Origin of the sequence: Nocardia sp. NPDC060255, assembly GCF_042727395.1 — a bacterium.
GTDB lineage: Bacteria > Actinomycetota > Actinomycetes > Mycobacteriales > Mycobacteriaceae > Nocardia.
Genome location: NZ_JBHXAU010000005.1, coordinates 57,672 through 167,896, shown reverse-complemented (window position 1 = coordinate 167,896; position 110,225 = coordinate 57,672). Strand labels below are relative to the sequence as shown.

Below are 110,225 nucleotides of genomic sequence, written 5' to 3'. Positions count from 1 at the left end.
ACCTGGGGTGCTGGGTTTTCGCGGCCCCCGGCGTTATCGCGTCCGAGCGGCCGCGACTAGCGACTTCGTCGCATGCGCTGCGGCCACTCGGACGCGAGACGGGCCGCGAACGGGCAATGCTCTGTCTCGCTTCGCTCGAAACCGGGGGTTGTGCAGCGTCTGATTGCGTAAGCGGGCAGGTCGCTGACCGTAAGTGCACCATTCGTCGGCGGGAGTCGATCATCCGGCAGGGGAGGCAAGCCCACGCGCGGGGCGCGCGGGGATACAGTTTCTGCAGATCGGCACAGGCGTTTTCGGTACGACAGCAAACACTGCGTTAGCAGTTCGAGTCAGACCCAGACGGAGGACGTGCGATGACAAGCCCCCAGGAGAAAGCGGCCGCGGCGCGTAAGGCTGCGGAGGAGGCGGCGAAGGTCGCGGCCGAGGCGGCGGCGGCCGCTGAGGCTGCGGAACGTGAGCTCGCCGAGCAAGAGGGCGAGAGCGGGGCCAAGGCGAAAGCGAAGGCCGAGAGCGCGGCGGCCAAGGCCGACCAGACCGCCGCTGCCGCCGCCGAAGCCGCGAGCAAGGCCGACCAGAAGAAGGCCGACGCCGACGCGGCGGATAAGCCGAGCGGGGGATCGGCTGCCGCGCAGGAGATCGCTGCCGGGTACGCGTTCGACGGGGTGGCGCTGGAACTGGGCACCGTGGTGGTCGACGGCGAGGTGGATCCCGCTGCGCGCGTGCGCATTCCGATGCGCACCATGAACCGGCACGGCCTGGTGGCCGGCGCGACCGGCACCGGTAAGACGAAGACGCTGCAGGGCATCGCCGAACAGCTTTCGGCCGCAGGCGTTCCCGTGGTGCTCGCCGACATCAAGGGCGACCTGTCCGGTCTGTCGCAGCCGGGCGCCGAGAACGACAAGCTGAGTGCGCGGGCCGCCGAGACCGGCGCGGAGAACTGGAAGCCAACCGGCTTCCCGACCGAATTCGTCTCGCTCGGCACCAACGGCATCGGCGTCCCGATCCGCGCCACCATCACCTCGTTCGGCCCGGTGCTGCTCAGTAAGGTGCTGGGGCTCAACGAGACTCAGGAATCCACGCTCGGCCTGATCTTCCACTGGGCGGACAAGAACGGTCTCGCGCTGCTCGACCTCAAGGACCTGCGCGCGGTGATCACGCACCTCACCAGCGCCGAGGGTAAGGAGGACCTGAAGGGCATCGGCGGCGTCTCCGCGGCCACCGCGGGCGTCATCCTGCGGTCGCTGGTGAACCTGGAGGCCGACGGCGGCGACACGTTCTTCGGTGAGCCAGAACTGGATCCGAGCGATCTGGTGCGTGTCGCGGGCGGGCAGGGCGTCATCACGCTGTTCGAGCTCGGCGCGCAGGCGGCCCGGCCGGTGATGTTCTCCACCTTCCTGATGTGGGTGCTCGCCGACCTGTTCCAGACGCTGCCCGAGGTCGGTGATGTGGATAAGCCCAAGCTGGTCTTCATCTTCGACGAGGCGCACCTGCTGTTCGCGGACGCGTCGAAGGCGTTCCTGGATCAGGTGGAGCAGACCGTCAAACTGATCCGCTCCAAGGGGGTCGGTGTGTTCTTCTGCACCCAGCTGCCCACCGATATACCGAATCAGGTGCTGTCCCAACTGGGTGCGCGCATCCAGCACGCGCTGCGCGCCTTCACCCCGGACGATCAGAAGGCGCTGTCCAAGACGGTGCGCACGTATCCCAAGACCAGCACCTATGACCTGGAGAAGGCACTCACCTCGCTCGGCACCGGTGAGGCTGTCGTGACGGTACTTTCGGAGAAGGGTGCGCCGACTCCGGTGGCGTGGACCAGGATTCAGCCGCCTCGCTCACTGATGGACACCATCGGCGACGACGCGATCAAGTCGCGCGCACTGTCCAGTTCACTGCACAGCAAGTACGGCCAGACCATCGATCGCGAATCGGCCTACGAGATCCTGGCCGCGAAAGTCGCTGCGGCAGACCAGAGCCCGCAGTCCGCCCCGGCTCCAGGGCGTTCGCCGAAGGAGGAGGACTCCACCGCCGAGCGCATCATGAAGAACCCTGCCGTCAAGAGCTTCCTGCGCTCCGCGGCGACCGCCGCAGGCCGCGAGATCAGCCGCAGCATCTTCGGCACGCGAAAGCGCTGACAGCCGCACGTTTCTCGATTTCCCGCACCTGGAATCGCATGCAATTCCAGGTGCGGGAAATCAGAAGGCGTGCGGCGGTCGTCAGCTCGCGTCGCGGTCGAGCAGGTCCGGCTCGCGGCGCACGAGTTGCGCGTAGTGGCCCTCGCGGACCGCGATGACGCGGGTGCGCGGGGACCCGTGCTGGTAGGCGCCGGTGCACGGCACGGCGAGCAGCTCGCCCATCCGCAGGTCGGCGGGGAGCCGGGCGTCGGTGGCGAGGATGACATCGCCCGCGCGCCCCGCGACCGTCGCGGTCACCAGTGGACCGCTGGCCCGCCGGTTCGCCACCACCATGCCCGCGAAATCGCCTGTCCTGGTGCGGGTCTCGCTGTCGATGACGACGGAGACGTGCCCGCCGTCGCTGTACTTGACCGACAGCACCCGATACAGGGTGACCCCGGCCCTTGCCACGATCCCGCGCCCCGGCTCGAGCGCGACGTTCGGTCGCGGGAAGTGCTGCCGCGCGCACGCCGCGTCGAGGGCGTCCTCGATGATGGCGGACAGCTCGGTGAGATTCATTTCGGCGTCGCCGTTGCGGTAGGCGATCGCGTGCCCGCCGCCGAGGTCGAGATCGGTCAGGATGCGGTCGTGATCGTGCCGGACCAGCGCCATCTCGGCGACCATCCGCCGGATCGCCTCGCCGTAGTGATCCGGGTTGTAGATCTGCGAGCCGAGGTGGCAGTGCAAGCCGATCAGATCGAGCATCGGCGTGCCGAGCACCCGCGCCACGGCCGCGGCGGTGGCGTCGCCGAGCGGGAAGCCCGCCGCAGTGTCCTGCGCCGAGTCCCGTTCGATACCGGGCGAAACGCGCAAGAGCACCCGCTGCGGCCGGTCGGCGACGGCGGCGAGCAGGTCGAGCTCGGCCAGCGAGCCGACCACGATCCGGCCGACCCGCCGGGCGACCGCGATCGCCAGCGTCTCCCGGGATACGCCGTTGGCGTGCAGGATGATTCGCCTCGGATCGACGCCCGCGTCGAACGCGGCGATCAGCTCGCCGGGCGAGCACACGACCACCGAGAGCCCCTCGCCGGTGATCCAGTCGGCGACCGCGCCGATCAGCAACGCCGTTGCGGCGTAGGCGATCTCGGCCTCGGGGAAGGTCTTGCGATACGCGCGGCAGCGCTGTCGCACCTCCCGCTCGTCGAGCACCCGCGCGGCGGTGCCGTAGGTTTCGGCGATGTCGCTCAGCGCGACGCCACCGACGACGATCCGGCCCTCGGCGTCATAGCGCGCATCGGAGGGCCATACCGCGGAATCCAGGTGCGCGGCCGTGCCCGACCGCGTTGGCGCGAAGAAGTCCACAAGCGTCACGGTGCTCTCCTGATCCGCTCCCCGCTTTCTCCATCTGCGGGGCCTACCAAGAACTACGCCCCGGAACCGGGCGCGGGAAGGGCGCTTAGCGCAACATTGACCACCCCCGAGCTGATCTTGACGGATCGCTGACACGCCGGCCGCGCGGCGGGAAAGCCGCGCGGTCCGGGGTGGGTCGGTCAGCTCAGCAGCCGATGTCGCGGCACATCAGGTCCGCGACGGTCTCCCGGCGCACCAGCTCCCGGCACTGCCCGTGGTACACCGCGACGATCGGCGGGCGGCCGACGCTGTTGTAAGACGAGGCCAGGCTGTGGTGGTAGGCGCCGGTGCACGGCATCGCGAGCACCTCGCCGGGCCGCAGGTCGACCGGCAGCTGCACGTCGGTGGCCAGGATGTCGCCGGACTCGCAGAAGCGGCCCGCCACCGTCGCGGTCATGCTCGTGCAGGTCGGGTGCCGGTTGGCCACGACGACGCTGTAGCGGGCGCCGTACAGCGCGACGCGCGGGTTGTCGCTCATGCCGCCGTCGACGGTGACATAGGTATGGCCGCCCTCGATGTGCTTGACCGACAGCACCCGGTACAGCGTCACGCCGGCGTGCGCGACGATGGCGCGTCCGGGCTCCAGCGAGATATTCGGGCGCGGGAAGTGCTGGCGCGCGCAGGCCGCGTCGAGGGCGTCCTCGATGATGGCGGCGAGTTCGCCGAGGTTCATCTCGGCGTCGCCGGTGCGGTAGGCGACCGCGTGGCCGCCGCCGAGGTCGAGCTCGGTGAGCAGGTGTCCGTGGTCTTCGCGGACCCGCGCCATCTCGGCGATCACCCGGCGCACGGCCTCGCCGTAGTAGTCCGGGTCGCTGATCTGCGAGCCGAGGTGGCAGTGGAAGCCGATCAGGTTCAGCTTCGGCTGCCGCATGATCCGCGCGACCGCCTCCGCGGCGGTGTCGCCGCCGATCGGGAAACCGAACTTCTGATCGGTGACGCCGGTGCGTACCGCGGGGTGCCCGTGCACGTCGATGCCGGGGGACAGGCGCAGCAGCACATTCTGCGAGTCGGTGACCAACGCGGAGAGCAGCGTGATCTCGGCCAGCGAGTCGACCACGATCCGGCCGACCCCGGCCTTGATCGCGGCGGTCAGTTCGTCGAACGACTTTCCGTTGCCGTGCATGATGATTCGGCGCGGGGCGACGCCGGCGGCGAGCGCGATGGCCAGCTCGCCGGACGAGCACACGTCCACCGACAGTCCCTCCTGGGAGACCCAGTTGGCGACCGCGCGGATCATCAACGCCTTGCCCGCGTAGATGATTTCGGCCTCGGGGAAAGCCTTGCGGTAGGCCCGGCAGCGCTCCCTTACCTCGCGCTCGTCCAGGACATAGGTCGGAGTGCCGTACTGATCTGCGATGTCGGCCAGTGCTACCCCGCCGATCGTGATCCGGCCCGCGTCGTCGTAATGCGTGTCGCGCGGCCATACGGCCGAGTCGAGGCGTGAGGGCATCCCCGACTTCAGCGACGGGAAGATTTCCAGCAGCGTCACGGTGTCTCCTGTGTGCGCCCCCGCTATTCCGTATGCGGGGCCGCTGTCAGGACTACGCCGCTTTCCTCTTGGGCAAACGTTCAGCTTACGAGTGCTTGACGACCGGAAGCCCGATCTTGACGGATCCCTGACCCGGTCGTGACGGGGGTCTCCCTAACCGCCGAGCTTCTTGTAGAAGGCGCCCGCGATCGGCGCGGTCATCGCGCGCGGACCGTACTGGCCCGCCACGCTCATTCCCTTGCTGATCAGGCCCGGAACGATCCGCATCTTGTTGCGGGCCAGCGCGTCGATGGACACCTTCGCGGTGTACTCCGAGGACACCCACATGAAGTCGGGCACCAGCCGGTCCACGATCGACGCGTCGGCCGGATCCGGCACATCGGTGCGCACCGGGCCCGGCGCGAGCAGCGTGACATTGACGCCGGAGCCCTTGAGTTCACCGCGCAGCGACTCGGAGAAGGTATTGGCGAACGCCTTACTGGCCGCGTACGTGGCATTGTTCGGAATCGGCATGTTCCCCGCCGCCGACCCGCTGATCAAGATGCCGCCACCGCCGCGAGCGATCATCCCCGGCAGCACCGCGAGCGTAAGATCGTGCACCGCAACAGCATTCAGCTCCATCTGGGAGCGCTCGTAACCCGGGTCCAACTCGGCGACCGCCCCGAACGTGGCAATCCCCGCGTTGTTGCACAAAATCGCGATATCGCGCGCCGACAACTCCTCCACCAGCGCCCCACGCTGCGCCCGATCGGCCAGGTCCACCGCCCGCACCTCGGCCGCGATCCCATGCGCCAACGTCAACCGCTGCGCCAACTCGGTGAGCACCTCACCCCGCCGCGCCACCAGGATCAACGAATACCCGCGCGCAGCAAGTTCAGCGGCCAGCGCCATACCGATACCAGACGAGGCACCGGTAACAACCGCACGATTCTCAGAAGTAGGGGAGGGCAAGCTCACGCCAGGAGCCTATGCGATCTGCCCCCGCCGACCCCCACCACCCGACCTGCGGACCAGCCAAGGGGGCCCAACTACCTAGTCGAGGTGGCTCGTGCCGAGCAGTTCGCCGATGGCCGCGGGCAGTGTCAACTTCACCAGGTAAGCGAGGCGGTCGGCATCGTCGCCGAGCGCACGCCCGAGCCGCGCAGCGCGTGGTGCCATCTGCTCGCGCGCTGTGACGGCATCGCTAGCGCCGCGTCCCCTAGCGGTCTGAAAAGCCACCGACAACGCCGTCTGCCAGCACGCTGGCCACCCCGGCTGCGGTCCGTCGAAACGGGGCCAACGCAGGCTCACGGCAGCGCTGAGTTCAGGGAGCCGCTCGGCACCTGCCCACATCGGATCCGCCGCCAAAAACCGCACCTCACCACACCGCGCGGTCATCGCGGCCGCAGCACACAGCGGACACGGTTGCAACGAACTCCAGAGCGTCGAATCGCGCTGGTCGCCCGGTGCGATCTGGGCCAGAGCATTGACTTCCGCATGCGCCAACGCGGTGCCTGCCAACTGACCCACCGGCCCCGCCTGATCGTGAAACCTGCTGCGCCCCAGCGCTATCACCGCGCCGTCGCTATCTGTGACCGCCGCACCCACCGGCGAATTCCCCGCACAGAACGCCGCCCACCCCTCCTCGAGGGATAGCTGCCACGGCAGCTCCAACGCCATCAGATCGGCGGATTCGCACACGGCATCGATGTTGGCACGCCCACACGAATCCTTGTGGTGGTCGAGGGGGAACTGGTGCTGGTATCGCCCGAGAGCTGACTTGCACCAGTTCCCTCTCGGCTGGGCGTTGGCGCGGTTAGGCGGGGTGCTCGTCTGTTGAGGGGGGTGTGGCGATCGCGGTGGGATCGGGGGAGTGGACGGGGAGTAGGGCGAGGAGGCCTAGGGCTAGGACGAGGGTTAGGCCGATGATGCCTGCTCGGTCGTTGTCGAAGAACCAGACGAAGAGGCCGAAGAAGGTGGGGGCGAGGACGGAGACGGCTCGGCCGGTGGTGGTGTAGAGGCCGAAGAGTTGGCCCTCGCGGCCGGGTGGGGCGAGGCGGGTGAGGAAGGAACGGGCCGAGGATTGGGCGGGGCCGACGAAGACGGTGAGGAGGAGGCCGAAGATCCAGAACATCAAGGGGCCGGAGACTACGAGTAGGGCGAGGCCGCAGATGATCATCGAGGCGAGGGAGACGACGATGACGATCTTCGGGCCGCCGCGGTCGTCGAATCGGCCCGCGACGATCGCGCCCAGGGCGGCAACGACATTGGCGGCGATGCCGAACAGGAGGACGTCGGAGTCGGCGATGTCGTATACCCGGACCGCAAGCACCGCACCGAAAGTGAACACGCCGGCGAGTCCGTCGCGGAAGATCGCGCTGGCGATCAGGAAGCCCGCGGTGCGCCGGTCGGCGGCCCACAGTTCGCGCAGGTCGCGCACCAATACTCGATAGGACCCGAAGAACCCGGCGCTGGCGGCACCGGGATCGGCGTCGGTGCGCGGCAATTCGGGCACCGCGAACAGCACGGGCAGCGCGAACGCGGCGAACCAGAGCGCCGCCACGATGGCGACCAGCCGGATGTTGAGCCCGTCGTCGGTGGGGATGCCGAGCACGCCGCGACTGTCACCGCTGCCGGAGATGAAGCCGAAGTAGCAGATCAACAGCAGGAAGATGCCGCCGAAATAGCCCATCGCCCAGCCAAATCCGGACACCCGGCCGACCGTCGCGGGTGTCGACACCTGACGCAGCATGGCGTTGTAGGGCACGCCGGCCAGCTCGAAGAACGCCGAGCCGAACCCGAGCAGCACCAGCCCGAGCCACAGATAGTGGTAGTCGTCGTGCACGAAGAACATCAGCGTCATCGACCCGATGCAGAGCCCGGTCAAAACGGCAAGGGAGCGTTTACGTTTCGCGGACGCGTCGAACCACTGCCCGCTCACCGGCGCCGTCACCGCGACAACCAGCCCCGCGATCCCGAGCGCCCAGCCCAACCACGCGCTCGGCGAAATCCCGCCGGGCAGATCGTCACCGACCTTGTCGGTCAGATACACCGAGAACACGAACGTCAGGATCACCGCGTTGAACGCCGACGATCCCCAGTCCCAGAACCCCCAAGCCACCACGTGCCCGCGCCCCGCGGCCTGCCCCACCGTCGCCCGCGCGTCCACCTCACTCATGGCGCCACCTTGCTAGCGCTCGGCTCCGCCATGCGCGAGGCACAGTGCAACACTGTTCGCTCGCTCTGCTCACTCACGACCGCTCCTCGCAGACGCCCGGCTTGACGATGCGCGCTGCACCACACTTCGCTCACTCATTGCCGCGCAGCCTAGTGCGATTTCGCCCGCACAACGGGGTCAACGACCGACACTAAACCTGAGGTATGCACTCAGTTGCATAGTGCCGAGTGTCACGGCTACTCTTGCCGCATGGCCCTCGAGCACGCGTTGCTGGTTTCGCTGACCGAGCGGGCCGGCTCGGGGTATGAGCTGGCCCGCCGCTTCGACAAGTCCATCGGGTACTTCTGGAGCGCGACGCATCAGCAGATCTATCGCGTGCTCAAGCGCATGGAGGAATCCGGCTGGCTGAACAGCGAGTCGGTGACCCAGGAGGGCAGGCCGGACAAGAAGGTGTACGCGGTGAGCGCGGCGGGCCGTGGCGAACTGGCCCGCTGGATCGCCGAACCGTCCGACACCGGTACCCCGCGCAACGAGCTCGCGGTCAAGATCCGGGCCGCCGCCTACGGCGATATCGGCGCGCTGCGCACCGAGGTCTCCCGCCATCGCGACGAACACGCCCAGCGCCTCGAGGTGTATCGCCTCATCGAGAAACGCGACTTTCCGGCACCGGATCAGCTTTCCGGTACGGCTCTGCACCAGTACCTCGTCCTGCGCGCGGGCGTCCGCGTGGAGGCGGGGTTCGTCGAATGGTGCGACGAAGTTCTGCACGCCCTGCATCCGCCCGCGACAGCCCCGCGCGCGGATTGACCAACGGAGAAAGGTGAGACTCGCCGATGAGTTCATACCCTCATTTATTCGAGCCTCTTGAACTCGGCTTCACCACCTTGCGTAATCGCGTGGTGATGGGGTCGATGCACACCGGTCTGGAAGACCGCGCGTGGGACACCAACAAGCTGGCCGCCTACTTCGCCGAACGTGCCCGTGGCGGTGTGGGTCTCATCATCACCGGCGGTTACGCACCCAATCGCACCGGCTGGCTGCTGCCGTTCGGCGCCAAGCTGACCAACAAGTCCGAGGCCTACCGGCATCGGGCGATCACCAAGGCGGTGCACAAGGAGGGCGGCAAGATCGCCATCCAGATCCTGCACGCCGGTCGCTACTCCTATATGCCCGGCAGTGTTTCGGCGTCATCGATCAAGGCGCCGATCAACCCGTTCCGGCCGCGCAAGCTCTCGGCCAAGGGGGTCGAGCAGACCATCGACGATTACGCGCGCTGCGCCAAGCTAGCCCAGTTCGCCGGTTATGACGGCTGCGAGATCATGGGTGGTGAAGGCTATTTCATCAATCAGTTCCTCGCGCCGCGCACCAACAAGCGCACCGACAAGTGGGGTGGCTCGCCGGAGAACCGGCGCCGCATCGCGGTGGAGATCGTGCGCCGCACCCGCGCCGCGGTCGGCCCCGACTTCATCATCGTGTTCCGGCTCTCCATGGCCGAGCTGGTCGAGAAGGGCCAGACGTTCGACGAGATCGTCGCGCTGGCAAAGGAACTCGAAGCCGCGGGCGCGAACATCCTGAACACCGACATCGGCTGGCACGAGGCACGGGTGCCTACCATCGTGACCTCGGTGCCGCGTGCGGCTTTCGTCGAGTTCACCGCGAAAATCACCGAGCAGGTGAACATTCCGGTCTGCGCGTCCAACCGGATCAACATGCCGGAGATCGCCGAGGAGATCCTGACTCGCGGTGACGCGCAGCTGATTTCGCTGGCCCGCCCGTTCCTCACCGACCCCGAGTGGGTCAACAAGGCCAAGCAGGACCGGGTCGACGAGATCAACACCTGCATCGCCTGCAACCAGGCCTGCCTGGACCACGCCTTCGTGCACAAGACGGTGTCCTGCCTGCTGAACCCGCGCGCCGGACACGAGACCGAGCTGAAGCTGCTGCCTACCCGGCGCACCAAGCGCGTCGCGGTCGTCGGCGCGGGCCCGGCCGGGCTGTCCGCGGCGGTCAACCTGGCCGAGCGCGGCCATCACGTCGACCTGTTCGAGGCCGACGACAAGATCGGCGGCCAGTTCGACATCGCCCGTCGCATTCCGGGCAAGGAAGAGTTCAACGAGTCGATCCGGTACTACCGTCGTAAGCTCGAAATCACCGGCGTGACGGTGCATTTGAACAAGCGGGTGACCGCCGCCGAACTCATCGCCGCCCGGTACGACGAGGTGGTGCTCGCCACCGGCGTGAAGCCGCGCATCCCGAACATTCCCGGCATCGATCACCCGATGGTGCTGTCCTATGCCGAACTGGTCCGCGAGGAGCGCCCGGTCGGCAAGCGGGTCGCGGTGATCGGCGCGGGTGGTATCGGCTATGACGTGAGCGAATTCCTCACCGTCGAGGGGCATCCCACGCTGAAGCTCGATGAGTGGAAAGAGGAGTGGGGCGTCACCGCCGACGACGAGCAGGTGCGGGGTCAGCTCACCAAGCCGAAGCCGTCGCCCGCTGCCCGTGAAGTCGTGCTGCTGCAACGCAAGTCGAGCCCGTTCGGCAAGGACCTGGGCAAGACCACCGGCTGGGTGCACCGCGCCGCGTTGAAGGCCAAGGGCGTCGATCACATCGGCGGCGTGAACTACGAGCGCATCGACGACAACGGCCTGCACATCAGCTTCGGCGAGAAACGTCAACGCCCGCAACTGATCCCGGTCGACAACGTGATCATCTGCGCGGGCCAGGAATCCGTCCGCGATCTGGAGGACGAGTTGCGTGCCGCCGGCGTGAACCTCTACCTCATCGGCGGCGCCGAACTCGCCTCCGAGCTGGATGCCAAACGCGCCATCGATCAGGGCACCCGCCTGGCCGCTCGTCTCTGAACGGTGCTCGGTGTCGTTACCTGTTGCCGGGCAACGACACCGAGCCCCTGGGTCAGCCGAGATCCCAATTGCCCCTGCGCGGGTCGCCCCACGTGGTGCTCTGTTTGATGATCAGGGTGCGCCCGTCTTCGGTGCCCACACAAAGGTTGTCCAGGTAGTTGTCGGCCGAGCAGATGAGCGCGTTCTGGAATGGTGCACCCGCACTCACGGGTTGGACGTCCCAGACCTGCCTGGGGCTGGAGGAGCACGGTGTCACGCTGACCCGCGCACCGATACCGTGATAACTACTGGTCAGACACCCATTCCGGCCATTATGTATGCGGACGACACGGAACGCGTGCGGATCATCCCGAACCTTGAGCTCACCCCACCGCTGACTGGGAATCATGCTGGTGAAAAGGTCCGACTGCCACTGACATTCCCCCAACTCGACGCCACCGTTCCCGAGATCGGTCACACACTTGTCGGCAAACCGGTTGTACAGATACGGCGTAATGGTCGTGGGCGGATGCACAGCGTTCGCAGCGCCACTACCAACGATCGCCCCAGCGGCGATTATCGTGCCGGCCAGGGCGGCAAGTCTCGAAATCTTCATGCCGGTGAGCGTCGCCCCCGCACCTTTCACAGGCGTCTCAGCACGATTTCGCGCAGCTACGGCCCCGATCCGCTCACCCGGTGCCAGCGTTCGACGACCAAGACCATCTCCCGGCCGAGATAGTCGAGGTATCGGCTTATCTCGTCCAACCGGACGCCGGCAGGCGTCGTCACACCGAGGAGCTCGGCCCCGCGGCGGGCCGCCTCGACCCGTACCCCGGCGGCACGGGCGAGGTTCAACGTGGTGCGATACCACGTGTCGTCATCGATGCAGTACAGGTCGCGGCGTCGCGAATCACGTTCCCGGCGAATGAGATCCCGCTGCTCCAGCGCGCCGACGGCGGTGGAGATCGAGGCCGGGCTCACGTCGAGTTGCCGCACCAACTCGGCGGCGGTGAGACTGCCCGAATCCGCGAGGTGCAGACACGTCATGATCCGGGCTTGCATCCTGGGCATGCCGTCGAACACGAACAACTCGGTGAAGTGTGCCGCGAAATCGCGTATCGCATCGTTGTCGGCCGCGAATCCCGCTGCGGCCGGTTGTTGCACCGAGGCCGCCCTGCTGCGGCGGGCCCGCACCGCGGTGGCGCGGTGCGCTCGGTCCGCGCGATAACGACCGGGTCCGCCGTTGCGGGTCACCTCACGGCTGATCGTCGAGGCAGGCCGTTCGAGCTGGCCTGCGATCTGGGTGTAGCCCAGTCCGTCGGCCAGTCCGGCCGCAATACATTCCCGCTCGTGCAGCGTGAGCCGGCCTCCTGGCATTGGTTCTCCTTCTCGATGCGTTCAGCGACATCTCATTGCATGTCGGGTGCCCGACATTTGCGTTCGACGGCAAGGTCATTGCACGGATGAAATCGAATTTACCTGCGGTAATCGAGAATTGCAGCACGGCTTCCGTTGAGTAATCACTGAACGCAACCTAGCGTTCGGCGCATACTGAAACTTGTGCGCCAGTGAGGAATTCAATGACCGAGCCGCTGACCACCGTTGTCTCGTTGCCTACCGCTCAGCCTGCGGGCTGTCCCTTCGATCCACCCACCGAACTGGCGCCCATTCGTGAGCGGAATCCGTTGACCCGCATGGTGTTTCCGGATGGCCACCACGGCTGGCTGGCGACCGGGCACGCCACGGTGCGGACGATCCTGGCCGATCCGCGTTTCAGCGTGCGACCCGAGCTGATGCACTCCGCGCTGGCGGACCTTGGCCAACTGCCCCCGGCGCCGCCGGGCGCTTTCCTCAACCTGGACGCCCCCGAGCACACTCGCTATCGAAAGCTGTTGGCAGGCAAGTTCACTGTCCGGCGCATGCGGCTGCTCACCGGGCGGGTCGCGCAGATCAGCGCCGATTGTCTCGACGCCATGGAACATGCCGGTGGTCCAGTGGATCTGGTGACCGCATTCGCCCTTCCGGTACCAGCGCTGATCATCTGTGAACTACTCGGCGTGCCGGCAGCCGATCGGGATCGTTTCCAGCGCCTGGTGGCCGACTTGGTCGGCAAGCTGAACGATCTGGCCGTCCTCCCGGACGAACACTTCGAACAAGGCCTCATCACCTTCGAGGAGACCCAGGAATACCTGCGGGACCTGATCGCCGCCAAACGGACCGAACCGACCGACGACCTGCTCAGCGATCTGACCGCCACCGATCTCGCGGACGTCGAACTCGCCGGAGTAGCCGCGCTGTTGATGATCGGCGGATTCGAGACCACGGCGAATACGTTGGCACTCAGCACTTTTGCACTGCTGTGCCACCCAGAACAGCTGGCCGCGCTGCGCACCGAACCCGACCGTGCCGTGGCGGAGCTGCTGCGCTACCTGACTGTCGTACATACCATGACCCGCGCCGCCCTCGCGGATGTCGAACTGGCCGGACAAGTGATCAAAGCCGGTGAGACGGTGGCGCTTTCACTACAGGCGGCCAATCGCGATCCGGCCGTGTTCGACCGTCCCGACAGCCTCCAGTTACGACGCAATGCGGTGGGACACCTGGGGTTCGGCCACGGCATCCACCAGTGCCTCGGCCAGCAGCTGGCGCGGGTCGAGCTGCGCACCGCGCTGCCCGCCTTGATGTCTCGGTTTCCGACCCTGCGCCTCGCGGTGCCCGCGAACGAGGTTCGGATGCGGCCGGACGGTATCGGTGTCTGTGGTGTGCGGCAACTTCTGGTCACCTGGTAGACCGCTATGTTTGACCGATGGGATCAGTTAAACAGTTCCAAGTCACTTTTGACTGCGCAGAACCAGAGCGTGTTGCTCATTTCTGGTGCGAGGTGTTGGGGTATGAGTATCAGGGCTCGGGCGCCATCGATCCCTCGGGGGTTGGGCCGCGGCTGTACTTTCAGCGCGTTCCCGAAGGCAAGGCAGTAAAGAATCGGGTGCATCTCGATGTGCGGGTCGGCACTGGGCTCGTGGGTGAAGAGCGGCTGGCGGCGCTCGAGGCCGAGTGTGTGCGGTTGGTCGGCCTCGGCGCGGTTCGAGGGGAATTGCTGCGTGCCGATGGTGTCAACGAGTCGTGTCAGTTGATGCAGGACGTCGAGGGCAACGAGTTCTGTCTCGACTGAGGGGGAGACGTCAGCGGGTTGGGATGCCGCTGTGCTCGGCGCCGACCATCACGCCCATGAGCACTGCGGGATCGTCGCGGTCGTTGCGCCAGGCGTGTACGACGCCGTTGATCACCAGCCAGTCGCCTGGTTTCAGGTGGATCTCGTTGTCCTCCAAGAGAAATACCGATTCGCCGGACAGCTGGAGTACGCAGTCGACGGTGGCGCTGGCGTGCATGCCGGTGATGCCGGGGCGGGTGCCGTAGCTGCCCGGCGGGTTCGGGTCGACCAGGAAGCCGAGCTGAGCTAGGAGCTCCGGGTCGAATAGTTCGGGCTTGTCCGACAACGTATCTGGGTTGTATTTCGGCGGTAGTGCCATCTTGATGATCTTGACGCCGGTGGACGGCGGGAACTGTGCGTCGCCGACCTTCGGAGCGGTGCCGTCGTTCGGGAGGGCCACGGGGGCGTCTGCGGCCCAGATCGCCCAGCGCCCACCGAATTCCGGTGGTGACACGGAGGGCACCTGTTCGTCGTCGACCACGATGGCTTTGCCTGTGCTGTCGTGACCGGTGACGACACGGCGAATGGGTTCGTAATCAGTCATAACCCCACCTTGCTCGCGAGCCGATCCAGTCGCAAGTGAATATTGACCGGCGGTCCAGTTGAATCGGGATGGGTTGCTACGGAACCGGTTGCGCGCCTCCTGTCAGGCAGCCGACGTCGAGCCGTCGCGATGCCGCGTGCACCGTGTGAGAGCGCGGTGAAACTCGCGTGAGACTGCCGCCGCAGAGACTTCGATGGCATTCATCCATCGGCCAAATACCGGGGGCACCAATGAAATCCTTGATCAGCACCTTCGCCGCGGCACGGACGGCCACGCTGGCCTTGATCGCCGCGGCCGTCGCCACCACCACCGTCGGCGCGGCCGGTCCCGCGCACGCTGAGTTCGCGTACTGGCTCATGTACAACCGAGGTACCGGCCAGTGCATGACCACCGAGAACGACCCGCACAACGGAATCGGCGGCACCGCCCGATTCGCCCCGTGCAATGCCAACGATCGCCGCCAGTGGTGGCTGCGCGCGACGACCGGACCGGACACGATCGCGTTCAGTACGCGCGAACTCACCTCGCGGGGCAAACATCAGTGCGTCGAAAATGCGCCGGGCGGTTGGGGTTTGGCCTTCCTCGCTGACTGCGATAGCGGGAACTACCGGCAGAACTTCACCCTCGAGTACGTCTTCTTTCCGGACGGCAAGGCCAGCACGGTCTACAAGGCCGCGCTGGACACCCGCCGCCTGAGTGTTCCGGTCGCGGCGGGCACGTCCTACGTCACGATCCGCAATGGCTTCCCGAACGAAGACGCGCGGATGCAATGGGACCAGCTCGCCACGCCCTGACATCCGAAGGTCGCGCGATCAGCACGTTGAGGGGCGTGCTGATCGCGTCGGGTATGTAACTCATGGTTATCGATGCTCATGACTAGGTGTGATCGTGCGGTGTGCACTCTGGTGCGGCGGCCGGTCCGTCATGGCTCTGTCTTGGCGCAACTCGCAATCTTGTGAAATACCCGGCTCGATAGCATCTTTGACCTCTCGGCGCGCACTCGATGATCTCCTGATGAGAGAGATCCTGCGTCAGTTTCTCAAAGTCGATCCGCTACCTCGCTGAACTTGCTAAGTTAATGACTATTCTTCCATCTATCGGCGCGAACCGGCGCGAATCGCCGTCCCTGCGTCACCACGATGGCGTCTGGACTCAGCGAGGAGTAGCGACATGGACGGATTCAGCAGACGCAACGCATTGAAGGCAGGCGGAGCCCTGGGCGCGTTCGGCGCACTGGCAGCGGTATCGCCGGCGAGGGCAGAACCATGGAGCTGGTCACCCAGCGGCTCGGTGGCAGGCAGCGGATCCGGCGCCGATCCGATGACGATATGGGATGCCGAGGCAGACCTCGTGGTCGCCGCGCTGATCGACCGTGGCGAGGTGCCGAGAGTGAACGACCTCCTGCGCACCTGGACCAGAAACGGTCAGCCGTTGCCTGCCGGATTACCCACGGAGCTAAGGGATTTCATGGAGTACGCCCGCCAACTCCCGCAGTGGACCGACCAGGGCAAACTGACCACCGCAGTCGAATTCAACAAGAAGCGCGGCCTGTATCTCGGCGTGCTGTACGGCTTGGCCAGCGGCATGATGAGCACGGTCATTCCGAAGGAGGCGCGGGCGGTCTACTACTCCAAGGGCGGTCAGGATCTGAAGGACCGCATCTCCAAGACCGCGAAACTCGGCTACGACATCGGCACCGCGAATGCCTATGCGCCCGATGGTGAAATGGTCGTGACGTGCGTCAAGACCCGGCTGGTGCACGCCGCGGTACGGCACCTGCTGCCGCAGTCGCCGTACTGGGTGCACTCCGCCGAGGAGGACGTTCCGATCAGCCAGAACGACATCATGGTCACCTGGCACAGCCTGCCGACGACCGTGATGAAGCAGCTGACCGCGTGGCAAGTGCCCATCCCCGGCAACGAGTCCGCGGCCTTCCTGCACTCGTGGCAGGTGTGCGCGCACCTGCTCGGCGTCCGCGACGAGTACATCCCCGACTCGTGGGCCGCGGCCGATGCCCAGGCCGCGCAGGTGCTGGACCCGATCCTGCAGCCGACTCCCGAGGGCGTCGCGCTGGCCGACCGGCTGCTGCGGCTCGGTGTGAATCTCGACCTCGCCGTGCTCAGCAAGCCGGTCCTCGGCGCGTTCACCCGATTCCTGCTCGGCGACAAGATCGCCGACGGACTCGCCATCCCCAGGGAGCCGGTCTGGGATCCGCTGCTCCGGGTGAGCTGGGGGCCGTTCATCGCGGTCCGCGAGGGCCTACTGCCCGTGATTCCGCTGGCGCCGGACGCCTACTGGCTGTTCGACGAGTTCCTCCGTCAAGCGGCGCTGATCTACCTTGCCGAACTGCGGCTGCCGATCAGCATCGAGATCCCGCAGGTGAACCGGGACATGAGCCAACCGCCGCGCTGATCCGCCGAAAACAATCGGCGGCGGACCAAACCGCCGACGATGGCCACGCGAATCCCCCTTGCAATGCCGTTCCGGGCCATCGGCGTCCCGGCCCGTCATCGCCATGCCGTGCCAGGACAGCGACGTCCCGGTGCGTCATCGGCCACCGTGGCCGACAGTAAGCAAGCGAGAGGGGCTGCGACTTGAGAACACGGCGATCGACACGAAGGAGAACGCTGCACTGGGTGCTTGCCGGTGCGCTGGCCGCGGCCGGACTGGTCGGCGCGGCAGGCACCGCCGCCGCGGCACCGGGCGTGGTTTCGGTGCAGGACGTGAATGACCGGCAGCAGGTTGTCAATGTTTTCTCACCCGCGATGAACCGGGCGATCCCGGTGCAGGTGATTCGCGCCGCGGACCGGGGGCGGCCGACGCTGTATCTGCTCAACGGCTCCGGCGGTGGTCCGAATGAGAGTGGCTGGGACGTGCAGACCGACGCCGTGAGCTTCTTGAGCGGCAAAGACATCAACGTGGTGACCCCGTTCGGTGGCGCCAATTCGTACTACACCGACTGGATTCGCCCGGACGCCGTGCTCGGCTTCAACAAGTGGCAGACGTTCCTGAACGAGGAGCTGCCGCCGGTGATCGAGGAGTTCTTGGGAGCGAACGGAAATCGCGCGGTGGCGGGTGTGTCGATGAGTGGCACCTCGGTGCTGAACCTGGCGATCGCCAAGCCCGGGTTCTGGAGCAGCGTGGCGTCCTACAGCGGTTGCGCGCAGACCTCGGACCCGGTCGGGCACGAGTTCGTCCGGCTCACGGTGGAGAATTGGGGCGGCGGGCAAAGTGTCGAGAACATGTGGGGCCCGGCCAATGGTCCGCTGTGGCGCGAGAATGATCCGCTGGTCAACGCGGAACGGTTGCGCGGAACCGCCGTCTATTTGAGTGCGGGCAGTGGCTTCGCGGCCGCTCCGCACGACACTCCGTTCGACCGGCGGGTGCAGGAGGGCCGGATTCCGCTGCCGGTGCAGATCGCCTTCGGCGGGCCGATCGAGGCGGCTATCCACTACTGCACGGTCAATCTGACGAACCGGCTGCACGAGTTGAACATCCCGGTGACGTTCGATGATCGGCCGGTCGGTACCCACTCGTGGGGTTATTGGGAAGACGACCTGCGCACGTCCTGGCCGTTCCTGGCGCAATCGATCGGCGCCTAGCGAACTGAAGCGCTACCGATTCGGGCTTGTCATCGATGCCACGCTCGATTCGGTGTTCAGTTGTTCTTCGGTCGTACCTCGGCCGCGCCGTGATAGAAGTACGTGCCCAAACCCACGGTGAAGACCAGGATTCCGTAGACCGAATGCTCGACGGACGCGGTGAACAACGACTGCGTCTGCTGATACCGGACCGCGAAGATCGCGCCACCGAGTCCGCTCAGCAGCACCGAGATCCAACTGCCGAACACGATGTGCACGTAGGCGAAGGCGGCCGCGCTCGCGACCACGATCCCGGTGCCGTCGCCGAAGGCGGGCGCGTACCGGTGGAACAGGAACGATCGGAAGATCAACTCCTGCGGATATACGCTCAGCGCCGGATACAGCACCATCACCGCCAGCCACAGGGCCGGATTGCTGCGCGGCAGATCGAAGAGGTTCTTGCGCCGCAGCAGCGCGACCGCCGCGGTGAGGGCGAGCGCGCTCGAACCCGCCATCGTTGCCATCGACCGTGTTTGCGCGGGAAACGCCTGCGGCCGCCACAATGCCGCCCGATCGAAGTCGGGCGATCGTCGCAGATAGCTCGTCGCGAGAGCGGCCCCCGCTGCGAGCGCCGGGATCGGACTGGTGCCGCGCAGATACCGGTTGTAAACCGTTGCGCCACCGAAGAACAGCGCCGCGTACTCCGCGGCCAGATACACCCGCCGCCACCGCCGAATCCGCACGTCACTCACTGTAGTGCCGGTGCCGGTCCGCTGCATCTGACGTGACGTCCCTTGCGGGCCAACGCCCCTCGGCTATCGCCACGCGCCCATGACCGAATTCGCAAGGTGGGCGGTCGCGCGCACTCGAGCGCGGCATCGCGATCGTACTTCCGTGGGCGACCTCATTCGACCATGTGACCTCCATTATGTACCGGCCAGTAAATATACCTCTTGACAACCCTCGGCGGTCGGTAGACAGTAATTAAGTACCTATTGGTACATAAATTGAACCGAGTAGTGCCGCATTGGCCGGATGCACCGGCGTCGGCCCCATGCTGTGAACACATTCGCAGTAGGCCCTCACGAGCACTGCATCTCGGAAACCTCATCCGAGCTGGATCGAGAAGGAGCGAATGTGATGGTCACATCGGCAGGCAAACAGCACGCGGGCAGGCGCTGGCTGAATATCGGCGCGACAATCGTCGTGACCGGGGCGCTGATCGGTTCCTCGATCGCCTTCGCCGCGGCAGATCCGGAGCCGGAGCAGCCGCGGCACAGCTTCGCGGAATACCAGGGGATCCCGATCTCCATTTTCGAATACGGGCCGAGCGCCGAGCAGGCTCCGACGATCGTCATGACCGGCGGCTGGCCGGGTAGCTCGGAGATCCTGGAACTCTCCGCACGCAGGCTCGCCTCGGACTATCACGTCGTGCGCTACGACCATCGGGGCTCCGGCCAATCCGGACATCCCACCGACACTGCGGCCTACACGCTGGAAAACCTGGCCGGTGAATACGGCGCGGTGATCGATAAAACCGCGCCAGGACGTCCGATTCACAACTACGGCATCGCTTTTGGGGCCTGGATCGCCGCCGAATACCAATACCGCAACCCCGGCCGCATCGTATCCCTCAGTTCGATCGGCGCGTCCAGCGCGGATTTGGTGCACTACGCATTGGCCGAAGACTTCAACGACCCCTCGGTATATCCGCCGCTCGCCGCCCAATTGGGCAGGATCTACTATTTCGCGGGCTTCGAAACGCCCGAAGTGCCCGAGGCTTTCATGCGCCTCGGTCTGGCCGAGCCCTTCCTCACCGCATTCATGAAGCTCAAGGGCAACCCGCCCGTCGAGTGGGCCAACGCCGACACGGTCTCCGGTGTGCAGATGTATCGGGCGAATACGCCGGAACGAGTGATCCGTTCCCCGCTGTGCGACTACCTCACCGTGCCGGTCATGCAGGTGTTCCAATCACCCGACGACGAGGAAGGCCCGCTCATGATCACCGGGCTCGCCCAGCACACCAACAACCTCTGGCTCACCCAAATCCACGGCGACCACGCCGATTTCGGCAACTCCTCCTGGTCCCTGATCCGCCCCGAACTCGACAGGGCGATCGCATTCTCCGAACCGCGCACACCGACCAACTGACCGGCGCTCGGTCTGCTGATTCAATGGCGAATCAGCAGACCGAGGTCAGTGAACTGGTCGAGATACGGCAGTCCTGCGAGAGGTGACCAAATCCATCGAGGTGACCTCGTCCGTTTTCCGCCAGCTTATCGGTCGAAAATTTGTAGCGTCGAGGAGGTGACTCAGGACAGTAAGGCCATCGTGCAGAGCGCGTGGAAAGCCTTCGCGGCACATGACTTCGATGCGATAGCAGCATGTTTCACCGAAGACGCCGAGTGGCTCGCGCCGCCGAACAACGCCACCGCCGTCTTTCTGGACGGCCCGAGCCGCATGATCGGCCGAACGGTTATCGCGGACTTCATCGCCAACGGCTTCCCGAAGCTGTTCGCCGACAACGTAGCCGTCGACTTCCACGGCTTTTACGCCGAAGGCGACCGTGTCATCGTCGAGGAGACGATGAGTGCCACGCTCATCAACGGCAACATCTACGAAAACGACTACTGCTTCATCTTCGAACTACACGACGGCCTGATCCACCGCGTCCGCGAGTACATGGACACCGCCCGCGGCCACCAGATGATCTTCGGGTAGCCCGTGGACCCGGTTGTCTAGCATCGGGCGTATGGCGCTTTCGTATGTGGTGACCGGTGGCGGGCGGGGGATCGGGCGGGGGATCGTGGAGCGGCTGCTCGGCCGGGAGAATGTCGTGGTCGCTGTCGAGCGAGATGCTGAGGCACTCGAATGGGCTGGCGGCCGGGTGATTCCGGTGCTCGGTGATGCCTCGTCCGAGGCGATCGCCGAGCAGGCCGCCGATATCGCGCAGCAGGCGGGCACGTTGACGGGCTGGGTGAACAATGCGGCCGTATTCCGTGATGCGTCAGTGCATTCCGAGTCCGCCGAATGTGTCGTCAATCTGATCACCGCCAACCTGGCGCCGGCGGTCGTCGGCTGCACCACCGCTGTTCGCCGGTTCCTGAACACCGAAACTCCCGGCGCGATCGTGAATATCACCTCACACCAGGCGCAACGAGCCGTGCCGGGCGCGCTGCCCTACAGCACCGCGAAGGCCGCGATCGAGGGGCTCACCCGTGCGCTGGCAGTCGAGTACGGTCCGAAGGGGATTCGGGTGAACGCCGTGGCACCCGGCTCGGTCGCGACCGAGCGCTATGCGGAATTCCTTGCGGCCCTTGATCCTTCGGTGGCGGCCAGGGTGGAGCGTCAGATGGCGGAACTGCATCCGATCGGCCGGGTGGCGACCACCGGCGAGGTGGCCGCGGCCGTGGCGTATCTGCTCTCGGCGGACGCGAGCTTCGTCAACGGCGCGGTGCTGCCGGTGAACGGCGGCCGCTCGGTGCTGGCGCTCGATCCCGAGGCCCGCTGAGGACTACCGCTCTTTCGGGGGCCACCAGGCGCCCATGCCCAGTGAGATCAAGCGCATTTGCTGGACGGTGCGGGTGATGATGTTGTCTTGTTCGCGTGGCGGGGCCGAGATGTAGGCGACGATGCCGTCGGTGACGGTTGCGACCAGGAGGTCGGCGGCGATCTCGAGGTCTGCGGGTGTCCAGGAGTCTAGGGCGGGGATGCGGGAGAGGTCGGCGACCAGTTCGCGGACGATCAATTGGAGTTCCAGCGCAATGGATTTGCGGAGTGCGGCGGAGCCGCCGTGGCGTTCTCTGGTCAGGAAGCCGAACAGTTCGCGTTTCGGGTCGACCTGGGTGAAGACGAAGCGCACGGTGTCGGACAGGCTCGCGTCGGGTTTGCGGCGCACCTCGCGTAGTGCGAGCCGCAACGCGGTGATGCCGTCATCGACCAGCTGGGCGCCCAGGTCGTCCAGTGACGCGAAGTGCCGGTAGAAGGCGGTCGGCACGATGCCCGCCGAGCGGGCGATCTCGCGCAGGCTCAGCGCGGCGAACCCGCGGTCGGCGGCCAGCGCCAGGGTGCCGTCCAGTAGGGCCTGTCGCGTGCGCTCCTTGCGCTCGCCTCGAGTTGCTGCCTGCTCGCTCATCACGGTGAGCATACATCCGTTCACCATTCCACCGACCCCAAGATGTTGTTCGTGTCACATGTTTTGCCGGTTGACACCGGACCCCGGTCATCGGTCACACTAGTTGAGTGTACAGACGTGCACTGAAATTGGAACGCAACGTCGCGGGTCCTCTCCCAGTCGAACAGCCCCGACCCTGAGGCACCCCGACACGAGGCACGGAGAACAGATGGTGGATCTCATCAACCTGGTGCAGACCCTGACCACGCCACATCCGCTGGACCGGTACCTGGAACTCGTGCGCCCCACGCTCACCGCGCGGGAGATGCGCGCCGAGATCACCCAGGTGGACCGCTCGGTCCCCGGTTCGGTGACGCTCACCCTGCGCCCGACCCGGCAATGGAAAGGCCACGCCGCCGGGCAGTACGTCCAGATCGGCGTGGTGATCAACGGTGTCCGCCACGCCCGCTGCTATTCGCCGGTCAATCCGGCGGGCGGCCGGAGCAGATATCTCCAGCTCACCGTCAAGGCGCATCCCGACGGCCTGGTTTCGCAGTTCCTCGCGCGCAACGCCGCGCCGGGCATGGTGGTCGATCTGGCGCCGGCCGCGGGCGTCTTCCGGCTGCCCGACCTGCGCCCGGACCGGGTGCTGCTGATCAGCGGCGGCAGCGGCATCACGCCGGTGCTGTCGATGCTGCGCACCCTGGCCGACGAGGGCTACCCGGGTGAGGTCGTCTTCCTGCACTACGCGAAATCGCCCGAGGTGGTTCCGCACCGCGCGGAACTCGACGCGATCGCGCGGCGGCACCAGAACTTCCGCATCGAACTGCGTCATCCGTGGCGGTCCGATACCGCCAGGGCCGACGCGACGGCGCCGTGGGTCGACGTGGCGCCCGTGCAGTCCAGCGGGTACTTCGACTACGACGAGCTGGAGCGGGTGGCGCCGTGGTTCGCCGACGCGCACACCTACGTCTGCGGGCCGTCCGCGCTGATGGACGCGGTGCGCAAGATTTTCGAGGCCGAGCAGCTGGAAGATCGGCTGCACACCGAGGAATTCACGCTCTCGCTCACGCCGGTCAACGCCGACGACGTCTTCGGCACGGTGAACTTCTCGGCCAGCGGCGTCGCCGCGGACAACGACGGCGCGCCCCTGCTGGAGCAGGCCGAATCCGCCGGTCTCAGCCCGGCATACGGCTGCCGGATGGGAATCTGCTTCTCCTGCACCGCGGTTCGCCGCACCGGTTGCACCCGCAACCTGCGCACCGGCGAAACCGACAGTGACCCGGATCAGCCCATCCAGCTCTGCATCAACGCCCCCGTGGGCGACGTCGACATCGACATCTGACTAGCAAAGGATTCATCGCAATGACAATCCTGACCGAAACCGAAGACGGCCCGCTGGTATTGAGCCCGGACCAGATCGAAGAACTCGGCAAGGCGCTCGACGAGCTGCGCGCCAAGGTCGTCGCCGATCTCGGCGACCGCGACCGGGAGTACCTCTACTCGATCATCAAGGCGCAGCGCGGATTCGAGATCGCCGGGCGCGGCCTGATGTACCTCGGCTTCCTGCCGCCGGTCTGGCTGGCCGCGGTCGCCGCGCTGAGTGTGTCGAAGATCCTGGACAACATGGAGATCGGCCACAACGTCATGCACGGCCAGTACGACTGGATGCGTGAGCCAGGCCTGAATTCCCGTGTCTTCGAATGGGATACGGTCTGCCCGGCGGACCAGTGGAAGCACTCGCACAACTACATCCACCACACCTTCACCAACATCCACAACAAGGACCGCGACATCGGCTACTCCATCCTGCGGATGGACGAGAGCCAGTCGTGGAACCCGCTGCGCCTCGGCCAGCCGCTGTACGCGTTCGCGCTGATGATGCTGTTCGAGTGGGGCGTGATGGCACACGACCTGGAGATCGAGAATGTGGTGCGCGGCAAGCGATCCTGGGCCGACATCAAGCGCACCGTGCTCGGCCAGGTGAAGAAGGCGAGCAAGCAGGCGCTCAAGGATTACCTGATCTTCCCGGCGCTGACCGGCCCGCTGTTCGTCAGCACGCTCGCGGGCAACGTGACCGCGAACCTGGTCCGCAACGTGTGGGCCTACTCGATCATCTTCTGCGGCCACTTCCCTACCGGCGTACAGACGTTCACCGAAGAGGAGACCGCCGAGGAGACCCGCGGCGAGTGGTACATCCGGCAGATGCTCGGCTCGGCCAACATCACCGGCAGCAAGCTGTTCCACATCATGTCCGGCAATTTGTCGCACCAGATCGAACACCACCTGTTCCCGGACATCCCGGCCGCGCGCTATCCGGAGATTGCGCCGGAGGTTCGCGCATTGTGCGAAAAGTACGGACTCCCGTACAACACGGGTTCGTTCAGCAAGCAGATCGGTTCGGTCTGGTGGAAGATTTGCAAGCTCGCGTTGCCGCCGAGCTTGGTCAAGAGCGAACCGTCGCCCGGTGTTATCGTGATGCGTCAGCGAAAGGCAAGCGAAGTGGGCGTGTGAATGATCGGGAAATTCGAAAGCAACAAGGATCTCATTCAAGAATTGACGTCCTCGGGTGCCAAGCATGTCGGCAATATCGCCGGCATCATCGCGGGCACCGTCGCGGAGGTCACCAAGGAGATCGGTGAGTGGTTCACCGACGCGATCGAGATGAAGGAAGCCGCCGACGCCGCCCGGCGGGACGCCGCGGCGCAGCAGGACCTCGATCTCGATCGTGACGATGATCTGGCACCCCCGGCGCCGAAGCCGACGGTGACCACCGAGGCGCCGTTCGTGGACCCCGAGGTGGTCGAGCCGGGAGTCGACGAGACCCGCTGATCACCACACCGGCAGCCTGCGCCGGTGCTCGGTGACGTCGGTGATCAGATCCCGATAGCCGTCGGTCAGTTCGGCGAGCCTGCACCACTGCAGGTGGGCTTCCCCGTCCACCTGCACCGGGTGCGTCCGCTGCTGCGGTGTCCGACGCAAAGCTCGTTGTGCCGCAATCCATTTCGCCGCTAGTCGATCGATCACCGCGCCGAGCGTCTCGGTATGCAACGAGGCGCCGCCGCGGTGCTCGACATTGTCGGCCACCCAGGTGTCGATGCGCCCGACCAGTTCGGCCCGATGCCCGTCGATGTCCTCGACCAGCTGGCTGCACGCCGCGACCCGCCCCGCGGCGGCGCCCGGCGCATGCGCCGCTTCGATCGCCTTGTTTCTTCGTTCGTGACATTCGACGAGTTGCCGTGCGGCACTGAGCACGCTGTGCCGGTTGCGGTTCGGGTCGTCGGGTTCGCGGAACGCGCGCAATAGTTCGGCAGGCGGTGGTAACTCTTCGGTCCCGATACGGACAGCTGCGTATTCGGTCGGCATATGCGTGCACCCCTGCGGTAACGATCCCATTCTGGATGCGCCAGGGCCGAGGGGGATTTCGGGGAGGGGCACCCCTCGGCTCCGGCGCAGCCCCGCGCTCGGACGCCACCCCCACAGTCCACCAGCACGGCAAAGTAACCGGGAAATCCGCGACGATGCGATGAGGAAGACGTCCCGAGAAATCGGGACCCTTTCAGGAAAGCGCGGTTGCCGAATCGGCGCAATAGTATGGTGTACAAATTTGTGAGCAGCTGGTAAATCGTTATGATCCGTTACGGGTAGGTCACGTGCGTGCACCGCCGGTATTACCGGCAAGGTCGACTGGGCGCACGGGTAGCTACCGGTTCGGCGCGGCGGCTGCGCGGGGTCGTTCGATCGACTAGCCTCGACGTTCGTGCCCGCCTACGTGTCATCGCCCGAGCTGACATTCGGGTTCATGTTCGCGCTGGAAGACCCCGAGCGAATCGGTGAGGTCGTGCGCACGCTCATCGTTCGCAAGACCATATCGGTCTTCCGTCTCGCCAGGCTGTCCGACGACGACGGACCACCGGAGCGTTATGTGGTGAACTGGGCGGTCATACCGCAGATTTCGATCACCACCGAGGCGCCGGAACCCGATGAACTGCAGGCGCAAGGCATCATGCTGGTCAACGCATTCCTTAGTGAGGATGGCGAAGTGAGCCTGTATTCCGCGCAGGGGAACGGCCCGGGTTAAGCGTCCCATTCCGGCACGCCGAACAGCGCCATGGTGATCTGGTACAGGTGTGCACCGAGCGCCGGTAGTGCTTGCGGGCCAGGGCCTTCCAGGCAATCGCGAATGCGATCGTCGACGGCGCCGATGAGGGCGTCGAAGATATCGGTCGGAATGTCGGCCGGGATATCGCCCTCGCCGCGGCCGATTCGGAAGGCCGCGCGCATGCGGTGCGCGAGCAACGTTTTCATCTGACGCCGCTGCTCGGCGACGATCGGCCCGGCGACCAGGCATTCGATGTGCAGCGCGCGGGCGTAGATGCCGTTCTCGGCCAGGACCTGCAGGTAGGTCTCCAGCGTTGTGCGGATGAGCGCGCGCCACTCCGAGCGCGGCAAGGCCTGCACGCTCCGGTCCAGTTCGCCGAGTACCAGCTCGACCGCGGCCTCGAAGGCCTCGGTGAAGCAGTCGTCCCGGCCGCGGAACAACTGGTAGAAGGTGCGCCGCGAGACGTTCGCGCGGGCCACGATATCGCCGACAGTCGTTTCGCCGTAACCTCTTTCGGCGACGGCCTCCAGCACGCCGAGGTACATCCGCATGCGCTGCGAGTGCGCCACCGCCTCCGGCGTCATGCCGTGTGTGCCGCGTGGCAGACGGCCGCGATCGACGCCGGCTTCCAATCCCATCTCCTGACAATAGTCGCTTGCGGAGAGTGACCGGGGTCATACTTGCCCATTCGGTGTGGTCCCCGTTACTCTCACATCCACCATAGGTACGGCAGTGTTTCCAAGTACATAGCAAGGGGCCGAGGTCGATGAGGACAGTTCGCCGCGCGTTGAGCAGAGTCGGGATCTTGGCGATTGCGACCGCCATGACCGCGCTATGGGTGGTGCCGAGCACGGCCACCGCCGAGTCGCCGCCGGACGGCGGCGCACTGGGCCGGGCGTGGACCGCCGCGTACGACGGCCCGGCGAAGTATCCGGGCCCGGTGCACATCGACTTCGACGTACCGATCACCATGACCGACGGAACGGTGTTGAAGGCCAACATCTATCGGCCGGTCGACGCCGCAGGGCGGATCGTCGACGAGCCGTTGCCGACCATCATCAACCTGACCCCGTACACGAAATTCGCGTCGCTGATCGCGGACATCGCCCTGAACATCCCGGTCTTGTCGGACGCGCTGATCCAGCTGGTCAACAGGTTCGACTTCAGCGGCACGCCGTTCGACTCGATCACCGATCTGACCAAGGCGCTGGCAGGCGGTGCTCCGCGTGCCTTCGGCGCGGACCGCAAGCTGGTGCAGCAGGGCTACACCTACATCGTGGCCGACGTTCGCGGCACCGGATATTCGCAGGGCTCTTGGCAGTTCTTCCAGAGCCGGGAGAACCAGGACACCCTGGAAATGATCGACTGGGCGAGTAAGCAGCCGTGGTCGGACGGCAATATCGGCATGTCCGGCATCTCCTACTCGGGTATCAATCAATTCAAGGCGGCCGAGCAGAATCCGCCCGCCCTGAAGGCGATTTTCCCGATCGAGGGCAGCACGGACACGCTCACCGATGTCGCTTTCCCCGGCGCTGGACTCGGTTTGTTCGGCCCGCTGTACATCGCGGCGGTCGACCTGATCTCGAATTTCCCGGACCCGGTCGGCATCGCGCTCGGCCACCTGGACTACCAATGGCTGCTGGACCGGGTGGCGACGCCGTTCGAGTTCTTCGATTACATCCTGATGGCGTTGTCGCTCAACGTGGATTCGGTGCCGCAGCCGCTGAAGGATCAGCTGCTGCCCGGCAGCTCGCTGCGGTCGGCGTTCACCGACGGCCATCCGGAGCGGATTCAGGTGCCCACCTTCGCCTATGGCGGCTGGCAGGACATCTTCGCCTCGTCCAGTGCGCGCTCGTTCTCCGACATTCCGCTGCCGCCCGAGCGCAAGAAGCTGATCATGGGCGACACCTATCACTTCAATCCCGGCTCGGGTCTGGGTGATCCGGGCAAGCCGCCGCGCCTGGACGTGCTCCAAATGGCTTGGTACGACAAGTGGCTCAAGGGCATCGACAACGGCGTCGACCAGTACGGGCCGGTCGCGTTGTGGCAGCAGGGCGGCGGCTGGACCACCGCGTCGTCGTTCCCGCGCACCGACATGGACTACCAGCGGATGTACCTCTCGCCGGCCGTCAGCGGCACCGCGACCAGCGTGTACGATGGTTCGCTCAGTGCGCAAACACCCGATGCCGCAGCGCAATTGACGGTCTCGCCGGTCCAGGGACTCACCTCGCTGTGCTCACGTGACGCCGCCGTCGAATCGGCAGGTGCCATCAGCCTGGCCAATTTCTGCGGCCGGGACGACCGCATCCACGAGCTCGGCGGTCTCACCTTCACCGGCGCGCCGGTCGGCGAGCCGACGGTGCTGTCCGGCCCGCTCAACGTGCACCTCAACACCAAGTACGACAACATCGAGGGCTACTGGGCGGTGACCGTGAATGATGTTGCGCCGAACGGACAGTCGACGGTGCTGGCCAGCGGTCAGCTCGCCGCCTCGATGCGCGCGGTGGACGAGGACAGGAGCACGAAGGACGCCGACGGCGACTACACCCACACCGTCTACAAGCTGACGCTCGCCGATCGGCAGACCCTGGTGCCCGGCCAGCCGACCACGCTGGACGTCGCCGTCAACCCGGTCGACGCCGTGCTACAGCCGGGACATCGGTTGCGGGTGAACGTCTTCGCGAGCAACTTCCCGCGCGGCTTCCTGCCGCCGCCGCTGCTCTTCGACGGCGGCATCCTGAATTCGGTTGCCCCGCAACACCTTGTGCTCGACCCGTCGGCACCCAGCTTCGTGAACGTGCCGGTGGGCAGGCCGCTGGGTTAACCGCGCACGACGGCCCGGAGCAGGTGCGGGCCGGGGCGCTCCGGAGTGTTCGCCGGAGCGCCCGCGTAGCGGATCGCGGTGGCGGAGGGCCGAGATCCTCGACAATGCCGAACCCGTGGCGACGCAGTTCGGTGGACATCTCCGGCGGGGTGAAGAAGCTGAGCCAGCGTTCGTTGATCTGCGAGAGGCGCTGCTTGCGGAACTCCGCGGCGACGTGTTCCGCAGGCGTGGCGGGGATCACGGGCTCCCTTCCAGGCTGGGTTCGAGCCTACCGGGCGATTACGGCGGAGTTTGCGACACACCAAGTGGATACGGCCCTATTCGTTGGCGTGTCGGTACCCGATCGTGGCGTCGATCAACGCCGAATGGGCGAGAATCACGTTATTCCGCACCTGTTTTGTGGCGTGGATCGAAAGGCACCGGAAAGGAGCGTCGATCATGGAACCCGTAAACCCTGACTACACCGCGCAGCTGGTGGATTCGGTCAATCCGATTCGTGTCCGAGGCGATCTGGATCCCGCGCTGTCGCGATGGATGTGGCTGGTCAAGTGGATTCTGGCCATTCCGCATTACATCGTGCTTTTCTTTTTGCACATCGCCTACTTCGTGCTCACGGTGATCGCTTTCTTCGCGATTCTGATCACCGGTAAATACCCGAAGGCGATGTTCGACTTCAATGTCGGGGTGATGCGCTGGACCTGGCGGGTGGAGTTCTACGCGCTGGGTGTGCTCGGCACCGATAAGTATCCGCCGTTCAGTCTGCAGTCGAGCGACGAGTACCCGGCCGATCTCGAGATCGACTATCCGGAGCGCCTGCACCGCGGCCTGGTACTGGTGAAGTGGTGGCTGCTCGCCATCCCGCACTACCTCATCCTCGGCGCGATGATGACCGGCGGCACGACGTTCTATATGTACGACGATGACGAATGGTCCGGCGCGGGCAGTATTCCGCTGATCAGCATCCTGCTGCTCGTCGCGCTGCTCGGGCTGCTGTTCACCGCGCGGTACCCCAGGGGCGTGTACGACTTCGTCCTCGGCATCAGCCGGTGGACCATCCGCGTGCAGGCCTACGCCACGCTGCTGCGCGACGAGTACCCGCCGTTCCGGCTCGACCAGGGTGCGCGCGAACCCGAAAACCGTTGAGTCGCACTACAACAAGCGAATCCGCCCGCTGATTCAGCGGGCGGATTCGTATATCCGGCGGACCACGTCCTCGATCTCCGGTTCCTCGATCGACAGGTCCCGCACCTCGGCCCGATCGGAGACCTGCGCGAGCAGCTGTGCGGCCGTGGTCTTTTCCGGATCGAAGGCCAGCCGCTGCCGCATCCCGCCGGCCTCGGACGCCAGCAGCTTCGCGCAGGACAGGTCGTCGATGTCGGGCGTCGGCTCGGCCAGATCGACGACGAGCACCCGCCTGGCGCCCACGGTGGCCGCCAGCCCGGTCAGCGACCCGTCGTAGACCAGCCGCCCGTGATCCACCACCAGCACCCGGCCACACAGTCTTTCGATGTCACCCATGTCGTGCGTGGTGAGCAGGAGCGTGGTGCCGCGTTCGGCGCGCTCGGCGCGCAGGAACTCGCGCAGCCGCTGCTTGGACAGCACGTCGAGACCGATGGTCGGCTCGTCGAGGATCACCAGTTCGGGGGAGTGCAGCAGCGCCGCGGCCACTTCCGCGCGCATCCGCTGGCCGAGCGAGAGCTGGCGCACCGGGGTGTCCAGCGTGTCGGTCATCTCCAGCTGCTCGATCAGCTCGTGCTTGCGCTTGCGCGCGGCGTCCGGGTCCAGCCGATGGATGGCCGCCAGGATCGAAAACGATTCGCGCAGCGGCAGATCCCACCAGAGCTGGGAGCGCTGCCCGAACACCACGCCGATCCGCGCGGCCAGTTCGCGCCGCTGCCGGACCGGCTCGAGCCCGCAGGTGCGCACGCTGCCCGAGGTGGGCACCAGAATGCCGGTGAGCATCTTGATGGTGGTGGACTTGCCCGCCCCGTTGGCGCCGATATAGCCGACCGCCGTGCCGCGCTCGATCCGGAACGACATCCGATCCACCGCGGTCAGCGTCTCGCGGCGGCGGCGCCAGCGGCGGCCGACCTTGCGGGACAGGATGAATTGCCTTGTCAGGTCCTCGATGTCGATGATCGCGTCCGATGAGCCGGAATTCGTCATGTTAGCCGCCGCCTCCCTGATAGTGCCGAGTACCGAATCGCCAGAAACACAGCGCGAGAAACCACACCCAGAGCACCGCCAGCGGAGTCAGCCAGGCCAGCCACGCGGGCAGCAGCGCCGGACCCGGCAGCCCGAGCAAGGCGATGGTCGGCAGATACGCGGTGAAGCAGACCGGGATGGCGAAGCCGAACAACAGTTTCAACGGGGTCGGGAAGACTGTCGCGGGTTGCACCGCGGCGAACGAGCCGCCGTAGGTGAAGCTGTTGGTCAGCTCGGCGCCGTCGATCAGATAGAACTGCAATCCGGCCGCACAGACGAAAACGCCACCGAACAGGGCGATTCCGCTGACCAGCGTGAGCAATACCAGCCCGGCGGCGGCCGGATTCCAGTCGATGTCGTTGCGCAGGAATCCGAGACCGAGCACCGTGATGGCGACGGCGGCGCGGGCGAAGCGGCGCAGCGAGATGTCGCTGGTGATGAGCTGCAGCAGCAGCGGCTGTGGGCGTAGGTGATACGCGTCGAGCTGGCCCATCCGGATCAGCGTCGGCAGCGTGTCGAGGTGGCCGAACAGCACCTGGGCCAGCGCGAAGGTCGATTGGCCGAATCCGAAGAGCAGCAGGGCGGCATTGAGATCGAGGCCGCCCAGCACCCGGACGTTGTGGAAGATCACCCACACCTCGGCGAACTCCACCAGGCCGATCAGGAACGCGCTGAAAACCTCGCTGACAAAAGACAATCGGTAGGCCTGCTGGGCCCGGATCCGGGAGCGCAGCACCGCCGCGTACGGGGTGAACCAGGTCCCCGCCCGCGCGGTGCCCGGCTCAACCACCCTGCACCTCCAGCTTGCGCCGTCCGGCCGCCAGCAGGACCCGGCCGATGCCGCCGACCACGAGCACCCAGAACACCTGGATGGCAACCACACTCACCGCCGCCATCCCGGTGATCCGGCCGGACAGCACATCGATCGGCGATTGCAGGATGGAGGGGAACGGTGTCGCCTGCGCGATGGTGCGCAGCCAACCGGGGAACATGTGCACTGGCACAAAAAGTCCGGCGAGGAAGGTGCCGGTGACCTGATACAGCACCCGGAGGCCGCGGGTCTCGACCACCCAGAAGCCGATGAGCGCGACGGCGAACAGGCAGAGGAACGAAATGGCAACGGCGAGAAGCACACTCACCGCACCGAGCAGATAGGGGAGTGGCGTGCTGGGCATGACGAGCCCGAAGGTGGACACGCCGATCAAGACGCTGGGCACCCCGCGCGGCAGGATGGTGCACGCCGCGCGGCCGAGATCACCGGCCAGGTAACCGAATTGGACGTCGACCGGACGTAGGAAGTCGATCGCGATGTCGCCGTTCTTCACCCGGTCGGCCAGGTCCAGCGGCGGTCCCATGAACTGCATCGCGCCGAGCAGGCCCTGCGACAGCCAGACATACGCGCCGATAGAGCCCTCGGTGTAGCCGCCGAAGTCGCCGGTGGCCCGCACCGCGGCGAGCATCACCGACGCGCGCACGAAGCCGAACACGCAGTTGGTGAACAGGCCCGCGAACATGGCCAGCTTGTACTGGGACTGCCGCCGAAAACCCGCGCGCGCGAGCTGCGCGTAGACCGCGAAGGCGCGCTGCGGCTGCCTGGTCGCGATGAGCTGTCCGTCCCCGCTTGCTCTGTCGCGCACAAAGAGTCAAGCCTAATACCAGCCGGATGGTATGCGGAACCCCTTCGGACGGTTTTTGGAAAAGTGCTGCACGGCGCCCGCGGCAGTGTTAGAAACGCAGTCACTTCAGATTGTGTGAGAAGGATCGCCGATGACCGCCGCCGGGATGACCGTTTTCGAGGCCCTCGAATCCAATGTGCGCGGCTACTGCCGGTCCTGGCCCGCGGTGTTCGACACCGCGAGCGGCGCCTGGCTGCGCGACGAGAACGGCAAGGAGTACCTGGACTTCTTCGCAGGCGCGGGCGCGCTGAACTACGGCCACAACAACCCGGTGCTGAAACGGGCGCTGCTGGACTACATCGCGGGCGACGGCATCACGCACGGGCTGGACATGTCGACCGTCGCCAAGCGCGGGCTGCTGGAAACGCTGCGTGACACGGTGTTCGGTCCGCGCGGACTGGACTACAAGGTGCAGTTCCCCGGGCCGACCGGGGCCAACGCGGTGGAGGCCGCGCTCAAGCTGGCCCGGAAGGTGACCGGGCGGACGCAGGTGCTCAACTTCACCAACGCCTTCCACGGCATGTCGCTCGGTGCGCTGTCGGTCACCGGCAACGCCGCCAAGCGTGCGGGTGCCGGAGTGCCGCTGCCGCATGCCATGCCGATGCCCTATGACGGATACCTCGACGCGCCCGACCCGCTCGGCTGGATGCGGCGCGCGCTGGACGATCCGTCCTCCGGCCTGGACAAGCCCGCCGCGGTCATCGTGGAGACGGTGCAAGGGGAGGGTGGCGTCAATGTGGCGCGCGCGGATTGGCTGCGGCAGTTGGCCGAACTGTGCGCGGTGCGCGGCATCCTGTTGATCGTCGACGACGTGCAGATGGGCTGCGGCCGCACCGGTCCGTTCTTCTCCTTCGAGACCGCGGCGATCCGCCCCGACATCGTCACCCTGTCGAAGTCCATCGGCGGCTACGGATTGCCCATGGCGCTGGTGCTTTTCAAGCCCGAATTCGACCAGTGGGCGCCCGGCGAGCACAACGGCACCTTCCGCGGCAACAACGCGGCCTTCGTCACCGCGCGGGTCGCGTTGCAGCACTACTGGTCCGACCCGCGGCTCGAGTGCGCCACGCTGGCCAAGGGCGCGCGGATCGAGCGGGAACTGACCGGCCTGGCCGCGACGGTCCCCGGTGCCCGCGTCCGTGGCCGCGGCCTCGTCCAGGGCCTGGCCTTCGACGACGCGTCGCTGGCAGGCAAGGTCTGCCAGTCCGCCTTCGAGCGCGGCCTGCTGGTGGAGACCTCCGGCTCGGCGGGCGAGGTGGTGAAACTGATGCCGCCACTGACGATCACCGACGCCGAAATCGGTCACGGCCTCGACCTGCTCGCCGCCGCGGTCACCGCCGTCTGCTGCTGACCCCGCGCGCGGCGACGGTGCGCGATGGCCAGCGCATGACATTGCGCGCGATGGTTGTCATACTCGGGCGGCAGGGAGTCGCGAGGATCGGACACGATGTGTCCAGGTCGCGCAGTAGGCTTGGCATCGAATCATGTCGCGGTAGCGAAAGACTGGGAACCCGGGAGGGGAACGGTGGACACGCTGAAGCTGGATCCGGCGGCGGTGGCCGCTTACACCGCGATCGCGGACGCGGTCTCCCAACAGCTGGCCTCGGCGGCCGCGGTCGCCTCCGGGGCGGTCAATCAAGATCAGTTGGTCGCCGACCTCGGCCTGATCGGCGCGGATTTCGCGGCGCGCTTCACCACAGCGGTCGCCGAACACGCCCAAGCGTTGTCCACGGCCGGACAACTCGTCGGCACCTACGGCCAGGTGCTGCGCGACTACAGCGCGAACATGCAGGGTGTCGACGTCGATACCGCGGGCGCCCTCACCCGGACAGGGGAGACGCTGACATGAGAAGCCTTACCGGACTACGCAGGCGGACCGCCCCGGCCCGTACCGACACCGCCGCGCCGAGCACCACCTATCTGGATCCGAACGTGGATCCGCCGATCGTCGCTGCGCTGGTCCGCCCGCTGCTGCAGTTGCGATCCACCCTCGGCACCGGCGTCGGCGTGCCGAACCAGACCGCGACCAGCGCGCTGTCGTCCGCGTCCACCCAGGCCGCCGAGGTGGAAGCCCCGCATCGCGACGGCCTGCACGCGCTGGAGTCGACCTGGACCTCGCGCGGCGCCGACGCCGCGGTGCCCGCGCTGCGCACCACGCAAACCGAGATCGGCGAAATCTCCGACCGGGGACCGGCTTACCTCAGCGTGCTCGGCGACGCGCACGCCACCAGCGCCCGCGCCGCGCAGACGGTGGACCAGATCATCGCCGACTTCCGGCGCGACGCGCGCGAGATCCTCGGCAACGCCACTGCGGCCCCGGACACCGACGCGGTGATCGCGCGGGCCTCCCAGGCTCTGCGCGACGCGCTCACCACGGTCGATACCGCGCAAACCGAGATGGACAATCACAGCAGGCGACTGGACGAGATGGGACCGCTCACGGTCACCCAGCCGTCCGGTGTCACCGCCGCGCAGCCCGGCACGACGAGTCAGTTCATGCCAAGCGGCACAAGCCAATACACCCCGGACGGCACCGGCCAGTATTACCAGGGCTATCCCGGCAGCACGGTCCCCGGCATCGGCGGCACCGGGCAGCCGGTGGACCCGGCGCTGGCCGCCCAGCTCCAGCTGCAGCAGCAGCTCATCTCCGCGGGCGTGCAGGTCGGCACCGCCGCCATCAACGCGGGCGTCGACATCGGCACCAACATCATCGACAAGATCGCCGGGGTCGGCACGCACATCATCGACAAGGTGGCCGACGTCGGCACACACGCCATCGACACGGTCGCGGCCGGCGCGGACAAGGCGGTGACCGAGGCGATCCGGCCCGGCAGCACCACCGGCGATCAGTCCACCGGCACCTCGAACTCGAGCACCTCGCCGAAGCTGTTCGATTTCGGTGGTGGCGCGGGCACCCGGCCGTCCACGCCGTCCACCCCGACCGGTCCCGGCACGGTGATTCCGCCGTCGCAGAACGGAACCGCGACGGCGCCGGTGGACACACCGGCACCGCCGGTCTCCGTGCCCGCGCCCGCCCCGGACGTGCCGGCCCAGCCGTCGGACACCCCGTCGAAGTCCGCCAGCCCGGACCAGCAGAGCCATCCTGGGACCGGTGGCGGGGTGGCGATGCCACCGCCGCCGCGGGCCGACGATCCGGAGCACAAGCCCAAGGACGGTCAGCTCGGTGTCACCGTGCCCACCGCGGCGGTCGCGGTGACACCGGTACTCGGCGACTACGACGATGACACCCTCTGACCCGAACTCTCCGGGTCGGCAAGCGGCGCAGGACAATCCATTCGATATGGGTCTGCCCATGCTCCGCACACCCACCGGCAAGGCCAAGAAGCGGCGGCGCACCTCCGGTCGCCGCGCGCCGGTGCGCCGCCGAGATCCGGAGGTCGCCGTGTCCGAGCAACCAACCCCGGACCACGCGGATCGGCCGCGGCGGACCGGGGACTGGGAACAATGGCTCGACCCGCCGCTCGCCGCCGAGCCGCAGCCGGAACCGCCGATCGAGGAGGACCGGCGGCGGATTCGCGCCGGTGAGTATGCCGCCGACGGCTATGAGGAGGACGTCAATCCGGCGCCCGCGATCATCAATCGGTCCGGCATCCACCCCGGTGTCCCGCTGCGCCATCCCACCAAGCGGCGGGATCCGCAGCGCGGCAACAGGGTGCTCGCGGTCCTGATCGTGCTCGGCATCGGGATCGCGGTCGTCTCGATCCTGCTCGCCGCCGTGCACGGGTTCGGTAAGCGCAGTCCCTCGACCGCCGCCACCGTGACCGGCGTCGTGCCCGCCACCGCGTCCGCGCAGCGTCCCAGTGGAACCGCCGCCGCGACACCAACAACCACGGTGCCCGCTGCGCCCGCGGCCATCGCGACCCAGGGCTGCGAACAGAAGCGCACCCCCGAGGCCGTCTCCGGCACCGATCCCGGCGGCACCGCCAACGGCCCGGACGCCATCCTCGCCTTCGAATACGCCTACTACGTGGAACGTTCCGGCTATCGGGCCCGCGCGGTGGTCGCCGACAACGCCATCGTCTCGCCCGCCGAGCAGATCCAGCGCGGCATCAACCAGATCCCCGTCGGCACCCGCTACTGCGTGCAGATCACCCCGTCCCGCGACGGCGACGACGGCCTCGCGCACTGGCAGGTCATGCTCACCCAGCAGTACCCCGGCGAACAGCCCAAGACGTTCACCCAGCTCATCACCACCCGCACCCTCGCATCGCAGACACTGATCACCGCCATCGCCTCCGCCTGAGCGTTATTCGCGGGCCTGGCGCCAGGGCAGCAGGGCGGGCGTGACCAGCATCAGGACCGCGCCGATGGCGAGCGCCGTGCGAGCGCCGATCTGGCCGGCCAGCACGCCCCACCCGACGACGGCCGCGGCGGTGGCCAGGCGGGTGGTGATGGTCCAGGCGGTGAGGACGCGCGCGACCTTGTCGTGCTGCGTGTGCAGCAGGCGGAAGGTGGCCAGCGACGGGTTGAAAACGCCCATGCAGGTGATCATTCCGAACTCGACGGCCATCACCAGCAGCAGTCCCGGCGCGCCCGCCTGCACGAAGGGCAGCCCGAGCAGCCATGGCACCCGCGCGGCGCCGAAGACGAGCAGGATCCTGCGTTGTCCGTAACGGTGCACCAGCGGGCGGGCCAGCCGGGCGCCGAGGATGCCGCCGAGGCAGGCCACGCCGAAGCCGAGACCGTATTGCCACGGCGCGAAGCCGAGGTCGCTCAGCATCAGATACGCCAGCAGCGGCGCCGTCGCCATGATCAGCGTGTTGACCATCGCCACATTGCAGAGCAGCAGGCGCAGCACGGGATTCGCGGCGATGGTGCGCCAGCCCTCGGTGAGCTCGACCAGGCGTGACGTCGCGGCGGCCCGAACCGGCGGGGCGGGCTCGGGGATCTCGATCGAGCGAATGCACAAGGCGGACAACAGGAAACTGGCCGCGTTGAGCAGCACGGTGACGACGGGGCCGAGCGCGCCGATCAGGACGCCGCCCAGCGGCGGGCCCGCCGACGCCGAGACCCAGGTCGCGGTCTCGAAGCGGCTGTTGGCGGCCAGCAAATCGTCTTGGGCGACAAGACCTTTCAGATGTGCGCTGCTGGCACCGAGGAAGACGATGTCGGCCACCGCGACCACCATGGCGGCGATGAGCAACTGCGGATAACTCAGCGCGCCGGCGAAGTACGCGCCGGGCACGGTCAGCAGCACCAGGAACCGAAGCAGGTCGGCTCGGATCATCAGCCTGCGCTTGGGCCGGAACTCGATCCAGGCGCCCAGCGGAACGGCGAGCACCGCGCCCACCGCGCCACCGGCGGCCGCGAGCAACGACACCTGCAGCGGCCCGACGTCCAACACCAGGATGGCGACCAGCGAAAACGCGTCCAGCGCAAGGTATGTGCCCAACGTGCTGACCGCGAACCCGCGCCAGAGTCGCTCGAAGTCCCGGCCGAGACCGGTGACCGCCGGCTGCGTCGCTGTCCCCTCGTTGACCATCCGAGCGATCCAACCCCGTCGGCCCGGCCCGGGGCAAGCCCCCAGTTCGGCCCGGGCGCTTGCGATTTCCGCCATCCGGACCAGTAGTCGAGGTTGCCATCGATACCGTGGTACAGGCGTACCCATTTATTTATGGCATTGATTGACAATTCCGCGCGTAATGGGTTCTGCCGCCGCGTGCGTTATCGTTCTTGGATCGGCTGTTGCGGGAGGTCGAAATCGTCCGGTTTGTTTGGGCCCTTGTTTGCAGGCCTGGTGTCTGCGAAGCTAGTTGATAGCTCAGATAGTTTCAATTTCTATCAGTTTGATGGAGAAGGCGGGTCGACAGATGATGTCGGTGCTGTGGATCATCCTGCCTTACAGCGCGTTTCTGTCCTTTATCGTCGGTCACCTCTGGCGCTACCGGCACGACCGGTTCGGCTGGTACAGCGTCGGTCCGGAGCTGGATCGGGCGCAGCGGATCGGGGCGACCGCGTTTCGCATCGGGCTGAGCGGCGTGATCGCCGCGCGGATCACCGACTTCCTCACCTCCGGGCCGCATTCCCGCCCCGACGGCTCGATCTATCTCGCCCTCACCGTCGTCGAGATGTGCGCCCTGGCGGCCGCGACGATCGGCGCGGTGCTGGTGTTCGTGCCGGACATGATCGGCAGCCCGGCCCGCCCCGCGGTCAGTCCATTGGACCGCGTCACCTTCCCGATTCTGGTGGCCGGCCTGCTCACCTGGGTGGCCGTCAAGTTCGACCCGAACTCGACCGACAACGGATATCGCATCGCCGAAACCCTGTTCACCTGGTTCCATTCCCTGTTCTCGCTGCACCCGAACCCGGAGCCGATGCAGCGCGCGCCCTTCATCTACCAGGCCCGCGGCCTGGTCCTGATGCTGTTCATCGCGATCTGGCCCTACACCCGGCTCGCGAGCTTCCTCGCGGAACCGGCCTACCGGGTGGCCCGCCGCGTCCGGTCCGAACCCTCGGCGGAACCCGCCAGGGAATTGTCCGCCCCGCACCGAATGTGACGCGCCGCCGCGTGTTTCGTGCGCCATACTGCTGATCGGACACAGTGACAGCTCGACGGGCATTACCTGCACTTCCATAGCTGTACTCGGATGACGGAAGGCGGGCCCATGGCGGATGAGCTGATCGATGCGGGCGGTTCCATCGAGCGCCGCACCATCGAGGTGATTCCTGACGCGGAACGGCATGGCACGCCGTTCAGTCAGTTCACCCTCTGGTTCGGGGCGAACATGCAGATCACCGCCGTCGTCGACGGTGCGCTCGCGGTGGTGTTCGGCGCCGACGCACTGTGGGCGATCGTCGGGCTGCTGCTCGGCAATATCCTCGGCGGCGTCGTGATGGCGCTGCATTCGGCGCAGGGGCCCCGCCTCGGGTTGCCCCAGATGATCTCCAGCCGAGCACAATTCGGTGTTTTCGGGGCGGTGCTGCCGCTGCTGCTCGTAGTGGTGATGTATCTCGGGTTCGCCGCGACGGGCACGGTGCTCGCGGGGCAGGCGGTGAACAAGATCCTGCACATCGACAACGCGACGGTCGGCATGCTCGTCTTCGGCGCGCTCACCGCGGTGGTGGCGGTGACCGGCTATCGGCTGATCCACCTCGTCGGGCGGATCGCGACGGTGGTCGGCGTCATCGGCTTCACCTATCTCGGTGTCCGGCTCTTCACCCAGTACGACGTCAGCGCCTACGTCGGCGTGCAGTCGTTCGACATGGTGACTTTCGTGCTGGCCATCTCGCTCGGCGCGGGCTGGCAGCTGACCTTCGGACCCTACGTCGCCGACTATTCGCGCTACCTGCCCCGCTCGACCAGCGACCGGACCACCTTCCTGGCCACCTTCGCGGGCAGCGTGCTCGGCTCGCAGTGGTCGATGACGTTCGGCGCGTTGGTGGCCGCGGTGGCGGGAAAAGCGTTCCTGGGCAACCAGGTCGGCTTCATCGGCGAACTGGCGGGTCCGTCCGCGCTGGCGTTGCTGATCTATCTGGTGATCGTGGTGGGCAAGCTGACGGTGAACTGCCTGAACGCCTACGGCGGGTTCATGTCGATCCTGACCTCGGTGACCGCGTTCAACCGGCAGTCACGCACCACACCGTTCGCGCGCGCCGCCTACATCGTCGGCTTCACCGCGGTGTCGATGCTCGTCGCGATCGGCGCCAGCGCCGACTTCCTCGGCAACTTCAAGAATTTCGTGCTCACCCTGCTGATGGTGTTCACGCCGTGGAGCGCGATCAACCTGATCGACTACTACCTGATCTCGCGCGAACGCATCGACATCCCGGCGCTGTACGACCCGGACGGGCGATACGGACGGTGGAACATCACCGCGCTGGCCTGCTACGCCCTCGGCGTGCTCGCCCAGATCCCGTTCCTCGCGCAGCAGCTCTACACCGGTCCGATCACCGAAAAGCTAGGCGGCGCAGACGTTTCCTGGATCGTCGGCATCGTGTTCACGGCCGCGATCTACTATCCGCCGGCTCGGCGCACGAGTAACCCGCCGGATCGAATGATCTATCCGGCGGGCACCGTGGAAATCGTGGACGCTCAGACTCGCGCGCGCACGAACTTGTAGATGACCAGCAGGATCACCGCGCCGACGATGGCGCCGAGGAAGGCGTGGTTGACCGGCGGCTGGAGAGTGAACTTGTGCGGCGCGAACACCAAGCTGCCTAGCGTGCCGCCGACATAGCCGCCGACGATGCCGAGCACGATCGTGCCGATCCAGCCGAAATTCTCTTTGCCAGGGACCAGCAGGCGCGCGATTGCTCCGGCGATGAGGCCGATGATGATCATCGAGATGATGCCCATGGATTCGCTCCTTGAAACTCACTGGGTGTGACGCGCGGGAGACGCCGCGATCAGTGTGCGGGATACCCGGGTTCCATGGGTAGTAATCGCGTGCCGTGTACGTGTCACATGCCGGAAGTCCACTCGGCACCGAGCATCGGCGCGAGGTAGCGCCGATGGTGCGGGCGGGCGGGATGGTTTCCGGCTCAGTCTCGCGCAGCCGTCGAGGCAGTGGGTGGTCGCGCAGGAATTCGACTGGGTAGGCGGCACTTTCGGCCATTCGCTCGGTCACCTCGTCGGCTTCGTCGAGCACCTCGGGATCGGGAGCTCAGCTCAAGCGGAGATCGGAGACGCCGAGTAGTGATGTCACCTGATCGGCGGGCATCGGGTAGTGGAAGTGCCAGCCCTGGGCGGTGTCGCAGCCTAGGTCGCGGAGTTGGTCGGCCTGGTGGCGGGTTTCGACGCATTCGGCGGTGACGGTGAAGCCGAGGGCGTGGGTGAGGTCGATGATGGTTTCCAGGAGCAGTAGGTCGGTGGGGCTTGCGGTGTCGGGGGTGCGGATGCGCTGGATGAAGGGGCCTGCGAGTTTGACCACGTGCAGCGGAAGTTGGCCGAGGTAGGCGAGATTGGAGTAGCCGGTGCCGAAGTCGTCGATGGCGATGCGGACACCGGCGTCGGCGAGGGTGTGCAGGGCGCGGAGCGGTCGTCCGGTGGTTTGCATGAACGCCCGCTCGGTGAGTTCCAGTTGTAGCAGGCTCGCGTCCATGCCGGTCTCCGCGATGACCTGCTGGACGTGGCCGAGCCAGGCCGGATCGGCCACCTCGGCGGCGGAGACGTTCACGCTGACGGTCGGGGTGTGCGGATAGCGGTCGTGCCAGTCGCGGCCCGCACGGCAGGCGGTCTCCAGCACCACCGCGCCGAGCGCGCCGATGTGGCCGTTGTCCTCGGCGATATCGACGAACCGGGCCGGGCTGAGCACGCCGAGATCCGGATGCCGCCAGCGCACCAACGCTTCTACCGCCACCGTCTGTCCGTCGGTGAGGGAGACGATCGGCTGATAGTCGAGGAAGAACTCGCCGTGCCGTAGCGCCGACGGCATGGCCGCCGACAGTTCGGCGCTGGTGTGTTCGCGGCGGCCGCGGTCGGCGTCGAAGATCGCGTACCGGCCGCGGCCCGCGGCCTTGGCCCAGTACATGCTGGTGTCGGCCGCCTGCAGGAACTCGCCGGTGGACAGGCGGTCCGCGCGGCCCTCCATCACACCGATGCTCGCGGTGACGGTCAGCTGGTGCTCATGCACGTAGAAGGGTTGCGCCAGTGCGTGCAGCACGGTCCGTGCCACATCGGCCATCTCCTCGACGCCGGTGGAATGCGGGATGAGCACGACGAATTCGTCGCCGCCCATCCGCGCGACCAGCTGATCCGTCCGCGAGACACAGGCATTCAGGCGCGCGGCGACCTGCGCGAGCAGTTCGTCACCGACCGCGTGACCGAAGGTGTCGTTGACAGTCTTGAAGTGATCGAGATCGATGTAGCAGATCCCGACCCTGGCGCAGTCGGCGAAGGCAGCGGTGAGCGCGTCGAAGAAGCGAGAGCGGTTCGGCAGCCCGGTCAGCTGGTCGTGGTGCGCGCGGTACTGCAACCGTTCGCGCAGCGCGCGGCGTTCGGAGACGTCCTCCACCAGCACCAAGGTGTACTGCGGCCTGCCCTGCTCGTCGCGGATGAGCGAGACGTTGATGTGGGTCCACACGGTGCCGCCGCCGCGGTGCCGGTAGGCCTTCTCCAACTGCACGTTGTCGTATTTGCCCGCGAGCACCCCGGCGTACTTCTGCCACATGTCGGGACCGTCGTCGGGATGGGTCAGGTCGGTGACCGACAGCGAGCACATCTCCTCGGGCCGATAGCCGAGCATCGCGGCGAAGGCGTTGTTGACCTCGATGATTCGCCCGGTCATATCCGAAAGCCCGGTGCCGATCCCGGCCTGGGAGAACACCGCGCGCAGCCGCGCCTCGCTGGCCCGCAGCTGCTGTTCGACCACCCGGCGGGCGGCGATATCGGCGGCCCGCACGCTCTCCTGTTCGGCGAGCAGCCACGCGCGGAAGGCGCGCAGATAACCGGTGGCAAAGGCGCCCAGCAACTCGGTGGCTCGCTCGGCGGGCACCGCGCCGGGGCCGAGCAGGTAGGTGTTGAGCACGGCGAGACTACGTCCGAGCACCTCGTCGCCGACGAAATGCGAGCGGGCCAGCTCGCCGCCGAGTTCGCCGACTCGCTCGGCAGGGCACCGGCCACCGGCGGCGGCGACGAATTCCTTGGCCAGGACGGTCAGCAGAGTGCGGGTTTCGGCCGAGCTCATGGGCACGACATGGTTGCGCGGTCCGCCACCGAGTGCGGCCGCCCACTGCCCGGCCAGTTCCGCGTGCGGCCCGCCAGGATCTGAACCGCTCCCGGCATCCCACGCCATAAGCTCTGATGGTAGTCCGTTTTGTAGGCTTCCGCCCAACTGCACACGCCCGCGAACCCCGCTACGATGACGATGCTTTCGTCGCTGGCGTGCGATGTGCGGCCGCGCGCATTCGCGCTCGCAAGCGCTTTTTACCGAGAAGGGTTGGCGTTCAGATGACCAGACCGAGTTGGGCTCCCGAGGGTATCGATCTGGATCGCCCGAGCGCCTCCCGCGTCTACGACTATTTCGTCGGCGGGATGCACAACTTCGAGATCGATCGAATGCTGGCGCGCCAGATCGAGCAGTTCACCCCCGGCGTCGGCGAGACCATGCGCGCCAACCGCGATTTGCTGCGTCGATGCGTGCGATTCCTGGTCGATGCCGGCATCACCCAGTTCCTCGATATCGGCTCCGGCATCCCGACCGTCGGCAATGTGCACGAGGTGGCCCAGGCGGTAAACCCCGCGGCGCGAGTGGTTTACGTCGACATCGACCCGGTCGCGGTCGCGCACAGCCAGGCCATCCTCGACGGAAATCCCGCCGCCGTCGTGGTGCAGGCCGACATCGGCCAACCCGACACCATCCTGGGCGACCCGCAGGTGGCGCAGCTGCTCGACTTCGACCAGCCGGTGGCCGTATTGCTGCTCGGCGTCCTGCATTTCGTGGCCGACGACGCCGACCCCGCGGGCTGCGTCGCCCGCCTGCGCGACGCGATCGCCCCCGGCAGCTACCTCGCCATCACGCACGCCACCGCGGACGGGCAACCCGCCGAAGTCCTGGAGGCGCAAAAGCTTTCGGGCCGCACCTCCACCGAGATCGTGCTGCGCGCCAAGCCTGAGATCGCCGAATTCTTCCAAGGCTGGACCCTGCTCGACCCCGGCCTCGTCCACCTCCCGCTGTGGCGCCCCGACAACCCGACCGACGTCGGCGACAACCCCGAACGCTCAGGCGCCTACGGCGGCGTCGCCCGCAAGGACTGAACCCGATTCGCCTGTCACTCAGGCGATTGCGGTGCGGAGGGCGAACCAGCCGGTGGCTGGGTCGGCGAAGCCGTGGTAGGTGAGGCGGATTCGTTGGTCTATCGCGAAATGGCGGTAGATGGCGAGCATGGCTTGGCGCATCGCTGCTTCTTGGAAGTCCTCGGTGCGGCGGAAGCCGATGGGGCGTTCGGGGAGCAGGGCGAGGCGGGTCATTTCGGCGGGGTCGTCCAGGTCCAGGCCGACCGGCGCGGTGTCGGTGATGTGGCGGTCGTGCAGGATGGTGCGGGTGCGGCGGGGGTCGGGTAGGCCGGATAGGAATGCGCGGAATTCGGTGTGTAGCAGCGGGCCCGGCGTGGCGGTGGCCGAGTCGGCCTGCACCAGTTCGACGAGGTCGGCGTCGGGGGTCGGCGCGGCGGCGGCGACCGGCGCCTGTTCGAGCAGATGCAGGATGCTGCCGCCGGGGATCAGCGGTTCGGGGGCGAGGAACAGGGTGACGGTGGGGCAGGCGCAACCGTGGCCGAGCAGGCAGATCTTCCGGTGCGATGGATCGGGCATCCGGCCTCCTCCAAGAAGTGGGCCGAGCTCGTCGGCCCTGGGCGGATCGGGACTTCGAGTAATGCCGATCGCTGAGTTGCCGTGGCGCTCCGACGGTCGACCGTGCCGCGTTACTCAGTGTAGGAGCCGGGCCCGGCCTGCGTATAGACGCAGCGGGTCGGTTTTACCGCAGCTCAGCGGATGGGGAAGTCGAAGAAGGTCGTCGGGAACGGTTCGTCCTTCAGGGTGAAGTGCCACCACTCTTCCGCCAGGTTGGTGAATCCGTGTTCTTCCATCAGCTCGGTCAGCAGCGTGCGGACAGCTCGCTGGGTGCCGCCGACGGCGGGGTTGGCGGTGTGCGCCGCGGGATCGAAGCAGTCGTAGCCGGTGCCGAAATCGAGCATGTTGTCGTGGAACCGCTGGTCGGCGGGGAGGAAGCATTCGCGCAACGGATCACCTTCGCGATAGGGCTCTGGATCGGCCGCGGGCAGCGCGACGATCGCGAGATCCAGCGTGCTGCCGCGACTGTGCCCCGACTTCTCGGCGATGTAGCCGTCCCGGAACAGGTTCGACTTGTCCACTGTCGGATAGAACTCCTTCTTCATCTTCACATTGCCGAGATCCTTTGCCCACGCGACGAATTGGTCGACGGCCCGCTGCGGTCGATAACAGTCGTAGGTCTTGAGCGTCAGGTTCATCGGCCGCAACTCCTGCTGCACCTGCGCAAGCGCGCTCGCCGCCTGTTTGGTCAGCAGGCAGCGCGGAGCCTCGTACCCGGCGACGCGGGTACCGAGGAAATTGTGCTCGCCGAAGTAACGCGCGTCGACCAGGATCGTCGGATCGAGGTCGGTCACGGAGACGAACGCCGTCTCATCGGCCACCGGCGTACTGGTCACCGGCGCCTCAGGTCGCGAATCCGCACAGGCCGCGACACCGGCAACCACCACACCGGCCAGCAGCAACGAGCCGATATGCCGCAATGACAGAACAGAACGCATCTCACTCCTCGCAAATCGGGCTTGGCTTGTGCAAATTATCGGGTCGGGTTCGGATGTGGGACCGTTTCGGCGGATACTGAAGCGGTGACGCTGGGCGAAGAGGTTGCACCGGAGGCGGTGAGCGCGATGGAGGAGACCATCGGGTTCGACGCGTGCGCGGAGCCGGGATGGTTTCGATTCTGGTTTGCCGACCAGCGGTGGGAATGGTCCGACGAGCTCGCGGCGATGTACGGCTACCAGCCCGGAGAGGTGAAGCCGACGACGGACCTGCTGTTGTCGCATAAGCACCCCGATGACCGGGAGCATGTCGCGAGCTGCATTGCCGCGGCGGCCGAGACCGGGCAGCCGTTCTGCGGTCGGCACCGGATCGTCGACGCCAAGGGCGAGGTGCGTGAAGTGGTCGTAGTCGGTGACCTGTTCGCCGATGACGACGGCGCCGTGATCGGGACCTCCGGCTACTACGTCGACGTCAGCGACCGGCTCCAGGAACAGCGGCAGGAGGTGCTCGAGGAGGTCCTGCCGGAGGTGATCGAGGCGCGCGCCGTGATCGAACAGGCCAAGGGCGCGTTGATCCTGGCCTACGGGGTGAACGCGGAGCAGGCGTTCCGGGTGCTGCGCTGGCGCTCTCAGGAGACCAACACCAAGCTGCGCGACCTCGCCGCACAGTTCGTCGACGAGCTCAGGATGCTCAACAAGGAGACCGCCGGGTTCCGCACCCGGTTCGATCACCTGCTGCTGACCGTGCACGAACGCGTCGACGGATCCTGATTCACCGGTAGGCGGGCAGCCCGCCGGTTGCCAGGGCGAGTAGCAGCGGCAACGAGACGAGCGTCAGGCATGTGACGGCATTGGTCCACTTGTATGCGACCACGATCGCCACGAACTCCCGCAGTATCGCGCTCGGCAGATAGTAGAAGGCGGTGCGCGCACCGGTCACCTCCGCGTCCAGCTTCAGCCTGCGTGCCAGGATCGCCGTGCGCAGGATATGAAAGTTGCTGGTGACCAACACCATTCGGGTGGTTGTCCCGCGCTCACCGAGCAGCCGCTTGATGAACAGCAGATTCTCCCGCGTCGTGGTCGACCGTTCCTCCCGTGCCACGCTCTGCTCCGGAATGCCGCGGGCCTGGAGATAGTCCGCCATCGCGGCGGCCTCCGACACCGCCTCGTCGGAGCCTTTGCCGCCGCTGGTGATGATCACCGGACGGCGACCCTCCGCCAGTTCCGCCCAGTAGATCTGGGCCGCCCGATCCAAACGGCTGGCGAGCAACGGCGACACCCGCGCGCCGACCAGACCCGAACCGTGTACGACGATCGCATCCATGCCCGGCCGATACGGCAACCATCCGTAGAGCAGCGAATACAACACGAAACTGGTGAACACGAACCCGAAGTAGCTCACTGCCAGCGCCAGCGACGCCAACAGCACCGAGCGCAGGCTGCCGGTCGCGATCGCGACGCCGAGCAGCACGTAGGGCACCAGCAGCACGATCCCCGGCCCGATCGACAGCAGGTTCGCGATCCGCAGCCCCTCGCGGCGCACCATCTGCATGCCGTTGGCGATCAACAGCCCGGCCAGCACCAGCACCACCAGCGGCGACAGCACCACCAGCAGTCCGACCAGCGCGAGGGTCAGGTCCGCGTTGTCGCCCGAGCCGAGCGCCCACACGCCGAGCACCGCCACGCCTAGCAGCAGATAGATCCCGTTGCTCAGCCGTCGCCGGTCCAGATGGAACCGCAGTGCGAAGACGCCTAACAGAACCAAGCCGACGGTGAGCAGGATCACCCGGGCACGGTAGCCCGCGGGGTGCGGCCGCTCGCATCGGGGCTGGGGTTAGCGCACCGCTCGCCGCGCGAATGTCCGATACGTCCCAACAGGTTTCGCGTGGTTCCGGGGCGGATCGACGCTGGTCAGAGTTCAAGGGTTGGGCTTGCGGGGGTGCGCGATGCGCAGCAGGTAGTCGACCTTGGCGCGCAGTTCCGGCGGTGCGAGGTCCAGCGAGGGCAGTTCGGTGATCAGTTGCGCGGCCAGCGCGCGCAGCTTGACGTTGGTGGCCTGCGAGCGACGCCGCAACATGCCGAACGCCTGCTCGGCGTCGACGCCGTAGACCAGCATCAGCGCGCCCTTCGCCTGCTCGATCACCGCACGAGCCGCCAGCAGGTCGGGAGAGGCGCGCCCGAGGGACGGTTGGCCGCGTTCCTCGAAAACATCGCTCATGCCGGGGGACTACCCAGCGAGCCGATTGTTATGGGGCAGTTGGCAAACCTTCCGGGCCGGGTACGGGACTGGTCGGTCCGTTACGAATCGATGCGGTCCAGCAGCCAGCCCGGGCCGACGGTGTCGGCGCCGAGCGCTTCGACCCGTTCGCGCAATCCGCGATCCGCCGTCACCACGGTGATCGATCGCGCGCTGTCGCGGTCGACGGCCGCCGCCACCACGTCGACGATCGCGTCATCACCCGACCCGTCCGCCAGCACCACCCGCACGCCGTCGACCGCCGGATCCGCCGCCTTCGCTTTCCCCTCGAGCACGACAACCACTTCGGTGGGCCGCGCCAGCCGCGTTTCCAGACTCGTCAACTGCTCGAGCAGTTTTCGCGCCGCGCCGGCCCGATCGCGCCACCAGCCATTGGGCCGCGACCCGACGACATTCGCGGCGTCCACCACGATCAGCTGAGCCTCGGCCTCCGTCACGCGTCCAGTCTCCTCCCGGCTGCTCGCCGGCTAGACGTCCGCAGTGGAAATAGCCTGACCCGATTCCGCGTCCGCGAGCGCCTCGTGCAGGTTCTTGATGACGCTCCTGGCCAGCGCGTAATTACCGACGCCGCCGACCACCGCGCCGATGCCTGCCGGAATCACCTTGCCGAACGCGAGCGCTCCGCGTTTGACGATGAACTGCACGAGGAACCGTTTGATCGGGGAGTCGCCCATCCGCCGGATGATCGGCAGCTTGTTGGCCAACTTGGTATCCCACTGCTTGGCCGAGCGTCCCGCGGCACCGAGTGACTCGGTTCCCGCCTGACCGATCACGACCGCCGACACCAGCGGCGGCGGGGCCGCGGCCTTGCGTCCCGAGACCTCGGTCGCGCCAACGGCATACACCGTGGAGGCCTCCAGGAAGAACAGCGTGTCCGCCCCGGCCGCCGCCAAGCCGATCAGGGTGCCCACTCCGGGCACCGCCGCGGTCAACCCGACCACCACGCCACTGGCGGTGACCACGATCGAGTAATGCCGCCCGAGCCGGTCGACGATCTGCTCCGGCGATTCACTCGGATGCCGACCGCGGACGAACCCCGTGTACTTGCCGACCAGCGGCGCCTGCACCCGCGCCGACCGGTCGATCAACGAGACGACCCCCTTGTCGAGGAACTTCCGCAGCATTGCCAACAGCCCTTTCTGTAGGTCACTACCCATCGCGACAACACTCGATCGCCGACCACCGAGCCGACCCGCCTGAGCCTACGGTCGTCCCGCCGCGTCACCGGTGATACCCACCACCGCGGTTCCGAACCGCACCTCGCGGGCCGAACCTGGCAATCGTCGCGGGACCGGCCCGCCGCCGGTTGCCCACGCTCGGTCAGTTCGAGGTGGCCCGTTCGATGATGGCGTCGCGGTAGTAGGCGAGGTCGTGCAGCGTCTCGCGGTCGGCTTCGGGCATGGTCGTCGCGAGCTCGCGACGGGCGGCCAGTGCGGCGGCTGGCAGGTGTGCCCGGGATGCGCATTCGCCGTCGGCAATCGCTGTCGCGATTTCTCGCTCGCGGAAATCGTTTGTGGCGGTATCGGTCTCGGAGTTGAGAGCCTGCCAGGCCTGTTCCGGCGTCTGATAGTCGTAGCCCCTTGTGGCCATGCACGACCGCCATTCGGTGCGGGCCGCGCGAAACACGGGTCTGGTGTCGAGCTGTGCGGCCATCCTGTTGTAAAAGAATTCGGGGATATAGGTCAGTTGGGCCCATCGCGCGAGGTCACCGGTGAGTTGGGTGCGGCTCGTCGCCTCGCAGCCTTGGTCGGGCACGGTGACCCGGCTGCCGTCGGGTAGGTCGATCGTGCGTCCGGTACCGGGCGGTCCGAGCAATGCGGTCTGGAATCGGCGCTGTTGTTCCGGCGGCAGGCTGTCGACGTAGCGGTCGGCCTGGGTGACCGGCGGCGCGGGTTTGCTGCCCGAGATGCCGTAGCCGTTGGCCCGGCGGCCGGGCAGATCGATGACGGCGTCGTCATCGACTGGTGGTGGCGTGGCCCGGTCGACCGGATAGTCGAACCCTTGGTCGGCGAGGCACGTTCGGTTCAGCTGTGCGACAGCGGAATTCAGGATTCGCTGGGTGGCGGGCCAGGTGCCGGAGAAGGTGACCAGATCCAACTCCGACGGACCGAGCGTGCCGGAGAACGGCGGTGGCGGCGGCAACTGGCGCGGCGAAAGAGTCGCCGGCGCGGTGGCCGCGCACGCCGACAGCACGGTCAGCGACAGCGCGAACATCAACGGCCGCAAGGAAATCGAAAGTATCGATGACATCAGTTCACCTCGATAGGTCGAGCAGCCGGCGGTAACTGTCGATCCGCCGGCTGCCGAGGACCGGAGTCCGGCTACGGGGTGCACCACTTGTTGGAGCTGATGTTTCGCGCGAAGCCGTCCGATACCCACTGGCTGATATTGGGCACGCTGTCACCCAGGCCCAAACTGTGTCTGATGCCCGAGTAATTGAATCCGCTGTACATGTAGACCGTGCAGTCCCTGCCGCGGTTCTTGATCGAGTTGATGCAGTCGTTCCAGGTGCCGGAAGGGCAGGCCGATTGCGGGAATTTTCTGAAGTCCGGGTTGTTGCCCTCCACCTTGCCGCGCGGTCCCTGGTAGTCGTTGTACGCCCAGAAACAGAAAGACTTCGACGGGCATGACGAGTCGGCCAGCTCGACGTCGCCAGGGGCGGCCTGAGCAACCGGGGCGAATGCTGAGAACAGTGCGACTGCTCCCGCCGCTAAAGCGATCTGCAACTTCATTGATCTCTCCTTCTCTTACTTTTATGCGATTACGGAAACAAGAAGACCTTTGTCCCACTCATTGCCAGAGAATTGCGGCGGGTCGGCCGTCTCGACTGGAGACCAACTGGGGATCGACGCCTATGTTGACCGAGCCCTGTTGTGGCACAGTCGGTTCCGTCTGAGCGAGGTGGTGTGGACTTTCTTGTTCCGGCTGGCCCAATTCTCATTGCGCGGCCGCAGCGCGCGCAATGGTTTCAGCTCAGCCTGAATAGTGAGAAGGGGTAGGGATGCTGCGGATACTGTGCTCTGCCGACGATCTGCTTCGGGTATCCATCGCCGAGCAGCCTGCGCCGCTGGCGGAGTTGACGATCGCGATGTCGATGATGCAGCGCAAGGATTCTCATCCGGTGTTCGCGCCGTGGCGGCGGCACATGGCGCGCAGGCTGCCCGCCCAGGTGCGTCCGTTGCTGCAGTTGGTGTCGCCGCTCGGCGCGGGTCCGTGTTTCATCGACCCGCCGAGCCCCGGTATCGACGAGGGCCTCGATCAGGTGATGTCGAGTTCGCGCGCCACGGTCCGGGCCGAGTTGACGCGGATGTCCGGGATCGATCGTCCGCCCACCCCGTGGCTCCGTCTGCTCGCCGACCAGGATCGCGACGCCTGGCAGGACCTGCGGCAGGCCCTGCAGGCCGCGCACGGAACCCTCCTCGCCGAACGGTGGCCTCGGCTGCGGTCCGCCTTCTACGCGGAAACCGCCTGGCGTGCCCGGATACTCGCCCAACACGGATTACAGGGCGCGCTGACCAGTTTGGGCCTGTCCATCCGATTGCAGGGACTCACCCTCGAGGCCAACTTCCCGCGTGACCTCACCATCCCTTTGACCGGGCAGGGCATCATCCTGTGCCCCACCCTGTTGTGGACCGACCACCTGCTCCCCGCGCCCTATCCGGACGGCAGGCTCTTGCTGCTCTATCCGGCCGCCACCCCGCTGCCACTGATCGACAGCGCGGAGTCGGCACACCCACTCACCGCCCTGCTGGGCACCACCCGCGCGCGAACCCTTCAACTGGCAGTCCGTCAGCACACCACCAGCGAACTAGCCCGAAACCTCGGCCTCAGCCTCGCTGCCGCTTCCATGCAAGCCAAGGCGCTCCGCGAAGCGGGCCTGATCACCTCCCAACGCGACGGCAAAGCCGTCTGGCACCAATGCACCCCGCTGGGCTTGGACCTGCTCGTCGCCAGTGGTTGACCGATGTGCGCCTCACCTGCGAGGTCGGGACTGCGGACTAGCGTTTGCTGGTATGGCGCGTACTCGGCTCTACCGCAATGGTGTGCTCGAAGCGGAGAACTTTCCGCTGACGGAGATCTCGGACTATCTGATCGATACGACCGCGACGGTCTGGCTGGACATGTGCTCGCCCGATGCGGAGGACCTGGCGAAGATCAGCGAAGAGTTGAGTTTGCATCGGCTTGCGGTGGAGGACGCGGTGAATGAGCACCAGCGGCCCAAGCTCGATCGCTACAACACGCATGCGTTCCTGACGGCGTACACGGTGCGGCTCGATGCTGCCAGCGCCGTGTTGGCGAAGTCGGAGGTCGCGGCGTTCATCACCGAGCGGGCACTGGTCACGGTGCGCAAAAGCGAGGACTTCGATATCGAGGAGGTGGTGCGGCGGTGGGACGCCGCGTCGGAACTCGCCAAGAGCGGGGTGGGGTTCTTGGTGCACGGGTTGCTCGACTACGTCGTCGACACCCACTTCGAGGCGGTGCAGTCGTTGGACGAGCAGATCGAGGCACTCGAGGATCTTGTCTTCACCGACCGCGCCGACTACCAGGAATTGCAGCGGCGTTCGCTGCGCTTGCGTAAGAGTTTGGTCACCTTGCGCCGGGTGGTGCTGCCGATGCGGGAATTGGCGAATGCGTTGATGCGCCCCGACGTTCATGTCGTCGACGACACGATGATGCCGTACTACCAGGACGTCTACGACCACATTCTGCGTGCCGCCGAATGGACCGAATCCTTACGCGATCTGGTCACCACCATCCGCGAAACCCAACTGACACTGCAGGGCAATCGCCTCAACTCGATCATGAAGAAGGTCACCAGCTGGGCCGCGATCATCGCCGTCCCCACCGCGATCACCGGCTTCTACGGACAGAACGTGCCGTATCCCGGATTCGCGCAGCCCTGGGGATTCTGGGTCTCCACCCTGGTCATCATCGCCATCTCCGGCACCCTGTACTTCCTGTTCAAGAACCGCGACTGGCTCTGAGCGGACTCACGCCTCGAACTGCGGGACGAATCCGTCGGGCGCCGGTTCGACCGACTGCAGCAGGCTCCAATCGAAAGTCGCCCGGTAGACACGGTTGTCGCCGGAATCGGGATCGATCGCGGTGAAGGCGACCGTGTTTCCGACGTGGCCCCAATTGTCCGGATGATGGTCGAACGGCCCCCAGACTGCTGTTGTCGAACTCGATGTCCGTGCACGACCAAGGTGTGAGGTCGGCGAGCGATGCCAACCGCGGCGGCGCGATCTCGGGCCTGCGACGGACCCGGATGAATACCTGATGCATGTGCGGTACCCCCGTCAGTTCGACGAGCAGCTCCGGCCAGAACGTCAGATCCCATCGCGCGAAACATATTTCACGTCCGTTGCCAGGCTTGATCTCTTCGGAATCCGGTGTGCCCCAGCCCGCTACGTAGTCGCCGATCAGCTTGTGCCCGTCCTGCGCACCCGACCATTGCCACCACTTCTCCTCCGCTGCAGCGGTGTCAGGACGTGTCGCGCCGACAGTGCGCAGCAGGTTCGCTGCCTGGGCCGGTGCGCGGTCACACATCGGATGAAGCATCGCCAGCTGGAAGTCGCGCAGCGTCACCGCGTCTTGCCACGGTGACTCTCTCTTTGCCTGTGGTGTCATCTGAAGAATGTTGCCAATTCTTCGGCGGTTTCGACAGGGGATTCTTCGCGAAGGAAGTGGCCGCAGTCGAGTTCTCGACCTTTCAACCGCTGCTGGTGCGGGGAGCACAGGCTCTCCTGCAGTGCGTCCTCGCCGTGCACGCGAGCGCCGCGTCGCCACGGGGCGCCGAGCTCGTGCCCCGAACATCCCCCGGTGTCTACAGTTGACCGCCTGGACGTTCCGAAAGACCTTGTGCGCGAGTCCATTTGAAATGAGTAGGGAAAACCTGACTGTTCTGTACCCAACATCGCCGGATATGGTCACCTGCACAGCGGCTTGTCTGTTGCCGACAAAAAATCAGGAGGGGCGACCATGAAGCCTTCGGCGAGAATATCGTCGGCAATTCTGCGTGCGGTGGTCTGCTGGCTGGTCGTGCCGCTCGGCGCGACGGCGTGCTCCGACCTCGGCCCGGCGGCCAATCACACCTCGGACGATACGTCGGTGGCAGGTAATCCGGCGGTGATCGAGATCCACAACGGCAGCGGATCGGTGCGGGTGACGCCGGGCAATGCCCTGCAGGTACACCGGGAGATCGCCTACCGCTCGCACGCGCCCTCGGCGGTGCCGAGCAAGGTCGACGGCACGCTGGTGCTCAGCGCGGAATGCGACAACTGCAAGATCGATTACACGGTGACCGCCCCGGCCGCGACAAAGATCAGCGTCTTCGGCGGTTCCGGTTCCGTGGACGTCGAGGGCGTCGGCCAGGTGACCTACCGGGGTGGTTCCGGATCGGCGACGATCCGGAAGATCGCGGGCCCGGTGGACGTGGAGAGCGGTTCCGGCAGTGTGTCCCTGAGCGATGTCGCGCCCGCCGTCGCGGCGACCACCAGATCGGGCGATATCGGCATCGAACTGTCGGCCGCGCCGAACAAGCTGACCGCGCACACCAGGTCGGGCCATATCTCCGTCACCGTGCCCACTCATCCCTATCGGATCGATACGCATACCGACAGCGGATCGATCCACAACGGAATCCCCAACGTCGCTGGTGCGGCGGACACACTGACGGTCGCCTCGGGTTCCGGCGACATCGATCTCACAACGTCCTGAATTGTTCCGACTGTGGAGAAGGGTGCATCGCGCATGCGATCGGTTTCGAAATCCGTTGAATCCGTTGGTGTTCCGGATAGCGTCGGCCATGCTGGTGGTCCCGCAGTCCGATTGAACCGGCTCGAGCGAGTGTACGGCGCGGGCGACGGGGCAGTATCCGCGCTGCGCGGTGTGACACTCGACCTGCCGAGGCGGGCGATGACGGTGGTGATGGGTCCGTCCGGCTCAGGGAAGAGCACGCTACTGCACTGTGCGGCAGGCCTGGACAAGCCGTCGGCGGGCACGGTCCACCTCGGCGCCCACGAGCTGACCGCGATGTCGGAGACGGAGCTGACCGTACTGCGCCGGGAACAGATCGGTTTCGTCTTCCAGTCTTTCAATCTCATCGCGTCGCTCACGGCGGCGCAGAACGTGGCATTGCCGTTGCGCCTGGCGGGAGTCAAAGCGGACCGCAACCGGGTGGAGCAGGCCCTGGCCCTGGTGGGTCTCGGCGATCAGGCGGGCCGCCTGCCTGCCGCGCTGTCCGGCGGTCAGCAGCAGCGGGTGGCCCTCGCCCGCGCGCTCATCACCCGGCCCCAGGTGATCTTCGGCGACGAGCCGACCGGTGCGCTCGACACCAGCAATGCCCGGCGCGTACTGGAACTGCTCCGTCGATCGGTGGACGAATGGGCGCAGACGGTGATCATGGTGACCCACGATCCCGTGGCCGCGTCCTTCGCCGACTCCGTGGTCTTTCTCGCCGACGGACAGGTGGCCGACATCCTCCACGCGCCGACCGCCGACCTCGTCGCGAAGCGGATGACCGAGTTGGAGCGGGTGTCGTGACGCAGTTCTGGACCACCGTTCGGCACCGGAAGGCGGCGCTGGTCGCCCTGTTCTTCGCAGCCGCACTGGTCGCGTTGTGCGGGGTGCTGCTGGAAACCGGTCTGGCCGGATCCATGGCACCCGAGCGGTATGCGGGAGCGCCCGTCGTGGTCAGCGGCGATCAGCAGGTGCACTGGACGCAGTACCACAAGGGCGCCCCCCGGTATCGGACCAAGGACCTGCCGGACCGATCCTGGGTGAGCGACACCGTCCCCGCCCGCCTCGCCGCCGTGCCGGGCGTGACGCGCGTGGTATCGGAACTCACCTTTCCGGTACATCTCGTCAAGGACGGGCGGGTTGTCGACGGACCGGAGTCGTCGGGGCACGAATGGGACTCTGCCGCACTGACTCCGATGAGCCTCGGCACCGGTGCCGTCCCGTCGGCCCCCGGGGACATCGTCGTGGATGCCGCGACCGCGGCGGCGCAGAACCTGAAGGTCGGCGACAAGATCCAGGTGATCGCCGGCGACGGGCCCGGTACCTACACGGTCACCGGCGTCACCGATCACGGGTTGCGGCAGGGGCTGTTCTATTTCTCCGCCGCCGAGGCCCGGCGCCTGGCGGGCCACCAGGGGCAGGTCGCGGCGATCGGAGTCTGGCCTGCCTCGGCCGAAAGCGCGGTGCGGCAGGCACTTCGGGATACGCCCGCGAGCGTCCAGGTCGGTGACGGGCGTGGGACACAGGAATTTCCCGACGCCTCGAACTACCGGGTGAAGCTGATCAGCATGGGCGCCACCGCGGGTGGCACCGCCCTGGGGATCGCCTTGGTGGTGGTGGCGGGCACCTTCACCCTCGCCACCCAGCAGCGGCTTCGGGAGATCGCATTGCTGCGGGCTGTCGGCGCGACGCCCCGGCAGGTCCGGTCCATGATCGGCCGGGAGGCGATCGGGCTCGGCCTGATCGCCGGCGTCGCGGGGGCGCTGGCCGGGACGGCGCTGGCCGCTCTCTCCCAGGGGTGGCTGGTCGACTCCGGCATCATTCCGGCCACACTTCGCTTGTCGCTCAGTCCGATTCCCGCCGCCGTCGCCGTGGCGACCACCCTGATCGCGGCCTGGTGCGCCGCGCTGGTGGCGGTGTGGCGCACCAGCCGGATGCATCCGGTCGAGGGACTGCGCGAGGTGGCACTGTCGGGCCGGGGCGCGGCGTGGTGGGCCAAGGTGGCCGGTGTGGTCGCGATCATCGGATTCGCCGGGGTGTTGACCGCGCTGGTGCTGGCGCACTCCCAGAAGGCCGGGCTGCCCGTCAGCATGGGCGGGACCCTGGTCCCGGCGATCGCCGCCGGATTCCTCTCGGTGCCGCTCGCCGGGCTCGCGGTGCTCCTCACCTCGGCCGGCGCCCGCTACTCCCGTGTCAGCGGATACCTCGCCGCCGCCGCGGGACGATTCGAACCGCGCCGTCTCGCAGCGGGATTCGCCCCGCTCATCCTGGCCGTGTCCGTCACCTGTACCGCGTTGTCCCTCGCGCCGACGCTGGCCGGGGCGGCCGGGGTGCAGGCCCGCGACGGGATTCTCGCGGACTACACCGTCACCGGACAGGCCGGCGTGCCGCCGGCCCTGGCCGCCACGCTGCGCTCGGAGCCCGGCGTGGCCGCGGTCACCGAACTGGTCGACGGCAGCGCGTTCGTGGACGGAAACCGATATGCGGTGCAGGGCATGACGCCGGCCGACCTCGGCACCATGGTCGACCCGGAGATCTACGCGGGCTCGCTGGCGGGGATGGCCGCCGACACGGTCGCGGTCAGTGACAATGCCGCCGGCGGCGCGAACACCCAGGTGGGCTCGGAACTGAAGGTGACCCTCGCCGACGGCACCGCGGCCACCATGCGCGTGGTGGCGCTCTACCGTCGCAACCTCGGTTTCGGCGACCTGATCGTGCCCCGCGATCTGCTTGCCGCCCATGTCGATACGCTGCAGGACAACGCCATTCTGATCAAGGGAGGCGACCGCGCCCGGATCGCAGCGGCCACCGCCGCGTTCCCGGGGGTCGGCCTCACCGACAACGCCCCGGCACCGGCTCAGACGCGCAACAACCAGGCCCTCAATGCGCTCGTCGTGGGTCTGGTGATCGCCTTCACCGGCATCGCCGTCGTGAATACCTTTGCCATGGCGACCTTCCAGCGCCGCCGGGAACTGGCCGCGCTGCGCCTCATCGGGATGAGCCGGGCCAAGATCATGGCCATGCTCGGGTGGGAAGCCGGTGCGGTGGGCGTGGTCTCGGTGATCGTGGGGACATTCGTCACCGTGCTCACGCTCGCGGCGTTCAGCAAGGGCATCACCGGCTCGCTGATCCCGTCGATCGATGCCACCACCTATCTGGTGACCATCGTGGGAACCGTTGCCGCGGCCTGTCTTTCGACCATGATTCCGGCCTGGCTGCTCTGCCGGACGCGTGCGGTGGAGGCTATCGCGGTGCGCGAATAGCCTTCCGCTTCGTCCGGCGCCGCCCCGTCAGCTGGTCTCGTATCCGAGGAGGAACGGGACCACCGACGGGGCGGCGCCGTTGTGCAGGAGCGTCTGTGCGGCGGTATGGCGCAGGGTGTACGACGATACGTCGCTGAGCCGCAGTGCCGGGTTGGCGCGTGCGGCGGTGGCCGCGTGCCTGGCGATCACCTGTTCCACGGCGGCAGGGTTGAGTGGCCCGCCGGATCGAGTGCTGAAGATCAGGTCGTTGTCGTCGCCTTCGGACAGCCAAATGCTCAGTGCGGCAACGGTTGCCGGGGTCAATGGGATGGTCCGATAGGTGCCGTCCGGCCCATGGCAGCACAGGTGCGGATCGTTGTCCAGGTACGCGTCCCCGCAGCGGAGCCCGACTATCTCGGATGCCCGCAGCCCGGTGTGCACCGCCACCCGCAGCAGGGCGTGATCACGTCGGCCGATCCAGGTCGATCCGTCCGGGGCAGCCAGGAGTGCGTCGGTTTCCTCGTCGGTGAGGAAGCGGATCCCGCTGGCGTCGTCCGGTTCGAGCATGGCCATGACAGAGCTCCTATCGTGGGGGAATACCTACTGCTGCAAAGCTTTACGGCGGTTACCTGCACCTCGGGCGCGGGTCAGTGGATGTCGATACCACCGGATTCGGTGGTGACCTTGATCGTGTTGCCTGCGTAGCGGTTGTTGGGTACGGCGATCGCCGGGGTGCCGGATCGGCTGGTGGCGTCGACGTAGTACTCGGCGCTCGGGAGAGACAAGTCAACGTGACCGGCGGTGGTGGTGACGGTTACCGCGGTGGGTACGGCGGCGAAGCCGGCCCGGACCTCGCCGCTGGCAGTGGTGGCGATCAGCCGGTTCGAGCGGCTGCCGCGCACCACGATCTGTCCACTGCCGCTGTGCAATTCGACCGGGCTCGCCGGGTTGGTGACCTCGATGGAGCCGGATTGCGTCCGCGCGGTGATCGGGCCCGTGAGATCGGTGGTGGTGATACTGCCCGACTTGACCTGGGCCTGGACCATGAGGGTGGCCGGCAGGGTGATGTCCAGGTGTAGCGAACAGGCGCTGCGGCAGCCGCCGGTCACGGTCGTGACGGAGTCCGCGGTGGATGCCGTCAGCGTGTTCGGCGTGGCGGGGTAGGGGTAATCGCCGGTGGCGCTGACGTGGACCGATTCGTCGGTCCCGGCGCGCAGGGTGATGTCGGCCGCCTCGGCCACCACCCGCAGGCTGGTACCCGCGGCGACGGTGGCGGTCGCGGCGAACGGTTTTCGCGGCAGCACATGGTTGACGATCAACGAGAGGCCGTTGACGACCACGAGGGCGAACACCAGCAGGCCGGCGACCAGGAACCAGCGGCGGGTCCGCGATGTCATTCGGAAACCCCCAGGTACTGCAGCACGGCGAGGACACGGCGGTTGTCACCGTCCTCGGCGGGCAGGCTCAATTTCGTGAATATATTGCGGATGTGTTTCTCCACGGCGGCCGCGCCGATGAACAGTTCGGCGCCGATTCCGGCATTGGAGCGCCCCTCCGCCATCGTCGCGAGCACCTGACGCTCCCTGGCCGACAAGGTGGCCAGCGGATCCTGCCGGCGGCTCCGGGCGAGCAGCTGTTTGACCACTTCGGGATCCAGCACGGTCTCACCGCGATGGACCCTGGCCAGGGCGTCGACGAAATCCTCGACCTCGGAAACCCGGTCCTTGAGCAGGTATCCGAGACCACCACCATCGGGGGCGTCGCGGGACTTGTCGGCGCCGATGAGGTCGAGCGCATAGCGCTCCTCGACGTATTGGGACAGCACCAGCACGCCGACCCCGGGCCAGCTGGAACGAATCGTCAGGGCGGCGCGCAGGCCCTCGTCCACGAAGGTCGGCGGCATCCGCACGTCGATGACGCAGACGTCGGGCTCGTCCGCGCTGAGGGCGCTCAGCAGGGCGTCGGCATCGCCTACGGTGGCGCACACCTCGATGCCCTGCTCGCGCAGCAGGGCTGCGATGCCTTCCCGGAGCAGCGCCGAATCCTCGGCGATCATTACTCGCATGCCATCTCCACTTCGATGACCGTGGGGCCACCGGCGGGACTGGCGATGCGGATCCGCCCGTCGACACCGGCGACGCGGTCGGTCAGGCCGCGTAGGCCGCTGCCACAGGCGGGATCGGCGCCGCCGACACCGTCGTCGGTGATTGTCGCAGTGAGGCGGTCGCCGGTGCGAGTGATCGCCACCCACGCCCGCTCGGCCCGAGAGTGCTTGGCGACGTTGGTCAAGGCCTCGGTCACCACGAAGTAGGTGATGCTCTCCACCGTGATCGACGGGCGCGGCGTCACGCGCACGTCGACCTCGACCGGGATGGGGCACTGAGCGGCCACCGCGGACAGCGCGGCATCCAGGCCCCGATCGGTCAGCACCGGCGGGTGCAGGCCGCGGGTCAGATTGCGCAGTTCCGTAATCGCCTCGTTCGCATTGCGTTTCGCCTCTTCGGCAAGGGCGCGGGTCTCGAGGTCGCCGGACTTCTTCAGGCGGGCGCTGATTCGGCCCAGCATGATGGACAGCGCGACCAGGCGCTGCTGGGCGCCGTCGTGCAGATCGCGTTCGATGCGCCGTCGCTCGGCCTCGGCCGCCTCGACGGTCGCGGCCCTGGTGCGCTGCAGATGCTCGACGCGCTCGGTGAGTACCGCGTGCGGCGACGGGCGGAGCAGCGCGTCGGCGAGGGCGACGTCCAGTGCCAGCAGCAGCCGCATCGCCCTCGGCACCAGCACCGCGCCGAGCGTCAGCGTCAGCACCGTCACCGCGATCGCCCCGCCGACGCCGCCGAGCGGCAGCGGGCCGAGCACGATCTCGCCCGGTGGCCTGCGCGCCCAATACACCTGCATCAGCAGCAGGGCCAGCGGAAACGACCAGGCGATCAGCAGGCCGGCCAGGGTCATCGCCGCCACCGGTACCTGCAGGGCGAAGTAGGCGATGTGGCGCCAGAGCGTGCGATCGGTGACCAGACGGCGGGCGGCCTGGAGCACCGGCCCGGACAGATCGGGCGGTTGCGGTGGCGGGATTTCCCGGCCACCGGTAGCGGCGAACCGATTCCGCTCGAACGCCGCCAGCCCGTACAGCGTCCACCTGGCGGCGATCACCAGGGGAATCCCGAGACCGATCGGTACCAGGACGAGTGCCACGGCGAACCACGTCACCGCCAACGCGCCGAGCACGGCGACCACGCCGTCGACGGCCACGTGCGCGCACGCCGTCCACAACGCCGCCGACCGCCACGGGCGCAGCAAGCGCACCGGAATCGAGAGCACGGACGGTGCCGTCATGCGCGATTCCCCATGGATCGTCCCAGCGTGACCTCGTCGCCGACCTCACTGTCCGGCGGCGCTATCCGTTGCCGCAGCACCCGTGCGGCGAACCACAGTGCGGCGATACCGACCGGGAATTCCAGGCACACCGCCATCAGGAGCGACACGGTGAAGCCACCGACGGACAGCGAGGTCCCGATGTCGAATACGCCGTCGGCGAAGAACAGCCCGGCGCCCACCGAAGCACTCAGCACGGCGGCGGGACTGCGGCGCAGCAGCAACAGCAGGGTCACCGCCGCGCACAGCGCCTCCGCCGCGTCGAGACCGAGCCAGAGCAGCGGCCAGTTCCCCACCCGCACGGTCTGCGGCAGGGTGGCGAAAAGGATGACGCACCATGGAATAAGAAGCACCGTAACGCCTCCGGCGCACACCACCGCCCATCGGTGGCCCGGGGACTGCGCGGCCCGCCGCGGTCGGGTCACGAGGGGACGATGTTCTGGCCAACTCAGCATGTCTTCCAGTCTGGCGATCGGCGGCGGACCGGTCAGCCAAGGATACCGACCAATCCGAGGTAGGGTTTTCCCTCCGGCACAACAGGTTTCACCCGGTTGGCATCACGACGCGAGGAAGTCGGGCACCCGGGTGCCCCGCCCGTCGCGCTCCGCGCGCGCCCGCACTACACGACGACGCCCTCGACACCACTGCGAACTGACCTCAGCGGTCAGAGGTCGATCACGACCTTGCCGCGGACGTGTCGGCTCGCTTGGAGTTCGACTGCCGCGCGGATGTCTTCGACGGGGAAGGTCGCGGCGATGGGGACCCGCAGACGGTTGGATGCGACAAGGTGTGCGATGTTGTCGAGTGCGTCGGGCGCGGCGTTGGCTCCGTTGGCGGCCGGGACTCCGTCGACCACGGTCGCGATGGTGCAGATCCGGCTATCCGGAACTCCCAGCTCGCGTGCGACGTGCACCGTGTCTGTCCCGTGCAGGTCCAGCGCCGCGGTGACGGGGCCGCCATCGAGGTCGCGGACCCTGGCGGCGAGGCCGTCGCCGTACGCGACCGGTTCGACGCCGAGGCTGCGCAGATACTCCGCTGTCGACGGTGAGCCGGTCCCGATCACTCGTGCGCCCGCGATTCGGGCCAACTGGACGGCGAACACGCCGACCCCGCCGCCCGCCCCGCCGACCAGCACCGTGTCCGCCGGACCGAGGTCGAGGACGTCGAGGGCGGCGGCCGCGGTACTGCCCGCGATCGAGAGCGTGGCGGCGGTGCGATCATCGACCCCGTCCGGCGTGTGATGCGCGACGCCGCTCGCGATGTTCCCGTCCGCGTCGACCACGACGAAGTCGGCGACAGCCCGGGACAGGGCCGCCCCGAACACCCGGTCGCCGACCGCGTAACCGCTTGCGCCCGTACCGACTTGGTCGACGACTCCCGCGTAATCAGTCCCGAACCCGGCGGGCAGGCGCAGCCCGAACCTTGCCGCGGTCCCGGCGTCCGCGGTCATGAACCAGTCCATGGGATTCAAACCAGCTGCAGCGACCCGAACCCGGATCTGCCCATCGCCCGCCTGGGGCTCGGGCACATCCTGGACGGTCAGTACCTCAGGACCGCCGAACGACTCGAGCCGGACCGCCCTGCTCGTACCAGCTCGGCGTCCGCCGTTCTGTTGCTGCATCATTGCCATCTCCTCGTGTCCGTGGAGCCATCCTGGAACGGGCTTGTGCTTCGTGTACAAGCTTCGCAGCGTCAGGAGATAGCTGAAGATCACCGGCATCGATCATTGCAGGATCTACCACCCGACCAGCAAACGACACGACAAATCAGCTGGCAAGTTCCACTTATACCGCAGTGTGCGCGTCAGGGGTCGTCCAAATCTGTTGACCGACAGAGCTTCCCAACGCACACTCCGGCCGATTACGACCTCGGCATCAGCGGGAATCAACAGTTTGCGATGCGTCCGCCAGTCGACACTACTTCGCGACCGGCCGGAACCCGCGCACGAACTCGGCGAAGGTGACCCGCTGCTCTTCTGTCATGAGTGTCTTCGCGACGGCGATTGCCGACAGCTTGCTGAGTACGAGGTACCAGACCTCGGAAGTCTCGACGATGTGACTCAGCGCGGCCCACCGAACTCGCGATTCGATCAGAGGATGGGCTGTCGTGACCCCCTCGTCGTCGAGGGTCAGTTGGCATCCGTCCTTCGCGAGACCGGACTGCCTATCAATCGTCTGACGCACCGTGAGTGGTGGGACCGCCACCGCCCAGAAGACGCCGACCAGCATCAAGAAGTAGCCCAGCGCCGTCGAAATATCCTGGGCGAGGAACAGGAGGCCGAGGACGACCATCCCCGCGCCCGCAACCCGAATGGAGATCAGCTGCGAGCGCAGGACGAACTTCACCACCTGCTTCTGTCGCTTGTTGTCGTAAGAACCCACATCGAGATCTGCACCGCGGCATCCTAGTTCACGAAGATGCAGAAACTGGTACGACCGTACGTATAAAAGACGGTGAGCCGACGCTGACGACAAGCCCTAGGTGTTTTGACAGGTTCTGACCAGCGCAAAACCCTTGCCTGATGGAGGACGAATTGAACCATTACTGCGGTATCGACTGGGTCGAGGGCCACCACGACATCGCGATCTGGGTAGGCCCGGCGACATGCCGAGGGTGGCCAGACCGTATTCCCGCGTCCCCACTCGCATGATCCGGCAACTGGTCGCCGTCCCGTAGGTGTAGCGCAGTTCCTCCCGGAACAGACGCTGCCACCTGGCCATCGTCCAGCCGCCGAGCGCATGGGCCGCGATCTCGGGATCGCCGGGTACCGCCAGGTGGAATGCCGTGCAGGCGGTGGCGAGGTAGAAGTCGAGCAGCCGCCGCAGCGTGCACTGCGCCTCGTCCTCGCGCAGGCGCAGATGCGCGAACGCGCGCGTGACATCGTGGTAGTAGTACCGGCCGAAAACCCGCGAATCCAGCAGACTGGCGTCGACCAGCGATTCGAGCAGATCCTCGGCCTCGACATTGCCGATGTGCAGCATCGCGCCCGCGGCCTCCAGCGAGAAGTCGGCGCTGTCGGCGACGGCAAGCAGCCGGAATGCCCTGGCCTGGTCGGCGGTGAGTTGCCGATAGCTGAGTTCGAATGCCGACTCCACCTCCGCACCGGGGATCCGGTGGCTGCTGACCAGATTCGCGACGACATCGGATACCGATCAGCCCGGGCGCGCAGCCAGCCTCGCACCCACCAACCGGATCGAAAGCGGCAGCAGGCCACAGGCATTGGTCAACTCCCTAGCTGCGGCCGACTCCGCGTCGACCCGTCGCGCGCCGACCACCGCGCGCAGCAATGCCACCGCCTCGTCCGGCCGCATGACATCCAGATGCAGATGGTATGCGCCGTCGATAACGATCCTGCGGACACGGCTGGTGACCAGCACCGCGCAGTCGGGTGAGCCGGGCAGCAGGGGGTGCACCTGCGCGGCATCGTGCGCGTCGTCCAGTACCACCATCACCCGCCGACCCGCGAGCATCGACCGGTACAGGGTGGCCCGTTCGACCAGACCGCGCGGAATCGCCACCTCTGCCACACCGAGCGCGGTGAGGAATGCCGCGAGCACATTCGCCGGGTCGGCCGGATCCACCCCCGCACCGCGGAGATTCGCATACAGCTGCCCGCCGTCGAATTCGGTCGTGACCCGTTGTGCGACGTGCACGGTGAGGGCGGTCTTGCCGACTCCGCCCATCCCTGACACCACGGCGGCGCCACCAGCGGCGACGGCCGCGAGCAGCGCCGCCACGGCCTCCGAGCGTCCGGTGAAATCTCTTGCGCGGGCTGGTAACTGGGCCGGTACCCGGGTAACGCCGCGCTCGGCTCCGACGCTCATGAGCAGGGCGGAATCGTCGCGCAGAATCCGATCGTGCAGGGCGGACAGTTCATGGCCTACGCGATACCCAATTCATCGGCGAACAGTTTGCGAGCGTTGGCATAGACGCCAAGCGCCTCCGCGGTGCGGCCGCACCGGTGCAACGCCAGCATCAGCAACTCGCGCAACCGTTCTCGATAGGGATGCTCTCGGCACAGCTCCATCAATTCCGCCACTTCCTGGGTGTGGCGGCCCAATTCCAAGCCGATCCGGCAGCGCGTCTCCCGGATCGTCAGTCGCTTTTCGACGAGGCGGGTGCGCGGCGTTTCGGCCCACGGCGCGGTGATACCGGCCAGCGGCTCACCATGCCAGAGGGCAAGGGCCTCGCCGAGCACCCGGTCGGCGCGCGCGAGATCGCCGCCGGTCTGTGCCTCGTCCGCCGCCCGGAGGGCGGTCTCGAAGATGGGCAGGTCGAACGAGCCCTCGGCCGGCCGCAGCGCGTAGCCGTTGACCTCGGTGAGCAGCAGTGGGTCCGCCATATTGAGGATCTTGCGCAGTCGCGACACATAGGTCCGCGCCACCTGCGCCGCGTGCCGAGGCGGTGCGTCTCGCCACAGTCCGTCCACCAGACGGTCGACGCTCACTGGACGACCCTCGCCGAGCAGCAGCATCGCGAGCACCGCTCGCTGCTGCGGCGACCCGAGGTCGACTTCGGCCGTGTTCCGCCATGCCCGGACTGGTCCCAGTACCTCGAACCGCATCGTCGAACACCTTCGATAGCAATGCCGATACGATTCGAAAGTAGGTGCTGTGCCACGGAATTGGCGGACATTCGCGACATTCGGCCGGTGACCTGATGTCAATATGACGCCTCGATATCTTGGCCGTCCACGTCGGCGGGTTGTGCGGCGGTCCGACCGGCTACCGCGGCGGCGGTCGCGACCGGCCGGACCAGATCTCCGCTCTGGTGGCCGACGCGCCACACTGGCCGCAGGTGAACCGCATTTCGCCGACGATGTCGGGGAGAATCACGATAGGAAAAACGCGGAGCCGACGTCACGGACGAGAACTGCCCAGTGTCAAGAAGACTCAATACCGCACGCTATTTGTCGCGATCCATCCCGATCACCTCTGTGACGCTGGGATGACGCCGAATTGACACTTCTCGACGTCGCCGCGGCGCGGAACTGATCACCGGCGCCGAATCCCACCGTCGCGCGGTTTCACTGGAGCGGGGGAGCACTGACCTTGCTGCGGCACAGCAACTCTGACGCGGAGTTCCGGTCGATCGTGGCCGTGGTCACCGGACGTCGCCGATACGGTTGCCGGCGGCGGAAGCTTCGAACCCGGGCTGCCGATCGGTGACGGTGTCGCGGAAGACCCAGCGCAGGCCGACGAAGCGGGTCACGGTGGCGACGAGATTGGCTATGACCAGCACGACCAGTTCGGCGTGAATCGGCGCACCCGGAGCCCAGCGATGTAGGGCGAACAGCGAGCCCGCGGTCACCAGCCAACCGAACCCGAAGATCAACAACCCCTGCACCTGATGGGAGATCGCGCCGGTCTTTTCCCGGATGCCGAAGGTGAACGCGCGGTTGGCCGCGGTATTGCCGATCGCGGTGAGCAACAGTGCCAGGAAGTTGGCGACTTGAGCCCCGGCCATCGGCTGCAACACCAGATACAGGACCAGATACGCCAAGGTGGAAAGGGCGCCGATGATGGCGAAGCGCACGACCTGTCCGACCATGCCCAGCGGGACGCCGTCGACGAGGGGTTCGCGGCCGATCGCGCGACGCAGTTCGGTGATGGGCAAAGTGCCGGTGGTCAGTGCCCGCCCGAGCCGCCACACCCCTTGGAGGTCTTTGCGCGCGGTATCGATGATGTCGACGCGACTGTCAGGGGCATCGATCCAGTCGACGGGCACCTCGTGGATCCGCAGACCGGCCCGTTCGGCGATGACCAACAGTTCGGTGTCGAAGAACCATTCGCCATCCTGTACCAGCGGCAGTAGCCGCCGTGCGACGATATCGAACATTCGGCGAGTTGGGTTGACGGTCAACTCAAGTGGGCTGTTCCGGCCGAGCTGGCTGAGCGCCAAGCAGCGCTGTTCACCTTGGTGCTCGAGCAGGCCCGCGAAATCTTCCCGGTGCCTTCGGAACCGATGAGGAGCAGTGCGGCCCTGGCCGGTGTGGACGGCATGACCCTGCAGGATCGCCTCGACCAACTAGACCTCGGTCCCGCTGATCTAGCGCTCGCCAACGGGCTTCTTGCCGGGATGACTGGCGCACCGCTGGATCAGGCGAGCTTCTCGAATGCGCTGCGCTGGTGGGCCTTGGGCGAATACAACTACGCAAGCTTCATCCAGTCGTTGATGGGGTTCAAATTCGAGAACGGCACCCGCAGCCTGCTCGAACGCATCCTCGCAGACGGTGACGCCGAAGTTCGGCTCTCACACGTGGTGAGCGCTATCGATGCCGACGATCATGGAGTGCGCGTCACCGTCGATACCGGTGAGGTCGTCTCCGCGGCAGCCGTGGTCGTGGCCACGCCGCCAGGAGTGTGGCCCGACCTCGCTATCACCCCGGGGTTGCCCGAGAACTGGTTGCGGTCGGCCCGTGAAGGCATGCAGGTAGAAAACGGAGCCGAGGCAGCCGCGGTAATCAAGGGCGAGTCGCGGTCGCTGGAACTGACCACGGCCCGAGGGGTGGGGATGTTCACTTCGCACGTCCTGTCCGACGACGAGCAGATCGTCACCCTTTTCCCGGGCGCGTTGGACGATCCGACCGACATCACCCAGGTCCAGGCCGAGCTTGCTTCGGCGCTACCGGGCGTCGAAGTACTCGAAATGGTCGCCGACACTTACAATCTGGACAATCCCTTCGCCCGCGGCGACTGGGGTTTTCTGCGGCCAGGTCAGCTCACCACATATCAGCCACACACGATGCGCCGCCACGGCGAACGCCTCTTCTTCGCCAACTCCGAAGTCGCCGATCTATGGGTGGGCTTCATCGACGGCGCCATCGAGACCGGGCTCCACGCCGGACGCGATATCTGCCAGCTACTCGAAACCAAGTAGGAAACACGCAAGCCGCGCACATTGCTCGGCGAAGGAGCGGCCACCTGCCCTGCGGTGAACCGTAATCACACGCTGAAGGAGAGCAAGCCCGATGAACACAGATCGGGTGGGTGCGGGGGTGAGTGTCGGTGAGTAGGTCGGTGGGTGTGATGCCGATCCCCTGCGTGAGCAGGATTCGGGCGGTGGCGATGGCTGCGGGGTCCGCGACGCTGCGGACTGGCGTGGTCATCTTCTAGAACGCCTGGATTCGCGGCTGTCCGAAAACGACGTGTAGTGCCGGTGGTGGGTAGATCGCGAGTTGCTGGTCGCTGGGGTGGGCGGCGAGCAGGGCTTTGTCGCCGACGTTGAGGTCGGCGATGCGTCGCTGCCGACACGGAACACGGAAGTTGTGGTTTGCGCTCACTTGCGTCTGGCCGTGCTCGGTGGGGTGGACGAGCACGGCACCGTCAGGGTGGCAGCGGATGTCGAGTCGGGTGCCGACGATCCAACCCAGTGTGGCCAGTAGGTGTTTGTCGTGGATGCGTCCACCGTCGCCGACAGTGCACATGCCGTAGATGATGTCGTGGTCGATGGGTTCTGCGACGAGTGGTGGTGCGGTGCGCAGGGTTTCGATCAGTTCGTCGACCGGTGTCAGGGGTGGGATCGCTGGTGGAATCAGTACGGCGCGCGCCTTCTTGAGGTGCTGGCACTGCGGTGGGATGTGATGCTTCAACCCGCCGAGCGGCCGTCCGCGTATCGCATAACCGACACGCGGCGCGATCTCAGGTGTAGCAATCATTCAGGAAGGCCGTCGATAGCCCTCGGATCGGTCACGAGTGTCCTGACTCAGTGCTGGCGAAGGCTCACTGTATTTGGCGAACTGGGCTGCTATCTGGCGAATGGCTCAGTGAAGGTGGACCTTCCGAAGTTGGTGATCACAAACGAGTTTATCCAAGTCACCTGAAGAATGCCGCCAATCCTTCAGCAGTTTCGACTGGACATTCTTCGGGAAGGAAGTGGCCACAGTCGAGTGCTTGGCCGCGCACATCATTCGCCCATGAGCGCCACACGTCTAGAACGTTGTAATGGCGGTGAAGGTGTGAGCGTGTACCCCACATTGTCAATAGCGGCGCGGTGATCCGGTACCCCGCGACACGGTCGGCTTCGTCATGTTCGATGTCCAGGCCAACCATCGCGCGATAGTCTTCACACATGGCATGGACAGTTGCAGGGTCGGACACGGCGCGTCGGTAAGCCGCTAGGGCGGCAGGTTCGAAAACCTCGGCATGTGCGCCGAAATAGAATGCCTCTGGGTCGGCGGTGATGAGTGTTTCCGGCAGCGGCGCGGGCTGGGCCAGGAAGAACCAGCGCCATAGTGAATGCGCCAACTGTGCGTTCATTCCCGCCAAAGCATCTGCGGTGGGCACAACATCCAACACTGCCAGGCGCTCGACCCGTTGAGGGTGATCCAATGCCAGGCGGTAGGCGCAGCGTCCACCTCGGTCGTGCCCGGCCACCGAGAATCGCTCGTACCCCAGCAGTGTCATCAGCCGGGCCTGATCATCGGCCATCGCGCGTTTCGTGTACGGCATGTGGTCGGGAGTCGTGGGGGGCTTCCCACTGCCTCCGTATCCGCGCAGGTCGCTGGCAATGATGGTGAATTCTTCCGCTAATCGCGGTGCAACTGCATGCCACATTACGTGTGTCTGAGGAAAACCGTGCAGCAATAGTAATGGTCGGCCGGTGCCGCCGCGTACGCCCCGAATTTGAACGCCTGCGACATCGAAATTGAATTTATCGAAACCCGTGAACACGTCGACAGTATACGGCGGAATCGGCATTGTGGCGAAGAATTATTATTCTATTACTTATAGTAACAGCACATCGATAGGGGGTATGTCGTATTGATATTGACCGAAATCCATGCTCTTTCTAGTCTTGGCTCACACCACGGGGGTCCAGGGATTCGCGGATTCCGATTGATGACACAGTGGCTCGCAATTTTTATTCATGGAATTTCAGTAGGGGGTAAATTCATGGCAGGCATTCCGTGATGATGAGCCGGATTCAAAGATCGGCGCTGTGGAGGCAGCGGATGTTCGAGGCCGAGGCAGGCATGACGCGGTACATCACCGAATGCCAGCGTGGCCGCGATCACGGTGACTGGATCCGCCTGTGCGCGCAGGTATTCGCGGATCTTCCTGACAATGACGAGGACCCGGCCGGGTGGCAGCGAGTCTTTTTCCGTGCACTGGCACTGATGGAGGGCTTCCTGGTGAGCCATTACGGACATGGCGAACTCGAAGCGTGGGCCGAGGCGAACGCCGAGGTGCATCGGCATGTCGAGCCTGACCACGGCAACGGCGCACTCGGCCCTGTGCGGCGCATCGCCAGCCAAGCAGAGCTGTACTCGTCCGCCTACCGAGTGCTGGAGGCCGGCACGGATCGTGCCGTGATCGCGATCGATCATTGCGGTATCTGGGACTACCGTGAGCGTGCCCGTCGGCGCGGTATACCGATCACGCTCGATTCGCCGTGCGAGTACTGCACTCACGCAACCGCCGCGAACGTGTCGGCGAAGGGCTTCCAGGCGCTGCACGTGTTGACCGATGGTCCCAGTGGTCACGGATGTAGGTGGGAGATCACGGCTCGATCCGATGCGACCACGTCATCCGCGGGGCAGCGCTCTTGTGCGGAGTAACCGGATGGATTGATTTCGACCGCGATCTGCGCAACCATGCTGGCACGCTCCGCGCCATGACGGACACGATGATTCGTCGTGGTCCCGACTCTGGAGATATCTGGTTGTCCGAGCACGTTGCCTTCGGACATCGCCGCTTGGCGGTCATTGATGTCGATGGCGGCGTGCAGCCGATGGTCGTTCGCGACGAGAACGGCGACGTGCGGATCGTGATCACATACAGCGGCGAGGTGTACAACTTTCGCGAGCTCCGCGCCGAACTCACTGCGCTCGGGCACCGCTTCACCACCACGCGCTCGGATACCGAGGTTGTGCTGCACGCGCACCTGGAGTGGGGCGCGGCGGCAGTGGAGCGACTGAACGGTATGTACGCCTATGCCGTGTGGGACGCTCGTGCTGAGGAGGTCCTTCTTGTTCGTGACAGGCTCGGCGTCAAGCCGCTGTACTACGCGCCGGCGGGTGGGCGGTTGCTGTTCGGATCCGAGCCGAAGGCGGTGTTGGCCAATCCGTTATTCAGCCCCGAGCTCGACTCGGAAGGGATAGCCGAACTCTTCGCTGTGCCGACCGCGCCAACTCCTGGCCACGCGATCTATCGAGGATTGCACGAGGTTCGCCCTGGCCATCTGGTTCGGTTCGCGCGCACGGGACTGCACTCGATTCGCTACTGGGAGCTCCGGTCGACTGACCATCACGACACTCCTGTAAAAACCGTGGCGCACGTGCGTGAGCTGCTCAACGACATCGTGCATCGACAGCTGGTCAGCGATGTCCCGCTGGGTCTGATGCTGTCGGGTGGTCTGGATTCCAGTACTCTGACCGCACTTGCCGTCACGCAGGGTGCCAAAGAGACGGGCAAGATCGCAACATTTTCGGTCGGTTTTCCGCCGAGCGAGCCGCCCGAGCGCCTCGGCGCCTGGAACGTTGCCGACGACGAGCCCTACATTCGCGAATTCGTCGCCGAACTCAGCACGGTGCACACCTCGGTTGTTGTGCCTGGGGCCGGTTTGCTGGCGCATCGCGGCATCGGGCTGGAGGCGCGCGATCGGCCAGGCTGGGGCGAACCCGACACTTCGTTGCACCTGCTGTTCGGCGGCGTCCGCGAACATGTCACGGTCGCGCTGTCCGGCGAGGGCGCGGATGAGATCTTCGGCGGCTATCCGTACTTTCACAACTCCGATGGCCCGCTGAACGAATTCCCGTGGTCGCGTCGCAGATCTTCGCCCGCGGAGCTGCTTCGAGATGACGTTGCCGACGTCGTGCGCCCTCGCGAGTACGCGCACGGGCGTCTCCAGGACGCACTGGCCGAGGTGCCACGACTTCCTGATGAGGACGAATTCGACAGGCGGAAACGCGAAATCTCCTATCTGGCCCTGACGCGCTGGTTGCCCGCCTTACTGGACCGGACGGACCGGATGAGCATGGCCGCCGGTCTCGAGGTACGTGTGCCGTTCGCTGACCATCGCCTCGTAGAATACTTGTGGAACGTTCCATGGCGGCTCAAGGCGGAGGGTGGCACACCGAAGGCTTTGTTGCGGCGTGCGGTGGCCGACCTGCTGCCGGACCGAGTGCTGAACCGCCCGAAGAGCGGCTATCCCGCCAGTTCGGCCGCTGACTACCGGGTCGCGTTGCATAACGAAGTCGAGGAGCTGCTGCGCCAGGACGGTCCCGTGTTCCAACTGGTCGATCGCGCCAAGATCCGGCGATTCCTGGACAACGGTGAGTTGCTACCTGGTTCGCGCGCTGCACCGCACCCTACGGGGGGCCTGGATTATCTCCTTGCCGTGAACACGTGGTTGGGCAGCTATCGGGTGCACATCAAATGATTAGCCGAGTGGATTCGTCCGCAAACATGCAAACGACTACTGCGCACGCCGAACCGCGCCGACCCTTGGAGAACAACTGCTCATGACCGGCACCGAGTACGTCGAACTGCCCGCAATGGACAGGCCGAGCGCGAGCGAACTCCCGCCACCGATGGCTGTGGACATCGCGCCGCTCGGGGCGCTCACAGGCGATCGTTACCGCGCGTCGTTGGACGACGGGCGCGCGGTGTGGCTGGACGGTCAGCAGATCGAAAATGTCGCAGAACATCCCGCCTTCGTTCGATCGGTCGCCGAGATCGCACGGCTGCTGGACTTGCAGCACGACGCGGAATACCGCGAAACGCTGACCGTCGAAGATCCTGCGACGGGTCTGCGTATAGGCCGCGGCTACTATCCGCCGCGTACCCTCGATGACCTTCATGCGGCCCGCCGGAGCGCCGAGGTGTGGATGAGCGAGTCGTGGGGTCAACACGGCCGAGCGCCCTCGTTCATGGCGTCGATCGCCGTGGGCCTGTACGACTTTCGGTACCATCTGGAGAGCAATCGTGCAGGTTTCGGCGTGCATGCCGCTGCTTGGTATCGCTATGCCGCGCGTCGAGATCTGTTGCTCACTCACGCGCTGGGAGACCCGCAAATCGACCGGAACGCCAACCCGACGGACCATCCTGACTACGCCCTTCGGGTGTTGAGCGAAGACGAGAACGGGATTGTCGTGCGCGGCGCGAAACAGCTGGTCACCCTCGCTCCATTCGCGCACGAAGTTCTGGTTTACCTTTCCGCTTCGTTCGCCCAGCGCGAGGCCGAAGAGTTCGTTGTCTGGTTCGCACTTCCGCTCAACGCGCCAGGGTTGCACGTCCTGTGTCGCGAACCCTTCGGCACCGATGTGCATGGTCACGCCCACCCCTTCGCTTCCCGGTTCGACGAGCAAGACGCAATGCTGTTCTTCGACGACGTGAAGGTTCCTTGGGAGCGGGTCTTCCTCCTCCACGACAGTTCATTGGCGCGCGAAGGGTTGGGGCGAATCAATGCTTGGAGTCAGTATATCGGCCAGGTCCGCTATCAGGAACGTCTGCGCACGCTACTCGGTGTTGGCACCTTGATCGCCGAAGCCATCGGCGTCGACGAGTTCCGCAACATCCAGGATGATCTGGGAGAGCTCACCAGCTACATCGAGATCTTGGACTATTTCCTCGCCGCTGGCGAGGCTGGTGCCGGCCGTACGGACGGCGGCCTACTGGCTCCAGCCCCCGCCCCCGCTGCAGCGGTCTGGGCGGCTTCGGTCGCTGGCCGCACCGTGGAAATCGTCCGGAACATCGGGCAGTCCGGCACCCTCATGCAACCGACAGAGAACGACCTCGCCAATCCGGAGCTGCGCAGGTTTCTCGACCGCTACATGCACGGCAAGGATATCGGAGTCGCCGAAAAGTCACGCCTGTTCCGCTTGGCCTGGGATCTGACCTCGGATAGCTTTGGGCAGCGTCAGCACCTCTACGAGTGCGTGCACCGCGGCGACCTCGCCCGAAATCGTATCAACCTATTCCATCGCCATGACCAGACTGTGGTCCGGGAACGAATCATGCGCCTGATTTCGCGACCACTCTGACATCTAGCGCCTTCGATTGTAGAGAGCAGGATTTCCTATGAGTGAAAGCGCCGCTACAGAGACCGTGGCCCTGGCACGGGACCTAGTCGGCTACGACGCCGTCAGCCAACTGCGCCAAGCCCAGGACATCAATTGGGTTCTTTCCATGGCACCGCGACCCCCGCAGCGAATTGTCGACCTAGGCTGTGGCACGGGCGCGCTGCTAATGGCCGCACTAGACCGATGGTCGATCAAACGTGCACTCGGCATTGATGGCTCGCCCGGCCGCGTGCAGGAATCCCGGAAGCGGCTAGGGATGCGCGCCGACGTGAAGCTGGGAGACCTCCGCGAATTGCCTGGTCATGCCGAGACATTCGATCTGATCACAATGACCTCGGTACTGCACTGGCTATACCCCGACGAAGACCGCTCATTGGCATGGATAGCAGCACACCTGGCCACCGACGGCGCATTTCTTGTTACCACGCACCACCCTGACATCGACAGTTCAGGACGAGGGGGTGAGGACGTGGTCGCGGCGGAGGCTCTCACGATGATCGGAGCTGCGCCGGATCGCCTCGATCGAGTAGTTCCGATGGGCTTGCGAGCCCGACCGGTCGACGCCGTACGAGCGATCCTGAATCAGCAGTTCGTCATCGATGCCGTCGAGAATCGTCGGGTGTCGGTTCGTACCCCCGATGCCGAGCAGTACTGCCGCTTTCATATCGCAACATTCGGCACATATTTTAGCCGGGTGGTACCGGATCGCCAGGAGGACTACTTCCGGGCTGTTGGCGCGGTCGCTGCTCGCCGAATGGCCGAACATGGTGAAGTCTACGGAGTAAATGTCTGCGCTTGGCGAGCTGTCCACGCTGATTCGGCTTCCGAATTGAACACTATGCCATCTACTTGAAACTAATAGGTCGTCAGGCGTAAGACGACTTGATAAGAACGTCATCCTATCGACATTCAAGGGCACTTATGACCTGGAATTGCAGAAGTTTCCCGCATGGATCGTCAGCACAGGCGAACAAGTCGCGGACTGGACTGAGGATCGTCGAGTATGTGGGCGATGGCGGTCTTCTTGTGTTCCCCACCTGGGTGCCTGGCGCACTGGGAGACTTCGCCAGTTTGCGGTGTCGGAACTGCAGCGGTGAGGCTTGATGCGCGCCGAATACACCCCTGCGCAACATTGCGTGACCCCGTTCGGGAGTACCGACATGGCAACGTGGGTGCCACACGACGACCCGCGTCTGCGCTACCGCGGCGCGGTGTCCCTGCAACGTGAATCAGGCTGGACAGCCCCCTGGCGTGTCCCGTACGAGGAGGCTGCTCTGCACCTGCCTGAGGGGGGCGTCGGGCGGGCAGCGATGCCAGCTGGGGTTCGAATTGCATTCCGCACCAATAGCACTAGCCTGGCATGTCGCTACCACGCGGACCCGCCGCCCCGGCTGAACGGCCCACAAGAGGTCGCCCGCATCGACGTCGTCCACGACGCCGACCGGGCTCATCCGACGATCACTACCGTCGAGTTGGACGCGGATGGAGACGCCCACACTATGCATGTCACCGGATTGCCGGGCCGGATGACTACGATCGAATTGTGGTTGCCCACATATAGCCAGTTCCGACTGCGAGCACTGGGATTGGACAGTGAGGCGCAAGTGCAAGCCGACACGACCGAGAGGCCGCGTTGGGTTCATTACGGTAGCTCGGTGTCTCAGGGACGTGGCGCAGCTTCACCTGCTCGAGCCTGGCCGGCGTTGGTTGCTCGTTGTGCCGGTTGGGATCTCACTTCGTTGGCCATGGGTGCAGCGTGCTATCTACAACCGATGGCCGCACGGTTAATGCGAGAGTTGCCCGCTGACTTACTCACCGCCTGCATCGGTATCAATATCCAGGCATTGGGCACGCATAACGCCGATTCGTTGATCGCCGCTATCGTCGGGTTCGTCCGTACTGTCCGTGAGGGCCACCCGACGACGACGTTCACAGTGTTGTCCACTGTTGTAGCTCCCGACCGTGAGCAGACACCGGGACCGTCTGGCTTGACTATTGCCGAAACCCGTATGCATGTGCGTCGTGCCGTCGAATTGCTGCGCGAACACGGGGATACCGAACTGCACTACCTGGACGGGCTGGAGGTGTTCGGCCCTGATCAGGCCGAACTCCTGTTGGAACCCGTGGGGATCGACCGGTTACACCCTTCGCCGGTAGGCCACGCGGTATTCGCCGATCGGTTCCTGAACGGCCTGCGTGCAAGGGGGTGTGTGCCACTAACAGTATGAACCGAGATCTGGTTGAAGTGCGCGAACGCCGCAACAATTGACTCATCCTAATGCGTGACCAGAAGGAAAACGCGTGCCCAGCATCACCAAAACCGCAATTGCACTGCCGCCCCGGGTGGCGTGGGCCCGATATGTCGGCGTCTATCTGTTGTTGTTCCTGATCGGCACCGAAACGTTTCTCATCTCTCCGCTGCTGCCGACGATTGCCTCGTCTGTCGGGGTTTCAGAAGCCGCGGCGGCGAGCGCCGTGACTGCCTACGCCGTCGTGTATGCCGTTACCGCGCCCTTCCTCGGCGCTGTGTCCGATCGCTTTGGACGCCGACCCACCATCGTCGTCGGCGTGTTCCTGTTTCTGCTCGGCAACGTATTGGCCGCTCTCGCTGGAAATCTCATTGTCCTCATCATCGGCCGGGTAGTCGGCGCGTTGGGCGCCGGATTTGCCGGACCGTCGATTTGGGCGCATCTCGCTGAAACCTCGAGCGATGCAGTACGTGGTCGAGCCATCGGCCTCGGCATGGCACTGTTCTCCGCCGGGCAGGTACTCGGCGTCCCCGCAGGTAGCTTCCTGGCGGGCTGGGGCGGCTGGCGTGCGTCGTTCTGGGCACTGGCCGTGCTGACAGTGGTGACACTTCCACTGGTCAATAGCCAGACTTCGACCTCGGACACTGTCGCCGGCCGACGACCGCTGCGACTCGGATCGGTGTTCGTCGTATGGCGCGACAAGATCTTGAGGCATACGCTGATTGTTGTTCTGCTGCTGCAAGCTGCCAACCTCGGGGCACATACGTTTCTCGGTGTGGTGTTGCACGACCACTTCGGCCTGTCGATCAACGCGCTTGGCTTGCTGGGTGTGCTGGTTGGAATTGGCAGCGCTCTCGGCTCACTGCTTGCCGGTCGGATCGGCGATCGGGCACGGGAGCATGGTCGCGACGATGCATGGTGGATCCCTATCTGGGCAGCCGTGCTCGGCGTTTCGGCGGTGTTCGCGGCCTTGGGGGCGCCCCTGGCACTGGTGGCTGCGGCGGTGCTTGTGTGGTTCGTCGCCAGTGGCGCGTTCGGAACGAACGTGCAGACATTGCTGCTCGTTGCTCGCCCCGATTTCGCCGCAACCTCCAGTTCGTGGAACAGCGCCACCCTATATGCCGGGGCCGCAGTCGGCGTTGCCGCGGCAGGGGCGTTCGCGAACGCGGGAGTCGGCACCGCGCTGATCGGCGGCGGACTGGCCCTGCTGGCAGCACTAACCGCACTGCCGTTGGTCGGACAACTGCGGTCGACCACGGCCCGGCACTCAGGCCGGTGAGCAGTCATGAGCGGAGTTCCACCAACGACGGTTCCGGTGTCGAAGCCCAAGGAATCGGTAGGAGTTGGACCGAATTCCTATGTACCCGCGCTGGATGGCATGCGTGGGATCGCCGCTCTAATGGTGATCGCGCTGCACATAGGGATCTACTCCGGCCAGGTAGCCTCCAGCTGGCTGGGCATCGGGCACAGTGGCCCGCTCGGCGTGGTGTTATCGCGCTACACGGTGGCTGTGCCAGTGTTCTTTGTACTATCCGGATTTCTGCTGTACCGGCCTTATGCTGCTGCCGGGATGGAGGGGCGAAAACGGCCAGCCACCGTCCAATATTTGTGGCATCGCGCGCTGCGCGTCCTGCCCGCCTATTGGGTTGTGGCACTAGTGGCGTTACTGGTATTTGCCTCAGCTACGCTGGCTCGCCCGTGGTCGACGCTGCGAGCACTGCTGCTGCTTCATATCTACGGACGCGGTGGCATCCCGGCTGGGATCACCCAGACTTGGAGCCTGGCGACGGAGGTCGCGTTCTACCTGCTGCTGCCGCTCATTGCAATTGTGTTGCACCCACTCCTGCGCCGACCTGCCGTAGCGCTCGGTGCTTTGGGAGTATTGGAAGCGATCACGATCGTCTCGGTTGTGGCTACCCATATGCCGTCCGCGGGTGCTTACCCTGCGGCCAACTTGTGGTTGCCGGAGTACCTAGGCTACTTCGCTGCCGGGATGGCACTGGCAGTGGTGTCCTCGAACAGTTCTCGGTTCGGTGCCCTGTCTCGATATCCGTGGGTGGGATGGGGTGTGGCGGTAGCCGGATACGTGCTGCTGTCGAGCCCGATCACAGGCAGCACCGAGGTCTATCCCACTGTCGGCCAAGCGCTGCTGGAGCACATACTCAATATGGTCGTTGCGGTCGCGCTGGTTGCACCGTTGGTGGCCGCTCCTGATAGGGGGCCGGCTCGACTGTTGAGTTGGAGAATTCCCGTCTGGCTCGGCCGCATTTCGTATGGCCTGTTCCTGTGGCACATGGTGATCGTCGAGAGCTGGTTCAGGCTCACCGACACCCAGCCGGGCACAGTATCGTTCGTCGTGCTGTTCCCGCTAACCATCGTCGCCACGACGGTATTCGCTTGGCTGTCATACATTTTGGTTGAAAGACCCGCGCGCCTATTTCGCAACGCGTTCGCCCGCACCTAGAGGAGCATTACCGATGGCATCGCCGAAACAGCCGCTTCGCTGGGGGGTCAATCTTCCGCTTCCTGCTGTGGCTCTGCGGGAACACCGAGAAACTGTGATGGCACTACCAGATTTGGGCTATACCGACGTATGGACGGGTGAAGGCGGTGTGATCGACGCCTTCACTCCCCTCGCTGCGGCTGCGGCGTGGCAACCTCGGCTGCGCGTCGGCATCGGCGTCGTTCCCGCGCAAACCCGAGGCACCGGTGTGCTCGCCCAGACGGCCGCCGGATTGGCCGAACTCGCGGCCGGAGGTGTCGTACTCGGGATCGGTTCCTCGGTCCCCGAGCACGTGACGGGGCTCAATGGCATCCCGCACGGCGCGCCTCTCGACACTGTCCGGCGCACAGTCGGTGCGGTGAAACCCCTGCTGGCCGAATATGGTTCGAAGATCATTGTGGGTGCATTACGGCCGCGGATGTTGCGGTTGGCCTACGAGGAGGCTGACGGTGCGATCCTCAATCTCCTCACCGACGAGGATGTGCCGGAGGTCATCGCCGCCGCCGGTGGACCGCATCCGGATCGAGAAACCGTGGTGAAGCTGTTCGTCTGCCCCACAACCGATGCAGACGTGGCGCGCAGCGCGGGCCGTGGCTTCCTCGGCTGGATCCTCAATCAGAAGCCTTACCACGCGTTCCACGTCTGGCGCGGGCGTGGAAAGGCGCTGCACGCCTCCCACGAGTTGTTCACCGCCGGTGACCGACTCCGCGCCGCACTCGCGTTACCGGACGAGCTGATCGACGGACTGTGGCTGCACGGTAGTCCCGCCGAACTGCGCGAACGCATCACTCGCTACCTCCACCCCGGCGTAACCACAGTGCTGCTGTGTGTTGCTCTCACTCCGGAGCTGGCTGCTGAACCGCGCAAACTGCCTCAACTGCTGGCTGAACTGCGCCCCAGTGACTGATAGAAGGGACTCCCACACCATGCTGCACCGAACAATCGATCCAGCGCAGGCATGGGCACTGGCTGCCAACGGACGCGCTCCGCTCGCCCCCGGCACGGTGCTCACCGCGGCAAGCCTCGGTGGACGACCCACCCAAGGTATCCGCCCCCGCACCGGTGGGCACGCGGGGACCATCCTTCACCTGCACGGCGGCGGGTACCGGACCGGGTCACCCATGGTATCTCAGGGATTGGCGTCTTACCTCGCAGCTGGCACCGATATGGAAGTCTTACTGCCCACCTACCGGCTCTCTGACGAGCAGCCGTTCCCGGCTGCGGTCGCCGACGCTCTGGCCGTATACACCGCACTGCTGGACCGTGGTGATGGTCCGGAGCGTGTCGCGGTACTCGGTGATTCCTCCGGTGCGGGGCTGGCTCTGGCTGCGGTACTCGCTGCCCGTGACGCCGGGTTGCCTGCACCCGCCGCAGTCATCGGGCTGTCCCCGTGGTACGACCTCACCATCACCGCCGACTCCTACGAGCGCTGCCACGGCACAGATACGATCCTCAGCGCCGCGTCGATGCGCGATTCCGCCGAGCAGTATCTCGCTGGAGCTGACCCGCGGCACCCGCTCGCCTCCCCGCTGTTCGCCTCGGATGAAGCGCTCGCATGGCTGCCGCCGATGTTGATCCACTCCAGCGCCGATGAAGTGCTCGCCGACGACGCCACACGATTCACCGAGCGAATTATCGCCGTCGGCGGTCGGATACAACACCGGACCTGGGTCGGCACCGACCATTTCTGGCACATCGCCGTTCCCGGGCTGCCCGCCGCTGTCGAGGCGGTGGACGACGTCATCGAGTTCCTTCGCGCACGGGGTCAAGCTGAGAGTCGCGGTTGACACGGACTGTAGACTGCACTATCGACTTCCATTGTTGTACAGCGGATTTCGTGGAAGTAGTCTGCCGCCGCTGCATGCGGCCGCGACGATGATTTGGTACGCTTGTCCGCGTTCCTGGTAGAGCCCTTGCGATAGTGGTGACCGGGAAGAGGGCAGGGGGAATCTCGACGCGCTTCGGCCATATCTATGGCCATGTGCCCGGGCTCCTCGCGGACCGATCGAAGGGCGACTGTTGCAGAGCGATCACGGTGCCACGGGGTCTGGGGCGTCCAGGAGCTCCGCCAATCACAAAGAGCTGAGCGCATTTTTGCGCGCCCACCGCGAACTGCGGCAACCTGAGGACGTGGGTTTGCCGAACACCGGTCGACGCCGTACACCGGGCCTGCGCCGAGAGGAGGTCGCTGCCTTGGCCGGAGTCGGCATGGCCTGGTATACATGGCTGGAACAGGGCCGGGTCGTGGCATCTAAAAAGGTCCTGGAATCGGTCGCTCATACATTGGGCCTGGACACCCCGGCTCGTCGCCATCTTCTTGCGCTCGCTGGATATCTACCGCCTGTGCCGGAATCGACCGACCATCGAGCGGTAGCGCAGCGCACGCAATATCTGCTGGACTCCTGGGAAACAAGCCCCGCGGTGTTGCTGGACTCTCGGTTCGACATCACAGCATGGAATCGAGCGTATGCGGCAGTATGGTCCGACCCCGCTCGAATTCCTCCGGCCCGCCGTAATCTCATGTGGTGCATGGTCGGGGATCCTGCGATCCGGTCCGGCGTCATCGACTGGAAAGCGCTCGGCCATGCCGTGCTCGCGCAATTTCGCGCACAAACCGCGCGCCATAGCGACGATGCTCGCATCAGGGAAATATACGCGGTACTCCGCGCCGACTTCCCAGAGCTGACCGACTGGTGGGAGTGCCAAGGCGTCGATGACCTGACTGCCCGTGAGGTAGCCGTCGCTGTCGACCCGGATGACAAACTCCACTTGGTGTTCTCCGCCTTCCGGCCGGTCGATGATCCCGAAGCGTTGGTACTCGTGCAGGCGCCTGCCTCCGAGACTGATCGTTCGACAGTGGCTCGCCTCGTCAGCGACTTCGTGCAACAGCACGGCGAAGAAACCGGGTCCGACATCGTTGACCTGACTGCTGTTGCTACCAGCCGCTCGACAGGACTGCTTCGCCGTCAACCAGCGGACAGGTCACAGGGACGGCAGGTTGGAACAGCAGACGCTGCTACGCGAGCCTTGGTCGGTCGAGCTTGATCGGTTTGAGGCCTTCCGTGGGCGGCATGCGAGTCCTGGCATCACGACAATACCTTTGGGCGCGCTTTCGTCTCGGATTGCCTGATGATGCGTTGCCAGTCTCGGTGGCATTCCTCCTCAAGTGAATTCCCTGCGGACATGTGCATTTCGAGCGCCTCATCGATCTGGTCGGACGAAATCGGGAACCGTCGTACGGTGAAATTGGCGACGGCGAGGACTCCGAGTGTCTTTCCGTGCAGTAAACGGAAATCATTGACGCCTGTCAGCTCTGTCGCCAAAAAGGCATGCTCAAGCGCTCTGTGATGGTCGCCCAGATGTCTGAACACTGCCGAGAGTCCAATATTCGCATGCGCGGACGTCAGGTGATCACCGATCGACTCCGAAATGTCCAGCGTGCGCGTGTGATACTCCATTGCCTTGGGCATCTGTTCCGGAATGCCGTCCAGCACTGCTTCAACCTGGAGTGCCTCGCCCAATGCGTTCAATGCCATTGCCATCATGCCGGAGTCTCCGGCTCGCGACGCCAATGCCTCAGCTTTGCGGGCGTGGGCGACCGCGCGTCGGCCTTGTCTTCGACCCCGATACACGACTGACAGTCCGCATTGGGCTCGTACCTCCGCGTCAGTCGAGCCGACGAGCTTACTGATTTGTACCGCACGACATAGCTGCGCGATGGCCTGGTCGGCTTTTCCCGAGTACAGCAGGATCATCGCGAGCGCGTACAGATCCTCGGGGTCGTCGAGTTCGGACCCGATGGTCCGCTTGAGTGCGATCGCCGACGTCGCATGACCGAGAGATTCCGGAAGGCGGCCGATGTGCTCACGCGCTGCGGTCAGATTGCCCAATGTGAACGCCTCTGCTCTGAAGTCCCGGCGCTGGCGGGAGATATCCAGGGCTTCTCCTAAGAGTGCCGTTCCATCGCCTGTTTTGCCGATACGTTGCAGGTGCAGTGCGCGCGCATTGAGGGTGTATATCTGGGTGGTATCGGAGGTGCCCTCGGCTCCGTCCCGTGGCGAGGTGTGGTACCGCTTCGCGTCAGCAGGGCTGAGCGTAGGGCCGATTGCCATGACGATCCGCCTGCCCAGGCCGTGTAGGCCGTTTGGAGCAGCGACGCTCACCGCGATTGCCAAGTTGTTCTGTTCTATCGTGGTGTCGCCGAGGTACAGGTACCACTCGAGCAGACGTTCGATCGCGAAGCGACGCTCGACGCGGTCTTCCTCACCAAAAACGCGGGCGGCCGCGTACAGCTGGATCAGCTGATTGGCCTGGAAACGTCCGACAGTGGTTTCGCGAAGCAGCCCGGACATCATCAGTTCGTCGAGCGCGACAGTCGGGCTATTAGCGCCGGTCAACGCTCCGAGCGCGCCTAGGGTGAAATCAATACCGGGCAGCAGGCCGGTCAGCCGCAACATGCGCTGAGCTTCCTTCGACAATGAAAGATAAACGCAATCGAGTGCTGTGACCAGCGTCGACTTGTCACGGGCGCCCATGAGCAACGCGGACCGGGGGTTTCCTCGGCGTAACTGTATGACGAAATCGTCGATACCGAGCAGCGGCCGGCCGGCCAGATAGGCGGCAGCCACCCGGAGGGCAAGCGGAAGTCCGGCACAGATCTCGGCGAGGTAGCCGACTGCTGCGCTCTCGGAAAGAGTGCGCCGTTCCCCCAGGATCACCGTAAGTAGCTCTCGAGCCTCCGCAGAGGACAACTCACCGAGATGCACCGGGGTAGCGCTGTGGTGGACCACAAGATCCGGTAGATACGACGAACCGACTACTACCACCGCGGATCCGGCCGTGCCCGGAATCGCGGATCGCACCGCCTCTGCGGACAGCACGTCGTCGAACACGAGCAGCACTCGTCGGCCGGCCATTCGCGCACGCAGCATGGCGGCGCGGGCATCGTCGTCCGGTGGCAGCAAGTTTCTGCCGACTCCAGTGGCCTGAAGTAGTTCGGCAAGCACATCGCCTGGCTGCTTGCCCTGTCGTGTCGATCCGGACAATCGGACGTACCACTGTCCGTCCGGGAATTGTTTGCGCAGGCGATGAGCAGTCCTGACTGCTAAGGACGTTTTACCCACGCCGGGCGGGCCATCGATCGACACGACCGGAATCCCGGACGTGCTCGCCGCGGTTAGCTGCTCGGTAATCGCGGTCACCACTTCGACTCGGCCAACGAAGCCCGGGATGTCGGCAGGTAGTCCGCATGTGGCGGTCCAAGCGGGTGTCCACTGGGGTTCGACGGACCCAGCGGCAAGGATAGTGCGGTGCAGGGCCGAAAGTGCTGTCGACGGCGCGGTACCCAGTTCCTGACCCAGAATTCGGGAGACCGTGCGGTAGACCTCGAGTGCCTCAGCCTGCTGGCCGCATCGGTGAAGAGCGACCATCATGAAGTACCACAGCCCTTCTCGTAGTGGATGACGTGCGACGTCGGCCCGTAGCTCGGATATCAACCGCCGGTGGTTTCCGAGCTCGAGTTCCACCTCGTAACGACGTTCGATGACTTCCAGCTTCAGCTCGAGCAGATAGGGAACCTTGTCGCGGTGAAGGGATTCCGACGCTACATCCGCGAAAGCCTCACCGCGCCAGACACTCAATGCCGACGATAGTGCCTTGGATTCCGCATCGAGCTCGCGGTCGGAACGAGCTCGGGAAGCCGCAGCCCGGGCTTCGAGGAACTCGAAGACATCGCTCTGCTCGGGTTCGAGGCGAAGGAAATAGCCGTGAGCCCTGGTCTCGATCAGCTGCGATCGGCCATCGAGCGTAGGATGTCCCAATAACTTCCGGAGCCGGGTCATGTGTATTTGGATGGACGCGCGGGCGTTGGCGGGCGGATGCTCACCCCAGAGATGTTCGGTCAATTCGTCTGTCGTCACCAGTTGGTTGGCTTGGAGCACCAACGATGCCAGCAGAGCGCGCTGTCGGGGAGCGGCTACTTTTACGGTTACCCCCTCGACGACGGCCTCGACTGGTCCCAAGATGCCGAACCATGTGGCAGGTCGCACCTGAGCGATCATACCGCTAAACGCCATGCGGTACAGCGCATCTCGGTCTGCTGCCGTGGGGTGGCGTGCGCCCCGTCAGGAAGGGCGATATGGCACGGGTGAGCCCCTGCGTGGCGACCCGTCCTCTGCCGGGACGAGCCGATCGACTTTCCTGGCGGTGAACGCGGTGATGGCGAGGAGGAGTGCGAGGTAGGCGGCGAACAGGACCGAGTAGTGAACTGTCAGATGGTGCAACCAAGGGGCGGTCCCGCCGAAGATACTCACAGTGATCGAATACGGAATGGCCTGTCCGGTCGCGCGGATGCGTGTGGGAAACAGTCCGGACAGCATTGCGGGCAGGACCGCGCACATCGCAGACAGGCATAGCGTGGCGATCAGGAGCGAGACCAAGAATCGGCTCGCAGTGGCATTGGTCAGCAGAACCGCCAGCGGAAATCCTGCGATGGCAAAGATCCCGGCACTTGTCGCCATCACGGCGCGGGCCCCGATGCGGTCGGCGAGCAAACCGAACAGCGGCAGTGTGGTGGCGAACAGGATGGTCGCCACACCATTGGCAGACAAGGCCATCATCTTCGACAAGCCGAGTGTGGCGGTGGCATAGCTGGTCGTGGCAGCGGACCAGACATAGAGGGAGCTGGTAACTCCAGCGGTCAGTCCCGCGACGGCAAGCATCGGCCGGATGATTGTTGTTGAGGAAAAGGCCCGTTGCTGCTTGGAGTCGATGTCCGTGGCGGTGAACAATACGCTCTCGTGGAGTTGCGTGCGAAGCAGTAGGACCGCTAGCCCGCTGATGCCTCCAATGAAAAACGGTATGCGCCAGCTCAACTCGGAAACATCATGGAGTGATGACAGCTGCAAGGACACCATAGCGAGGCCGATCGCGCCGAGCGATCCGATAGAGCCGGAGAGGTAGAGGGTGCTCGACCACAGATTGCGCCGTCGACGCGGTGCCAGTTCGGCCAGATAGGTCTGCGCCACCGGAAGTTCGCCGCCCGCAGCGAATCCGGCGAGCAGGCGCCAGCACACCAGCGCGACCGGAGCGAGGAATCCGATCGCATCGGCGGTGGGTGTGAGCGCGATGCCGAGGCTGCTCACTGCCGCGGCGGTGACTGCCCACAGCATCGATGACCGCCGCCCCCTCGCGTCGGCCAACCACCCGAAGATAATTCCACCGAGCGGTCGGGCCAGGAATCCGAGCGCGAAGACCCCCCAGCCTCCGAGTAGCGGATTGCTGCTGCCGAAGTATGCGGGTGCGAACTGATTGATCAAGAGGCCGTAGAGCACCCAGTCGTAGTTCTCTAGCATCGTGCCGGCGCTGATCGCAACGAGCGAACGAGTGGAGGCGTGTGTCTCCGCAGGTTGCGGCTCTGTGCGGTGCATGTCTCGAATATGCCACAGGCTGTTTTCTTTGTCGCCTGGACTGACCAACGAATGACGTTGTGCCAGTCGCTGTTTGGTGTGTCGCTTGGCGTGTTCGATTGGGCTGCATAGACGAAAGCGATCTGAAAGCGTCATCGGCGATCGTGGCCCACATGTCGACGTTTGGCGTTCGCAGTGGGCTCGCATGGCTGGGCGTCTCCGGTACGAGATGGCCGCGAACAGTGTGCCGTCCGTCTCCGGCATCACGGCTACAAGTCCAGTCGAGCGCGTCGCCGTGCGCCAGGCGCTCAGACCGAGTGGTCACGTTTCATCGAACAGCGCTTCCGCCCGGTGCATCGATCTGAACAGTCGGAGGGGAGAGATCGATGCACCGGCCGGAAACGCTGGAAACCGCGTTGTACAGAAGCGATGGGGGACAACTCTATGAATGTCGATTCATCAAAAGACAGATCTCTTTCCGTGACGGGATCAATCCATGAAATACTGTTCTGCTCGAATATTGTCGATCTTCCGATCTCCGATGTGCTGCCGTCGGATGCACCGCCGCGAACGGCGGTAGTAAATGCGAGTCATATTCGAATGCTTGCCGAGTCAGCGACCGCGCTTCCCCCGATTGTCGTTCATCGGAAGACGATGCAGGTAGTCGATGGCTGGCATCGGCTGCGTGCGGCTCAGTTGCGTGGTGAAACGACCATTGCGGCGGTGCTTTTCGACGGCGGGCCCGCAGAGGTTTTCGTTCTGGCGGTGAAACTTAATACCGCACATGGGTTGCCGTTGCCGCTTGCCGACCGGAAAGCCGCCGCGCTCCGTATCCTGTCGCTGTATCCGCAATGGTCGGATCGGGCTATCGCAGCTATCGCCGGAATTTCTCACAAGACCGTTGGCGTGCTCCGCTGTCGGTCGACTGGGGAGAATTCCCAGTCGACCGGGCGGATTGCACGTAACGGTGTGCTCCATCGGTCAGCTGGTCGGCAGGGTCGCCAACGTGCTGCCGAACTGTTCGGTGTGGACCCGAACGCATCGGCGCGGAAGGTGGCCTTGGCGGCTGATATCTCGGTCACCACTGCTAAGGACGTCCGCAAGCGATTGCGGGCCGGGGAGTCACCGGTGTCATCTCGCGAGTCTGCCGCTGACGCGACTTCCACGCCCCGACCTGCGTGTGAGCCTGCCGGGAACACTCAGGTGCATGCCCCGCTGAGGGTCGACGCCGCCGAGATGTTGCAGCGGCTGCGTAGAGATCCCTCGCTACGTTTCACTGAAATCGGGCGGAAGCTGCTGCGCTGGCTGGAGGCCCCCTTCGATGATGGCGTCGATTGGAACACTGTCGTCGGCAGTCTCCCGAATCACTGCACCCTTAGCATCGCCGAAATTGCTCGACAACGCTCCCGGGAGTGGCAACAATTGGCACTCCTACTCGACCAGCACTCATGAATACTTCTTCAACTGTAGGTCCATCGCATGCGGGACCAGAAGAATTGCGATGTGTATGAAGACTGCGAGACCTGATGTAGATCATTAATTTCTAAGAAGTTCGTCGATTTTATGCCGCATACGGCCAGCACTCGGACAGAATGGCGAGTGTGGTTGTATCTATTTTTGGGTAGTACCTGCGGGAGTTGGCCCCATAAATAGACTTCGTATGTTAGACGACGTAAATATTCTCGATTGGCCGCTGCAACGACTGGCAGAAGGTAGAAGAACTTGTCCGCGACGTGCATAGGGAAAGTGTCGGCATAATCCGGTGAGACTCTTGTACCCTTCTTGGGTCATCGCTAGAGTCAAGTTCAGTCAGTCGTTAGCCTGACGGGCCCGCTTTCGCTATAGTTAGAGGAGTGGTCAACCATGACACGCCGATTCTCGCTTGTCGTGAACCGGAGATTAACCGATCAGGAAATGGTCACCTTGAAAGAAGTGGGCCGTGCCGACATGTATTTCATTAGCGATACCCTACCAGTAAATTCCCAAAGTCGAGTTACTGAAATTGACTTCGAAGACGAGGTGGCCGTTGCGTGTTTCAGTGCATGATCGAACGCGAAGTTCGCTCGATGCCGCAGTGTTCCCGATTTGCCGTGTCAGTAACGGCCGAAAAGCATATCGAGCGGTGTAGCCAACCGCGCGTAAACAGGGTGGGGAGTTCGAATTAAATGCAGAGCGTCAACATGCATTCCGAAATTGCGCAGAGAACGAACGGTCTGAGGTCTGTGGATGGCACTGCCGGCGTTCAGCGTGTCATCCGGGCGGGTAATAGTCGAATGGTAATGACCAGGGTCGGCGCCCACATTCCGGAGAAGTTGACCTTCGAGATGTGGGAGCGTGCCGGTCAGCACCTGTCCGTGGTCGTCGATTCGTCGACGTGGTGCCTGGGTGATTGGCTGGTGTACGGCAAACGTCATTTTCCGGACCGATACGAGGTCGCGGTACGCGCCGCTGGGCTCCGCTATCAAACCTTGCGTAACTATGCCTGGGTCGCCCGCCGGTTTCCATTGGAACAGCGACGTACCGGGTTGAGCTTCCAGCATCACGCCGAAGTCGCCTCCTTGCCGGTCGACGAGCAGAATCTCTGGCTCGATGAAGCCGAGCGGTTGATGTGGACAACGAAGCAACTGCGAACCCAGATCCGTAATCGCCAGACGCTCGCCAACGGGCCTGCCGGGCGCGAGCAAGAACAGGCTGCCACCGATGTGGCAAAGATAGCGGTGGCCAGTACTCGTCTCCCGTCGTGGCGGCAGGCCGCGGATAATGTGGGAATCGAGTTCGACGAATGGGTGACAATGTCGCTCGACCGCGCGGCGGAACAAGCGTTGTGCAGAGATGAGCAGAAACCGGCGTGACCGACGCTGGCCGCGGCGCGAACGTCGCCGTCAGTGCCGGAACCGGGCTGCGGTCACGGCGCTGACGGCTGCGCCGTTTTCCTGGGCAGATGGATTCAGGTTCGCGCGCGATAAACTTGCGTATGGGCCAAGGTGGCGTCAATGATGGCCTGATGGAGCTCAGCCGGTATGTCGATGACCTTCAGCGAGAGCTGGCGGTCGCAGCTGAGGCGGGGGGTGAGGAGGGGCGGGAACTTGCCGAACGTCTTGCCGTGCAGTTGTCGTCCTCGATCAAGCTGACCTTATTGACAGCGTTGTCGGCCGCGGCCGATGAGATCACCCGTGAGTTGGCGCCGGGGTCGGTGGAGATCCGGCTGCGCGGCCTCGATCCGACCTTCGTGGTGACGCTGCCCGCCGAGGGGGCCGTGCACGACTACGAAGACGATGCCGAGTTCGCCGACGCGGGCTTGCCGTCGTTGCCCGCCCCGGTGGTGCCGGAAGGAGCGAGTGGTGACACCGGGGTGACCTCCCGGATCAACTTCCGTCCCCCGGAGTACCTGAAGGTCAGGATCGAGGAGGCCGCCGGACACGAGCGGCTCTCCGTTAATGCGTGGCTTGTTCGCGCGGTGTCGGCGATCCTCGAATCCGAGGATCATGACCGGCGCCCCGAACGGCGTGCGCCGCGGCGCGTTTCGCGCCGCGCTGAGCGCTATACCGGCTGGGTCACCTGACACGGACGTTGGGCGCAAGACGCTGCTTCCCGACACACTCCACTAGCGGGGCGCCGAGTCGCCTCTCTGCAGGAAGGGCAGTCATGCCTGTTTTCGAGACGCCGGAACCGATTTCGCTGACCGTCGAAATCGGTATCGGCGATATCCGCCTCCATGCCGGCCAGCGGACCAATACCGTCGTCGAGGTGAACCCGAGCGATCGGGACAGCGAGGAGGATGTGAAGTTTGCCGAACAGACCGCTATCGATTTCGAGGATGGTGAGCTGATCGTACGAGCGCCGAAACATCGGGGTTTTTTCGCTAAGGGTGGATCGATCGATGTGGAGATCGATCTGCCTTCGGGCTCCGACTTCTCGGGGGCCGCCCGCGAATCCGCACTGCGGTGCACCGGTCGGCTCGGCGGTTGCCGGTTCAAGACGTCCACTGGTGATATCGAATTGGCGGAAGCCGGCCTGGTCGATCTGTCCACCACTATCGGCGATATCACGGTGGATCGGGTCGGCGGCACTGCCGAGGCGACGACCGGATCCGGCACGGTACGTATCCGCGAGCTGGTGGGTGCGGCGGTGCTCAAGAATTCCAACGGCCCGATTTCGGTGGATAAGGCGCACGCCAGTCTGGAAGCCAGAACCGCTAGCGGCGATATCCGAGTCGCCGAGGTGATGCGCGGGTCGATCGTTGTCAGTGCGTCGATCGGCCAGCTCGATATCGGTGTCCGTGCAGGCACCGCCGCGCTGCTCGACGTTCGTTCGGTGACGGGCAATATTCATAATTTCATGACGCCGGCGGATGGTCCGGGCGCGGCCAGTGCGAAGGTCGAGATCCGCGCCACTACGACAACGGGCGATGTCGCGATTCGACGCGTCTGAATCGTTGTCATGCTGCCTCGGCGATCACTGCGCGGTCATCCTGCGCAGCTTGGGCACGGGTTTCGCGGCGGTGCTCCCGAGCTCACCAGAGAGCTCCGCGATCGTCGGACACCCGAAGACCGTCTGGATCGACACCTTGATACCCAGCGTCCGCTGCAGACGGGTGACGATCCGGCCCGCCTTCAGTGAATTGAGGCCGAGCGCGAACACGTTGTCATCGATGCCGACCCGGTCGATGCTGAGGATCTCGGCGAACATCTCGCAGAGCTGCTGCTCCTGCGGCGTCCGTGCCTCCCGGTATTCCCAGGTGACGGGGTGTACGCCGGTCCGGACCCGGCGCCTGTCGAGGTTTGCGAGCGGCCCTGCCAGCAGGTTGTCTACTGTGTCTACACGTCGGCCTGGATCGGTGATCACCTGGTGCAGGATCGAGCGGAACCGCTCGGTGATGCGCTCGGCCGTGTCGTGGTCGATCAGGCTCTCGTGGTACTGCACCCGCAGCTGGTTCGTCTCGACGAACAGGGCGAGTGGATAGTTCACGCCACCCAACGAGTCGATGCCGGTGACCGCGATCTTGGCCGAGGCGTTCGCTCCTGCGCGGTGTGCCGGGTGGGACTGGAAGAGCACAAGGGTGTCGAAGAGTGCGTTGAACCCGGTTGCCTGGTGGATCTCGGTCAGGCCGCAGTGATGGTGGTCCAGCAGTGCACCCTGCCGGTTCTGGAGGTCGTGCAGCAGTCCGGCGAACGTCCGGTCGGGGGTGCATCGGGCCCGGACCGGCACAGTGTTGATGAAAAGCCCGGCTATGGACTCGACTCCGGTCAGCGCGCCTGGCCTACCGGAGACCGTGGCGCCGAATACCACGTCCTCGCGGCCGGTCAGTACTGAAACCAGGACCGCCCACGCGCCCTGTATCAGGGTGTTCTGCGTGATAGCCAGTGCCGTGCAGCAGCGGGCCAGCCGCTGCGATTCGTCCACGGACAGCGTCAGGGCGACTTCGCCGAAGCTCGTCGCGTGGGCAGTCGGCGCGAGCACGGGAAAAAGAATGGTCGGTTCGTCCAGCCCGTCGAGTTCTTCGGTCCAGGCACGGACTCCCGCGTCCACGTCCTGCCGGGAAAGCCAGGCAAGGAAGTCGCGGAAGCTGTGGACCGGTGCGAGCGCCGAGGCGTCCGCATCGGTGGCGTAGAGCCACAGCAAGTCTTGGCCGAGTACCTGTTCCGACCAGCCGTCGATGAGCGCATGATGGCTGGTGAGGACAAGTTCGGCCCGGTCAGGGTCCAGCGTGACCAGCGTGAGCCGCAACAGCGGTGGCACGCTCAGATCGAAGCGCACGGCCCGGTCTTCGTCGAGAAACCGCCGGAACGCCGCCTCCTGCTCGGAGCCGGTCAGTGCGCCGAGATCGTATTCCCGCCAAGGCAATTCGACGTGGTCCAGCACGATCTGCACCAGCTGGTCGTCGGCATCAGGGACGAAGGCCGCGCGCAACGCGGCGTGCCGGTCGATCAGGGCTTGTCCCGCCGCGCGCAGGCGAGCGGTATCGATCGGGCCGGACAGGTGATAGACCGTCTGTATCTGGTATATGTCGGCACCGTTTTCGTTCAGCATCGACTCGAACAACATCCCGGACTGCATCGGGGTGAGCGGCCATATGTCTGCGAGCCGCGGGTAGCGGCGCGCCCACGCCGTCCGATCTTCCTGCCGCACCACAACCAGCGGCGCCGAGGTGATCTCATGGTCTTCCGGTGCCGAGTCCGCGGCGGCCATGGCGACCGCGGCGACAGTCCGGTGCTGGAGAATCTGCCGGGAGGTGGTCTCGACGCCCCTGGCTCGCGCGCGGGCCACGACCTGGATGGAACGGATGCTGTCGCCGCCGAGCAGGACGAAGTCGTCGTCGACGCCGACCCGGTCGCGGTCGAGCACCTCCGCGTAGACATCGGCCAGCACCTGTTCGGCCGCCGATCGCGGGGCCCGGTATTCGGCGCCGACGAACTCGGGCACGGGCAGCCCCTTGCGGTCCACCTTCCCATTGGGCGTGAGCGGCAGCCTTTCCAGCGTTACGAACGCGCGCGGCACCATGTACTCCGGCAGCCGGTCCGCCGTGAAAGCACGCAATTCGGCTGCGCCAGAGGCGGTTTCCCCCGGCACGACGTAAGCAATCAGCCGTCCGTCCCTGGCGGTCACCACCGTCTGCCGGACACCAGGGTGCGAGCGCACGACGGTCTCGATCTCGCCGAGTTCCACGCGCAGGCCGTTGATCTTGACCTGGAAGTCGATCCGGCCGAGCAGTTCGATAAGACCGTGCGCGTCGAACCGGGCCAGATCCCCTGTACGGTAAATTCTTTCGTCGCGTATCGCGCCGTGCGACCAGGTGCTGAACCGCTCGGCGGTGAGTTCGGGCTTGTCCAGATAGCCCTTGGCGAGACCGATGCCCGCCAGATAGATCTCCCCGGGCACGCCGGGCGGCACGGGCTGCAACGCGGCGTCGAGAAGGTAGACGCGCTGATTGGCCATCGGGCGACCGTACGGGATGCTCGGCCGGTCCGGATCCGTCGCCGTCACCTCGTAGATCGTGGAGTGGATGGATGCCTCGGTGGGTCCACCCAGCGCGATGAACCGCAGTTCGGGAGCGATGCGGCGCAGGCGGTCGGGCAGTGTCACCGGAATCCAGTCACCGCCGAGCAGTGACAGGCGCAATGTCGGCAGCCGCTGCGGCCCGGTCTGCTCTAGCTGGTCCACCAGTAGCCCGAGCAGGGCTGGCGCGGTGTTCCATATCGTGATGCTTGCGTCGACGATCAATTCGATCCAGTGTGCCGGGTCCTTCGCGCGTCGCTGATCGGGAATTACCACAGTGCCGCCCGCCACGGTAATACCGAGGAACTCATAGACGGACATATCGAAGCTCGGCGAGGACAGCGCCAGGACCGCATCCCCGGGCCCCACCCCGAACCGTGTGTTGAGGTCCGCGAGGTTGTTCATCACGCCGCGGTGGCGCAGCGCGATCGGTTTGGGCAGGCCGGTGGACCCGGAGGTGTTGAAGACGTAGCAGAGGTGCTCCGGATTCACAACGGTGCCGGGGTTGTGCCCGGGTTGTGTCGACAGGACATCGCCATCGCGATCCAGCAGCAGTGCGGTGACTTCGCGCGGGAGGTTCGCCGCTAGGTCCGCACGGCTGATCATCATGGCGCACGAGGTGCCTTCGATCATGGTGTTGATCCGTTGCTCTGGATAGTCCGGGTCGACGGGCATGTACGCGCCGCCCGCTTTCATAACGCCCAGCACCGCGACCAGCAGGCCGGGTGAGCGATCCAGGCACAGCGCGACCACAACGTCCGGGCCGACACCGAGCGAACGCAGGTGGTGGGCGAGCTGATTGGCCTCGGTGTTGATCCGTTCGTACGTCCACCGCTCACCCGCGTGCAGCACTGCGGTGGCACCGGGTGCGCGGGCCGCCTGGGCTTCGAAAGCCTCGTGTAGGCAACGATCGTGCGGCAGGTCGGTCGCGGTGTCGTTCCACTGCACGAGCATGCGATCCAGCTCCGCGTCGGTCAGCAGCCGCAGATGCGCCACGGGGCGATCCGGGAACCGGATACCGTCCTCGACGAGCGTTCGGTAGTGGTCGAGCAGCCGCGCCGCGGTGGCTTGGTCGAAGAGCTCGGCGTCGTATCGCAGTTCCAGGGTATTGCTGCCGTCCCGGCCGGTCCGGATGATCAGCTGGAGTTCGGCGGTGAGCGGTCCGTTGTCGGCGGGTGCCGCCGGTGCGGTGAAACGGATGCCCGCCGATGCCGATTCGGCGACCGGGCGGGGCGCGCCGCTGTCCATGAGTTCCCGGAGGGTGGATTCGCTGGCGACGAGCAGCCGTATCTGCTCGGTGCCTGCTGTGTCATCGGAGCAATCCAGCGTGATCTCGTTCTGGTCGGTGTAGCGGTAGAGCAGGGCCGCGAATCCCGCGGTCAGCTCCCCGGCTGTCCCGTGCAGGCCGCGTTTCGCGGCTGTGACGGCGGGTGTCCGGGATGGTGCTCCCGCGCGGCGCGGCCGGTCCGTCGGCACTTGTACCGGCGGGCTCGGCTCGACGATGGCGTCCGTGGGCTGGGTCGTGGTCACTGATCTACTCCTGTCCGCAGGCCGCGACCGTTGCGGTCGATCAGCACCAGACGATCGGGGGTGCGACCGGCCATGGTCGGCACCTCTTTTGTTGCTCGATATTGCTCTGAGTGGTATTTGATTCGATGTTTCGAAATTCGGCCACGGTTTTGTTCCGCAGGCAATACGAGGGCGGGTGAATTTCGGTAAGGAGACGGTGGGTTGGGAGTCTCTGAATTCCGAGGAGGTGAGTCGCTGCCTTTCATCCTAGAGATACCGTACCGAGGGTCGGCGAGTAATGGGCCGGTTCGACGGCCGGTTCGCGACGGTCGGCTGCCGGGCCCGAACTGCTGTCCTGTCGACGGGACAGCAGCCTTGACCAGGGCGCCGGTCGGCCGGAAAGCTGTGCTGCAGGTGGAGATTTCGGGACCGGCGACTCCTGTCCGTCGACTTCTCGAATGCGATGGGTTTGGGAGTTGCTTCGTCTGCGGTCGACGCGCACGAAGTCGGCGGAGATGCCGAGGCCGCGTCGCCCATTTCGTAAATGTATTTCGAGGAAGGTAAAGACGATATGATCGAGTTGTCGTTCGCTCAGCGCCGTTTGTGGTTCCTGCACCGTTTCGAGGGACTGTCCGCCACTTACAACCTTCCGGTGGTGTCGCGGCTGACGGGTGTGCTCGACGCGGCGGCGCTGGCGGCGGCACTGCGGGACGTGGTGACCCGGCACGAGAGCCTGCGGACACTGATCGTCGAGGACGCCGCCGGGGTGCCGTTCCAGCGGGTGGTGCCGATCGATGAGACCGGCTTCACCCTGCGGGTGGCCGAAGTGGCCGCGGCGGCGGTCGCCGACGAGGTGGTGCGGCTGGGGATGTATCGGTTCGAGCTGGCGGTGGAGATCCCGGTTCAGGCGGTGCTGCTGCGCCTCGGACCCGAGGAGCATGTGCTTGTCTTGGTGCTGCATCACGTCGCCGCCGATGGTGCGTCGATGGTTCCACTGGTACAGGATCTTTCGACGGCTTACACCGCCCGGTGCGCGGGAAAGGCGCCGACGTGGGAAGACCTACCGGTGCAGTACGCCGACTACACACTGTGGCAGCGCGAAGTGCTCGGCGACCCGGACGACCCGGACAGCGTGCTGGCGACGCAACTCGCTTACTGGCGTGCCGAACTCGACGGGCTGCCGCCGCACGGGCGCCTGCCGCTGGACCGGCCGCGTCCGCCGGTGCCCAGTCATGCGGGCGGGCTGGTGGAATTCGCGATAGAGCCCGCGGAATGGGCCGCGGTCGAGGAACTGGGCCAGCGCAGCGGCGCGTCCGCACCGATGGTTCTTCAGGCGGTGCTGGCGGTGCTGCTGGAGCGGTTGGGCGGCGGTACCGACATTTCGATCGGTTCGCCGATCGCGGGGCGCAACGATGAGGCGTTGTCGGATCTGATCGGCTTCTTCGCCAATACCTGGGTGCTGCGGGCCGATCTGTCGGGCGAGCCGACGTTCAGACAGATGCTGGCCCGGGTGCGCGGCAAGGCCTTGTCCGCCTATGACAATCAGGACGTGCCGTTCGAGCGGCTGGTCGAGACCCTGAAGCCGGAGCGCACGAGTGCCTATCACCCGTTGTTCCAGGTGATGTTTGCCTGGCAGGACACCGGCACGATCGACTTCGCGCTGCCCGGCGTGCGCGCAACGCTGGACATGGTCTCGTCGCACACGGCGAAGTTCGACCTCGAATTCGGTTTCTCGCCGGATGTTTCCCGCGGCGGTCTGAATTGCTCGCTCGAGTACGCGACGGATCTGTTCGATCACGGCACGGCCGTATCGATCGCGGAGCGGTTCGGGCGATTGCTGCGGTGGTTGGTCGCGGACCCGGATGTCCGCGTCGGGGGGGTGGATGTGCTGTCCGACGCCGAACATGCGCGATTGTCGGAGGTGAACGCCACGGCGGTGGCATCGCCCGCGCTGTCCGTTGGCGGGCTGGTCCAGCGGTGGGCGGCCGCGTTGCCGGATGCGGTGGCGGTGGTGTGTGGTGCGGAGGCGTTGACGTACGCGGAGTTGAATGCTCGGGCGAATAGGCTGGCTCGCGAACTGGTGTCGCGGCGGGTGGGGCCGGAGTCATTGGTGGGGTTGGCTTTACCGCGTTCGGCCGACCTCGTCGTTGGGTTGCTGGGGATCTTGAAGTCGGGCGCGGGGTATCTCCCCATCGATCCGCGGTATCCGAGTCGGCGGCTGGATTTCATTCTGTCGCAAGCACGCCCGGAGCTGGTGCTGACCGATTCGGCGACCACCGGTGTGCTCCCGGCTGGCGGCGCACCTCGGTTGCTGCTCGATGAGCTGGATCTGGTCACCGGGAATAGCGCGGATCTGGCCGAGGATGAACTGATCGCGCCGCTACGGCCGGACAATGTCGCGTACGTGATGTACACGTCGGGGTCGACAGGGACACCGAAGGGTGTAGCGATCACGAATGCCGGTGTGGTCAATGGGATTTCAGGCCTGGTCGACGCGGTGGGCATCGGGGCTGGGACGCGGACGCTCGCGGGGACGTCGATCAATTTCGATGTGTCGGTGTTCGAGATATTCAGCACGCTGAGTGCGGGCGGCATCGTGGAGGTGGTCCGCGACGTCCTGGAGCTGGCCGAGAGGGACAGCTGGACCGGTGGCGTGATCAGCACGGTGCCCTCGGTATTCGCGGAACTGTTCGACGAGATCGCCGGGCGCACCAGTGTCGAGACGCTGGTGTTCGCCGGTGAGGTGTTGCCTACCGCGTTGCTGGATCGGGTGCGTTCGGTGTGGCCGAAGACGCGAATTATCAACGGGTACGGGCAGAGTGAGAGTTTCTATGCCACGACCTGGCGATACCTCGCTGATGAGTCGAGCCGGGTAGCGACAGGTGGTGCCGCGCCGATCGGTATACCACTGGGGAATATGCGCACTTATGTGCTGGGGGATGGGCTGGTCCCGGTGCCGCCGGGGGTGGTCGGTGAGCTGTATGTCGCGGGGGCGGTGGGCCGTGGCTACCACGCCCGTCCGGGGCTGACGGCGGAACGTTTCGTCGCGGATCCATTCGGTCCCGCGGGCGCGCGGATGTATCGCACGGGTGATCTGGCGCGGTGGAATGGCGAGGGGCAGCTGGAATGTGTCGGACGAGCGGATTCGCAGCTGAAGATCCGCGGTTTCCGGGTCGAGCCCGGTGAGGTCGAGGCGGTGCTCGCCGCGCACCCCGAGGTCGGGCGGGCGGTCGTGGTCGCGCGTGAAAACCGTGGCGCCGGACGTCAGTTGGTCGGCTATGTCGTGCCCGCGGCGGACGGCACTATCCTGGAACCGGTGCGGCTGCGCAAGTTCGTGGCCGAGCGGTTGCCCGAGTTCCTAGTGCCCGCAGCGTTTGTCGTGCTGGACAAGCTTCCATTGGATCTGAACGGGAAGGTGGATCGGCCGGCTTTTCCGGAGCCGGAGTTCACCGGTGGCGAGTATCGAGCACCGCGGTCGGGCGAGGAAGAGGTGCTGGCGTCGATGTACGCCGAAGTGCTTGGTGTGGATCGAGTCGGTGTCGATGACGATTTCTTCGCGATCGGTGGCGACAGCATCCGGTCGATCCAGGTCGTCACCCGCGCACGAGTCCACGGCGTCGAAGTCACACCGCACGAGGTGTTCGAGTGCCGGACGGTCGCCGCGCTGGCCGAGGCCGCCGTGGCGCGAAAGCTCGCCGGAACTTCGGTGGTACTAGAGGAATTGGCCGGTGGCGGTGTCGGCCCGATGCCGTTGTCGCCGGTCGGTGCTTTCCTGATGGAACTCGGCGGAGATGCAGGCAAATTCGCCATGTCGTCGCTTGTCGAGCTGCCCTTGGGTATCGATGAAGCGGGTTTGGCGGCGACCTTGGCGGCTGTGCTGGACCGCCATGACATCTTGCGTTCCCGGTTGGTCGACGCGGGTGACGGGGTGGTGCTGCGCGTGGATTCCCCTGGGACCGTTGATATTTTCGCGCTGATCCAGCGGGTCGATTGGACCGGTGATTGGGAGTCGGCGGACTGGCACCGGGCGGCGTCGGAGGCACTGGATGACGCGCTGAACAAGTTGGCTCCCGCTGCCGGGGTGATGGCGCGATTCGTGTGGTTCGACGCGGGTGCGGAGTCTGCGGGGCGATTGTTGTTGGTGCTGCATCACTTTGTGGTGGATGGGGTTTCGTGGCGGATCCTGCTGCCGGATCTCGCGGCGGCCTGGTCACAGGTGCGGGCAGGCCGGACACCGGAGCTGCCGGAGATGGGGACTTCGGTGCGGCGCTGGTCGCATGCGTTGGTCGAGCAGGCCGCGAGCGAGCACCGGGTGGCGGAACTGCCGTTGTGGCAGGAGATGTTGAAGACCCCGGATCCGGTATTGGGTAGTCGCCCACTGGATCCGGAGCACGACACCATGGCGACCGTGCAGACTGTCCGAGTCGATGTACCTGTCGCGGTGACCGAGGTATTGCTCACTTCGCTGCCCGCTGTGATGCGCAGCGGAGTCGATGTCGGTCTGCTGACGGGCTTGGCGATGGCACTCGCGCAATGGCGGGAACGTCGTGGAGTGCGGGATCGGTCGGCGTTGGTGCGCTTGGAGGGCCATGGGCGGGAGGAACATCTTGTGCCTGGTGCGGATCTGTCTCGCACGGTGGGCTGGTTCACCAGCATGTTCCCCTTGCGGATCGATGTCACCGGCTGCGATCTCGGCGAGGCGTTCTCCGGCGGAGCAGCGGCTGGGGATGCTCTCAAGGCGGTCAAAGAGCAGTTGCTGGCGGTCCCGGACAAGGGTCTCGGTTATGGGATGCTGCGCTACTTGAACGAAGACACCGCCGCCACGTTGGCGGGGTATGCCGATCCGCAGATCGGGTTCAATTATCTGGGTCGTTTCTCGGCCACGGATATGCCCGAGGACTTGCGGGGCCTCGGCTGGAACCAGGTGATGAACATCGATGACCTCGACACCGTCGGCCCGGTGGAGATGCCCGCACTGTCGGCCTTGGAGATCAACTCCTTCGTCACCGACACGCCGCAGGGGCCCATGCTCGAGGCCATGCTCGGGTTCGCCTCGAAAGTCCTTACCGCCGTGGAGGTGTCGGAGCTGGCGGAGTTGTGGTGTGCGGCGTTGACCGTGCTGGCCGAGTATGCGGGCAGGCCGGATGCGGGTGGGTTGACGCCGTCGGATCTGGCGTTGGTTTCGGTGGGGCAGAAGGAGATTCAGGGTTGGGAGACCCGGTATCCGGGGTTGTCGGATGTGTGGCCGTTGACGGGGTTGCAGTCGGGTCTGTTGTTCCATTCGATGCTCGCCGATGCCGATGAGGATCTCGACGCCTATGAGGTGCAGTTGGTATTCCATCTGTCCGGACGGGTTGAGCCGGAACGGATGCACGCGGCCGGACAGGCATTGCTGGACCGATACCCCAACCTGCGCACCGCGTTCGTCCCGGATGCCGGTGGCAGTTGGGTGCAGTTGGTCATCGATGAGGTCACGCTGCCGTGGCAGGAACAGGATCTGCGGGCGCTGCCTGCCGATCGGCGCGACGAGGTCTTCGAGGAGTTCCTGGCCGTTGATCGCCGGCGCCATTTCGATCCCGTGGCGCCGCCGTTGCTGCGGCTGGCGCTGGTCCGGCTCGACGATGACCGGTCCGAACTCGTATTCACCGCGCATCACATCCTGTTCGATGGCTGGTCGATCCCGCTGCTGGTGCAGGAGCTGTTGCGGCTCTACGCCGACGTGGACACGGCCGCACCGAAGGCGCGCGGCTACCGCGACTACCTGGCGTGGCTGGCGGCCCAGGATCGAGAGTCTGCCCGGCAGGCGTGGGCGGCCGAACTCGCCGAGATCGACGAGCCCACCTTGCTCGCCGCCACAGTCCCAACCAGCACAGGCGATTTCGAGATCGCGCATATCGAGGCCGCACTGGACGCGGGTGAAACCCGCGCGCTGGTGCGCCGAGCCCGTGAGCTGAGCGTCACGGTCAACACGCTGGTGCAGGGTGCGTGGGCGGTCGTGCTCGGCGCGATGACCGGCCGCCAGGACGTGGTCTTCGGCGCAACGGTGTCCGGCCGTCCCGCCGACGTGCCCGGTATCGACACGATGATCGGAATGTTCATCAACACCCTGCCGGTCCGCGTGCCACTCGCCCCCGCGCAGACCCTCGCCGACATGATCACCGAGCTGCAACGCCGCCAAGCCGGACTGCTGAACCACCATCATTACCCGCTGACCGATATCCAGCAGGGCACCGGTCTGCAGACCCTGTTCGACACCCTGGTTGTATTCGAGTCCTACCCGATCGACGACACCGCGCCCACAGACAGCACCCTGGTGTGCACCGGACTTCGCCCGACCTCCGGCACGCACTACCCGCTCAGCATCATCGCGGAGGTCGAAGCCGAACAGCTGCGGCTGGCTCTGCAATATCGCCTCGACGTCCTCGGCCGTGACTACGTCGCCAAGCTGGCGGGTCGACTGCTGCTGGTGCTGCGGCAACTGGCGACGGACCCCACCCGCGTGCTCGGCACGGTCAGCCTGCTGCCGCCCGAGGAGCGCGATCGGCTGCTGCGCGGGCTCAACGCTACGACACGGCCGGTACCGGATGTCACGCTACCCGCACTATTCGAGCGCCAGGTCGCCACAAGCCCGGACGCCGATGCGCTGCTTTCCGATGGCTTCCGGCTGTCCTACCTGGACTTGAACGCACGGGTGAATCGCTTGGCGCACTGGCTCATTCGGCGCGGGGTAGCGCCGGAGCAGGTGGTGGCGCTTGCGCTACCTCGGTCGGCGGAAATGATCATCGCCCTGCTAGCGGTGATGAAGGCGGGCGGCGCCTACCTGCCGGTCGATCCGGCGTACCCGGCCGAGCGGATCTCCTACCTGATCGATGACGCTCGGCCGATGCTGATGCTGACGCGGGCCGAGTTCACGGCGAGCCTGCCAGGCGACACCCGGACGGTCGCGCTGGACAACCCGGACCTGCGCGACGAACTGGCCAACGAATCCGATGTCGACCCGGTGGACGGCGACCGGCTCGCCCCGCTGGACCCGCGCCACCCGGCATACGTCATCTACACCTCGGGCTCGACTGGGCGTCCGAAGGGCGTTGTCATCCCGCACAGCACGCTGCCCAGCCTGGCGCGCACCGAAGTCGACAGCACCGAAATGACGGCGCAGTCGCGGGTATTGTCCTGCACGTCACCGAGTTTCGACATCTCGGTTACCGAATGGGTGGCCGCGTTCGCGGCCGGTGCCGCGCTGGTGGTGCCGTCGGGTGAGCTGCTCGGCGCGGCACTGGGTGCGGCGCTCACCGACTGGGCGATCACCCACGCGATGATTCCCACCCCGATCCTCGCCACGGTGCCGCCGGGCGACTTCGCGCACCTGGAGAACCTCGGCGTCGGCGGCGAGGCCGTGTCGATCGGGATGGTCCAGGACTGGTCGCCGGGTCGCAAACTGTTCAACGGCTACGGGCCCACCGAGACCACCGCCATCGCGACCCTCAGCGACCCGCTGATCGCCGACGGCGGACCGACGCCGATCGGCAAACCGGTCGTCAACGCGAAGCTCTATGTGCTCGACGAGTGGTTGCGGCCGGTGCCGGAAGGCGTCGCGGGGGAGCTGTACGTCGCCGGGAAGGGTGTGGCCCGCGGCTACCTGAACCGCGCCGCGCTGACCTCGGAACGGTTCGTGGCCGACCCGTTCGGCGAGCCGGGCACGCGGATGTACCGCACCGGTGACCAGGTGCGCTGGCGCGCGGACGAGCAACTCGACTTCTTCGGCCGCATCGACGACCAGGTGAAGATCCGCGGCTTCCGGGTCGAGCCGGGTGAGGTCGAGGCGGTATTGGAGACGCACCCGCGGCTGGCCGAGGCCGCGGTGATCGCGCGCGCGGGCCGCAATGCCCAGGTGGGCAAGCAGCTCATCGGGTACGTCGTGCCCGGCGCCGACGTCACGGTGGATGAGCTGCGCGCGTTCCTGGCGCGGCGGTTGCCGGACCACATGGTCCCTGCCGCCTTTGTCGTTCTGGCTCGGCTGCCGAGGTTGACCAGCGGGAAGCTGGATCGGGCGGCGTTGCCGGAGCCGCAGTTCACGGGCGCCGAGTATCGGGCGCCGCGGACCGCGGCCGAGCGTCGGCTGGCTGAGTTGTTCGCCGACGTGCTCGGCGTCGATCAGGTCGGCATCGACGACAATTTCTTTGCGCTAGGCGGACATTCGCTGTTGGTGACCCAACTGGTCGGCCGTGTCCGGGACGATATGGCGGTGGAGCTGCCGCTGCGCGCGGTGTTCGATGCGCCGAGTGTCGCCGGGCTGTCCGCACAACTCGCGGTAGGCGGCCGGGCGCGTCCCGCGCTGCGGCGCTGCGACGACCGGCCGGAGTTGGTGCCGCTGTCGTTCGCGCAGCGCCGCCAGTGGTTCCTCAACCGGATCGACGGTCCCTCCGCCACGTACAACATCCCGATCGGGGTCCGGCTCACCGGCATGCTCGTCGCCGAGGCGCTGGCGGCGGCGGTGCGGGATGTGGTGGTCCGGCACGAGAGCCTGCGTACGTTGATCGTCGACGATGCCACGGGAGTGCCGTTCCAGCAGGTGGTTTCGGTCGAGGAGGTCGTGTTCGAGGTGCGGGTGGCCGAGGTGGCGCCTACTGCCGTGGACGACGCGGTGGCCGAGGTGATGGCACACCGGTTCGATCTGGCGGTCGAGCCGCCGATCCGGGCGGCGCTGTTCCGGTCCGGGCCCGAGGAGCATGTGCTGGCACTGGTGCTGCATCACATCGCCGCGGACGGCGGGTCGATGGGGCCGCTGATGCGGGATCTGTCCGACGCCTACATTGCGCGGTGCGCGGGGCAGTCGCCTGCTTGGGACGAGTTGTCGGTGCAGTACGTCGACTACACCCTTTGGCAGCGTGCGCTTTTTGGCGACGAAACCGACCCCGACGGCCTGCTGGCCAGGCAATCGGCCTACTGGCGTACCGAGTTGGCGGACGCGCCGCAGCCACTGTCGCTGCCTGCGGACCGGGCCCGCCCGCCGGTGGCCAGCCATCGCGGTGCCATGTTGGAGTACATCGTCGAGCCGGAGTTGCTGACCGCTGTGCGGGGACTCGCTCGCGAGCACGATGCCACGATGTCGATGGTGCTGCAGGCGGCGCTGGCGGTGCTGCTCGGTCAGCTGAGTGGCAGTGCGGACGTTTCGATCGGCTCGCCGATCGCGGGACGGACCGACGAGGCGCTGTCGGATCTGATCGGCTTCTTCGTCAACACGTGGGTACTGCGGGTCGATCTGAGCGGGCAGCCGACGTTCACGGAAGTGCTTGCGCGCGTTCGGGGTAAAGCGTTGTCGGCGTACGACAATCAGGATGCGCCGTTCGATCGGTTGGTCGAGATCGTCAACCCCGACCGCACCAGCGCTTATCATCCGCTCTTCCAGGTGATGTTCGAGTGGCAGGATGCCATTTCGGCCGACTTCATCCTGCCCGGCCTGACCGCGGAACCAGCGATCGTGCCGACACCGACCGCGAAGTTCGACCTCTACCTGTCCGTGACCGAGAGCCCGGACAGCGCCGAGCACGGTGCCCGCGGCTACCTCGAATACGCGACAGACTTGTTCGATCACGGCACGGCGGCGGCGTTCGCCGAGCGTTTCGTGCGGCTGCTGGGGCGGTTGGTCGCGGATCCGGGCGGCAGGGTGTCGACGATGGATGCGCTATCCGAGGCCGAGCGGGTCTGGTTGCTACCGACGGTCAACGAGACGGCGCTACCGGCGCTGTCGGTAGCGGGTTTGGTGGAGCGACAAGTAGCTGCGTCGCCGGATGCGGTGGCGGTGGTGTGTGGTGCGGAGGCGTTGACGTACGCGGAGTTGAATGCTCGGGCGAATAGGCTGGCTCGCGAACTGGTGTCGCGGCGGGTGGGGCCGGAGTCATTGGTGGGGTTGGCTTTACCGCGTTCGGCCGACCTCGTCGTTGGGTTGCTGGGGATCTTGAAGTCGGGCGCGGGGTATCTCCCCATCAATCCGCGCTACCCGAGCGACCAGCTGGATCTCCTGTTGTCCGAAGCACGTCCGGATCTGGTGCTGACCGATGCCGCGATGGCTGACCTCGTGTCCGGTGGTGGGATGAGACGGCTGCTGATCGAGGAGGTGGACCTGGTCACCGGGGACGCTGGGAATCTCGTCGAGGGCGAATTGATCGCGCCGCTGCGGCCGGACAACGTCGCTTATGTGCTGTACACGTCGGGGTCGACGGGCGTAGCGATCACGAATGCTGTTGTGGTCAAAGGTATTTCGGGACTGGTAGCGGAGACGGGGTTGACCACGGGAGCGAGGGTGCTCGCGGCGACGTCGATCAGTGTCGATGCTTCGGTGTTCGAGGTGTTCGGCGCGCTGAGTGCGGGCGCCACCGTTGAGGTGGTTGGTGACGTGCGGGAACTGACGAAACGCGCCGAGGGTTGGTCGGGCGCGGTGCTCTACACGGTGCCGTCGGTGTTCGCGGAAGTGCTGGACGAGATCGCCGACCGCATGAACGTCGAGACCCTGGTGTTCACCGGCGAGGCGCTGCCCGGCGCGTTGCTGGATCGAGCGCGTGCGGTGTGGCCCGAGGTGCGGATTATCAACGGGTACCGGCACAGTGGGGGCTGCTACGCCACGACGTTCGAGTGCCGGGCCGGTGTGTTCGGCCACGTGCCGATCGGCAGGCCGCTGGGGAACATGCGGACCTACGTGCTGTCGGAGGGGCTGGTCCCGGTGCCGCCAGGGGTGGTCGGCGAGTTGTATGTCGCGGGGGCGGTGGGGCGCGGCGATCACGGCCGTCCTGGTTCGACGGCGGAGCGGTTTGTCGCCGATCCATTCGGCCTGGCGGGTGCGCGGATGTATCGCACGGGTGATCTGGCGCGGTGGAATCGGGACGGGCAGTTGGAGTGCGTCGGACGCGCCGACGCACCGCTCGAAATTCGTGGTGCCCGTATCGAACCCGGTGCGGTAGAGGCGGCGCTGCACGCGTATCCGGGAGTAGCGCAGGCGGTTGTGCAGGTCCGCGAGGGACGTGACGCGGGGCGGAAACAGCTCGTCGGCTACGTCGTACCGGCCGCGCTCGGCAACGCCGCAGCTGGCAACGACGTCGGTATGGACGCCCTGCTCGATGTGGCTCAGCTGCGCAAGTTCGTGGCCGAGCGGTTGCCCGAGTTCCTTGTGCCTGCGGTATTCGTTGTGCTGGACAAGCTTCCGTTGGATTCGACCGGGAAGATGGATCGGTCGGCGTTGCCGGAGCCGGAGTTCAGCGGTGGGGAGTATCGGGCGCCTCAGTCGGGTGCGGAGGAGGTGTTGGCCTCGGTTTATGCCGAAGTGCTTGGTGTGGATCGGGTCGGTGTCGATGATGATTTCTTCGCGATCGGCGGCGACAGTATCCGGTCAATTCAGGCCGTCTCGCGCGCACGGGCACGCGGCGTGGACGTGGCGCCCCGTGACGTGTACGAATGGCGGACTGTCGCCGGGGTGGCCGAGGCAGCCGTGGCCAGGAGACTCGCAGGCTCCTCGGTGGTGCTCGCAGAACTGGCAGGTGGCGGCGTCGGCCGGCTGCCGTTGTCGCCGGTCGCCGCCTACTTGACCGAACTCGGCGGCGATATCGACAAGTTCTACATGTCCTCGCTCGTCGAACTGCCCTTGGGCATAGGCGAAGCGGGGTTGGCGGCGACCTTGTCGGCCGTGTTGGACCGCCATGACATCTTGCGCTCTCGGCTGGTCGACGACGGCGACGGATGGGCGTTGCGGGTGGATCCGCCGGGCGCGGTCGAGGCCGGTGCGTTCATCCGACGGGTGGCCTGCGACGGTGACTGGACAGCGCCGAGCTGGCCTGCGCTCGCCGCGTCCGAACTGGGTGCGGCACTGCGGGGTTTGGCTCCGGCTTCGGGTGTGATGGCGCGGTTTGTGTGGTTCGACGCGGGTGTGGAGTCGGCGGGGCGGTTGTTGTTGGTGCTGCATCATTTTGTGGTGGATGGGGTTTCGTGGCGGATTTTGTTGCCGGATTTGGCGGCGGCGTGGTCGCAGGTGAGGGAGGGGCGGCCGCCGGAGTTGTTGGAGGTGGGGACTTCGGTGCGGCGGTGGGCGCATGCGTTGGTCGAGGAGGCGGCGAGTGAGGCCCGGGTGGCGGAGTTGGGGTTGTGGCAGGAGATGTTGAAGTCTTCGGATCCGGTGTTGGGTAGTCGTCCTTTGGATCCGGAGTTCGACACGATGGCGACGGTGCAGACGGTGCGGGTTGATGTGCCTGCCGCGGTGACCGAGGTGTTGCTGACGTCGTTGCCCGCGGTGATGCGTTGTGGTGTGGATGTCGTCTTGTTGACGGGTTTGGCGTTGGCCCTCGCGCGGTGGCGGGAGCGTCGTGGTGTGGGGAATCGGTCGGCGTTGGTGCGGTTGGAGGGCCATGGACGGGAGGAACATCTTGTGCCTGGTGCGGATCTGTCTCGCACGGTGGGTTGGTTCACCAGTATGTTCCCGGTGCGGGTCGATGTCAGCGGTTGTGATCTGGGTGAGGCGTTCTCGGCGGGGGCTGCGGCCGAGGATGCGCTCAAGGCGGTGAAAGAGCAGGTGCTGAGGGTCCCGGATAAGGGGCTTGGTTATGGGATGTTGCGTTATCTGAATGACGACACTGCCGCGATGTTGGCGGGGTGTGCTGACCCGCAGATCGGGTTCAATTATCTGGGTCGTTTCTCGGCCATGGATATGCCCGAGGACCTGCGGGGCCTCGGCTGGACCGAGGTGACGGACCTCCACGATCTCGAGCCCGACCTCGGCGCCGAGGCAGGTCCGGCCATGCCCGCGCTGTCGGCGCTGGAGATCAATTCCTTTGTCCTCGACGCCCCTGAGGGGCCCAGGTTGGAGGCCATGTTCGGGTTCGCTTCGAAAGTTCTTACCCGGGATGAGGTGTCGGAGCTGGCGGACTTGTGGTGTGCGGCGTTGACGGTGTTGGCGGAGTATGCGGGCAGGTCGGATGCGGGTGGGTTGACGCCGTCGGATCTGGCGTTGGTTTCGGTGGGACAGCAGCAGATTCAGGGTTGGGAGGCTCGGTACTCCGGGCTGTTGGATGTGTGGCCGATGACCGGGTTGCAGTCGGGTCTGCTGTTCCATTCGATGCTCGCCGATGCCGATCTCGATGCCTATCAGGTGCAGTTGGTGTTCCACCTGGTCGGGCAGCTCGATGCGGAGCGGATGCGTGCGGCGGGTCAGGCTTTGCTGGACCGATACGCCAACTTGCGTACCGCGTTCGTACCGGATGCGTCCGGTGACTGGGTGCAACTGGTTATCGATGGGGTCACGCTGCCGTGGCAGGAACAGGATCTGCGGGCGTTGCCCGCCGATCGACGCGACGAGGTGTTCGAGCAGTTCCTGGCCGCTGATCATCGGCAGCATTTTGATCCGGTGGCGCCGCCGTTGCTGCGGCTGGCGTTGGTCCGGCTCGCTGATGACCGGTCCGAGTTGGTGCTCACCGCGCATCACATCCTGTTCGACGGCTGGTCGATTCCGTTGCTGATGCAGGATTTGTTGCGGCTCTACACTTCCGCCGGCGAGGGCACCGCACTGCCGATGGTGCGCGGTTACCGCGATTACCTGGTGTGGCTGGCGGCCCAGGATCGGGAGTCGGCTCGGCAGGCGTGGGCGGCCGAACTCGCCGGGATCGACGAACCCACCATGCTCGCGCCCGCGGCAGGCCGGGACGACAGCGCGATCGCGCACGTACACGTGGCACTCGACGTCGAGAAGACTCGCGAATTGGCACGCCGAGCAAGCGAACTCGGAGTCACGGTGAATACTGTGGTGCAGGGTGCATGGGCGGTCGTGCTCGGCGCGATGACCGGTCGCCAGGACGTGGTCTTCGGGGCAACGGTGTCCGGGCGTCCCGCCGACGTGCCCGGTATCGACACGATGGTCGGGATGTTCGTCAACACGTTGCCCGTGCGGGTCGAGCTCCGGGCCGCGGACACCCTCGCAGCGCTGCTCGCGGACCTGCAACGGCGCCAGACAGCACTGCTGGGCCATCATCACTACGCGCTGACCGATATCCACCAAGCAGTCGGCCTGCCTACCCTGTTCGACACCTTGGTTGTATTCGAGTCCTACCCGATCGACAACACCAGCCTCACCGAGACGACCGCGACCGCCGGAATCGCTTGCACCGGAATACGTCCCACCTCCCGCACGCACTACCCGCTGACCGTGATGGTGGTGGCCGAGCCGAGGCTGCAGGTGTCGCTCGACTACCGGCAGGACGTCTTCGACCACGACACGGTGACGGCGCTGAACGAGCGGTTGCTGCGTGTCCTGCACCAGCTGATCGCCGAACCGGCGACGCCGGTCGGGGCGATCGACCTGCTGGCGTCGGCGGAACGCACGTGGCTGCTCGATCAGCTCAACGACACTGCGGTGACCGACGCCGAGCTGACCATCCCCG

The 110,225-nt window shown here is 65.8% G+C and carries 88 protein-coding genes and 1 pseudogene (1 of these 89 only partly in view); 46 read left to right on the top strand and 43 right to left on the bottom strand.

The window, feature by feature from the left end; all coding sequences use genetic code 11:
* The first annotated feature begins 353 nt into the window (after positions 1-353).
* Positions 354-2,132: a helicase HerA-like domain-containing protein gene (locus ACFWF1_RS12580; RefSeq protein ID WP_379285086.1), complete on the top strand. Its 1,779-nt coding sequence runs from the start codon at positions 354-356 to the stop codon at positions 2,130-2,132.
* An 81-nt stretch (positions 2,133-2,213) separates the two neighbouring features.
* Here ACFWF1_RS12580 and ACFWF1_RS12575 read toward each other — a convergent pair whose 3' ends face one another.
* From ACFWF1_RS12575 to ACFWF1_RS12555, 5 genes are all read right to left on the bottom strand, one after another.
* Positions 2,214-3,482, bottom strand: coding sequence for a diaminopimelate decarboxylase family protein (locus ACFWF1_RS12575; RefSeq protein ID WP_379285087.1), 1,269 nt, complete (start codon positions 3,480-3,482; stop codon positions 2,214-2,216).
* A 184-nt stretch (positions 3,483-3,666) separates the two neighbouring features.
* Complete coding sequence (lysA, locus tag ACFWF1_RS12570; protein ID WP_379285088.1) at positions 3,667-5,010, bottom strand: diaminopimelate decarboxylase; 1,344 nt, start codon at positions 5,008-5,010, stop codon at positions 3,667-3,669.
* A 153-nt stretch (positions 5,011-5,163) separates the two neighbouring features.
* On the bottom strand, positions 5,164-5,967 hold the full coding sequence (cmrA, locus tag ACFWF1_RS12565) for a mycolate reductase (protein ID WP_379285089.1): 804 nt from the start codon (positions 5,965-5,967) through the stop codon (positions 5,164-5,166).
* A gap of 75 nt (positions 5,968-6,042) precedes the next feature.
* Complete coding sequence (locus ACFWF1_RS12560) at positions 6,043-6,690, bottom strand: nucleoside deaminase (RefSeq protein WP_379285090.1); 648 nt, start codon at positions 6,688-6,690, stop codon at positions 6,043-6,045.
* A 115-nt stretch (positions 6,691-6,805) separates the two neighbouring features.
* Entirely contained in the window at positions 6,806-8,167 is a 1,362-nt protein-coding gene (locus ACFWF1_RS12555) for an MFS transporter (protein ID WP_379285091.1), read from the bottom strand.
* 249 nt (positions 8,168-8,416) lie between these two features.
* Between ACFWF1_RS12555 and ACFWF1_RS12550 the strand changes: the two genes are divergently transcribed.
* Both ACFWF1_RS12550 and ACFWF1_RS12545 read left to right on the top strand, forming a co-directional pair.
* The gene (locus ACFWF1_RS12550; RefSeq protein ID WP_379285092.1) at positions 8,417-8,974 is read left to right on the top strand and encodes a PadR family transcriptional regulator; all 558 of its coding nucleotides are present in this window, start codon (positions 8,417-8,419) and stop codon (positions 8,972-8,974) included.
* 26 nt (positions 8,975-9,000) lie between these two features.
* Positions 9,001-11,031 (top strand): FAD-dependent oxidoreductase, encoded by a 2,031-nt coding sequence (locus tag ACFWF1_RS12545; protein ID WP_379285093.1) that lies wholly within the window; start codon positions 9,001-9,003, stop codon positions 11,029-11,031.
* A 52-nt stretch (positions 11,032-11,083) separates the two neighbouring features.
* Here ACFWF1_RS12545 and ACFWF1_RS12540 read toward each other — a convergent pair whose 3' ends face one another.
* Both ACFWF1_RS12540 and ACFWF1_RS12535 read right to left on the bottom strand, forming a co-directional pair.
* A complete protein-coding gene (locus ACFWF1_RS12540; RefSeq protein WP_379285094.1) occupies positions 11,084-11,626 on the bottom strand; it encodes a hypothetical protein in 543 nt (180 codons plus the stop codon).
* 56 nt (positions 11,627-11,682) lie between these two features.
* Entirely contained in the window at positions 11,683-12,387 is a 705-nt protein-coding gene (locus ACFWF1_RS12535; protein ID WP_379285095.1) for a helix-turn-helix domain-containing protein, read from the bottom strand.
* 203 nt (positions 12,388-12,590) lie between these two features.
* On the opposite strand from ACFWF1_RS12535, the gene ACFWF1_RS12530 reads away from it, so the two are divergent.
* On the top strand, positions 12,591-13,799 hold the full coding sequence (locus ACFWF1_RS12530) for a cytochrome P450 (RefSeq protein WP_379285096.1): 1,209 nt from the start codon (positions 12,591-12,593) through the stop codon (positions 13,797-13,799).
* 17 nt (positions 13,800-13,816) lie between these two features.
* Positions 13,817-14,182: a VOC family protein gene (locus tag ACFWF1_RS12525; RefSeq protein WP_379285097.1), complete on the top strand. Its 366-nt coding sequence runs from the start codon at positions 13,817-13,819 to the stop codon at positions 14,180-14,182.
* A gap of 10 nt (positions 14,183-14,192) precedes the next feature.
* Here the strand turns inward: ACFWF1_RS12525 and ACFWF1_RS12520 are convergent, their stop codons facing one another.
* Positions 14,193-14,765, bottom strand: a complete 573-nt coding sequence (locus tag ACFWF1_RS12520) for a hypothetical protein (protein WP_379285098.1) — start codon at positions 14,763-14,765, stop codon at positions 14,193-14,195.
* Between the two features lie 230 nt (positions 14,766-14,995).
* Between ACFWF1_RS12520 and ACFWF1_RS12515 the strand changes: the two genes are divergently transcribed.
* The 3 genes from ACFWF1_RS12515 (at position 14,996) to ACFWF1_RS12505 (ending at position 18,367) form a co-directional block, all read left to right on the top strand.
* On the top strand, positions 14,996-15,559 hold the full coding sequence (locus tag ACFWF1_RS12515) for a hypothetical protein (RefSeq protein WP_379285099.1): 564 nt from the start codon (positions 14,996-14,998) through the stop codon (positions 15,557-15,559).
* Positions 15,560-15,935: 376 nt separating this feature from the next.
* Positions 15,936-17,177, top strand: a complete 1,242-nt coding sequence (locus ACFWF1_RS12510) for an oxygenase MpaB family protein (RefSeq protein WP_379285100.1) — start codon at positions 15,936-15,938, stop codon at positions 17,175-17,177.
* Positions 17,178-17,392: 215 nt separating this feature from the next.
* Positions 17,393-18,367 (top strand): alpha/beta hydrolase, encoded by a 975-nt coding sequence (locus ACFWF1_RS12505; protein WP_379285201.1) that lies wholly within the window; start codon positions 17,393-17,395, stop codon positions 18,365-18,367.
* Between the two features lie 56 nt (positions 18,368-18,423).
* On the opposite strand, the gene ACFWF1_RS12500 is transcribed toward ACFWF1_RS12505, so the two are convergent.
* On the bottom strand, positions 18,424-19,089 hold the full coding sequence (locus ACFWF1_RS12500; protein ID WP_379285101.1) for a CPBP family intramembrane glutamic endopeptidase: 666 nt from the start codon (positions 19,087-19,089) through the stop codon (positions 18,424-18,426).
* Between the two features lie 397 nt (positions 19,090-19,486).
* Here ACFWF1_RS12500 and ACFWF1_RS12495 point away from each other — a divergent pair, with 397 nt between their 5' ends.
* The 3 genes from ACFWF1_RS12495 (at position 19,487) to ACFWF1_RS12485 (ending at position 21,857) form a co-directional block, all read left to right on the top strand.
* Positions 19,487-20,497: an alpha/beta fold hydrolase gene (locus tag ACFWF1_RS12495; protein ID WP_379285102.1), complete on the top strand. Its 1,011-nt coding sequence runs from the start codon at positions 19,487-19,489 to the stop codon at positions 20,495-20,497.
* A 156-nt stretch (positions 20,498-20,653) separates the two neighbouring features.
* Positions 20,654-21,067, top strand: coding sequence for a nuclear transport factor 2 family protein (locus ACFWF1_RS12490; RefSeq protein WP_379285103.1), 414 nt, complete (start codon positions 20,654-20,656; stop codon positions 21,065-21,067).
* A gap of 31 nt (positions 21,068-21,098) precedes the next feature.
* Positions 21,099-21,857, top strand: coding sequence for an SDR family NAD(P)-dependent oxidoreductase (locus ACFWF1_RS12485; RefSeq protein ID WP_379285104.1), 759 nt, complete (start codon positions 21,099-21,101; stop codon positions 21,855-21,857).
* A gap of 3 nt (positions 21,858-21,860) precedes the next feature.
* Here ACFWF1_RS12485 and ACFWF1_RS12480 read toward each other — a convergent pair whose 3' ends face one another.
* Complete coding sequence (locus ACFWF1_RS12480) at positions 21,861-22,481, bottom strand: TetR family transcriptional regulator (protein WP_379285105.1); 621 nt, start codon at positions 22,479-22,481, stop codon at positions 21,861-21,863.
* A 208-nt stretch (positions 22,482-22,689) separates the two neighbouring features.
* Between ACFWF1_RS12480 and ACFWF1_RS12475 the strand changes: the two genes are divergently transcribed.
* From ACFWF1_RS12475 to ACFWF1_RS12465, 3 genes are read left to right on the top strand one after another with little or no spacing between them, the layout of a single operon-like run.
* On the top strand, positions 22,690-23,805 hold the full coding sequence (locus ACFWF1_RS12475; protein ID WP_379285106.1) for a ferredoxin reductase: 1,116 nt from the start codon (positions 22,690-22,692) through the stop codon (positions 23,803-23,805).
* Positions 23,806-23,825: 20 nt separating this feature from the next.
* Complete coding sequence (locus ACFWF1_RS12470; protein WP_379285107.1) at positions 23,826-24,974, top strand: fatty acid desaturase family protein; 1,149 nt, start codon at positions 23,826-23,828, stop codon at positions 24,972-24,974.
* Positions 24,975-25,292, top strand: coding sequence for a hypothetical protein (locus ACFWF1_RS12465; protein WP_379285108.1), 318 nt, complete (start codon positions 24,975-24,977; stop codon positions 25,290-25,292).
* Here ACFWF1_RS12465 and ACFWF1_RS12460 read toward each other — a convergent pair whose 3' ends face one another.
* The gene (locus ACFWF1_RS12460) at positions 25,293-25,826 is read right to left on the bottom strand and encodes a DUF4254 domain-containing protein (RefSeq protein ID WP_379285109.1); all 534 of its coding nucleotides are present in this window, start codon (positions 25,824-25,826) and stop codon (positions 25,293-25,295) included.
* Positions 25,827-26,220: 394 nt separating this feature from the next.
* Here ACFWF1_RS12460 and ACFWF1_RS12455 point away from each other — a divergent pair, with 394 nt between their 5' ends.
* The gene (locus ACFWF1_RS12455) at positions 26,221-26,541 is read left to right on the top strand and encodes a hypothetical protein (RefSeq protein ID WP_379285110.1); all 321 of its coding nucleotides are present in this window, start codon (positions 26,221-26,223) and stop codon (positions 26,539-26,541) included.
* Here the strand turns inward: ACFWF1_RS12455 and ACFWF1_RS12450 are convergent.
* Positions 26,538-27,200 (bottom strand): TetR/AcrR family transcriptional regulator, encoded by a 663-nt coding sequence (locus ACFWF1_RS12450; protein ID WP_379285111.1) that lies wholly within the window; start codon positions 27,198-27,200, stop codon positions 26,538-26,540. The two genes, ACFWF1_RS12455 and ACFWF1_RS12450, sit on opposite strands and share 4 nt — an antisense overlap.
* Positions 27,201-27,328: 128 nt before the next feature.
* Between ACFWF1_RS12450 and ACFWF1_RS12445 the strand changes: the two genes are divergently transcribed.
* Together ACFWF1_RS12445 and ACFWF1_RS12440 are read left to right on the top strand one after the other, a co-directional pair.
* Complete coding sequence (locus ACFWF1_RS12445) at positions 27,329-29,386, top strand: CocE/NonD family hydrolase (protein ID WP_379285112.1); 2,058 nt, start codon at positions 27,329-27,331, stop codon at positions 29,384-29,386.
* 438 nt (positions 29,387-29,824) lie between these two features.
* A complete protein-coding gene (locus ACFWF1_RS12440; RefSeq protein ID WP_379285113.1) occupies positions 29,825-30,529 on the top strand; it encodes a DUF4389 domain-containing protein in 705 nt (234 codons plus the stop codon).
* A 33-nt stretch (positions 30,530-30,562) separates the two neighbouring features.
* Here the strand turns inward: ACFWF1_RS12440 and ACFWF1_RS12435 are convergent, their stop codons facing one another.
* The 3 genes from ACFWF1_RS12435 to ACFWF1_RS12425 are packed head-to-tail and all read right to left on the bottom strand — an operon-like array spanning position 30,563 to position 33,228.
* The gene (locus ACFWF1_RS12435; protein WP_379285114.1) at positions 30,563-31,552 is read right to left on the bottom strand and encodes an ATP-binding cassette domain-containing protein; all 990 of its coding nucleotides are present in this window, start codon (positions 31,550-31,552) and stop codon (positions 30,563-30,565) included.
* A gap of 1 nt (position 31,553) precedes the next feature.
* Positions 31,554-32,381, bottom strand: coding sequence for an ABC transporter permease (locus tag ACFWF1_RS12430; RefSeq protein WP_379285115.1), 828 nt, complete (start codon positions 32,379-32,381; stop codon positions 31,554-31,556).
* Positions 32,374-33,228, bottom strand: a complete 855-nt coding sequence (locus ACFWF1_RS12425; RefSeq protein WP_379285116.1) for an ABC transporter permease — start codon at positions 33,226-33,228, stop codon at positions 32,374-32,376. Before ACFWF1_RS12425 ends, ACFWF1_RS12430 begins: the two co-directional genes overlap by 8 nt.
* Positions 33,229-33,358: 130 nt before the next feature.
* Here ACFWF1_RS12425 and ectB point away from each other — a divergent pair, with 130 nt between their 5' ends.
* The 4 genes from ectB (at position 33,359) to ACFWF1_RS12405 (ending at position 37,528) form a co-directional block, all read left to right on the top strand.
* On the top strand, positions 33,359-34,615 hold the full coding sequence (ectB, locus tag ACFWF1_RS12420; protein ID WP_379285117.1) for a diaminobutyrate--2-oxoglutarate transaminase: 1,257 nt from the start codon (positions 33,359-33,361) through the stop codon (positions 34,613-34,615).
* A 174-nt stretch (positions 34,616-34,789) separates the two neighbouring features.
* Positions 34,790-35,113 (top strand): hypothetical protein, encoded by a 324-nt coding sequence (locus ACFWF1_RS12415; protein ID WP_379285118.1) that lies wholly within the window; start codon positions 34,790-34,792, stop codon positions 35,111-35,113.
* Complete coding sequence (locus tag ACFWF1_RS12410) at positions 35,110-36,519, top strand: hypothetical protein (RefSeq protein ID WP_379285119.1); 1,410 nt, start codon at positions 35,110-35,112, stop codon at positions 36,517-36,519. The genes ACFWF1_RS12415 and ACFWF1_RS12410 overlap by 4 nt, the downstream gene beginning before the upstream one ends.
* Before the next feature lie 58 nt (positions 36,520-36,577).
* Entirely contained in the window at positions 36,578-37,528 is a 951-nt protein-coding gene (locus ACFWF1_RS12405) for a hypothetical protein (protein ID WP_379285120.1), read from the top strand.
* A 3-nt stretch (positions 37,529-37,531) separates the two neighbouring features.
* On the opposite strand, the gene ACFWF1_RS12400 is transcribed toward ACFWF1_RS12405, so the two are convergent.
* The gene (locus tag ACFWF1_RS12400; RefSeq protein ID WP_379285121.1) at positions 37,532-38,767 is read right to left on the bottom strand and encodes an MFS transporter; all 1,236 of its coding nucleotides are present in this window, start codon (positions 38,765-38,767) and stop codon (positions 37,532-37,534) included.
* Between the two features lie 307 nt (positions 38,768-39,074).
* Between ACFWF1_RS12400 and ACFWF1_RS12395 the strand changes: the two genes are divergently transcribed.
* Positions 39,075-39,782: a respiratory nitrate reductase subunit gamma gene (locus ACFWF1_RS12395; protein ID WP_379285122.1), complete on the top strand. Its 708-nt coding sequence runs from the start codon at positions 39,075-39,077 to the stop codon at positions 39,780-39,782.
* Between the two features lie 108 nt (positions 39,783-39,890).
* On the top strand, positions 39,891-41,345 hold the full coding sequence (locus ACFWF1_RS12390; protein WP_379285123.1) for a purine-cytosine permease family protein: 1,455 nt from the start codon (positions 39,891-39,893) through the stop codon (positions 41,343-41,345).
* Here ACFWF1_RS12390 and ACFWF1_RS12385 read toward each other — a convergent pair.
* Together ACFWF1_RS12385 and ACFWF1_RS12380 are read right to left on the bottom strand one after the other, a co-directional pair.
* The gene (locus ACFWF1_RS12385; protein WP_150403242.1) at positions 41,318-41,581 is read right to left on the bottom strand and encodes a GlsB/YeaQ/YmgE family stress response membrane protein; all 264 of its coding nucleotides are present in this window, start codon (positions 41,579-41,581) and stop codon (positions 41,318-41,320) included. The genes ACFWF1_RS12390 and ACFWF1_RS12385 overlap by 28 nt on opposite strands.
* Positions 41,582-41,888: 307 nt before the next feature.
* Positions 41,889-44,018 (bottom strand): putative bifunctional diguanylate cyclase/phosphodiesterase, encoded by a 2,130-nt coding sequence (locus ACFWF1_RS12380; RefSeq protein WP_379285124.1) that lies wholly within the window; start codon positions 44,016-44,018, stop codon positions 41,889-41,891.
* Between the two features lie 155 nt (positions 44,019-44,173).
* Between ACFWF1_RS12380 and ACFWF1_RS12375 the strand changes: the two genes are divergently transcribed.
* Positions 44,174-44,980: an SAM-dependent methyltransferase gene (locus ACFWF1_RS12375; protein ID WP_379285125.1), complete on the top strand. Its 807-nt coding sequence runs from the start codon at positions 44,174-44,176 to the stop codon at positions 44,978-44,980.
* Positions 44,981-44,998: 18 nt separating this feature from the next.
* Here ACFWF1_RS12375 and ACFWF1_RS12370 read toward each other — a convergent pair whose 3' ends face one another.
* The gene (locus ACFWF1_RS12370; RefSeq protein ID WP_379285126.1) at positions 44,999-45,535 is read right to left on the bottom strand and encodes a hypothetical protein; all 537 of its coding nucleotides are present in this window, start codon (positions 45,533-45,535) and stop codon (positions 44,999-45,001) included.
* A gap of 173 nt (positions 45,536-45,708) precedes the next feature.
* Entirely contained in the window at positions 45,709-46,512 is an 804-nt protein-coding gene (locus ACFWF1_RS12365; protein WP_379285127.1) for a M15 family metallopeptidase, read from the bottom strand.
* 84 nt (positions 46,513-46,596) lie between these two features.
* Here ACFWF1_RS12365 and ACFWF1_RS12360 point away from each other — a divergent pair, with 84 nt between their 5' ends.
* The gene (locus ACFWF1_RS12360; RefSeq protein ID WP_379285128.1) at positions 46,597-47,280 is read left to right on the top strand and encodes a PAS and ANTAR domain-containing protein; all 684 of its coding nucleotides are present in this window, start codon (positions 46,597-46,599) and stop codon (positions 47,278-47,280) included.
* Between the two features lies 1 nt (position 47,281).
* On the opposite strand, the gene ACFWF1_RS12355 is transcribed toward ACFWF1_RS12360, so the two are convergent.
* The 6 genes from ACFWF1_RS12355 to ACFWF1_RS12330 all read right to left on the bottom strand — a co-directional run bounded on the left by ACFWF1_RS12355 (position 47,282) and on the right by ACFWF1_RS12330 (position 51,498).
* On the bottom strand, positions 47,282-48,295 hold the full coding sequence (locus ACFWF1_RS12355) for a YdcF family protein (RefSeq protein WP_379285129.1): 1,014 nt from the start codon (positions 48,293-48,295) through the stop codon (positions 47,282-47,284).
* Between the two features lie 132 nt (positions 48,296-48,427).
* Entirely contained in the window at positions 48,428-48,727 is a 300-nt protein-coding gene (locus ACFWF1_RS12350) for an ANTAR domain-containing protein (protein ID WP_379285130.1), read from the bottom strand.
* Positions 48,728-48,807: 80 nt separating this feature from the next.
* Positions 48,808-49,203, bottom strand: coding sequence for a hypothetical protein (locus ACFWF1_RS12345; protein ID WP_379285131.1), 396 nt, complete (start codon positions 49,201-49,203; stop codon positions 48,808-48,810).
* Between the two features lie 30 nt (positions 49,204-49,233).
* Positions 49,234-49,923, bottom strand: coding sequence for a hypothetical protein (locus ACFWF1_RS12340; protein ID WP_379285132.1), 690 nt, complete (start codon positions 49,921-49,923; stop codon positions 49,234-49,236).
* A gap of 163 nt (positions 49,924-50,086) precedes the next feature.
* Positions 50,087-51,016, bottom strand: coding sequence for a hypothetical protein (locus ACFWF1_RS12335; protein ID WP_379285133.1), 930 nt, complete (start codon positions 51,014-51,016; stop codon positions 50,087-50,089).
* Between the two features lie 71 nt (positions 51,017-51,087).
* Positions 51,088-51,498, bottom strand: a complete 411-nt coding sequence (locus tag ACFWF1_RS12330) for a peptidase inhibitor family I36 protein (RefSeq protein WP_379285134.1) — start codon at positions 51,496-51,498, stop codon at positions 51,088-51,090.
* A 269-nt stretch (positions 51,499-51,767) separates the two neighbouring features.
* On the opposite strand from ACFWF1_RS12330, the gene ACFWF1_RS12325 reads away from it, so the two are divergent.
* A complete protein-coding gene (locus tag ACFWF1_RS12325; protein WP_379285135.1) occupies positions 51,768-52,727 on the top strand; it encodes an ArsR family transcriptional regulator in 960 nt (319 codons plus the stop codon).
* A 52-nt stretch (positions 52,728-52,779) separates the two neighbouring features.
* Positions 52,780-53,751 carry a magnesium transporter CorA family protein gene (locus ACFWF1_RS12320; protein WP_379285136.1) on the top strand — a complete coding sequence of 324 codons (972 nt, stop codon included), beginning with the start codon at positions 52,780-52,782 and terminating at the stop codon, positions 53,749-53,751.
* Here ACFWF1_RS12320 and ACFWF1_RS12315 read toward each other — a convergent pair.
* Entirely contained in the window at positions 53,729-54,397 is a 669-nt protein-coding gene (locus tag ACFWF1_RS12315) for a hypothetical protein (protein WP_379285137.1), read from the bottom strand. The two genes, ACFWF1_RS12320 and ACFWF1_RS12315, sit on opposite strands and share 23 nt — an antisense overlap.
* Positions 54,398-54,748: 351 nt before the next feature.
* On the opposite strand from ACFWF1_RS12315, the gene ACFWF1_RS12310 reads away from it, so the two are divergent.
* Genes ACFWF1_RS12310 through ACFWF1_RS12300 form a run of 3 tightly spaced genes read left to right on the top strand, consistent with a single transcriptional unit; the run spans position 54,749 to position 58,770 of the window.
* Positions 54,749-55,486, top strand: coding sequence for a DUF4097 family beta strand repeat-containing protein (locus ACFWF1_RS12310; RefSeq protein ID WP_379285138.1), 738 nt, complete (start codon positions 54,749-54,751; stop codon positions 55,484-55,486).
* Positions 55,487-55,519: 33 nt separating this feature from the next.
* Positions 55,520-56,311, top strand: coding sequence for an ABC transporter ATP-binding protein (locus ACFWF1_RS12305; RefSeq protein WP_379285139.1), 792 nt, complete (start codon positions 55,520-55,522; stop codon positions 56,309-56,311).
* A complete protein-coding gene (locus ACFWF1_RS12300; RefSeq protein WP_379285140.1) occupies positions 56,308-58,770 on the top strand; it encodes an FtsX-like permease family protein in 2,463 nt (820 codons plus the stop codon). Before ACFWF1_RS12305 ends, ACFWF1_RS12300 begins: the two co-directional genes overlap by 4 nt.
* Positions 58,771-58,797: 27 nt before the next feature.
* On the opposite strand, the gene ACFWF1_RS12295 is transcribed toward ACFWF1_RS12300, so the two are convergent.
* The 11 genes and pseudogenes from ACFWF1_RS12295 to ACFWF1_RS12245 form a co-directional block, all read right to left on the bottom strand.
* Complete coding sequence (locus ACFWF1_RS12295) at positions 58,798-59,322, bottom strand: tyrosine-type recombinase/integrase (RefSeq protein WP_379285141.1); 525 nt, start codon at positions 59,320-59,322, stop codon at positions 58,798-58,800.
* A 74-nt stretch (positions 59,323-59,396) separates the two neighbouring features.
* Entirely contained in the window at positions 59,397-60,146 is a 750-nt protein-coding gene (locus ACFWF1_RS12290; protein ID WP_379285142.1) for a DUF4097 family beta strand repeat-containing protein, read from the bottom strand.
* A complete protein-coding gene (locus ACFWF1_RS12285; RefSeq protein ID WP_379285143.1) occupies positions 60,143-60,814 on the bottom strand; it encodes a response regulator in 672 nt (223 codons plus the stop codon). Before ACFWF1_RS12285 ends, ACFWF1_RS12290 begins: the two co-directional genes overlap by 4 nt.
* A complete protein-coding gene (locus ACFWF1_RS12280) occupies positions 60,805-62,082 on the bottom strand; it encodes a sensor histidine kinase (protein WP_379285144.1) in 1,278 nt (425 codons plus the stop codon). The genes ACFWF1_RS12285 and ACFWF1_RS12280 overlap by 10 nt, the downstream gene beginning before the upstream one ends.
* Positions 62,079-62,474, bottom strand: coding sequence for a hypothetical protein (locus ACFWF1_RS12275; protein ID WP_379285145.1), 396 nt, complete (start codon positions 62,472-62,474; stop codon positions 62,079-62,081). Before ACFWF1_RS12275 ends, ACFWF1_RS12280 begins: the two co-directional genes overlap by 4 nt.
* 311 nt (positions 62,475-62,785) lie before the next feature.
* Positions 62,786-63,742 (bottom strand): NADP-dependent oxidoreductase, encoded by a 957-nt coding sequence (locus ACFWF1_RS12270; RefSeq protein WP_379285202.1) that lies wholly within the window; start codon positions 63,740-63,742, stop codon positions 62,786-62,788.
* Between the two features lie 295 nt (positions 63,743-64,037).
* Entirely contained in the window at positions 64,038-64,502 is a 465-nt protein-coding gene (locus tag ACFWF1_RS12265) for a YcxB family protein (protein ID WP_379285146.1), read from the bottom strand.
* A gap of 96 nt (positions 64,503-64,598) precedes the next feature.
* Positions 64,599-65,216, bottom strand: coding sequence for a hypothetical protein (locus ACFWF1_RS12260; RefSeq protein WP_379285147.1), 618 nt, complete (start codon positions 65,214-65,216; stop codon positions 64,599-64,601).
* A gap of 57 nt (positions 65,217-65,273) precedes the next feature.
* The gene (locus ACFWF1_RS12255; RefSeq protein WP_379285148.1) at positions 65,274-65,945 is read right to left on the bottom strand and encodes an NB-ARC domain-containing protein; all 672 of its coding nucleotides are present in this window, start codon (positions 65,943-65,945) and stop codon (positions 65,274-65,276) included.
* A 56-nt stretch (positions 65,946-66,001) separates the two neighbouring features.
* A complete protein-coding gene (locus tag ACFWF1_RS12250) occupies positions 66,002-66,685 on the bottom strand; it encodes a BTAD domain-containing putative transcriptional regulator (protein WP_379285149.1) in 684 nt (227 codons plus the stop codon).
* A gap of 539 nt (positions 66,686-67,224) precedes the next feature.
* A pseudogene (locus tag ACFWF1_RS12245) lies at positions 67,225-67,947 on the bottom strand (GtrA family protein); the annotation flags it as partial.
* 138 nt (positions 67,948-68,085) lie between these two features.
* Here ACFWF1_RS12245 and ACFWF1_RS12240 point away from each other — a divergent pair.
* Entirely contained in the window at positions 68,086-69,000 is a 915-nt protein-coding gene (locus ACFWF1_RS12240) for an FAD-dependent oxidoreductase (RefSeq protein ID WP_379285150.1), read from the top strand.
* A gap of 232 nt (positions 69,001-69,232) precedes the next feature.
* Here the strand turns inward: ACFWF1_RS12240 and ACFWF1_RS12235 are convergent, their stop codons facing one another.
* Entirely contained in the window at positions 69,233-69,778 is a 546-nt protein-coding gene (locus ACFWF1_RS12235) for a hypothetical protein (RefSeq protein WP_379285151.1), read from the bottom strand.
* Positions 69,779-69,935: 157 nt separating this feature from the next.
* Positions 69,936-70,793 (bottom strand): alpha/beta fold hydrolase, encoded by an 858-nt coding sequence (locus ACFWF1_RS12230; protein WP_379285152.1) that lies wholly within the window; start codon positions 70,791-70,793, stop codon positions 69,936-69,938.
* 281 nt (positions 70,794-71,074) lie between these two features.
* On the opposite strand from ACFWF1_RS12230, the gene ACFWF1_RS12225 reads away from it, so the two are divergent.
* The 10 genes from ACFWF1_RS12225 to ACFWF1_RS12180 all read left to right on the top strand — a co-directional run bounded on the left by ACFWF1_RS12225 (position 71,075) and on the right by ACFWF1_RS12180 (position 82,942).
* Positions 71,075-71,680, top strand: a complete 606-nt coding sequence (locus tag ACFWF1_RS12225; RefSeq protein WP_379285153.1) for a hypothetical protein — start codon at positions 71,075-71,077, stop codon at positions 71,678-71,680.
* Complete coding sequence (gene asnB / locus ACFWF1_RS12220) at positions 71,614-73,503, top strand: asparagine synthase (glutamine-hydrolyzing) (protein ID WP_379285154.1); 1,890 nt, start codon at positions 71,614-71,616, stop codon at positions 73,501-73,503. The genes ACFWF1_RS12225 and asnB overlap by 67 nt, the downstream gene beginning before the upstream one ends.
* A gap of 82 nt (positions 73,504-73,585) precedes the next feature.
* Positions 73,586-75,106, top strand: a complete 1,521-nt coding sequence (locus ACFWF1_RS12215; RefSeq protein ID WP_379285155.1) for a 4-hydroxyphenylacetate 3-hydroxylase N-terminal domain-containing protein — start codon at positions 73,586-73,588, stop codon at positions 75,104-75,106.
* 37 nt (positions 75,107-75,143) lie between these two features.
* Positions 75,144-75,998 (top strand): class I SAM-dependent methyltransferase, encoded by an 855-nt coding sequence (locus ACFWF1_RS12210; RefSeq protein ID WP_379285156.1) that lies wholly within the window; start codon positions 75,144-75,146, stop codon positions 75,996-75,998.
* 250 nt (positions 75,999-76,248) lie between these two features.
* Positions 76,249-77,373 (top strand): SGNH/GDSL hydrolase family protein, encoded by a 1,125-nt coding sequence (locus ACFWF1_RS12205; protein WP_379322174.1) that lies wholly within the window; start codon positions 76,249-76,251, stop codon positions 77,371-77,373.
* Between the two features lie 73 nt (positions 77,374-77,446).
* The gene (locus ACFWF1_RS12200; RefSeq protein WP_379285158.1) at positions 77,447-78,673 is read left to right on the top strand and encodes an MFS transporter; all 1,227 of its coding nucleotides are present in this window, start codon (positions 77,447-77,449) and stop codon (positions 78,671-78,673) included.
* Between the two features lie 36 nt (positions 78,674-78,709).
* A complete protein-coding gene (locus tag ACFWF1_RS12195; protein WP_379285159.1) occupies positions 78,710-79,858 on the top strand; it encodes an acyltransferase family protein in 1,149 nt (382 codons plus the stop codon).
* Positions 79,859-79,871: 13 nt separating this feature from the next.
* Positions 79,872-80,804 carry an LLM class flavin-dependent oxidoreductase gene (locus ACFWF1_RS12190; RefSeq protein WP_379285160.1) on the top strand — a complete coding sequence of 311 codons (933 nt, stop codon included), beginning with the start codon at positions 79,872-79,874 and terminating at the stop codon, positions 80,802-80,804.
* 19 nt (positions 80,805-80,823) lie between these two features.
* Positions 80,824-81,684 (top strand): alpha/beta hydrolase fold domain-containing protein, encoded by an 861-nt coding sequence (locus tag ACFWF1_RS12185; RefSeq protein ID WP_379285161.1) that lies wholly within the window; start codon positions 80,824-80,826, stop codon positions 81,682-81,684.
* 232 nt (positions 81,685-81,916) lie between these two features.
* The gene (locus tag ACFWF1_RS12180; RefSeq protein WP_379285162.1) at positions 81,917-82,942 is read left to right on the top strand and encodes a helix-turn-helix transcriptional regulator; all 1,026 of its coding nucleotides are present in this window, start codon (positions 81,917-81,919) and stop codon (positions 82,940-82,942) included.
* A gap of 41 nt (positions 82,943-82,983) precedes the next feature.
* Here ACFWF1_RS12180 and ACFWF1_RS12175 read toward each other — a convergent pair whose 3' ends face one another.
* Positions 82,984-85,956: a BTAD domain-containing putative transcriptional regulator gene (locus tag ACFWF1_RS12175; RefSeq protein ID WP_379285163.1), complete on the bottom strand. Its 2,973-nt coding sequence runs from the start codon at positions 85,954-85,956 to the stop codon at positions 82,984-82,986.
* A gap of 63 nt (positions 85,957-86,019) precedes the next feature.
* On the bottom strand, positions 86,020-87,459 hold the full coding sequence (locus ACFWF1_RS12170; protein ID WP_379285164.1) for an MFS transporter: 1,440 nt from the start codon (positions 87,457-87,459) through the stop codon (positions 86,020-86,022).
* Positions 87,460-87,747: 288 nt separating this feature from the next.
* Here ACFWF1_RS12170 and ACFWF1_RS12165 point away from each other — a divergent pair, with 288 nt between their 5' ends.
* The 4 genes from ACFWF1_RS12165 to ACFWF1_RS12150 all read left to right on the top strand — a co-directional run bounded on the left by ACFWF1_RS12165 (position 87,748) and on the right by ACFWF1_RS12150 (position 91,734).
* Entirely contained in the window at positions 87,748-88,755 is a 1,008-nt protein-coding gene (locus tag ACFWF1_RS12165; RefSeq protein ID WP_379285165.1) for a ParB/RepB/Spo0J family partition protein, read from the top strand.
* A gap of 827 nt (positions 88,756-89,582) precedes the next feature.
* Positions 89,583-90,155: an LmbU family transcriptional regulator gene (locus ACFWF1_RS12160; RefSeq protein WP_379285166.1), complete on the top strand. Its 573-nt coding sequence runs from the start codon at positions 89,583-89,585 to the stop codon at positions 90,153-90,155.
* A gap of 152 nt (positions 90,156-90,307) precedes the next feature.
* A complete protein-coding gene (locus tag ACFWF1_RS12155; protein WP_379285167.1) occupies positions 90,308-90,865 on the top strand; it encodes a hypothetical protein in 558 nt (185 codons plus the stop codon).
* A gap of 83 nt (positions 90,866-90,948) precedes the next feature.
* Positions 90,949-91,734: a DUF4097 domain-containing protein gene (locus tag ACFWF1_RS12150; RefSeq protein ID WP_379285168.1), complete on the top strand. Its 786-nt coding sequence runs from the start codon at positions 90,949-90,951 to the stop codon at positions 91,732-91,734.
* A 24-nt stretch (positions 91,735-91,758) separates the two neighbouring features.
* Here the strand turns inward: ACFWF1_RS12150 and ACFWF1_RS12145 are convergent, their stop codons facing one another.
* Complete coding sequence (locus ACFWF1_RS12145; protein WP_379285169.1) at positions 91,759-95,829, bottom strand: amino acid adenylation domain-containing protein; 4,071 nt, start codon at positions 95,827-95,829, stop codon at positions 91,759-91,761.
* A gap of 550 nt (positions 95,830-96,379) precedes the next feature.
* Here ACFWF1_RS12145 and ACFWF1_RS12140 point away from each other — a divergent pair.
* A protein-coding gene (locus ACFWF1_RS12140; RefSeq protein ID WP_379285170.1) for an amino acid adenylation domain-containing protein crosses the window boundary here: on the top strand, positions 96,380-110,225 show its 5' portion. 2,438 nt of this gene lie beyond the right edge of the window; 13,846 of the gene's 16,284 nt are visible here — the first part of the coding sequence; the start codon lies at positions 96,380-96,382; its stop codon lies off the right edge, out of view.

Bases quoted from the DNA above. Each gene is read 5' to 3' on its own strand.
- ACFWF1_RS12580 (WP_379285086.1), top strand. From the start codon at position 354: ATGACAAGCCCCCAGGAGAAAGCGGCCGCGGCGCGTAAGGCTGCGGAG.
- ACFWF1_RS12555 (WP_379285091.1), bottom strand. From the start codon at position 8,167: ATGAGTGAGGTGGACGCGCGGGCGACGGTGGGGCAGGCCGCGGGGCGC.
- ACFWF1_RS12550 (WP_379285092.1), top strand. From the start codon at position 8,417: ATGGCCCTCGAGCACGCGTTGCTGGTTTCGCTGACCGAGCGGGCCGGC.
- ACFWF1_RS12545 (WP_379285093.1), top strand. From the start codon at position 9,001: ATGAGTTCATACCCTCATTTATTCGAGCCTCTTGAACTCGGCTTCACC.
- ACFWF1_RS12540 (WP_379285094.1), bottom strand. From the start codon at position 11,626: ATGAAGATTTCGAGACTTGCCGCCCTGGCCGGCACGATAATCGCCGCT.
- ACFWF1_RS12535 (WP_379285095.1), bottom strand. From the start codon at position 12,387: ATGCCAGGAGGCCGGCTCACGCTGCACGAGCGGGAATGTATTGCGGCC.
- ACFWF1_RS12530 (WP_379285096.1), top strand. From the start codon at position 12,591: ATGACCGAGCCGCTGACCACCGTTGTCTCGTTGCCTACCGCTCAGCCT.
- ACFWF1_RS12525 (WP_379285097.1), top strand. From the start codon at position 13,817: ATGGGATCAGTTAAACAGTTCCAAGTCACTTTTGACTGCGCAGAACCA.
- ACFWF1_RS12520 (WP_379285098.1), bottom strand. From the start codon at position 14,765: ATGACTGATTACGAACCCATTCGCCGTGTCGTCACCGGTCACGACAGC.
- ACFWF1_RS12515 (WP_379285099.1), top strand. From the start codon at position 14,996: ATGAAATCCTTGATCAGCACCTTCGCCGCGGCACGGACGGCCACGCTG.
- ACFWF1_RS12510 (WP_379285100.1), top strand. From the start codon at position 15,936: ATGGACGGATTCAGCAGACGCAACGCATTGAAGGCAGGCGGAGCCCTG.
- ACFWF1_RS12495 (WP_379285102.1), top strand. From the start codon at position 19,487: ATGGTCACATCGGCAGGCAAACAGCACGCGGGCAGGCGCTGGCTGAAT.
- ACFWF1_RS12485 (WP_379285104.1), top strand. From the start codon at position 21,099: ATGGCGCTTTCGTATGTGGTGACCGGTGGCGGGCGGGGGATCGGGCGG.
- ACFWF1_RS12480 (WP_379285105.1), bottom strand. From the start codon at position 22,481: ATGAGCGAGCAGGCAGCAACTCGAGGCGAGCGCAAGGAGCGCACGCGA.
- ACFWF1_RS12475 (WP_379285106.1), top strand. From the start codon at position 22,690: ATGGTGGATCTCATCAACCTGGTGCAGACCCTGACCACGCCACATCCG.
- ACFWF1_RS12470 (WP_379285107.1), top strand. From the start codon at position 23,826: ATGACAATCCTGACCGAAACCGAAGACGGCCCGCTGGTATTGAGCCCG.
- ACFWF1_RS12465 (WP_379285108.1), top strand. From the start codon at position 24,975: ATGATCGGGAAATTCGAAAGCAACAAGGATCTCATTCAAGAATTGACG.
- ACFWF1_RS12460 (WP_379285109.1), bottom strand. From the start codon at position 25,826: ATGCCGACCGAATACGCAGCTGTCCGTATCGGGACCGAAGAGTTACCA.
- ACFWF1_RS12450 (WP_379285111.1), bottom strand. From the start codon at position 27,200: ATGGGATTGGAAGCCGGCGTCGATCGCGGCCGTCTGCCACGCGGCACA.
- ACFWF1_RS12445 (WP_379285112.1), top strand. From the start codon at position 27,329: ATGAGGACAGTTCGCCGCGCGTTGAGCAGAGTCGGGATCTTGGCGATT.
- ACFWF1_RS12440 (WP_379285113.1), top strand. From the start codon at position 29,825: ATGGAACCCGTAAACCCTGACTACACCGCGCAGCTGGTGGATTCGGTC.
- ACFWF1_RS12435 (WP_379285114.1), bottom strand. From the start codon at position 31,552: ATGACGAATTCCGGCTCATCGGACGCGATCATCGACATCGAGGACCTG.
- ectB (WP_379285117.1), top strand. From the start codon at position 33,359: ATGACCGCCGCCGGGATGACCGTTTTCGAGGCCCTCGAATCCAATGTG.
- ACFWF1_RS12410 (WP_379285119.1), top strand. From the start codon at position 35,110: ATGAGAAGCCTTACCGGACTACGCAGGCGGACCGCCCCGGCCCGTACC.
- ACFWF1_RS12405 (WP_379285120.1), top strand. From the start codon at position 36,578: ATGCTCCGCACACCCACCGGCAAGGCCAAGAAGCGGCGGCGCACCTCC.
- ACFWF1_RS12400 (WP_379285121.1), bottom strand. From the start codon at position 38,767: ATGGTCAACGAGGGGACAGCGACGCAGCCGGCGGTCACCGGTCTCGGC.
- ACFWF1_RS12395 (WP_379285122.1), top strand. From the start codon at position 39,075: ATGGAGAAGGCGGGTCGACAGATGATGTCGGTGCTGTGGATCATCCTG.
- ACFWF1_RS12390 (WP_379285123.1), top strand. From the start codon at position 39,891: ATGGCGGATGAGCTGATCGATGCGGGCGGTTCCATCGAGCGCCGCACC.
- ACFWF1_RS12385 (WP_150403242.1), bottom strand. From the start codon at position 41,581: ATGGGCATCATCTCGATGATCATCATCGGCCTCATCGCCGGAGCAATC.
- ACFWF1_RS12380 (WP_379285124.1), bottom strand. From the start codon at position 44,018: ATGGCGTGGGATGCCGGGAGCGGTTCAGATCCTGGCGGGCCGCACGCG.
- ACFWF1_RS12375 (WP_379285125.1), top strand. From the start codon at position 44,174: ATGACCAGACCGAGTTGGGCTCCCGAGGGTATCGATCTGGATCGCCCG.
- ACFWF1_RS12370 (WP_379285126.1), bottom strand. From the start codon at position 45,535: ATGCCCGATCCATCGCACCGGAAGATCTGCCTGCTCGGCCACGGTTGC.
- ACFWF1_RS12365 (WP_379285127.1), bottom strand. From the start codon at position 46,512: ATGCGTTCTGTTCTGTCATTGCGGCATATCGGCTCGTTGCTGCTGGCC.
- ACFWF1_RS12350 (WP_379285130.1), bottom strand. From the start codon at position 48,727: ATGAGCGATGTTTTCGAGGAACGCGGCCAACCGTCCCTCGGGCGCGCC.
- ACFWF1_RS12340 (WP_379285132.1), bottom strand. From the start codon at position 49,923: ATGGGTAGTGACCTACAGAAAGGGCTGTTGGCAATGCTGCGGAAGTTC.
- ACFWF1_RS12335 (WP_379285133.1), bottom strand. From the start codon at position 51,016: ATGTCATCGATACTTTCGATTTCCTTGCGGCCGTTGATGTTCGCGCTG.
- ACFWF1_RS12330 (WP_379285134.1), bottom strand. From the start codon at position 51,498: ATGAAGTTGCAGATCGCTTTAGCGGCGGGAGCAGTCGCACTGTTCTCA.
- ACFWF1_RS12325 (WP_379285135.1), top strand. From the start codon at position 51,768: ATGCTGCGGATACTGTGCTCTGCCGACGATCTGCTTCGGGTATCCATC.
- ACFWF1_RS12320 (WP_379285136.1), top strand. From the start codon at position 52,780: ATGGCGCGTACTCGGCTCTACCGCAATGGTGTGCTCGAAGCGGAGAAC.
- ACFWF1_RS12315 (WP_379285137.1), bottom strand. From the start codon at position 54,397: ATGACACCACAGGCAAAGAGAGAGTCACCGTGGCAAGACGCGGTGACG.
- ACFWF1_RS12310 (WP_379285138.1), top strand. From the start codon at position 54,749: ATGAAGCCTTCGGCGAGAATATCGTCGGCAATTCTGCGTGCGGTGGTC.
- ACFWF1_RS12305 (WP_379285139.1), top strand. From the start codon at position 55,520: ATGCGATCGGTTTCGAAATCCGTTGAATCCGTTGGTGTTCCGGATAGC.
- ACFWF1_RS12295 (WP_379285141.1), bottom strand. From the start codon at position 59,322: ATGGCCATGCTCGAACCGGACGACGCCAGCGGGATCCGCTTCCTCACC.
- ACFWF1_RS12290 (WP_379285142.1), bottom strand. From the start codon at position 60,146: ATGACATCGCGGACCCGCCGCTGGTTCCTGGTCGCCGGCCTGCTGGTG.
- ACFWF1_RS12285 (WP_379285143.1), bottom strand. From the start codon at position 60,814: ATGCGAGTAATGATCGCCGAGGATTCGGCGCTGCTCCGGGAAGGCATC.
- ACFWF1_RS12280 (WP_379285144.1), bottom strand. From the start codon at position 62,082: ATGACGGCACCGTCCGTGCTCTCGATTCCGGTGCGCTTGCTGCGCCCG.
- ACFWF1_RS12270 (WP_379285202.1), bottom strand. From the start codon at position 63,742: ATGCAGCAACAGAACGGCGGACGCCGAGCTGGTACGAGCAGGGCGGTC.
- ACFWF1_RS12255 (WP_379285148.1), bottom strand. From the start codon at position 65,945: ATGAGCGTCGGAGCCGAGCGCGGCGTTACCCGGGTACCGGCCCAGTTA.
- ACFWF1_RS12250 (WP_379285149.1), bottom strand. From the start codon at position 66,685: ATGCGGTTCGAGGTACTGGGACCAGTCCGGGCATGGCGGAACACGGCC.
- ACFWF1_RS12240 (WP_379285150.1), top strand. From the start codon at position 68,086: ATGAGGAGCAGTGCGGCCCTGGCCGGTGTGGACGGCATGACCCTGCAG.
- ACFWF1_RS12235 (WP_379285151.1), bottom strand. From the start codon at position 69,778: ATGATTGCTACACCTGAGATCGCGCCGCGTGTCGGTTATGCGATACGC.
- ACFWF1_RS12225 (WP_379285153.1), top strand. From the start codon at position 71,075: ATGTTCGAGGCCGAGGCAGGCATGACGCGGTACATCACCGAATGCCAG.
- ACFWF1_RS12215 (WP_379285155.1), top strand. From the start codon at position 73,586: ATGACCGGCACCGAGTACGTCGAACTGCCCGCAATGGACAGGCCGAGC.
- ACFWF1_RS12210 (WP_379285156.1), top strand. From the start codon at position 75,144: ATGAGTGAAAGCGCCGCTACAGAGACCGTGGCCCTGGCACGGGACCTA.
- ACFWF1_RS12205 (WP_379322174.1), top strand. From the start codon at position 76,249: ATGCGCGCCGAATACACCCCTGCGCAACATTGCGTGACCCCGTTCGGG.
- ACFWF1_RS12190 (WP_379285160.1), top strand. From the start codon at position 79,872: ATGGCATCGCCGAAACAGCCGCTTCGCTGGGGGGTCAATCTTCCGCTT.
- ACFWF1_RS12185 (WP_379285161.1), top strand. From the start codon at position 80,824: ATGCTGCACCGAACAATCGATCCAGCGCAGGCATGGGCACTGGCTGCC.
- ACFWF1_RS12175 (WP_379285163.1), bottom strand. From the start codon at position 85,956: ATGATCGCTCAGGTGCGACCTGCCACATGGTTCGGCATCTTGGGACCA.
- ACFWF1_RS12170 (WP_379285164.1), bottom strand. From the start codon at position 87,459: ATGACGCTTTCAGATCGCTTTCGTCTATGCAGCCCAATCGAACACGCC.
- ACFWF1_RS12165 (WP_379285165.1), top strand. From the start codon at position 87,748: ATGAATGTCGATTCATCAAAAGACAGATCTCTTTCCGTGACGGGATCA.
- ACFWF1_RS12160 (WP_379285166.1), top strand. From the start codon at position 89,583: ATGACCAGGGTCGGCGCCCACATTCCGGAGAAGTTGACCTTCGAGATG.
- ACFWF1_RS12155 (WP_379285167.1), top strand. From the start codon at position 90,308: ATGGAGCTCAGCCGGTATGTCGATGACCTTCAGCGAGAGCTGGCGGTC.
- ACFWF1_RS12150 (WP_379285168.1), top strand. From the start codon at position 90,949: ATGCCTGTTTTCGAGACGCCGGAACCGATTTCGCTGACCGTCGAAATC.